Below are 111057 nucleotides of genomic sequence, written 5' to 3'. Positions count from 1 at the left end.
CCTTAAACAAGTCGCGAATCCGGCCGGCGCCGACGCCGACATACATTTCTACAAATTCACTGCCCGAAGCAGCCAAATAAATTGAATCGGTATAATGAGCGGCGGCCTTCGCCATCAACGTTTTACCCGTTCCCGGAGGGCCGGTAAGCAAAATGCCTTTCATCGGACGAATGCCAAGCTTCTTGATCTCTTCATGTCGAACGAGAAAATCAAGCGCTTCGATTAGCTCGGTTTTCGCCCGCTCCTGTCCGCCGATTTGCTCGAAGCTTAACGGACTGCTCGTCAACTCCGATTTTTTGCGTGCGCCTTGCATAGCCGTCATTTTCCCTCTGCCTTTGTAAGCGAAAGCAAATCCCGCCGCCAAAAAGGCAATAAGCAGCACCGGAACGATATTTACGCCGAGAAAAGCTAAAAAGACGAGAGTGACCGGCACGACGCCGATCGCTATCTCCAAAATATATTTACGCACGGGCACTCACCTCCAGCATAACCGGCGTCCGCGGCAGTACGACATGTTTGTAGTGTTTGCCGTCTTTAAGTGTAATATAGACATTGTGATCGTCCATATCGGTTACAGCCTGAACGCCTTCATTTTGCTTGGCAATTCCGTTCATTGTCTTGGGAATATTGGAGTAGCTTTTGGTCTCCATCGCTTGTGCGATATCAAACAATGCGCCCGACCATAGCTTATCAAGACGATCGTTCGAGTGAGCATTGGCGATTTGCAGATCAAGCTCTTTTTTACCGATTACATCTTTACCTTGCTCGTTAATCTGTTCATAAACTTGTTTCAAATCAGCGTTTTCGCCGAGCGTCAAGCGCAGCGATACGCGTCCTTGCCCCAGTACGGGCTCGTCTGCCGACGATATGCCTGCTATATTCTGAATCGCCTTATTTAAAGGCTTCTCAATAACCATGCGATTATAAATGAACCAGCTTCCAAATAATAAAACGGCAGCTGCGGCCGCTGTAATCAGAACGGGAACAATCCGAATTTTCATAATAAAAATCCCCCTCCCAGTATTCGATATCTATACTCGCGTATATCAACTTTGCTATACGAAAGTATATCATATCTGAACCGCCAGAAGGGGGTGTAAAAACAGGAAGCTTAGCCAGCGTGCTTAGCCGGCAGCTTATACTGGTCAATAAATGTACCGTCGCCAAACTTGTAAAAATCGTAATAATACTTTGTCATGTCTTCTTTGCGCGAATAGTAAACTTCCCAGACAAGTTCTCCGTTTAACGTTCCCGGCTGAATTCGCTTAATATCTGCATCCGGTTTTTGTGCGGAAAACGAAGCAATCAGATTTTCTTTGCCGTATGCTTCCGTCGCTTTGATAATACGCGGCTCCGCCGAAGCAACGGAACCTTCTGCCGTCTCTTCCTTCGACAGTTCAATAAAGACGTAAAGGTCCTCGCCCGCTTCGTTCTTGCCTTCAACGATCCAGTAAGGCTTATCCCATACATACTTCGTCGTCTTGCCGATTTCCGTCAGTCCGGCTGCATTGGCGGCCTGCTGCTGAGCTTGCCGCTCCTCTGACCATGAGCCTGCATGAATCATTTGATAATAAATCAAGGAAGCGCCGATCAATGCGGCCAGCAAAACGCCAATAACGGCCGCCCAACGCTTTGGCGTCATAAACGGCGCCCTCTTTTTCTCCTTGGCTCTCATACTAGCTTTTCAGCAGCCGCTCGAAGCTAGCCGCTGCCTCGTAACGGATCTTTTCCTCATCCATAAACGTGCAGGTTTTATGCTTCACCACTTGACGGCCGTCGACCCATACATGCTGCACGTCTTTGCCGGATGCGGCATAAACGAGATGCGACACGATATCGGTTTGCGGATAGAAATGCGGCTGTTCCAAATCGATAGCGATAAAATCAGCTTTCATGCCTTCGGCCAACGTGCCGATTTGTCCTTCCTGGCCAATCGCGCGAGCACCATACACGGTACCCATACGCAATGCTTCCAGGGCCGGTACGACTGTCGGATCGCCGGAAACGCCTTTGTGCAGCAAAGCTGCCAGATTGATTTCCTGGAACAGATCGAGATTGTTGTTGCTCGCTGCGCTGTCTGTGCCAAGCGAGACGGTAACCCCTGCCTTCAGCATGTCAGGCACTCTTGCTACGCCGCTTGCCAGCTTCAAATTGCTGACCGGATTATGAGACACGGCTACGCCGCGTTCCGCCAGCAAAGCAATTTCTTCGTCATGCAAATGAACTGCGTGCGCGACCAGAGCCGGACGGGAGAAGAAGCCGAGCTTGTCGAGATGAAAGGTCGGACGAATGCCGTAATCTCGAACGTTTTGCTCCACCTCAGCGATCGTTTCGGACATATGCGTATGAAGCGGAAGCTGGTAATCATGCGCAGCCTGTACGAATTTCTCGATATAATCTGGCGGACAAGTATAAGGAGCGTGCGGCGAAATCATCGTCGTAATACGGCCGTTCGCTTTGCCATTCCAATCGCGAGCGAATTGAATCGCATCAGCCAGCTTCTCCTTCTGCAGCTCTTCGGAGCAGAGACCGATAACACCGCGCGTCAAGCAGCCCCGAATACCCGATTGCTCGGTCATTTGCGCCACTTGGTCCATTCGGTCGTACATATCGACGAATGCGGTCGTGCCGGTTTTCAACATTTCGATGATGGCCAGCGCGCTGCCTGCACGAGTATCTTGATCGACGTATTTCCCTTCCATCGGCCACATTTTTTGTTCCAGCCACACTTGCAGGTTCTGATCATCGGAGAATCCGCGCAGCAACGACATAGCAGCATGGCCATGCGTATTGATCAATCCCGGCATGAAGGCCAACTTGCTGCCGTCCAGCGTTTCAACCGATTCACTCAAACCTTGCGGCTCCGCTTCACCGATATATGTAATCCGGTCGTCCGTTACGACCATATGCCCTCTTACTGTCGGCTTTGCATCGTCCATCGTAATGAACAGCCCGTTTTTAATCCAAATTTGACTCATTGTCCGCTTCCCTCTCTCTTTCCAAATAGTAGGCCAGACTTAACAGTTCCCTCGTAAAATCGACATGATGGATGCGAATCTCGTCCGGCACGCGCAATATAGCCGGAGCGAAATTCAAAATGCCTTCAATTCCTGCCTCAACGATCTGATTGGCGACGTTTTGCGCCTCGAAAGCCGGCACGGTAATGATGCCAAGACGAATATTCAATTCCTTGACCGTCTCAGCGAGCGCCTCGATCGGCAGCACGGTCAAATGATTGATTTGTGTGCCGATCTTGGAAGGATGCACGTCAAAGACAGCTGTTATTTTCATATTGTCGTTAGAATACTTGTTGTAGTTGCACAGGGCATGGCCCAGATTACCGGCGCCGACGAGCGCAACGTTAATTTTCTGATCAAGCTTTAAGATTTGCCGGATTTTCTCGATCAAATAAGTGACGTCGTAACCAATGCCCTTGCGTCCGAAATCGCCGAAGTAGGCAAGATCCTTGCGGATCTGCGCCGGATTGAGATCGAGCTTTATGCCTAGCTCCTGTGACGATACAGTCTGAATTTCGCGGTAATACAATTCGTTTAGCACTTGCAAATAAATCGGCAGCCGTTTGACTACGGCTTCGGAAATTTTCGTCTGCTTCACAAAGGCTCCCCTTCCTTAACGGCGCTTTCATTTAACCATTCCCGTATTCTCGGCACCATCTGATCGGTATGCATCGTTTCGATTTTCGGACCGGGCAGCGAATAAAGAAAATGTTTGCCGTAATACGATTCAATGACGCGCGTATCGTACAAAATAACGATTCCTTTATCCTTAGCCGTGCGCACAAGCCTTCCAAAGCCTTGCTTGAACCGGATGACCGCTTGCGGAACAGACAGCTTCATAAACGGATTTTGGTTTTGCTTTTGCAGCAGTTCGGACTTAGCTTCGATCAGCGGATGATTCGGCGGTTGGAATGGCAGCCTTACGATTGCAAGGCAAGTCAACGCATCGCCCGGAATGTCGACCCCTTCCCAGAAGCTGCTCGTCCCGAGCAGCACCGATTCCGGCTGTTGGGTAAATCGACGGGTCAGCTTCGTCCGGTTGCCGCTGTCGATCCCTTGCCCAAGCACCTGAATGCCTGCTCCTGCAAGTGCCTCCTTCAACGGCTCGTACGTTTGCTTCAGCATTCGGTAGGACGTAAAGAGTACAAGCATTCGCCCGCGCGTCTCTTTTGCCGTCTCTGCGATTGATTGTACAAGCATCGTCACAAAATGAGGCTCAGTTGCAGCGCCTTTTAGCGTCGGAAAGTTGCGCGGAATCATAACAAGCGCTTGTTCACGGTAATTAAACGGAGAAGGAAGCTGTACGGTTCGCAATCGATGATTTTCCTCGAATCCGGTTAGTCCAAGCTGCTCCTCCGCATAAACGAACGATTTTTGCACCGATAAAGTTGCGCTCGTCAAGACGACGCTGTCTTTTAAATTGAAAAAATATTGCTGCAGCTGACTGCTGACATCGACCGGAACCGCGTATAAGTGAACGGAACGATAGCGATAAGTGGTGCTCGCTTCGATCCAAAATACGTCGTTTGACTCCCCGATCTTCATAAAATGTTTCAAATCGTCGCGAACGCGGGTCAAGTCGCGAACTGCTCCATTCAGATCGGTAAGCAGTGCCTGTATTGAAAACTCATCCAGCTTGTCTTTGATCTCTGAGGACATCTTCTCTAGAGACTTAATCATTTTGCTCAGCTCTGTCGTAATGTTGGTCTGAACAGTTAATGCATCGTCCCATCCCGCCGGAAGCTGCTCCGCCTTTAGCCGACAAACGGTTTGACCCGCTTCCGCCCCATTGCTATCCGAACTTTGACCGACAAAGCTGTACAACATTTCGAACAGCTTATCCCAATGCTCCTTCACATCCGAGAAAGCTGGAATAACAGTATCAATCGTCTCCGCCCAAGCTTGTGCGCGATCTTCTCCCTCGTTCTGCACTTTATGCCGAAGCGTCGGCAGCAAACCGCTGCGATGATCTTTAAACAGATGATTGAACGGATGAATAAGCGAATTATAGCCCAATTGCATGCCGAGATGCTTGCTCGCTACCTCTTCAACATGATGCGCTTCATCGATAACCAAATGGCTGTAGGACGGGAGCAGCCGGTGATCGGCTCTGATGTCCGTAAAAAGCATCGAGTGGTTCGTTATGCACACATCGGCGATATTGGCTTCATGCTTGGCGCGATGATAGTAGCAGCGCTTAAACCATGGGCAAGCCCGATTCAAGCAAGAGTCCGCATCGGAAGCAACCGTCGACCAGAAATCAACGCCTTTGCTGCCCAAATTCAGCTCTTCTTGATCGCCCGTCTCCGTTTCTCCCAGCCAGACCACCATTTGCGAGGCGGTAATGGCGTCGTCGATCGGCGAAACCATATCTCTTGTATTAATTTTATTCTCAAATTTGCGCAGGCATAAATAATTGCCTCTACCTTTGAAAACGGATGCACGAAATTCAAACGGCAGTACATCCTTCAATAGCGGCAAATCGCGGCTGCGAAGCTGTTCTTGTAAATTTATCGTATGCGTACTGACGATGATTTTCTGATCGTGCTGCACACCGTAAAAAAGCGAGGGAATTAGATAACCTAACGATTTCCCAGTACCTGTCCCCGCTTCGATCAGCAAGTGCCTGTCGCTGTTCATGGCATCGAACACTTCCCTGAACATCGTCGTCTGCGCTTCCCTCTCCTCATAATTCGGGAACTTCTCCATAAATTTCGTTTTCACGCTATCCAAGTATTGATCAAACGTCATATTTTGCAGCGATTCGTCAGAAGTTTCTTGGCGCGCAGGCTGTTCGTCCGTCCATTCGCCCGCTTTCAAAGCGAACTGATTGAAATAATCGTAGTCGTTCGTTTCGAAGACGGCTTGTTGTTCGACTTGCTGGAGCGTTGAACCGATAAACCAGCTCAGATCGCTTCCATTGTCGATAAGAAAGGATAGCCGCTGCAAAGTGAGCAGCGGCAGCTTTCTTAGCTTACGGACCGATTCCGCGAACAGATGCGCCGTAGCCATCGCGTCGCTATCCGCGCGGTGATGTTGATCATGCGTAATGCCGAAATAATCCGATACAACGCCTAGCTGGTAACTGGTAATGGAAGGATATAAAACGCGGAGAAGCTCGATGGTATCGAGCTTTCGTCCGGTAAAGGCATGGTAGCCGCTGCGATCGAGCGCTTGGTTCAAAAAACCGGCGTCAAAGCCGACGTTGTGCGCAACAAGCACACAATCGTCCAGCAGCGGAATGAGCTGCATCAGCACTTCGTCGATAGCCGGGGCGTCCGCCACCGTATCCGCGTCGATGCTTGTCAGCTGTGTAATAAAAGCGGGTATTTCTATTGTAGGTTTAACAAAGGAGTTAAACGTCTGCTCGACCTCAAGCTCGTCGTTTAAAATAACTAAGCCGACTTGCAAAATTTCGTCGCTGACGCTATGTCCCGTCGTTTCCAAATCCAAAACTGCGTATTTCATCAATAATCCCGATCTCCTCACAAGCAGCAAAGCTCGGTACTACCGAAAAATAATGACAATTGCTGCGGCGTTTCTTGGCAACATTTCAAATTGGCCAGCGAATCCTTGAAGCTTGGGCACGCTTCGTAGGCTTTCATAAAAAACTGCTCGGCATGCTCCAAATTCATGTGCACCGCTTGAATGCACCCAAGGGCATTATAGCCTAAAGCACGCCACTTCGGATAGTCCGTAAGCGCAACTAACAATTGAAAATGGCGCTGCGCCTCGCTCCAATTTTGAAGATGCATGTACGTCATAGCTAGAAATAACCGGGCAAGATTGCATTCGGGGAGCTGACTGACAGCCATTTGAAATTGCGATGCCGCATGGGAAAACATAAATAAATTATAATAGCCTTGTCCTTTGGCAATCAGCTCGGCCAGCTCCGCCGAAACTTCCATGCTTAATTCGGCTTCATACAATTGCTCGTCGGTAACTGCCGTTTGAATTTGCGTCATCGATTGAGCGGCAGCGGCCGAAGCCTCGGACGACCCTTGCTTCGCTTTTACAGCAAAGCCGTGCGCCCCTTGATTGCCCGGAAGCTGCTGTTCCATCTCCATGAACGCCGAAAACTTTTCTTCAAATTCGATCCAGTGTTCGACCAAAGTGTCGCTCATTTGTTTGAGCAGTACGATTTGTTCTTCGCATTGCTGTTTTTTGGTGCCAGTTGCTTGCGGATAAGCTTGAATCAGTTGGTCCAGCATGTCGTTCATTGCCGAAAACATATGTTGAAACATGACCGCATCCCGCCTTCGCTTATGAATTAAGGAGTGTTATGCTCATTCTTTGTTTTGGCGATGCTTTTCATACCCTGTGCCAACCGTTACATAGCGCTGGAACGCCAGCAGCTGCCGCATATTACAAAATCGTTGCGTGTATTTCCTCATTTAAGCTCTGCAGCGGACGATTGTCGCTGTCTAAAATCGTTACGACGGGTTTATGCGAACGAGCTTCTTCATCCGTCATTGTCGCGTACGAGATAATAATTACGGTATCCCCGGGCTGCACTTGGCGTGCGGCTGCGCCGTTTAAGCAAATGACGCCGGACCCGCGCGGACCCGTAATGACATACGTTTCCAGCCTTGCGCCATTATTGTTGTTGACCACTTGCACTTTTTCGTTTTCCAGCAAATCGGCCGCATCCATCAAATCTTCGTCGATCGTGATGCTTCCGACATAGTTCAGGTTTGCTTCCGTCACCGTCGCGCGGTGAAGCTTTGATTTCATCATCGTTCTATACATGATAATCCCCTCCGATATAACCAAACAGTTGGTTGTCGATCAATCGGGTCGAACCGAATTTGACCGCAAGCGCCAGTATATAGGTATCCCGTTCGGGCTGCAGCACAGCTGCCGGATCAGGCAGATCCAAGCTTGGATAGTGCAGCAGCTCGACATAATCGATTTCGGCCAGCTCGGCGCTTTCGATCATTTGTTTCGTTTGCTCGACGATGTCTGCCGCAGTGATGCCAGCCTTCGCAAAATGCTGTTTCGCTTCTGCCAGCGATCGGGACAGCATAACCGCTTGCTCGCGCTGCTCGGCCGTCAGATAGACGTTTCTGGAGCTTAACGCGAGACCGTCAGGCTCCCGTACGATCGGGCAAGGCACGATCTCGACCGGAAAGTTCAAATCGTCGGTCATTTGCTGAATAACAGCCACCTGTTGGGCGTCCTTCATGCCGAAATAGGCTTTGTCCGGCTGCACCAAATGGAATAGCTTGCTGACAACTAGGCCGACGCCGTCGAAATGGCCGGGCCGGGAAGCGCCGCAAAGCCTGCTCGTCACTTGGCTGACAAAGACGGTAGTTAACGGCGCTTTCGGATACATTTCTTTAACAGAAGGCATAAATACGATATCGATGCCGTTTTGACCGGCTAGCGCCAAGTCCCGCTCTTCATCGCGCGGGTAACGATCGAAATCTTCATTCGGACCGAATTGCATCGGATTGACGAATATGGAAAGTACGGATATATCGTTTTCGCTTGCGGAGCGCCGCATTAAGCTGGCATGCCCTTCATGCAAATATCCCATTGTAGGAACGAAACCAACTGTGCCGGAACCGGCGTTTTTCGATTGTTGCTGCTTCAAAGCTTCATGCAATTCAGGAATGGTTCGACACAAAATCACGACTAGCGGACTCCTCTCGGTTCTTTTCTTTGTCTGCCGCAGCTTCTTGTTTGCCTCCGTAAAGCTGATCCAGCGTATCCAAATTTGTACGCTCGTTATCCGAACCCGTATCTGGCTTGATTACGCCGAAGGAATGCTCTTCGGCAGGAAACGCTCTAGATTTTACTTCCTGCACATAAGACTGCAAGGCGCCGCGAATAACAGATCCAACGTCGGCGTAAGCCTTGACCATCTTTTTCGGGATGTTAGGCGAAGAATATTGAAGCAAATCATGATAGACGAGCACTTGTCCGTCGCAGCCTCTTCCGGCTCCAATGCCGATCGTCGGGATCGACAGCTGGCTGCTGATCGCCTGAGCCAGCGGCTCGGTAATGAGCTCGAGAACAATAGCGAAAGCTCCTGCCTGTTCCAGCGCTTTCGCATCCTCCATCAATTTCTCCGCTTCGAGCGGCTGCTTGCCCTGCACTTTAAATCCGCCCAATTGATGAACCGATTGCGGCGTCAAGCCGAGATGCCCCATAACCGGAACACCGGCCTCCACCAATGCGCGGACATCATCAGCGATTTCCGCGCCGCCTTCCAGCTTGAGCGCATGCGCGCCGCCTTCCTGCATGATGCGAGCGGCGTTTCGCATCGTCGATTCGCGTCCGACGCCGTAGGTCATAAACGGCATATCGGAAACGATGAACGTATTACGCGCGCCTCTTGCGACTGCTTTCGTATGATAAATAATATCGTCCAAAGTAACCGGAATCGTCGTATCATAGCCTAGTACGACGTTCCCCAGCGAATCGCCGACCAAAATGGCGTCAACCCCAGCCTCTTCTGACAGAATAGCAGACGGATAGTCGTATGCCGTCACCACGGAGATCGGATCGTTCTGCTGCTTCATTTTTTTCATTGCTGTTATCGTTAAACGTTTCCTCATCTTGCTTCATCCCCTTCGATTATTTAGGATAAACACAAAAAAACCTTTTAGCCGCCGCTAAAAAGGTCCCCAAAACGTAAAAGGAAACGATTGTCATATGCTTGCTTCCTTCTGTCTCGGTCCCTTCGGCTCAGAGCAGAGTGTTGCCAGTATGGCTTGCCAATCTTTTGAATCCATATTGCCCTTTAGCGGTGCAGTTCCTCTCGGATACCGCCTGCTGCTTTTATAGTAGCAAAAAAATTTGAATTCGTAAACGGATGTTAGCAGTGTGTGAAAACATGCTGCTAACATCTCGTAAACGGACGATGGCAGCCATGTGTAAACATGCTGCTGTCGTCTCGTAAACGGAGAGTCATCTAAGGGTTCGATATTAGATTACTCTCTCGTAAACGGAATGCAGTCTAATGGGTCTTGATTAGACTGCATTCTCGTTAACGGAAAAACAATACATAGGCAGTCATGTGCAAACACGCTGCTAGCATATCGTAAACGGAATCCCGTCTAACTTACCTCGCCCATTTCCGCTGAAAAGACGAGAACGACGCTGCCGTCCGGCTTCTGCACTTTAATTGCGCCGGAATTGTCCAATCCGACCGGTACGCCTTCAATCACGCCTTGCGGCGTCGTGAGACGCGCAGGCTTGCCCAGCGACACAGACAGCGCCTCCCACAGCGTTACGATAGGTTCAAAGCCTTCTGCAGCGTATACATCATACAATCTCTCGAACTCTAGATGAAAATCGGCTATAACCGTTTCTCGTTCCAGCTTGCCGCCGGAGGCAATGCGCAGTGAAGTCGCCTTCTTCAGCATTTCCTCGGGATAATCCGATTCCTCCAAATTAACGCTAATGCCGACTCCGGCAATAATGTGCCGCAGCCTTGCATCCTCTGCCGTCGACTCCAATAAAATGCCGCTAATTTTACGTCCGTCGATCAACAGATCGTTCGGCCATTTGATGCCGATTGGCAGCTCCGTAAGCCGTCGCAGGCTGCGGCAAAGCGCTACAGCTGTCAGCAACGTAAGCTGAGGCGCGAAATGAATTGGAATGACCGGACGAAGCACAAAGCTCATCCATATCCCTTTGCCTTTAGGCGAAACCCAGCCTCTGCCCATTCGGCCTCGACCGTTGTTTTGCTGCTCGGCGATAACAAGCGTCCCTTCCGGAGCCCCTTCTTCCGCAAGCCGCTGGGCGACGTTCTGCGTCGAATCGACTTCCTCAAATAGGTGCAAAGAACGTCCAAAACGGCGGGTTTCCAGCCGTTGTTCCAACAAGCCGGCGTCCAGCTTGTCCGGCGCAGATAAGAACTTATAGCCCAGTCTGCGGGATGCTTCGAACACGTAGCCTTCCGACTCCAGCTTTTTTATTTGTTTCCAAACCGCGGTTCGGCTAATTTGCAGGTGTTGGCTTAGCTTCTCGCCCGATACGAATTGCCCGGGCTGTTCCTCCAGCCAGCGCAGCAGTTGCTCTTTACTCATCCAAATTCCCTCCGTCCATCCATCGCTTGGCTTGCGTCAATAGCGCATCCGATTCATTCGGCAATCGCCCCTCCGCAACCTCAAGCAAAAGCCTGCTGAGCGCGTCACCTGTCCAAGGACCTGGCTTCCGCTCGAGCACCTCCGCCAACTGACGCCCGTTAAGATTCAATTCCTTTAACGTAAACGCAGGCATTGTGCGCAGCCTTTCTTGCCAATGCTTAATCGTTTGCGGCGCCCACCTTCGGTCTTTCCTTTCGGAAACGATGTTCAGCCAGAGTGCCGCAGCTTCTTTCCCTGCAGCCAGAACAGCCTTTGTCCAGTTTTCCGAATCAGTCGCGGGAGAAGTCCCCTCCGATAACGAAGCTTCTTCATGATCGAGACTATTCCCGTTGCCCTCAGCAAAGGCAAGTACCCTCTGCTGCAATTGAACGATGTTCAATACTTGTCTCGATTGCTCATTGGATAGTTTAAGCGATAGCAACGTAGTACGCGCCATATCCTGCATAACTGCATCCTCGGTCATCAAGCCAGCCAGCCGGCCAAGCGCGCCTTCGATATTGTCCAAATAAACAAAACGCCGACAGCTGTCAGCGCCAGAGTCAAACCAAACATCGAATGCAGGCAGCGTCTGGGCCGCATGCGCAAGCAGTCCGCTCTTCGCAAGCAGCTCTAACGCCTGTGCCGTATTTCCGTTATCCAGCATTTGCAGCAGCTCCGCTTGCACTCGCTCCATCGCTATGCTGGCGAGCAGCGGCTTTCGCCTTTCGACCGCTTCCCACGTTCCAGACTCGATCGCAAATCCGAATCTCGCGGAAAAGCGAATGGCCCGAAGCATGCGCAGCGCATCCTCCGTGAAACGTAAGTCAGCATCGCCAACAGCCCGTATAATGCCCGAGACAATGTCTTCGCTGCCCCCAAACGGGTCGACCAGCGTGCCGTCCGATCGGATTGCCATGGCGTTAATCGTCAAATCGCGGCGCTCAAGATCGGCTTCCAATTGCTGAATAAAGCGAACTTCGGACGGCCGGCGATGATTCTCATAGGCCGATTCCGTCCGATAGGTCGTTATTTCGTAGCTTTCTAATCCGTCAAGCACCGTTACAGTGCCGTGCTGCAAACCGGTAGGCACGCAGCGCGGAAATAGTTCCATCACTTGCTCCGGTCGGGCCGACGTGGCGATATCGATATCCTTAATCGGCAAACCCATGACGGCATCTCTCACGCAGCCGCCGACGAATACTGCTTCATACCCGTGCTCCTCCAACTTCGCGACAACGGGCATACCCCGCTGGATCGGTTCCGGCAGTGGAATTTTTATTGGACTCTCCATCGCGCATCGCCCCCCTTCCTTTTCATTAAGCGCCGCGTCAAGGCAACGCAGCAACGGTTATTAATCACAAACCGGTTCCGGCAGCTTTGCGTCAATACCAAGCACCCGATAGTAAATTTCTTCATACTGCGTTGTTATCGCATCGTTGCAAAAATCATATCTTGCCCGCTTTAAGCAAGCTTCCTTGAATCGGCGCTGCATCTCTTCATCCTCTAGCAGCCGGACGGCGTAGCCCGCCATTCCTTCCACATCGCCGATCGGACACAAGTAACCGGTTTCCCCGTGTGTAATCAGCTCCGGAATACCGCCTGCCGTAGAGCCGATTGTCGGTACGCCGCAAGCCATTGCTTCCAGAGCGACCAAGCCGAAGCTCTCTTTCTCCGAAGGCAGCAGCAGCAGATCAGCAACCGAAATCACTTGGGCTACATCGTCTTGTTTGCCAAGGAAGCAAACCTTGTCTTCGAGTCCCAACTGCCGAATTTTATATTGAATTTTCGTGAGCTCCGGGCCTTCGCCCACAAGGAGAAGCTTAGCCGGTATTTTTCTTGAGACTTGCTCGAAAATGTCGACAACGTCGCCAACGCGTTTGACCGGACGGAAATTGGATATATGCATCAAAATCTTCTCGTTCGGAGCCGCGAAATCAGACCTGAGAGAAGAAGCGTCTCTTGGGTAATATACCCGTTTGTCGACGAAGTTGTAGGTCAGATCAATCGGCTTCGTTACGTCCAGCAGCTGACGGGTTTCATTAATCAAATCCTGCGAAACAGCCGTTACCGCATCGCTCTTGTAAATTGCAAGCCGGATCAAATCTTTCAGCGACTCGTCTTGCGCCAGCACCGTAATATCGGTGCCGTGAAGCGTCGTTACCGTTTTCAAGTCGTCTCCAACCATTTGCTTGGCCAGATGGGCGCAAACGGCATGCGGCACCGCGTAATGGACATGCAGCAGGTCCAGCTTCTCCATTTTGGCCACCTGCGCCATTTTGCTCGCCAGCGCCAAATCATACGGCGGATAACGGAAGACGTAATAATCATTCACTTCCACTTCGTGGAAAAATATATTTTTGCGAAAACTGCCTAAGCGGAACGGTATGCTATGCGTAATAAAATGAATCTCATGGCCGCGTTCCGCCATTAATTTGCCTAGCTCGGTCGCCACAACGCCCGATCCTCCCAAAGAAGGATAGCAAGTAATACCTATTTTCAATTTGCGCGCCATTTCTGTCGCACCCCCCGAGCCTCATTCTATTCATAGGCGCAATGCCGTTATTATTAGTGTATCCTGCCTCATTGCCGCGCATGACCTGTTGCTTTCGTTAGAACAAGTCGACCGGATAAGGCCTTTTTATAGCGAAAGCTTCCGCATACAACCAGGACTTCGATTGTCCGAGCAGCGCGTCTCTCGCCTCTACTCTCTCGATATAACGATCCGTCAAAGGCGTCGATACACGATCCTCTTCTCCTGCGACGGCGGATTGGAATTGGGAACGATACGCCATCAAGGACTGGCGTTTCGTTTCGTAATAATCGGAAATGTCAACCGCTAGCGACACGTTCTCCGTATCGTTTATGTAGTAGTAGATCAATTGCTCTACCTGCACCGGAGGCAGCTCCGGCATATAGCGGCGCAGCTTAGCGTTAAAAACCGCCTCTTCGGCAATATGGCTAGCCGCTATATGGTCCGGATGACGGTCCACCCAATACGGCGCGAATACGATGCGGGGCCTTGTCCTTCTAATTTCCGCCACAACCGCGTCAATATGCGATTTCGTAAGCGTCAGCCCCCGATCCGGCAGCATCAAATTGGAGCGGTAATATAAACCAAGCACCGCGGATGCTTCGGCGGCTTCCCGCTTCCGCAGCTCCACGGTGCCATTGGACGACATTTCGGCTTGCGTTAAGTCGCAAATGCCGACTTTATAGCCGGCTGCCGTATGCTTGGCAATGGTTCCGCCCATGCCGATCTCGGCATCGTCCGCATGGGCTCCGATAACTAAAATATCAAGCGGTTGATCGGTCATTCCCCTTCACCGGGCTTGTATTTGTGAACAAGCTCTCTCCATGCGAAGTCGCCGCGCTCCAAAGCTTTGACGAGCAGCTCAGCTGTCGCGATATTCGTTGCAACCGGTATGCCTTGAACGTCGCAAAGACGAAGCAACGCAATAATGTCAGGCTCGTGCGGCTGCGCCATTAACGGATCCCGTAAAAAAATGATAAAATCCATTTCATTCTGCGCTACCAAAGCGCCGATCTGTTGGTCGCCGCCAAGCGGACCAGAGCAAAAACGGTGGATGTTCAGCTTCGTTTGCTCCATAATCCGCGTACCGGTCGTTCCTGTGGAATATAAACGATGAGGCGTAAAAACATGCTCGTACGCAATGACAAAGTTGACCATCTCATCTTTTTTGCGATCATGAGCGATAAATGCGATATTAAGCACAGCTGCTTCCCCTCTCCCGCAATACCTGTTAGTTTTAATCCATCAAATGCTCGAAACCGTAGATTAATCCGGTGTAATTCATCACTTTTTTAATCGCTACATTAACCCCCGGCATGTAGCCGGCCCGGTCGTAAGAGTCATGACGGATTTTAAGCGTTTGTCCATGGCCGCCGAATACGACCTCCTGCTGGGCGAACACGCCCGGCAGCCTTACGCTATGTATACGGAACCCGTTATAATAACCGCCCCGCGCTCCTTCAATCGTCTCATGTTCGTTCGGATTGCCTTGTCGCAGCTCCTTACGAACTTCGGCAATCAGCTCGGCTGTCTTGATGGACGTGCCGGACGGTGCATCCAGCTTCTGGTCGCCGTGATATTCGATAATTTCAACATGAGGCATATATTTTGAAGCCTGAGCCGCGAATTTCATCATCAGAATGGCGCCAATCGAGAAGTTTGGAGCGATCAGCGCGCCCAGCCCTTTTTCCCGGCTCAGCTTGTCCAACTCTTCGATTTGTTCCGGCGTAAACCCGGTCGTGCCGACAATCGGACGGACGCCATACTCAAGCGCCGTCTTCGTATTGCTATATGCAACAGCCGGTACTGTAAAATCAACCAGTACGTCCGCCCGCGCACCGTTCAGCGCTTCTTCCAGCGTAGCGCTGGCCAGCACGCCAGTGTTCGGTTTACCAGCGAACGTACCTACGTCAACGGCGCCTGCCGTAGGCGCCACGGCAGCGACAAGCTCCAGCGTTTCGTCCTCCAAAACCATTTTGACGACCTCGCGGCCCATTCTGCCGCTTGCGCCGATGACAGCAACTTTAATTTTATCCATCTTTATTCACCTGTTCCTTTTCCGATGTGTGCGAATGAATCGGTCACGCCGCCTTCGCTTGCGGCTGACGTCCGCGAACAGCGTCCTGGCAGCCGAATGGCCCGGATCCAGCCGAATCGCTTCCTTAGCGCTAGCCGCTGCGCCTTCGAAGTCTCCCGTCTCGGCATAAGCCATCGCCATAATGAAGTAAGCTTCGAAGCTAAGCGGGTCAAGCTCTGCCGCTTGGCGGAGCATGGCAAGGGCGTCTGCATGTCGCGGCGCCTCGGAGGTCAACAGCTGTTCCGCAGACGCGACAAGCAGCTTGGCCTCGACCGTATCGAGATAAAATCGATATTCGGAGTGACTCTGATCCAGCTCGAAAGCAAGCTTCGCGTAATAGTGAGCTTTGCTCCATTTACCGCTGCGGGCGCAGGAAACCGCGCACCTGTAATGATAATCCGCATTGCTTGGATCGGCTTCGATCGCCCGTTCGAACCATTCGATCGCTTGCTCAAAATCACTGTGGAGTATAAATTCGTACGCCTTCTTCACGCAGCTCTCGCCGTCCATCTGCCCATCCTCCTTGTACACAGGGTGATGGTACAGCATATGTATAAAGGCAGTCTACTGTTCGGCGTTTTTTCTCGTCCAGCGATCTGCGTCGCGGGTATTGAACTTCTGCATCACTTTATTGTGTGCTTCAGTCAGATCAATGCCTAACGAATTTGCGAAGCACGAGCATAAAAATAATATATCTCCGAGCTCCATTTCGATGGAGTTGTCGGCTTCGTCGGCCTTTTTCCGTTTCTCGCCGTACGTATGATTAACTTCCCGCGCCAGTTCGCCTACTTCTTCGCTCATTCTGGCCATCAGCGCAAGGGGGCTGAAATAGCCTTCTTTGAACTGGGAGATGTAGGCGTCTACTTCACGCTGGATTTCCGCTAACGTTTTTTCAGCCATCGTTCCCTTTCCTTCCTCTGCTTGCGTATATCGGGTATCATTCATATGTTAACGTATCGTGACGACGAAAACAATGTTTTTTGCGGCTTTTGAGCTATACTACAAGAAGAGGAACAGATACGAAATTTTCGATTAAAGGAGTTACCGATGCTGCGTAAAATCGTCGCCCAAATGCGAATCATTGTGCCAATCATGGTCGGCACCGCTATTTATGCTTTTGGCCTTCATTACTTTGTTATTCCGAATCAACTAATGGAAGGCGGCGTTACGGGCATCGCCGTACTGCTGAATTACGCCGCCGGCTGGCCTCTATCCTTATCCACGCTGCTGCTGAACATACCGCTGTTCCTGCTTGGATGGCGAAAGCTTGGGCTGAAGGAAATGGCCTACACGATTTTAGGCGTTCTTTCTTTGTCAGGCTCTCTCGCTCTGCTGGAAAGGCTTATTCACCATGGATGGCTTGTCACCTTCCATACCTCCAACGATTATATTTTAGCGGCGCTCTATGCCGGCGTGACGCTCGGCACCGGACTCGGTCTCGTGTTCCGTTTCGGGGGCACGACCGGCGGCGTCGATATTATCGCTCGGATCGCAACACGCAGCAAAAAATTTAGCATGGGACAGTTTATTTTGGCTACAGACGTCATTATTATCGCCGTTTCGCTGCTGTATATTTCGATTGAAAAAGTGCTTTACACGCTTGTGACCGTCTTTGTTGCATCCCGCTTAATCGATTTCATTCAAGACGGCGCTTATGCAGCTAAGGCGTTCTCGATTATTACGGAGCAAGGAACGGTTATGGCGGAACGGATTACGAGGGAGCTGGAGCGCGGCGTTACCATTATGCCCGCTCGCGGCGCCTTTTCCGGGCAAGCGAAAGAGGTCGTCTACTGCGTCGTTCAGCGGCAAGAAATTCGCCGCTTGAAATCTATTATTCGCAGTATCGACCCCCAGGCATTTACGATCATAAGCGAAGTACATGACGTACTAGGAGAAGGCTTTAAAGAGGAATAGGCGCGTACACATCCCGCTTCGGCATTGCCGAAAGCTATCGCTTCTTAATTCCATATGGGCGGTATTTGTACTGCCTCCAGCCGTTGTAGGCGAGCACGCCTGAAATAACGGCTCCGAGCAGTAGCACCCATGCGATCGGCCTCGCTTCGGCAACCGGCGAAAAAGCCGGCTCTTCGTTCCCAGCTAACCCGTCGTCAAACAGACGGACGAGCGAATCGCGCAGATCGGCAATAGAATCCTCGGTCCAATCCTGCTTCGATTGTCCTCTTACACCCGCATCCAGCAGCACGTTCGTATATCGCATTCTTTCCTTCAGTTGAGCGATCCGCTCACCAGGCCGCTGCACCGCTGCGGCCGCTTCAATCTTGGCAAGATGCGCTGTAAAGCTGTCCATCGCCGCTCTGGCGGCGGCCGCTCCGTCACCGGTTTGGCGGTTCCAAGCCCGCTTAACCCGCTGCAGGTCTTCCAACATCAGCTTCTCGTACTGCAGCCATAACGCATGCTGCGGACGGATCAGAGCGTCGGTCGTCAAATGAATTCTCGCCGCTTCCAGCATCCAGCTCGTCCCGCTTCTGCCGCCATGAAGCGACGCTTCGACAGCCGACACGCTGTCTTCCAGTAATCGCCAACCTTCGGATTGTCCGGCGACGTCTCGCAGCGAGACGCTGTCCATCTGCTTCTCCAATTGTTGTACATATTTATAGCCGGCCTGCCGGTTATTCGTATAAGCTGCTTGATACAATTGCTCGGCGGTCTTGTCCAACCGCAGCAAACTTTGCTTTCCGGCGTACCCGCCTTCTCCCATAGCTTGCGATGCAGGATGAAACATTGCCGAGATCGCCAAAAAGGTCATGACGATACATGCTGTAAACGCAAGCGCCATTCGTATCTTCATGAACATGGACACCCCCCCATAGACCATACTATGAGGGGATGTCCATCGCTATGTCTGTTTTCTGGCCCGCAGCGCTAAAGAGCCGATGATAAAGCTGAACAGAGTCAAACCGTACGTAAACCATTTAACGGCGGTCAGGTCGTCCATCAGCACTTCAGCCAACCATGGAAAAACACCGTAGGTATAATCAATGGTATCGTTAAGCAGAAGCCACATTGCTGCAACAACAGCCGCCCATTGCCCGGCCTTCATAAATCTGGCATAAAGCAGCGCTTCCGCAGCCATACCGAGATGGGACGCACTAAGCATCGCATGCTGCCAATTCAACTGATCGCCTTGCCAGCCGCCGGCGACGATCATCGCGACCGCCCATATGCCGTATTTGACCGAGGTCAGCACGGCAAGTCCTTCGATTACCATCCTGGCGCCGCTTGCAAACTTGGATGCCGAACGGGGCGGGAACAGCATATACAGAAGCGCAATCGTAAAAAACAAACTGGCAGTCGGACTGTCCGGAACGAATACAATCTGCCAGAGCGGATGACGCTCAAGCGTATATTCGATTTGATTTCCATACCAGATATAACCATAAATCGTACCAAGCAGGTTGACAACGAACAGCAGCCAAAGCATCCTTCTGTCCATTAGCACCTGCTTGCTCCAAAACCATGAAATTGTCACCGCGGTCCTCTCCCTCGATCTGTTGTGCAAAAGCCGGACGCCTACATTTCTCTTCGAAAAAAACCTGATCGTATAAATACGATCAGGTTTCCGTTAGTTGCATTATTTTGCCGCTTTTTGCTTGGCAAGCCAAGTTGTCAGCTGGTCGATTTCTTCGGCCGACAGTTTTGTGCCGAATTCAGGCATACCGCCGCGTCCGTTAGTTACAACATCAACCAGTTCTTCCTTGGAAAGGCGATCGCCAACACCGGTCAAAGCCGGGATATTTCCGTTGCCTTTCAGATCGGCAGCGTGGCAGGATACGCACTGTGCTTGCTTAGCGATTTGCATCGCCGGATCGTTCGCGTCAACAAGTGCAACGGCTTTCTCCGGCTTCTTACCAACGCTTGGCGCCGGTTGACCCTTCTCGAACGCTTCCCTTGCTTTCTCTTCGCGAATATGATGCTCAGGCACCGTATTCGTAATTTCCAGCTGATGCTGGTAATGATCCCATGAGATGACCGTCAAGTAAACGACAGCGATCAGCGAGAGGATCATCAGAGAGGAAGCAATCGGGCGACGGTAGAACCGACGCTCTTTACCCGTGTCGAGAAACGGAGCCAGCAACAAGCCGCCGAACAGAATCCCCGGTATCCCCATTGTGCCAAGAACGATATAATCTTGCGATACGTATGGATATTTCAAAAATTGATACAGGAACAAGAAGTACCAGTCCGGCATCGGAATGAACGCCGCGTTCGTCGGATCTGCCGGATAACCGAGCGGAGCCGGTTCTGCAATCGTCCAAACCAGGAAGCCGACGAGCACGACGCAGCCGACCATCCATTCCTTCAATAGGAAGTTCGGGATGAACGCTTCCGATTTACCCGGATATGCCGTATAGTCGGGAGGAATTTGGGTACCTTTACCCTGCTTCACTCTGGAATCGCCGACATAAACGACTTTTTCGTTTGATTTATGACCATGCGCCATAGTAAGTTCTCCCTTCGCTTAAAGTGGTCCCGAGATCCCTTGCCGGCGAATCATCAAGAAGTGAGCCGCTAGCATGGCGATCAACGCGCCAGGCAAGAAGAATACGTGAATCGCGAAGAAGCGAGTCAGCGTTTGTGCGCCTACGATGTCGCCGCCATACAGGAATTGCGCGATATACGGTCCGATATAAGGAACAGATTCGGCAATTTGGACACCTACTTTAGTCGCGAAGTAAGCTTTGTTGTCCCATGGCAGCAGGTAACCCGTGAAGCCCAGGCCCAACATGATGAAGAAAATCAGCATCCCTACAACCCAGTTCATTTCGCGCGGCGCTTTGTAAGAACCGGTGAAGAAGACGCGTAAGGTATGTAAGAACATCATAACGATAACTAAGCTTGCCCCGAAATGGTGCATGCCGCGGACGATTCCGCCGAATGCGACCTTATGGTTCAAGTAGTCGACACTCGCATAAGCATTGATAATGTCCGGTACATAGTACATCGTCAAGAACATGCCGGACAAGATCTGAATAACTGTAATAAAAAACGTCAAGCCGCCGAAGCAGTATACGAATGCGGAGAAGTGATGCGCAGGGTTAACGTGCTCAGGCACTTCGTGATCCGCGACATCGCGCCATAGCGGCGTAATATCAAGACGTTCGTCAATCCAGTTGTATACAGTTTTAAACATCTGAAAATACGCCCTCCTTAGACTCGTGTATTCGCTTTAATTGCACCCAAGTATACGAAACCGTCTTCAACCTTGACGTCATATTCGTCCAAAGGATTCGGCGCTACTGTAAGGTTCTTCCCGTCTGGGGAATAACGAGCGTCGTGGCACGGGCAATCGTATTCATTTTTGCCTTTCGCATTCCATGCAATTGTGCAGCCCAAATGCTTACACACTGGCGAAAGCGCAAAAATCTGATTGTTCGCATCTTTGGAGATCCAAGCCGCAAGCTCCGGATCACTTACGTACCATCCGTCGACCTGATGAATTTGGAACTTGAATTCTTGGGGTTCATTTGTAATTTTGCTTTCTTCTACTACTTTAACCCATGTGCTGTCGGCTTTCTTCTCCAACAGTGGGTCGACTGCAAAACGGACCATCGGCAATACGGCACCGCCTACCATGAATGCAGTCGTTCCGCCGAGCGTATACGACAAAAATTGACGCCGGGACATCTCTTTACGCTGAACCGGTCGATGCTCGGTCTCGTGATGTTCGTGGTTACTCATCTTCTGTTCTACCCCCTTTGCCAACCATTTCTCATGTTTTGCCCATTGACAAAACACATGACGAACTAGGACATAACTATAATAGCTTAGGTGCTTGGGAGCGTCAAGAATATGGCCGGAGATTTGTCTACCTATAAAAAGTCGTTCATAAATTTGTTATCAATTTGTCACATTTGACCTCATCTGGCATTTGTTTTCCCCAAAAGCTGTTTTTTTTATGCAATATTAAACGTTTTCACCTGTCATTGCCAGCATTCCAAAGCAATTGTACCGCTTTCGACACATCTTTTGCGTCCGGAATGACTCCTGCCTCGCCTATAGAAACGATCAGATCGGGCCCTGCCCCCTCGTAGTCTTCCTTCGCTCCGAGCACAACCGCAATGACGTGCTTGAAGCCCGTCCGCTTTAGCGCGGCGCATACTCCCGCTACCGTCTGTCTTCTTGACGTTTCTTCTATGTAATGAAGCGCCGGGTAGGTTACCACTCTCCCCTTAAACGGTATTTCGATCAGATCCATCACATCTCGGAGCTTCTCAAGCGCCGCGGTCGCCTCATGCGGCTGTTCCTCTCCGGTCAAGCTCGTAACGGGCAGCAGGCAAGTGTCGAGGTAAGGCTGAAGCGCTCCCCACTCTTCCGCCGATAGGTCGCTGAATTTCATCGTTGATTCTCCCTTTGCGTATCCTTATAGTTTACATATCTTCTCTATGTTAACCGCAAATTTTGGGCTTGCCAATCCGCAAAGGACAAAAAAATTCCGCTTGAGCAATCGGCTGGCGAAAGCGCCTTCGATTACTCAAGCGGAGAACATTTATCATTATTTTCGCATTTCGTTGAGTTCCTTGGCTAAACGGTAAAACGTATCCTCGTCTCCGGACGCAAGCGCTCGGTCGATCGCTTTGTATATTTGCTCCGTACGGTATTTTTTGAAGGCTTCGTCCAGCACCATTTCGGCAGCCAGCCCAAGCATCGCTTCATACGTCACTTTCATTTTGTCCATCGGATACACCCCCAAAGCAGCGTTAAAATCTTCTTTATTTGTTGTTGCCCTATTCCTTTTCCACGCTCTATTCCAGTTGGTCCAACTATCCCAAAACCCTTCGTTCCATTACCGCCGCAGCTTAATCGAAGCGGCTTCTATTGCATCGTATGCAACCAATTGTCCGCCGTTAAGTGCGTCTGCCCTCCGCAAAGAAACTGTGCCATTACCCATTAGCGGCTCATTTAATAAAGAAACATCCGATCATTCTCTTCCAGACTGACACCCGCAACGACTGCTCTTCCCGCCTTCGTCATTCGGATGACGAGACCGTGCTCCGCATGCTCTCCCAGCCGCAACAAGCCCAGATGCACCATCATCGCAATAATTCGCTGATCGAGCACCCGATTGGCGTCGTCATAATAGAAGGGTTTAATGAACGGAGTTAATACGTTGCGAATCGATTCAACCGTCACCCAACGCTCCGCAAGGCTGTTAATCCAGTGAGCGAGCGCCAGCAGGTTAGGGATCGGCCCCTTATACAGCTTCAGCCAAAACTTGTATAACTGCTCCGTTTCCCCGAGTGGGGCGCTTGCCAGTCTGGCTTCTCCTTCAGGCGTAAGCGACAAGATTAAGTTCTGCTCGGCTATATAATGCATGTAGCTGCAGTAATCGTAGATAAATGACATACGATTCGGATAGTGGTGGAAGTGACGGCCATAGCCGAAACGCCATTCTCCTTTGGACGGAAACTCTTCGCGGACGGCCATCCGATCGAGCAGCTGTTGGCTGAAACGCTTATACATCGAACCGTCCGCCGCAACTTGCGCTTCGTTATGGTAGATGAAGTGAAGCGTTTGGCGAATATCTTCGGACAACAGCTGCTGTTCCTCCCGGTAGCCCTGCGGATCGTCGGTATATGTCAACCCCGCCGCAAATTTCCGTTGCAGCGTATCCCGAAACCTGGTTCGCAAATCATTAGGTACTTGAAACAAGTAGCGGTTCGTCCCGCTGTATCCGTTAAACAGCCAGCCTTGATGCTTGAAGCGTACAATCATATCCCGCGGCCCGGCTTCTTTCTCCGGTTTTTCGGACTGTTTCTTTCGCGAACGCGACGGCTTCGCCTTTGGTTGTGCCTCTGCCTTCACTTTCTCCGCCTCTGGCTCGCCAAACTTGCTTTGCTGCACCCTGGCGATCAGCTCCTCTAAGCTGAAAGAATCGCGCTTCTCGAAAAGCAGTGAATTGAGGAAGCGAAGCTCTTCCAGTTTCATACTGCTGATTTGCGCTTCGAATACGTCGTTGCGGCTTACGGTCGAGAGAATCGACTGAATCAAATCGTTCTTGGAATGACCGTTGCACTCACAGCGGTATACGGAAGCGATCCGGCTGAGCTGTTGAATATCCGCATAACCGAGCATGTCTGAGAAATTCATAGCCTCTCTCCTTTCCGTCGTAGCCGTTCTTCTAAAGCGATAGTTAATATCATTATGGGGAAATTAAAGTCATTTCAAACGGGATGTATGTAAAAATGATGCCTTCCCTGTCGTCGCTCCCTGCTTGCGAAACGCAAAAAAGCGCATTTTCCGAGGAGAGATTCTCCCCGGAAAATGCGCGCGCGTTATGGCACCGAAGGCGCCGTGCATCTGGATGCAGCATGATGGCGGCGGTCGCATGCCGTCTGCCTGAAGAACTGCCTTATTATAAATTGGACTAGAGCGGCTGCGAGCTTTGCCCGAATTGCCCGTCGTTCAAATGACGCGTGCAATTATAGAGCAGCGGCTCCCATTTTCCTTCGGCACTCGATAGTATACTGTACGATACATTATCCAAATGGCTTTTCACGAGATCTGGACAAAGCTCTTCGTACAGCTGCGCCAAAAAACCGCCGTGTGAAACGATCAGTATATTTCCGTTCGGAGCGTTTTGCTGCAGATCGGACAAAAACTTAATTCCGCGATCTCGCAAATCTCTGTCCGATTCTTGGCCGAGATCCCTCTCCCGCCAGTTTTCGCCGTATCGTTCCACTCTCTCTTGAGGGGTTAAGCCTTCGATTTCCCCGAAATAACGCTCACGCAGCCGAATGTCCGGCTCCAGCAGCGGAATGCCGAGCTTGTCCGCAATAACTTTCGCCGTTTCATGCGCACGAGACAGATCGCTCGATACGACCGCTTCCCAGATCGGCGGATCGTCGCTCAATCGGTCAGCTAGCGCTATCGCCTGATTTCTGCCCGTCTCGTTGAGCGGTATGTCGGTTTGCCCTTGTGCTCTGCCTGCCTCGTTCCAATCCGTCTTGCCGTGCCTTACGAATCCAATCTTCATGTCCCGTCCATCCTCTCTGTATAATCTAATGAAGCTATTCATTGCCAATATCCGTTCGTACCCTATAAAGAGGAAGAGCCCCGAAGGGCTCTCATTCCTCTATAGGATATCCGTTAGGCTAATTTCTAGTTCTCGACAGCCAATTCAAAATAAGCAGTGTAATCACGATGCCAAGCAGCGAAAGCGCCGCCCAATATTGTGGATACGAAGGGACAACCTGTAATACAAACGGATCGGTAACGCCAGCTACCGGGACCTCGTAGTCGGCGGTGATGACAAGGCTGCTGCCGGAAACGTTGGCCGTATCCATTAGACCGGTCAACTGAGCCATCTGCTCGGGCGGCGTGCTAGCCTTGTTTTCGGTAACGAAAAAGATGAGGGCACAGGCAAACACAGCCATACAGCCAGCGATGACAATCGCAAGATTGCGCCTGAACGATTTGGAGAAATGGTAGCTCTTCTCGACGACAGGCTTCAACCAGCTATCTTCCGCATATATCCGTTCCATGACGGCCCGATTCACATGATCGAGCGGACCGAACGTTTCGCTGTTTTCCGCCGAATCTGAAAGAAGATGAATCATCGATTCGCTTTCTTCCCACAGCCGGAATTGTTCGGCGCATTGCTCGCACTCGAGCAAATGCGCTTCCATCTCCTCCCGTTCACCGTCGTCTTCGGCTAAATCCAAGTAGACGCTGAACCTTGCTTGAATCTCTTCGCAAGTCATCGCGTTTTCATCCCTTCGTATTCCTCCATCGATTGCGTATCTCCGAAATAAGGCTCCAGCTGCGACTTTACGCTCGCTCTCGCCCGGAATAACAGCGATTTGACGGAACTTACAGTCTGCCCTAATATATTGGCGATTTCTTGATAATCCAATTGATCGTATTCGCGGAGAATAAGTGCAGATCTCTGCTTTTCAGGCAAATTATTGATCGCTTCTCTAACCAAGGCCATCCGTTCGTTGCGAAGTGCAAGCTGCTCTGGCGCGGCTTCCGGCGATGTAGCCGGAATATGGACCGATTCGTCAAGCGGCAAATTAGCCGTTTTCTGCTTACGAAGCTCACTAAGCACCGTATTGCGCGCAATCGTATAAAGCCACGTGGAGAAAGAAGCATCCACCTCTCGGAAGGAGTGGAGGCTGCGATACGCTTTATAGAACGTTTCCGAGCATAAATCTTCGGCCAAAAGTTCCAGCTTCGCGCTTTTCAGCATGTGATAAATAAAGGCCAGTATCTTTCGTTGGTAGCGGCGCATCAGCTCGGAGTAGAGTTCGATGTTGCCATCCTTGATCTCGCGAATTAATTGGGAATCAGTCATGACAGGCGAACCTCCTCACCTGCGTATTCTTCTTCCCAGTTCGATTATGTAAGTTATACCGAACCGGAAACGAAAAGTTGCGGTCATATTTAGAAATGATTCAGAAATCGTATATGTTATAGACGAAATAACGAGCCAAAGAGTTGCTTATCGACATATTCGAGTCATCCGGTCAAATTCCTTCTGAAATCGACAATGAGAATTTACCCATATTTTAACAAGCCAGGTGTCCTTATGTATTGTAACACAGCCAAACGCATCCGTCTGTGAAAATAGACAAAAAAAAACCACCCGTTAAGGTGGTCCGCACAGAGTGCGAATATTTTGGATAGGAGTGGAGAGAAACCATACTGTACTTTTATTATATGTATACGCTTCCAATTTGTCAATAAGCGTTTTCATTTTATTTTTTCGCCGAACTTTTTCCTGCAACCCCACTCACTTCCTTTGCGTCGATAGTTATATGGGATTGATTCTTAAACGAAGGAGCTGGATCATTTTGAAAAAATTAGCCCTGCCCGCTCGAAGATACTGTCAGTTAAGTGGGCTGCTGTTTCTGCTTCTTTTATTGGCCGGCTGCAGCGGGGGCATCCAGACTTCCGCCACGATTGGAAATCCTACAGCCAAGGACATACTTGCCGAACATCCGCAAACTGATCTTTTTCAATATAACGATACGGTCTACGTTAACGCTGAAAATATCGACTGGGTCAAGGAAACCGACCTTAGAGGCGGTGTCGAAACGTTAACGATCGCCCACTCTTATATAGAAGGCAAACCATTTCAGGATAGCATGGCGACCAAATTGCCGATCGGCACAGTTATATATAAGAGCGGCCAAATTTTTTACGCTGAAGTGGACGGTGCGGAAGTGCGCTATCTGGGTATGATCGAGGGGTAAAGCAGCCGGGCTGTACCGGAACGGAGCGGCTATGGCATGAGACAGGAGCGCATCACGAGAAGTTCTCCCAGTACGCGGTGGGCCGGTCTATGCCGGTACTGGTGTCAACTTTAATAAACGTTTTAACTTGCTCTACATAAAGCAAGTTAAATAAATTTAACTTTATTAGTAAGCGCAGCAAGTTTAGCGTCGTTGTTGAATTCAAAGAGCGGCTATGATTATTGATTCATGTATGTATTCAGATGGGTTCCAATAGATCGATTATGTTCGAAAAATCATACATATTTGGCGCTCTGGAGCAAATTCAGCTAATTATGTTCGAAAAATCATATATATTTGGCGCTCTGGAGCAAATCCGGCTAATTATGTACGAAATATCATACATATTTGACGCTCTGGAGCAAAATCGGCTGATTATGTTCGAAAAATCATATATATTTGGCACTCTGGAGCAAATTCGGCTAATTATGTACGAAATATCATACATATTTGACGCTCTGGAGCAAATCCGGCTGATTATGTTCGAAAAATCATACATATTTGGCGCTCTGGAGGGAATTCGGCTGATCGTGTAAGCTACCCCATATGGTGAAGTTTTGCTAAGTAAAGAGATATCAGTCGCGCTATAGATTATCTGGTGCTGATGCTTCACAACTCGCTATAGAGGTGAGAAAAAGCAGTCGTTGTTGATTCTTAAAATAATTTAATCATGGCAACGCACTCTCAAATGAGGAACGATCGGCATTCCCGCGTACTCTGTTTTGTGGACGCTGAGCATAGCTCTTAACGTTTAGCGCTTTTCGCTTGCGCCTACTGCCTTAACAACCAACAAATAAAAAGAAATGGCGGTGCCAAGGATAAGCTCCTTCACACCGCCATTTCTTTATTAATGAAGTGATCTAACTAATACGCTGCAAAGAATTCTCTTAACGATGCACCGTATAGGTGCGGCTAAGCAGCGTGATCGCTTGATCCAGGTCCTCTTGCGTCCGGAATGACAGTCGCAAAACACCGGGAACCTCTTCCCTGCTCTCAATGATTCGAATATTGCTTAGATTGATCCGTGCGTTGCCTAGCTCCGTCGCGATCGCGCCAATTATACCCGGATGATCGGGCACGTTGACGTAGCATTCATAAATCGAATGAATCATGCCTTTACGGCGCTCCGGCAGACGGTTTCTAAACTCTCCGGCGGTCTCGAAAGCTCGCTCGATCGCTTCGCCGTCGTCTTCCTCCAGAATTCGCACGAAATGTTCTACCTGTTCATTCCAGTCCTTTAACAGCCGCAACAGCACGCTGCGATTGTTAATTAGAATGTCCCGCCACACGATTGGATCGCTTGACGCGATCCGCGTAATATCTCGGAAGCCTCCAGCGGCAAGCGACTCGTACAAGCCGTTGCCCTCATTGTAGCCTCTCACCTGATTGACCAGCGCCACAGCAATAATATGCGGAAGGTGACTGATCGCGCCGACGATATCGTCGTGAGACTTTGCGTCTACCGTGACGAGATTCGCTCTTGTATGAACAAGCAGACGGCTAAGCTTCTCCACGTCCGCAGAATTCGTATCCTCATCCGGCGTCAGCACGTAAAATGCATTTTCAAACAGCAGCGTATTCGCCGCCTCTACGCCCGACTTCTCCGAGCCGGCCATTGGATGGCCGCCAATGAACGTCACATTCTTTTCACGCAGCTTCGCGCCGTACGCGACGACGGATGCTTTCGTACTGCCGACATCGGTAACGATGCAGCCTGGCTTCAATTGCAGCTTAGCCAGCTCTTCTACATATTGCTCCAGCATGCCGACGGGCACACAAAGGAAAATGAAGTCGGCTCCTTCCGCCGCTTCCCGAAGCGATGTCGTCGCGTCGTCGACGACGCCTCGCTCGATATATTTTTTGACCGAAGATTCGCGGTTGGAAAACCCGACGACATACAAACCCGGCTGTCCTTTAAAGCATAACGCCAACGAGCCTCCGATCAGTCCTACTCCAAAAATCGCAATTTTCACCATAGCCTACCCGCGCACCGCCGCTTCTCGCAGCACCTGTTTCAGTGCTTCGATAAATTTCTCGTTCTGCTCACGCGTACCGACCGATACACGAATATGCGATGGATAGTGCGTCCACCGTGAGCGGACAATGATCCCTTTGCGGAGTAAAGCATCGAACACTTCAGGTGAAGGACGCTCGACGTCGACCATAATGAAATTGCCGTACGCCGGGAAGTAACGAAGCCCAAGCCGGTCGAACTCGCCCGTCATATAGTCGATGCCGGCACGATTTTCTTTGCGGCAATGTGCAATGAAGTCTTCGTCCGAAAGCGATGCTTTCGCGGCTGCTTGCGCCATGCGCGTTGTATTGAACGGCTCGCGAACCTGATTAATGTAACGAATCACGTCGGGATGACCAACACCGTAGCCAATTCGCAGCGAAGACAAGCCATAAATTTTAGAAAATGTGCGCAGTACAACCAAGTTGCGGTATTTTTCTAGCAATCGGACGCCGTCCGGGAAATCAGCCTGTTCGACAAATTCACAGTAAGCTTCATCCAGAACGACCAGCACATGTGCCGGTACCTTATCCAAAAACGCCGTCAGCTCTTCTTCGTTAACGATCGTGCCGGTTGGATTGTTCGGATTGCAGACCCAAACGATTTTGGTTTTGTCCGTGATTTGCGCAAGCATGGCGGGAAGATCATGCTTTCCGTCCTTAAGCGGCACTTCGACGATGCGGGCATTCTCAATCTCCGCGTTATGCTTGTATTGCGAGAATGTCTCATCGGCCATAACCGTTTCGTCGCCAGGTGCGAAAAACGCGCGAGCGAGCATCAATATAATATCGCTCGAGCCCGTACCGAAAATCAGCTGCTCCGGCTTCACGCCCAGCTTGTCCGCCAGCACTGCAGTCAGTTCCACACTTGCTCCGTCAGGATACAAATGCACTTGCTCAAGCTCGCGGATCGCCGCCGCTTTCGCCAGCTCGGAGCTGCCGAAAGGATTTTCATTAGAAGCCAGTTTTACAACGTCGCTTAAACCGAGCTCCCTTTTTACGTCTTCAATCGGTTTGCCTGGTTGGTATACCGGCAGGTGCACAATATTGTCTTTTGGCTGCATGAGCCGTTCACCTCTTCATATAAGTAGATAATGACTTTCATTAGAATAATTCAACCTCACATAACTTCTATTGTCGCATATCTTGGAAAGCTTTTAAAGAGCGGTGTCGGCCAGCGGAGAAAAATGATAGAAAAACGAAACGCAAAAAGCCCAATACAATTCGAACGAGATGTTCGAACCGTTTTGGGCTTTTGACACGTTACCGAAAGCCTTCCCGCAAGCCTGAGATCGACTAGCAGCTTGCACGGTATGCCTAGCTTCTGGTTACCGTTAAGCTAAACCACTATGCGGTTGATTTATTATAGTTCTTCTCTAGCTTATATGTTGCCATTATGATTAGTTACAAATCGGCCAATCTACTTAAGGCCTTCTCTAGCTTATGCGTTGCCGTTAAGCTCAGCTACGAATCGGCCGATTTGTTCAAGTCCTTCTTGGCGGCGCTGCGGATCGTTCAGCAGCGGCAGCGCCTCCTCGATCCGGCGCACGATGGCGCTGCCGACGACAACGCCGTCCGCTTGCTTCGAGAAGCGCTCGACTTGCTCGCGGCTTGAGATGCCAAAACCAACTGCGATCGGCAAATCGGTCGCTTCGCGCACCGTTGCGAGAAAATCGTCGATGCCGCTGTGAAACTCGGCGCGAACGCCTGTTACGCCGAGCGACGAGACGCAGTAGACAAAGCCGCGCGCTTGGCGGGAAATGCGCACGACGCGGTCCTTCGACGTCGGCGCGACGAGCGGAATCAAGTGAATGCCGGCCGCTTCTGCCAGCTTGCGCACCTCTTCGTCTTCCTCAAGCGGCAGGTCAGGAATAATCAAGCCGCTGATTTCTTTCTTCTTCGCCATCTCTATAAACGGCTCCAGGCCAAATTGCAGCACCGGGTTAAAGTAGGTGAACAAGATGAACGGAATCGTTACGCCCGCTTCCCGAGCTTGCTCCGCTGTATCCATGCAATCTTGAATCGTTACGCGATTCAAGAGCGCCCGCTCCGAAGCACGCTGGATAACCGGACCGTCAGCAAGCGGATCGGAATAAGGGACGCCGAGCTCAATCATCGAAGCGCCCGCTTTCTCCAGCTCCTGAATGATCGAAATGGTAGTGGCGATATCGGGATCGCCCGTCGTCAAGAACGGGATCAGCGCCGTCTTTCCTTCCTGTTTCAAACGCGCAAAGGCGGCATCAATGCGATTCATGCGCTTCACCTCCAAGATAACCCATAATAGCCTCAACGTCTTTATCGCCGCGGCCGGACAAGCTCACCACAATGATTTGCTCCTTGCCAAGCGTCGGAGCAAGCTTTAGCGTCTGTGCGATTGCATGCGCCGATTCGAGTGCCGGAATAATGCCTTCCGTACGGGACAGCAATTGCAGCGCTTCAAGCGCTTCCGCATCGGTAATCGGCACATATTCGGCACGACCGGCATCCTTCAAATAAGCATGCTCCGGTCCGATGCCAGGATAATCAAGTCCTGCGGAAATCGAATGGGCCGGCTGTACCTGGCCGAATTGATCCTGCAGCAAATAGCTGAGCGAACCTTGGAATACGCCGTGACTGCCCTTCGTCATCGTCGCCGCATGCTCGTCCGTATCAATGCCTCTGCCGGCCGCTTCCACGCCGAGCAGCTTCACAGATGCATCCTCCACAAATGGGTAGAATATGCCGATCGCGTTGCTGCCGCCGCCAACCGCTGCAACGACATAATCAGGGAGCCGCCCTTCTTCTTCAAGAATTTGCTTGCGCGCTTCATCGCCAATAACGCGTTGGAAATCACGCACCATCATCGGATATGGATGCGGTCCGGTTGCCGAGCCGAGAATATAATACGTATCGTCTACATGGCTAACCCAGTAGCGCAGCGTCTCGTTGCACGCATCCTTCAACGTCCGCGTACCTGATACCACGGGTACCACTTCCGCTCCTAGCAGTTGCATGCGGAATACGTTAAGCTGCTGGCGCTTCATATCTTCTTCGCCCATAAATACTTTGCATTCGAGGCCAAGCAGCGCGGCCACCGTTGCGGAAGCGACGCCATGCTGGCCCGCTCCGGTCTCGGCGATCACCTTCGTCTTGCCCATTCGTTTCGCCAACAGCGCTTGCGCGATCGTATTGTTGATTTTGTGAGCCCCAGTATGGTTCAAGTCCTCACGCTTCAAGTAAACCTTCGCTCCGCCAAGGTGAGCGGTCAGCCGTTCGGCGAAATAGAGCGACGTAGGCCGCCCCGAATATTTTTTCAGCAAGTAAGAGACTTCCGCTTGAAACTCGGGATCTTTGGTATATTTATGATAAGCTTCTTCCAGCTCCAGAAGTGCATTCATCAGCGTCTCAGGCACATAACGGCCGCCGAACTTTCCAAAGCGTCCGCTCTCGTCCGGTACTCGATTCATCGTTGTATCACCTTTTCTATAAATAATTTAATTTTATCGATATCTTTTCTTCCGTCCGTCTCCACGCCGCTTGAAACGTCGATACCGTCTGGACGGTAGCCGTCCAACAGCTCTCGCACATTTCCGGGGTGCAGCCCACCGGCAACGTACAATGGCACTCCAATTTCGGCGGCTGCTTGGCGATACGTCTCAATCAGCTGCCAGTCGAACGTCCGGCCCGTACCGCCGCCGGCTGTATCGACAAGAACAGCGTCAATCGCGCCACGGAACGGCGCCAGCCGTTCCGCCGCCGAAGCCTCTTCGTTCTCTTTGCCGATCGAGAACACTTTCCATACGTCAATAGCGAGCTCCCGCTTCACAGCAAGACAGTATTCCGCGTCCTCTGCACCATGCAGCTGTGCAACGTTGAGCCCTGCTGCGCGGACCGCTTCGGCCAGTTCCTCCGGCTGCGCGTTTACGAATACACCGACCGTCCGAGGACTCTCTCCGCCTGCAGTCCGAATACGCGAGACGGCTTGCGCAAGCTTGCCCGCTTCGGCAGGCGCTACTTGCCGCTTGCTCGGAGCAAAAACGAAGCCCAGCTCATCGAAGGCCAAACCGTTCATTTGCGCGATCGTTTCCTCGTCTCTTAATCCGCATATTTTGATACGCGGCGTCCGTCCGCAATCCGTCATCGAACCGCCACCGGCCCCATTAACTCGTCAATCGCCTCGCCCGCATCGGGCTGGCGCATGAAATGCTCGCCGATCAGTACGCCGTGTGCGCCGATTTGTTCCAAATAGGCCATATCCTCGCGGCCTGCAATTCCGCTCTCGCTTATAACGGTCACATGCTTGGGCATCATTCCAATCAGCTGCTCAGTCGTCCGTAAATCGGTGACGAATGTTTTCAGATCCCGGTTGTTAACCCCAATCAGCGTCGCCTTATCAAGCTCCAGTACCTGTTCCAGCTCTTCGCGATCATGCACTTCTACCAGCACGTCCATGCCAAGCGATTTGGTGTGATCGTACAGCTTGGACAGCTCTTCGGGCCGTAATATAGCTGCAATCAATAATACCGCATCCGCGCCGATCGCTCTCGCCTCGTACACCTGGCGGTAATCAATAATGAAATCTTTGCGAAGCAGCGGCACTCCTACGGTCTGTTTAATCGCCGTCAAGTAGTCATTTGCTCCTTGGAAATAATCCCGGTCTGTCAGCACGGAAATGCAATCCGCGCCGGCCCGCTCATAAGAGGCAGCAAGCTGTTCCGGCTGAAAATCAGGGCGGATCAGCCCCTTCGACGGTGAAGCCTTCTTCACCTCGGCGATTAGTCCAAGTCCTCTTTTGCGGTCCTTCGTCAGCGCCCGCTCAAAACCGCGGCATGCCGGAAGCTCCGCAATAAGGCGCTCATATTCTGCTAGCTGGAACGACGCGGCAAGCGCCGCCACTTCCGCCTGTTTAGTCGCTACGATTTTATCAAGAAACATGTGCCAACTCTCCCGTCGTTTGAATAAGCGCGTGCAGCTGTCGTTCTGCTTTACCGGAATCGATCATTTCGGCAGCGATCGCTGCTCCTTCGCGGAGCGAATTAGCCGCTCCTCCAACATAAATGCAAGCGCCCGCGTTGGCAAGCACAATAGCGCGGTAAGCGCCCTGCTGTTCGCCCGAGAAGATCGCGCGAATCAGCGCTGCGTTTGTCGCCGGGTCTCCGCCCAGCACCTCTTCAATCGGATAGCGCCGCAGGCCAAGCTCTTCCGGCGCGATTTCGTACGTTCGCACCTCGCCGTCGCGCAGTTCGGATACGCGCGTCGGAGCGGAAATGCTGATCTCGTCCAGTCCGTCGTTGCTGCTGACGACAAGCGCCTGCCGAGTGCCCAGTTCGCCGAGCACCGAGGCGATCGTTTCGGTTTTCGACGCGTCGTACAAGCCAAGCAGCTGACGGTCCGCGCCGGCCGGATTCGTAAGCGGCCCCAGCATATTGAAGATGGTGCGGACGCCAAGCTCGCGGCGCGGAACGGCCGCATGCTTCAGCGACGGATGATACAGTTGAGCGAACATGAAGCAGATGCCGATTCGATCCAAGCAAGCGGCCGCTTGTTCGGGAGTAAGCGTAATTTGCACCCCAAGCGCCTCCAGTACGTCCGCGCTGCCCGCTTTGCCGGACATCGCGCGGTTGCCGTGCTTCGCGACCCGAATGCCCGCTGCCGAAGCGATAATCGAGGAGGCGGTCGAAATATTGAATTTATGAATGCCGGAGCCGCCAGTGCCGCAAGTGTCGAGCAACCCTTCCTGCTTTGCCGATACGTGACTGCCGAAGGCGCGCATGGTCTCGGCAAAGCCGGTGATTTCGTCCTTCGTCTCGCCCTTCATGCGCAGCGCCGTCACGACTCCGGCGATTTGAACCGGCGTCGCTTCGCCGCTCATAATGAGCTCCATAACCGAACGAGCTACCTCTCTGGACAAATGCTGACCGCCCATAAGCTGGCCCAGCGCCGATTGCATCGTGACGTTGCCCGCAGTCGCTTGTGCTTGCGTCATTTCGTTTTCCCCTCTCCCGAATGAACATAGTAATCGGTATTGACCGCGCTTGGAGCGCTTTGCCGTTTCTTGCCGAACAGCTGCTCCGCTTTGCGAATGGCCGTTAAGCTTGCCTTAGCCTTGTTCACCGTCTCCATATATTCGCTTTCCGGAACGGAATCCCAGACGATGCCCGCCCCGCTTTGCACGTAAGCTTTGCCATTCTTGAACACGATCGTCCGGATCGTGATGCATGTATCGAGCGAGCCGCCAAAGCCGAGGTAGCCGATCGCTCCCGCGTAGGCGCCGCGTGCTTCGTTTTCCAGTTCGGCGATAATTTCCATCGCTCTCAATTTCGGCGCGCCGGATACCGTTCCGGCTGGCAGGCAGGAGAGGAACGCGTCGAAGAAATCTTTGTCCGGCGCAAGCTTGCCCGAAACGTTGGAGACGATGTGCATCACATGCGAGTAGCGTTCGATCTCCATAAAGGAATCACAGCTGACCGAACCGAACTCGGATACGCGGCCGATATCGTTTCGCCCGAGGTCGACGAGCATCAAGTGCTCCGCCCGTTCTTTCTCGTCAGCCAGCAGCTCCCGCTCCAGCGCCAAATCTTCCTCTTCCGTTTTGCCGCGCGGTCTCGTTCCGGCGATCGGACGAGTTTCCACCTTATCGCCGTTTACTTTTACGAGCGCCTCCGGTGAAGTGCCAACGATGACTTCCTCACCCATCTTCAAATAGTACATATAAGGCGATGGGTTCATTGTGCGCAGCACGCGGTAAACGTGAAGCGGATCGATGTCCGTCTCGATACTGAACCGTTGCGACAGCACAACTTGGAAAATATCGCCGGCTCGAATATACTCTTTCGAGCGCTCCACATTGGCAATGAATTGCTCCTTCGTCAGATTCGACTGCACATCGCCAAGCTCGGGCTCGAAGCCCGCCGATTCCCCGGACAGCACCGGAATCGAGATCGGCTGCTGCATCCGCTCGATTGTCGCATCGATTTTGGCCGAAGCCTCTGCGTATGCCTGCTCGATGGCCGCGTCGGTTGCGGGAGCCGGAATGTGGACATTGCCGATAATTTGCAGCTGCTGCTTGAAGTGGTCGAAAACAATCACCTGATCGCAAAACATAAATTGCAAGTCGTTCATATTCAGATCGTCGATTCGATGCTGAGGCAGCTTCTCATAATATTGAAGCAAGTCGTAGCCGAAATATCCGATCGCCCCGCCCGTAAACGGCGGCAATCCTGGAATCGAAGGGCTGCGATACGAGCGCAAATGACCTTTCAGCAGCTCAACCGGCTTTTCGCTCAGCACTTCTGCCTTGCCGTTATGTTCCAGCACCATTTTGCCATTCTTGCCATACAGCAGCATAAACGGATCGGTGCCAATAAACGAATAACGCGCCCATTTCGCCCCGCCCTCTACACTTTCCAGCAGAAAGGCGTATTTTTCTTTCGCGAAATGCTGGAACAGCCGGATTGGTGTTTCCGTATCGGCCATAACATGGCGGACGATCGGGACCAGATTGTATTCGCCTGCCAACTTTTTAACTTGCTGCAATTCCGTATTCATAGAGGGCCTCCTAATGGGCAAAATGAGAAACAAAAAAACCCCTGCCGAAGCAGGGGTTGTCGTTGAAGTAGCATATAGCAAACTATTATGCGATGCAAGCAAACAAAGCATGGCACCCTCCGGCATGAATGCAACAATAGGCCATAATAGCCTGAGCCTGCATTCCTTAACCGGCTCTCGCCGCTAATCTGCGCTCATCTCATCTAGCTCCGCTCTTCTCGACTCTACTAACCTGCTTGTTTGTTAATCGCTTTAAGTACGGCTCTGCCGCCGTATCATTCTCATGTACTGCTGTTCGCCAGCGAATGCTCCCATTGCTGCGCGAATTTAAACTTAACTAAAATCACTATACAATAGGATCTAGGAATTCGTCAACTTACGATTTAGATAAATCCGGACGCAGCGCTTGCGCTCCGCCTAAGTAAACATGCTTGATTTCGGCTTGGCTTTTTTCCGTATTAATATGCAGCATGAAACGAATACATTTCTCCAGGCTGCCCTTTACCGGCACTTCCAGCGCACACATGAGCGGTACAAGCTCCCAGCCGCTCAACTGACGGATGGCGCTCGCCGGAAAGGTCGCATCCAAATCGCCCGTTACTGTAATCATGACGCTGCAAATATCTTCTGGTACGATTTCATTCTCTTTTACGATTTCTCCAAGCAGCTCCATCGTCGCCTTCAGAATCGGCTGTGGTTCGTTGACATCGACGGTAATTGCGCCGCGTACGCCTCTAACGCTCATTATTTACGCCTCCAATTTCAATTGCTCGACAATTTCCCTTACCCATGCGACAGGCACGTCTCTTTTGATTTCGACTGTTCCAATGGCCGTCGGTACGACGAAAACCATGGTGTTCTCGCTGAACTTTTTATCGTGCATCATCGCTTCCATAATGGCGTCTACATCAAACTCGGCCGGCAGTTTGACGGGAAGGCCGCATTTCGCAAGCACGCTTTTTGTTACTGTATAGACCTCTTCAGGCGCTCCGTAACGAAGCCCCAGCTTTGCCGAGCCGATCATGCCGATCGAGATCGCTTCGCCGTGCAGAAGCTCTCCGTAGCCAGCGACGGCCTCGAGCGCATGGCCGATTGTATGGCCAAGGTTCAAAATGGCGCGCAGATCGTTTTCCCGCTCGTCCTTAGAGACGACGGCCGCCTTCACGCTGCAGCCTTTATGAAGCGCATAACCGAGCGCATCCGGTTCGAGAGCGAGCAGCCGATCCGCATTTTCTCCACACCAGTGGGCAAACGCTTCGTCCCAAATAAGGCCATGCTTAACGACCTCCGACAACCCCGAACGCACATCCCGAGGCGGCAGCGATTGCAGCGTCTCCAGATCGTACAGCACCATCTCCGGCTGATGGAAAGCGCCGATAATATTTTTTGCAAGCGGATGGTTGACCGCCACTTTGCCGCCCACGCTGCTGTCATGCGCTAGAATAGTTGTCGGCACCTGCACGAACTTAATTCCGCGCATGTACGAGGCCGCCACGAAGCCCGCCAAATCGCCGACGACTCCTCCGCCGAGAGCAACAATCGCCGACTTGCGGTCTAAACCCGCTTCCAACGCCTTCGCAACAAGCTGCTCCAGCATCGAGAGCGATTTCGAGCTCTCGCCAGCCGGAACGACGGCTGTAGCAACGGTAAAATCCTCATTCCGCAAAACCGACGCCAGCGTGTCCAAATGTTTGCCGGCCACGTTCTCGTCTGTAATAATCAGCAACGGCGATTTTTTGCTAATGCCATGCTTGACGAAGTATGCGCCGGCCTCGAGCAGTAAGCCCTCTCCGATATAGATGGGATAAGACCGTTCCCCTAAATTAACCGTTAACTCTCTCATCGAACGTCCGACTCTCCTATCGAATTCCGTATTCATTCTTCGTTATTTCGCCCACTAAAGCGATGAAGCGTCAACTCGAACGAAACGGCTTGTTTTGCTTTCTCGAACCGCCCTGCGACCCGAACGAACCCATGAAACATCTTTGCTCATTATAGTACAGACCTTTCGCTTTGACAAGAAACGCGCTAGACCTATCCATCCGCATTGAACGCATAAGCTTGCGCAAAAAAAAGCGGGCAGCAGCCGTTCGGAATCGGCCGCCGCCCGCTTTCGCAAAGCGTCACTTTCTATTTACCTCGTCACGATCCGTTTGCCCGGTCGCGCAGGCTCGGCGGCAAGCAGTGAATCGTTGACGATTCGCGTCATCTGTCTACTGTCGAGGCCGAGTATTTGCGCGCATTCCTGGATCGATATAAGACCGCTCCGGTAAGCAGCGATGACCTTCCGTTTATCCATAGCTATCCTCCCGTGCATGACTTGTCCATGTACCTTAGTATAGGAGAAGTCGGATAGCCGTATACATCGTCAGTTGACTCGCCGGTAAAAGAAAGTATCCGCCGTTTCAAAACCGTATTGCGCGGGGGTAAATATTTGCTCCGTGCTGCCGACGAACAACAGTCCGCCCGGCTTCAGCGCTTTTGCGAATTTATGATACAATAAGTGCTTCGCTTCTTCGGTAAAATAAATCATCACATTGCGGCAGACGATGAGATCGTAGGAGTCGCCGAACGAATCGTAAAGCAAATTTTGCTGCTTGAAGCGAATATGCTCCTTGAGCTTATCGGATACGGCAAAAGCACCGTCCTGCTCTTTAAAGTACGTTTGCTTGCAAGCAGCCGGAACGTCGCGCAGCGAACGTTCCAAATAAATGCCTTCCATTGCTTTCTGAAGCACGTTCGTGTCCAAATCGGTGGCGAGGATGGTCGTTTTCCCGAACACCCCCAGCTCCGATAATATCATCGCGAGCGTGTAGGGCTCCTCGCCGGTTGAGCAAGCCGCACTCCATAGGTTCAGCTTGCCGTCCGTCTGCTGCAGCATTTCGGGCAAAAATCGTTTTTGCAGAACATCCCACCGATTGGGGTTGCGGTAAAACTCGGAGACGTTTATCGTCATCCGGTCCAGAAACTCGTTAAGCAGCCCGCGGTTCTGCTCCAACGCCTGCCAGTACAGATCGAATGTGCCGAAGCCATGCTTCTGGCGAAGCGTCGTCAGCCTTCGTTTCATTTGGGCTTCCTTATATTGCGATAAATCGATATGCGTTTTGCCCTTAATCCGCTCAATAAAGAGAGCGAAATCCCGATCGTCCGACATGACGGCCTCCTCTAGTTGCAGCGCCAGGCTTAGCGTTTAGATCAAATCCAGCGCTGTATCGTTTGTTCGTATTTAACGATCTGATCCGGCGTGAAGAAATTAGCGATCTCCTTCTCCGCGTTTTCCGGCGAATCGGAGCCATGAATCAGATTGAAATTCGTGTGCACCGCGTAATCGGAGCGAATCGTGCCCGGTGCCGCGTCGACGGCGTTTGTTTTGCCGATCAGCGCTCTAGTCAGCGCGACTGCTTGGTCGCCTTCCCATACCATGGCAAATACCGGACCCGACGTAATGAAGGCGAGCAGCGGCTCGTAGAAGGGCTTTCCTTCGTGCTCCGCATAATGACGGGCGGCTTGCTCGCGCGATACCTGCAGAAATTTCCCGGCAACCAGCTTTAAACCTTTTTTCTCGAATCGACCTACGATCTCCCCGATCAAGCCGCGCTGCACGCCGTCCGGTTTAATCATCAAAAACGTTTTCTCCATATCCGCTCTCTCCTTCGAATCTCTTCTTTTAAGATTAGGCTTAGTAGTTGCGTTTTCCTACAAAATGCGCGATGTCGGCCAGGTTCTTTCTGGCAGGGATGGCCGGCAAAGCTTCCAGCGCATGAATCGCTTTATCGATGTAACGGTTAGCCATCTGGTCGGCAAGGTCAATGCCTTTGCTTCCTTTTATCAGCCGGATGGCCTTTCCGGTATCGGTGTTGCCGTTATGCTCCCGAATAGCGGCGATTTCTCGCAGCAGCGGCTCTCTTACGCTCTCATCCTGCAGAGCGAGGATAACCGGCAAGGTAATGTTGCCTTGCCGAATATCGGAGCCCGGCGGCTTGCCGATCTGCTTTTCCGTGCCGAACAAGTCCAGCAAATCGTCGCGGATCTGGAATACCATGCCAACATTGTAGCCGTAGCGATACAGTGCGTTGACCGTCTTCGGATCGGCGCCCGAAGCGGCGGCTCCCAACTGGCAGCTGACAGCGATCAGCAGCGCCGTTTTTCTGCGAATACGCAGCAGGTAGTCCCGAATCGTCTGCTCCGTATTGAAGAAATCGCGGATTTGCTCCATTTCGCCGATGCTCATTTGGACAAGCGACTTAGACAGCATTTGGTGGATAAACGGGTTTCCGATTTCCGCAGCAATCGTAAGCGCCCGTCCGAAAATAAAATCGCCGGTATACATGGCGATCCGATTATCCCATTTCGACTTAACCGTCGGCTGTCCGCGCCGCTTATCCGCGTCGTCAATGACATCGTCGTGTACAAGGGAAGACATATGTATAAGTTCAAGCGGGACCGCTATTTTTTTCAATACGTCAAGGTCGTATTGGCCAAATTTGCCGGACAGCAGCACGAATACAGGACGCAGGCGCTTGCCTCCGGCCTTGAGCAGATGAAGGGATGTTTCGCTAATTGGCTCCCCCTCAAAGGTGACGCTCCGCTCCAGCTCCTGTTCGATTTGGCTAATATCGCCCTTTAATTTCGCAAAAATGTCTAGTAGTTTCATTCTTTCACCTATTCGGCAGATTGGTGTTCATAAAACCGCAATTCAACCTCGTGTTCAAGCAATCCGAGCTCCTTTGCGTATCGGAAATAGAGTGCTAGCCCGGCTTGCTGCTTCTCATCGAAATCATACCGCAAGCTCGTAAAGTACATTTGCCAATATGCGGCCGTACCGCCGAGCTCCGTACATGCTTTATCGATCAGCGGACCCAGATGGCTAACGCTTTTACGTTTGCTTGCGATCATCGAGCGATAGACCGCTTCGACCGCTTCACGCGACTTCTCTACTGCATCGCGGCGCACCGCGACAACCGCATACGTCATCGCAAGCCCCGTCCAACTGTTCCATAAGCCGCCCAAATCGATTGCATGCAATCCTTGCTTGCTCCAAGAGGCGTGGATGGCTTGGTCGCCAATGAGCAGTGCTCCATCGGCATCCTCCAGCATGCTGTCAAGGTCCGGCTCGGCCGCCTCGTACACCGGATCGAGTCCATAGTAGTTGGCCATTATAATCTTCAATAAATTGACCGAGGTAGCGGAAGTCGTCGTTACTTTAATTTTTTGAGGCGGCTTGCGATCGATCGGTTCTTTCAGGAATAGTATGATCGAGTTGACGTTCCCTTCCGATCCGACCGACAGATGCGGGAGCAGCAAGTATTGGCTATCATTCAAGCCGTAAGCAAAAGATGAAATGCCTGATACTTGAATATCCCCTTCCTGCAGCATCCGGTTCAATACGGCCGGCACACGGTATACAATTTCGATCCCCGCCTCTTCGTCAGGCTCCAAATAATGAAACAGCGGCCAGGCGTTCGCATAGTCGATTCGCCCGACATTCAGCCGTTCCTTACCGTTGTTGCGGGTCTTGCTGGTCATGCTGGTCATCTCCCCATCTTCTGTAAAGGGCGTGATCGACAGCCATGCTGTCCAAAACTTTTCCGACGAGGAAGTCGATCATTTCGTCCATCGATTGCGGTTTGTAGTAGAATCCCGGCATTGCCGGGATCATGCGGACACCAAGCCGGGCCAGTTTCAACATATTCTCGAGATGGATGGCGTGCAGCGGCGTCTCCCTCGGCACTAGAATGAGCGGCCGCCCTTCCTTAAGCATGACGTCTGCCGCGCGTGTCAGCAAATTGTCGGATATGCCGTTCGCAATCGAAGCTAGCGAGCCCATCGAGCAGGCCGCAACGACCATACCTTCTACCCGGAAGGAGCCGCTGGCAATCGTAGCGCCGATATCGGCATTCGGGTGAAACACAAGCTGTCCTGCTGCCATCGCCTCTCCGAAACGCTGCTCCAGCGCCGCTTGCCGGCGCGAGCTTTCAAAGCCCAGCTCTTCCTTCAGCACCCGCCAGCCCGCTTCCGTTATGACTAAATGCACGATGTAAGATTGACGGAGCAGTTCTTCTATCAGGCGGATCCCGTAGATCGCGCCGCTTGCTCCGGTGATGCCTACGACCCAGCGTTTGCGCTTCTTCTCCAGCGGTTCCTCTCCTACCATTTGTGCAGCACCGCCAGATCAAAGATCGCGAACAAGAACAAGACGACGCTGAGCGTGCCGTTCATGCCAAAGAAGGCGATTTGCACGCGGGACAAGTCGTTCGGCTTGACCAGCCAATGCTGATAGAACAGAATAGCGATCGAGAGAATCGTTCCGACTAAATACGCCCAGCTCAAATCGGTCATCCAGAATAAGGCAAGGAATCCGAACGCCGTCACGATATGGAACGAACGTGCGATCCACAGCGCTTTAGCAATGCCGAACCGCGCCGGAATGGAATGAAGCCCGGCCTTGCGGTCGTATTCGAAATCCTGCGTCGCGTAGACGGTATCGAAGCCGGCGAGCCATAATGCAACCGTTCCGAACAGCAGCCATGCGGCTGGGCTGAAGGAGCCGGTAATGGCCACCCAAGCGCCAAGCGGCGACAGGCCGATCGTAAGTCCGAGAACAACGTGACAAAGCCATGTAAATCGTTTCGTATAAGAATAAATAACAAGCATGACGACGGCGATCGGCAGCAGCTTCATCGCAATCGGAGCGAGATTGGCCGTTGCTATAAATAAAAGAGCAAAAGATACGATGACAAACAGAATCACCTCGGCCGACTTCAGCAGCCCGGCCGGCAACGCGCGCTTCTCAGTGCGAGGGTTGCGCAGGTCGATCGCTTTATCGATCAGCCGGTTCAAGCTCATGGCTGCGCTGCGAGCGCCGAACATCGCGAGCGTGATCCAGCCCATCTCGGCCCAGCTCGGCATCCGTTGCTCCATCGTGATTGCGCCTAGAATGGCGCCTAGGAACGCGAAAGGCAATGCAAATATGGTATGCTCAAATTTAATCATTTCCAGTATAATCTTCAGTTTGCGAATCATTGCGCGTCCTTCTCCTTTGTGCCGATGTGCAGCGCGGCTACTCCGCCGAAAAGTGGATACGCATTTACTTGCTGCAAATTCGCTTTGCGGAACAGCTCGCTAAGTTGCTCCAGGTTCAAAAACTGCTTTAACGAATCCGGCAACCATTTGTATTCCTGGAACCGCTTCGCTACCAGTTTGCCGATCAGCGGCATCATATGCTCGAAGTATAAATTATAAAAGAACTTGAATGGCTGCCAGCTCGGCCTGGACAACTCGAGACAGACGACTTTGCCTCCCGGTTTAACGACGCGTTCCATTTCCTTCACCACTTGCAAGTAGTCGGGCACGTTCCGAAGCCCGAAGCCGATTGTGACGTAATCGAAGGAATTGTCTTCGAAAGGCAGCTCCATTGCATTGCCCTGTACAAGCGTAATTTGCTTGTCCAGTCCAGTTTCCTTAATTTTCTGCGCACCTACGTCCAGCATGTTTTGGCTGAAATCAAGGCCGGTAACCGCGCCGGTGCCGCTCGCTTGCGCCAAAGCAATTGTCCAGTCGCAGGTACCGCAGCATAAATCGAGCGCTGTCTCTCCTCGCTGTACATTCATTTTGCGCATCGTAAATTTCCGCCAAGCCTTATGTCGGCGAAAGCTGATCAAGTCGTTCATTAAATCGTATTTCGGCGCAATTCTCTCGAAGACGCCATGTACATGCTGCTTCGAATTGGCTTCTGTTGTCATTTCTTACCTTCACCTCACTAAACTCGTTCAGCTGGAGCCAGCTTTGCCAAGGCGAGCGAACGCTCAAGCGCATACCGCAGCTCCTCCGCCAACTTGTCCGATTGCAGCTTGCCTGCAACCGCCTTAACCTCTTCCGCCGCCGCCTGCAAGCACTCAGCCAACCGTTCCTTCGTGCCGTACTTCTCCAGCAACCCGCGAACAAAGGCAGGCGCATGCTCCTGCGCTTGCAACGATTCCCGCTCTTCCGGCGTCGCTTGCTGCATGACATGCCAATAAGCCCAGCTATTGCGGAACCGGGCGGGCGTTTCGCTTCTTTCCATTTCGTCCAGAACGGCTTCGCATTTGCTCATGCCGTTCAGCATCTCCGGCCACAGCCGCTGCAAATCGCCGCCGATCAAAGGAGCGAACGGCTGGAACAGCTCGTTCTTGAGCTGAACCGAGTGACGCAAATAGTCTTCCGCCGTCATCTGAAAATGTTTCATTTTCATATACATGTTCATCTTGAGCCGATTGAACTCGCATACCGCCTCACTGATTTTGGCGATCATTTCAACTTGCCCAGCATGAGATAATAATCGGTAGTAGTGCGAGCTGAAATAATCGCCGGCCAACACTTTCAACTGCCGCGACCTCATGTCACGCTCCGCTCTCGCTTCGGTCTCGACATCGATGAGATCATGTGTATCCAGTCCAAGCTGTACGAGCGAAACGGCCAGCGTGTACAGTTCGCTATGTGCTTCTCCACTGCTCTCCTCGCTCAGGCAAGCATAGAGCAAGCGAAGCCGCAAAGCGGAAAGCGCGGGCAGTTCCGTATGCAGCTGAATCATGTCGTACTCTACATATTTTTTTGCGATTTCATCGATCGTATATGGTTTCATGGATAAGCCTCCGAACAGCGAAGCGGGGAAGCCGCTCCAATAATCTAAATTATTATAGCACAACTTTGCAAATGAGCATATCTGCGGCCGGGCCGCTTTTGCCCCAACGAAGAAAGCCGGAGCAAACCGTTCGGATCGGGCCTTATAGCGGAGCCGTCGAATAACTGGAAAGCGGACCGAACTTTTCCGTCCAGGCGGAGGTAAAGCTGATGCGCAGCCGTTCCCGCCACCGGATGTCGTGCAGCGAATCGGCTGTACCGAGCCCTCCCAATTCCGTAAGCAGCCAACCGTCTCCCTTTCGTACGTCGGAGGCAAGCAGCAAACGACCTTGTCCGGCATTGCCATCGCCTACATCGACAAAGCGAATCAACAATCGGTTGACATTATCCAGCTTCACGAAAGACAATCGGACCAGCTTTTCCAAATCCCGTTTTACCGGCTCCAGTCCTTGATCCTCGTCGAGCTTCATCTCAACGGTCAATATTGCATGGCTCCATTCCACCCTTGCGAGTTTGCCCGAAAGCTCCAGGCCGACCATTGCATCAACCAAGTTGGCGTTGCTTAATCGGTTGTCCAAATTGGGACGAAAAACGGCAACCTCGCTGCGCACGCCTCCCTTCTCCCGGCCAAGCGGCAGCAGAGCTGCAGCGGCCGTAGCGGCAAGCGCGACGACTAGTCCGATCAAATAGAGCCTGGTTATGCCGATCTTCATCATATTCAAGCCTCCCGCACACAGTTTCCGGACCGCCCTCTTGCATGAATATTTCAAGTGTGGACGATCCGAATTCACCTCATACCCCATTGTACAAACAAAAGGGCGGCGCTATGCCTCCGGTTTGGCTAATAGGAGAAGCTGACGCTGCCTTTTCGCGAAGAAAAAGCTCCCTCGCTGCCTGTCGCAGGGGGAGCCGGCTCGTATTATTGATCAGTTTCCATTGTCCCGTACTTCGTCATGACAATGGCTTTGCCGCGAATTTTAATCGCAGATGTATGAGTTGTAAACTGGGCAATCATAATTTCGTTCTTGTCCAGCTTCTCCGTATGATGAAACTTGGTGTCCGTGCCCCTTGTTAGTCCGATGACCTGAACGCCGTGATCCTTCGCTTTAATGACGATATAATCTCCTTGATTCGAATCCATGTTAACCCTCCTGCTAGCGTAAACGGCCTCTCCTCCGAGATTGCCGCTTTCGCGTTAGTAGCCGATCAAAGCGTCCAATTGTGCCTACGTCCAGCCTTATCCATTATAAAAGGGACGATTCGGCTTGTAAAGAAAAAAGCGCTTTCCCCCTGGCGCGGTCCGCCAAACGAGAAAGCGCCCGGACACCATGGTCCGGACGCTGTCCTAGCCTCTTTATGCTTAATTGGAAACGAGATCCTTAAGAGATTTGCCCGGTTTGAACGCCGGCATCTTGCTTGCGGCGATATCGATCTCCTCACCCGTTTGCGGGTTGCGGCCTTTGCGCGCTTGGCGCTCGCGAACCTCGAAGTTGCCAAACCCGACCAGTTGCACCTTATCTCCGTTCTGGAGCGCATCGGCAATGGCGTCAAATACGGCGTCCACCGCTTTCGTCGCATCCTTCTTGGACAGATCGGACAGCTCGGCTACTTTCGTAATCAAATCCGTCTTATTCATTGTTTCACCTCCCCTGATAGGCAATGAGAGTCATCTTATCCCTCTTATTTACTGAAAACTTCAAAAATATACCTATCTTGAACAACAAACTTATAGTAATACAGCCGATTCGCAATTTCAAGTGGTTGACCCCGATTCGTCTCAGGCAGCCGATACAAATGGCATCTTCCGGGCTCAGGAAAAGCCTGAAGCCGTTCGCTCCCGCCTCGGGACGAACGGCTTCAGGCTTTGAAGGGTTAATTCGGATGCCTTGTTACAAAATGATGGCAATAAGACCTCCGGAGCCTTCGTTAATAATTCTTCCGAGCGTTTCCTGCAGCTTGTAGCGGGCGTTGTCCGGCATCATCGCGATTTTGCCTTGAATGCCTTCGCGCACAAGCGAGTGCAGCGAGCGTCCGAAAATATCGGATTCCCAAATCTTGATCGGATCGGCTTCGAAGTCTTGCATCAAATAGCGCACGAGTTCCTCTGTTTGCTTCTCCGAGCCGATAATCGGCGCAAACTCCGACTCGACGTCTACGCGAATCATATGAATGGACGGTGCGGTCGCTTTCAGGCGTACGCCGAAACGCGATCCTTGACGGATTAGCTCCGGCTCGTCGAGCGCCATTTCCGCAAGCGTAGGAGCCGCGATGCCGTAGCCGGTCGCCTTGACCATCTCAAGCGCTTCTGCGAAGCGGTCGTACTCGCGTTTGGCATGGGAAAATTCCTGCATCAGCTGAAGCAGATGATCCTTGCCGCGAATTTCAACGCCGACGACTTCCATCAGGATACGGTCGTACAGCTCATCCGGCGCGTACAAATCGATTTCCGCGACGCCTTGGCCCATATTCATGCCGCTCAAACCGGCTCTTGCAATGAAATCGTAATCCATAAATTGCGAAACGACGCGATCGACGTCGCGCAGTCTGCGAATATCTTTTACCGTATCGCGGACCGAATTTTCGTAATTGCTGCGCAGCCAATGGGTTTCGTTCAGCACCATGACCCAGCTCGGCAGGTTGACGTTTACTTCGTGAACCGGGAACTCATAGAGTACCTCGCGAAGCACGGAAACGACTTCTTCCTCGCCCATTGTGGCAACGCTGAGCGTAATGACCGGAATGTCGTATTTGGCGTGCAGCTCGTTGCGGAGCTGCAGCGCTTCTTCGCTGCGCGGACGGGTAGAGTTGATAATGAGAACGAACGGTTTGCCGACTTCTTTCAGTTCCCCGACAACGCGTTCTTCCGCTTCCACGTAAGAGCTGCGCGGGATTTCGGCAATCGTGCCGTCCGTCGTCACGACGACGCCAAGCGTGGAATGCTCTTGAATGACTTTGCGCGTGCCGATCTCAGCCGCTTCCTGGAACGGAATCGGCTCGTCGAACCAAGGCGTCGTAATCATCCGCGGGCCGTTCTCGTCCTCGTAGCCTTTGGCGCCTTCAACTGCGTAGCCGACGCAGTCAACTAATCTGACATTGACTTCGAGACCCTCGCTAACCCTTAATTGAACGGCCTGATTGGGAACGAATTTCGGTTCGGTCGTCATGATCGTTTTACCAGCGGCGCTTTGAGGAAGTTCGTCAACGGCTCTAACACGCTCGGCTTCGCTAGCAATATTCGGAAGCACCACCGTCTCCATGAACCGTTTAATAAACGTTGATTTGCCCGTTCGGACAGCCCCTACGACACCGAGGTAAATATCCCCGCCGGTACGTTCGGCAATGTCCTTGAAAATATCCACTTTCTCCACTGAATATCCCCTCCCAATTGATTTCCCGGTTCGCCGCCTTCCACCGGACAAGAGGGCAGGCCAGCGACGCAACTCGTACAGCTTTTTGGACTAGTAATAGCATATTGTCCATCTCTAGCGATTATGCCCATTCCTTGCCGATGCCGTTGAAAAAACCGCCGGCGAGCGATTTTTCGAACCCGTGATAACGCGATAGGGAGTAATCTTTGCCACCCGGGTCACGTTCTTGCCCTTCCAAGATTGAGTTATATGAGCATGAGAGGTTTTATAGACCAAAAAATCCTCGACCTCCGCCCGTTTAGGCAGTGGAGGTCGAGGATCAAATAAAGCTTATTCGGCTATCGCAACCGGCTCGCCGTCCACCCAATGATAGACGGGCGATTTGATCGGCACGAACAGGTCCGACAGGGCGAGCAGCTCGCGCAGATCGCCTTCCAGCGCTGCGCTATCGCCTTCTTTTGTTACTTTCTGCATCAGATCGGGACCGTAGTCGGTATACACGAGGCCCTTGTCGTCAATCATGGCGGTCAGCGTCTGGCCCGAATACTCGCTTGCGATATTCGGCGCTTTCTTGTTAAGCAGGGCGAAATTGATATAATAGAATCCCGGATAAGCTTGTCCGCCTTTTGGCAGCTTGCCTCCGTTCGCATTTGCATATGCGGTCACCGAAGCGGAGATATCGTTCATTTGTTGAAAATGAACAAGATTAAGCAGCTTAACCGCCGGTTTTGTCTCTTCGTTGATCACGAGAAAATAATAATTGCCGCCCTTCTCGAACGCGGCGGAAGGAATATCGCTTATGTAACCACGGTTTTGCAGCTTGACGAAATCGATAACGAATTTTTCATAAACCGGCGTTTCCGCCGTACTGTTCTTGATGGGCAGCATGCCCGTCTCCGCCTGAAACTGCTCGATAGCGGCCTGCACATTGCGCACCGCCTCTTTCGGCGGTATTTGGTTTTGCTTCAACTGATCCTTCGGATACATGCAGCCGCTAAGCGTCAGCATCGCGATGCAAACGATTGCAAGAAGTCCCGCCTTGCCAGCAAGGCGCTTTTCGATCCTTATCATCGTACAGATACAGCCTCCCTTTGTCATTCTCTTGTTACCAGAGCTCGTCGTCCTCTGCCTGACGGGCCAGCTGGCGTTCAATTTCCGCCCGCAGCGGATCGAGCGGAATGTCGACGGCAACCGTTCCTCTCACCCTCGCTTGGCAGGCAAGCCGCATATGCCGCTCTTCCATACCGGCGAGCTTGTTCCGCTCTTGATCGGCAATCGGCAGCAGCTCGCTGCCTTCGCGAACTGAAACCTTGCACATGAAGCAGGCGGCTTTGCCGCCGCATCTTGTTCGTATCGTTAATCCAGCGCGTCTCGCGGCATCGAGCAGCGTCGTGCCCGGCTTTACCTTAATCGTTTTGCCGGATGGATAGAAGGTAACCGTCCCGTTCATGTGAGCGCCCCGCTCCCGCATTCGGCAATCCAGCGCGCCGTTTCAGCGCGAACCTCGTCCGACAAAGTGTTGCGCGATTCGAGAACCCCCAGTGCTTTTCCATGCCTACCGAGATCGGCCGCGACAGCTCCGGCAATAAGCCGGCACCGGTCCGCTCTCCCGCGCAGAACGTTAAACAGCAGCTCGTGAGCCAGCGGCACTAGCGTGACGCCGCCAGGCGCAAGCCATACAGACGCATCAGAAAGCGGCACAAGCGCATCCTGTACTTCAATCTCGTATCGCGACTCGATTGCGTTCACGACAAAGCCCCCTACAATCTCCACTTCGATCCCTTCCATTCGTAAGTGACATAGAACGGAGCGGTACATAGAAGTCTCGCTTACATGCGGTTCGTCCGTCGCATACTGCATCAATAAGCGGCAGAACGGCTCCATCTGGGACTCGTCAACGTAAATATCCAAATCGCCTGGATCGCTTGACAACGGCAACTCACGCAGCATTAAGCCTGCGCTTCCTCCTACGACCCAAGCAATGCCGCTTTCTCCCGTTAGACGGGCGATGGCGGCGAGCGCGCTCTCTATGCGTTCCTTTGCGCTCATGCAGCAGCACTTCCTTTAAAAATAAGGTTTATTCTCCGCTTTAACCATTACGGCTTCGTCCTTGATTACAGCCTGACAAGCGAGGCGATAGCCCGCCTCGAACTCCTCGGGGTCCATACGGTCCCACTCCGCGTCCGTAATGCCTTCCAGCCCGTCAGCGCCCTCCGTTACGAGACACCGGCATCTGGCGCAAGTGCCTCTTGTGCAGTTAGAGGACCAATCGACTTTATGCTGGAGCGCCAGCCGCAAAATCGTCAAACCCGCCGCTGACGGCACAACAGCCGATTTCGTTCTCCCTTTCAGCTCAATCATGCGCAAGCATTCCTTCCAGGTCTAATTATGTACAAGCCGCTTCCGCGTTAAATGATCGAGACGACGCCGCAAATAAATCCGATAAACAACGTGATAAAAGCAATAATCGACAAAACAAACTTCAATACGCCCTTTGTTTTCAGCCTGGCGAAAGTGATGATTACGGCGGCGATCGCCATCAATCCGATACCCACGAAGGATACCCACATCTTCGTCATTGGATCCATTGTTGTTCTCCTAGTCTACTTGGGAATAAAAGCAAATCTATTATAGCATACCCTATCCTATCTTTTAAAAAAAGGGCAAAAGCGGCCGGCAGCTGAACGAATTCGTCAGCAGCGCCTTTCGCTCTTGCCCGTATACTTGCCACTTTGCTTACTTGCTTCTTTACTTCTTAATCATCATTTTCATTAACGTTTCAATACTGGTCATGTTCATGCCGGTCGCTTTCACGGCTTTTACAATATCGTTAACGGTCGATTCCGCGACCGGCACCTTCGCCATTTCCGAAACCTGCTTAATCAGCTTGCGCAGCTCCGCTTCGTTCTTGAGCGTTGAATCGGAAACTCCGCTAGCCAGCTTTTTGACGGTTTGTTCGGAAATGTTCTTGCCCGTTTTCTTATTGATGGCGCCCAGCACATCTTTGGAAAGATCCTTCCCCATACTTCTCCCCTCCCGAGTGTGTAGCTTCGGATAGCACCGCAGGTCGCGTAGCGCATGCAGTTGCTTGGAACATCATATGAGGAGGGCATTTGTTTGGTGTAGGCGCTTATCCCGTCTAGCTCAGCCGATCTGCTCGATCTCGTGCGTGCGCAGCCGGCCCATTAAATTCTCAACGGCCGACCGCGGCGATTTGTCATCGAACAGAACTTGATACAGCTCGGCGGTAATCGGCATTTCCACGTTGAATTGTAATGCGAGTTCTTGTGCCGCACGCGTCGTCTTGACGCCTTCGACGACCATGCCCATCTTGGCAAGCACTTCGTCAAGCGTCATGCCGCTGGCGAGCATCGAACCGGCGCGCCAATTGCGGCTGTGCTTGCTCGTGCAGGTGACGACCAAATCGCCGACGCCGGCCAGGCCTGCAAAGGTGAGCGGATTGGCGCCCATCGCGATACCCAAACGGCTGATTTCCGCCAGCCCGCGCGTAATGAGCGCCGCTTTAGCGTTATCACCGAATCCAAGACCGTCCGACAAGCCCGCGCCAAGCGCAATAATGTTTTTGATCGCCCCGGCGACTTCGACGCCGACAACATCGGGATTCGTATAGACGCGGAAGTAACGGCTCATAAAAGCGTCTTGCGCCTGTTCCGCAGCTTTCATATCGTTTGAAGCAACGACGACCGTCGTCGGCTGGCGGCGGATAACCTCCTCCGCATGACTCGGCCCCGAAAGCACGACGATCTGCTCGGCCGTTCGGGAAAGCTCCTCGGCAAGCACGAAGGACATACGCTTCAGAGTACCCGGCTCAAACCCTTTCGTCGCGTGGATGCAGATCGTATCCGGATGCATATAAGGGGCGGCTTGCGCCGCTACCTCTCGCATAGCAGCGGACGGTGCAACGAAGAGCGCCAGCTCAGCGCCGCTCAGCGCTTCCTCCATATCGGAGGTAGCTCGAAGTGTATCGGGCAGCTTGGCCCCAGGCAAATATTTGTCATTCACGCGATCGCGATTGATCTGGGCGGCCTGCTCTTCGCTGCGGGTCCATAAACGCACCTCGATTCCGTTGCCAGCTAGAACCGAAGCAAGCGCGGTTCCCCAGCTTCCGGCAACGAAAACGGCGGCGCGTTTGATACGCTCGTTGTTGGCTTCAGTCATCTGCGGTCACGTTCCTTTCTTGGCGCCCAGCTTATTCTCCGTTCCTTTAACAAGCTTGACGATGTTGGTGCGATGGCGGACGATAGCAAACAAGCATAATACGAGACTGATGACAAACAAAGGCAATGAATAATGAATAATAGCAATAAGAATCGGTGTTAAGATAGCAAAGAGCAGCGAACCTAAGCTTACATATCTTGTCAGTGCAATGGCCGCTATCGCAACGACGCCCGCGATCAGAGCGGGGAGAAAGGCGAGACTTGCAATGACGCCCACCGTTGTCGATATGCCTTTGCCGCCTTTGAAGCGGAACCAGACCGGCCAGTTATGGCCGATGATCGCCGCCAAGCCGCTAAGCGCGGCCGTCCACTCGCCGAATTGCTCAGAGCCGAGCCAATAACCGAGGATGACGGCGGCGATCCCTTTCGCAATATCGAGGAAAAAGACGAGGATACCCGGTCCTTTTCCCAATACTCTTATCGTATTTGTCGCGCCGGCATTGCCGCTGCCGTGCTGACGGATATCGATTCCTTTTAACCATTTCGCAATCACGATACTGAATGATACGGAGCCTAATAAATAACTGACCACAATTGAAATTACGGCACTTAACAATGGTCTTCTCCCCTACTCTTCATCGGACTTGCGCCTTGTGAACAACCGAACCGGCGTGCCCTCGAAATCGAATGCTGCGCGAATTTTGTTCTCCAAGTAACGCTCGTACGAGAAATGCATCATATCCGGATCGTTGACGAAAATGACGATCGTCGGCGGCTTGGTTGCCACCTGCGTCACATAGTTGATCTTAAGCCTTCTTCCTTTGTCGGTCGGCGGCGGGTTGTAAGCGACCGCGTCGGCAACGACATCGTTCAGCAAATGCGTTTGAATGCGCATCGCATGCTGCTGTGACACGTGATTGACGACCGGGAGCAGCTTGTGCAGACGTGACTTCGTCAGCGCCGACAGGAAGACGACCGGTGCATACGTCATGAATAGGAAATGATCGCGTATTTTTTGCGTGAAATCTTTCATCGTTTTGTCGTCCTTCTCGACGACATCCCACTTGTTCACGACAAAGATCGATGCCTTGCCCGCTTCATGAGCGTAGCCCGCAATGTGCTTGTCCTGCTCAATGATGCCTTCCTCGCCGTTGATGAGCACAAGCACGACATCGGCCCGTTCAATCGCTTTCAGGGCGCGCATGACGCTGTACTTCTCCGTCGACTCGTATACTTTGCCGCGTTTACGCATGCCGGCCGTGTCAATCAGCACATAGCGCTGTCCGTCGCGCTCAAATGGCGTATCGATGGCGTCTCTAGTCGTGCCAGCCACATTGCTCACGATAACGCGCTCTTCACCAAGAAGCGCGTTCACCAGCGATGATTTGCCAACATTCGGCCGTCCGATCAGCGCCACGCGAATGACGTCGTCGTCATAGCCGTCGTCTTCGATTTCCGGAAGCTTCTCGACCGCCGCATCCAGCAAATCGCCGATGCCCGTGCCATGAGAGCCGGAAATGGCGATCGGCTCGCCGAAGCCGAGTCCGTAAAATTCGTATACTTCGTCCATTCGATTCATGTTGTCAACTTTATTAACAGCCAAAACAACCGGCTTACGCGAGCGGAACAGCATTTGTGCCACCTCGTCGTCGGCATGGGTCAATCCGGTTTTGGCTTCTACCATAAAAATAATAACGTCGGCTTCTTCGATAGCAAGCTCAGCTTGCATACGAACCGATTTCATAATCTCATCTTCGCCGTCGATCTCGATTCCTCCGGTATCGACGATGCTGAAGGCAACGCCGTTCCATTCTCCGGCACTATATAGCCTGTCTCGGGTTACGCCCGGCTTATCCTCGACAATTGCTAGCCTGTCGCCGACAATCCGGTTAAATATGGTCGATTTCCCCACATTCGGTCTCCCGACAATGGCAATAACGGGTCTTGCCATAATTACGATTCACTCCTTCGAAAATTCTCACGACTACCATCATAGCAAAAAACGTCGTACTTGGCTAACTTTTCATCCTTAAAACGCCAATTATTCCGATTGTCCGCCCCTGCGGCGGCCCCATAACAGCGTTCCGACACGCACGGTCGCCGATCTGACGGCGGCAAACGACAAGCCGGATATGCGGGCCGTCGCAAAGGCGAGCCAAAATCCATCCCACCAAGCGAGCGAGCCGATTGCCGCCAAGTAGGCGCCGCCGCTGAGCAAAGCGTGAATGACTTCCGCGCATGCAGCGCCGAAAGCGAGTACGGCAAACTGCTGACCGGGTCTAACCGAGAAAGCGGCGGCTAGCATGCCGCCAGCGATCGGAGCGTCCCACCTCGGATGAATGAGATAAAATACAGGGTCTGCGCTGTACATCATTTGCAAACTGCCCCAAATCATTCCGGTCAACAAGGTGCCAACAAGCAAATATGCAGACGATTCGATTAGTCGTTGCATCCGCATCGCAGCAAGTGCTCCTAGCATGACGAATACGGCGCTCGCTTTTATATCGATATGTACGCTCCCGGCTTCAAAACTGCCACCAAGCGTCTGAAGCAGCAAGCACGCGACCGCCGCAGCGGCAAGTTGCGGCCAATGACGGCCCGCCCCTACTTGCACAGACCAACCTGTTACGAGCAAAATAATGGCTATCGTTACGATCCATAGCGTCAAAAATCCGTCGTTCAACGCTTCATCACCTCACGCTAACCTATTATGCTCCAATTGGAAAACGCTATACCGCGACGCTCCCGATCCGCGGCTGTCCGCTGCCGGACATAAAGAAAGGCCGCTCCGATGAAAACATTCATCAAGGAGCAGCCTTCGATTAAGCTGTGTATAGCTCCGCTTCCGAATCGAAACGTATTATTTCAATTTGCTCAGCTTGTCGCCGAAACGCTCAGCGAGCGAGTAGCTCATGCTTTGGTTGCTGAGGCTAACGTTCGGGTTGTTACCCAGATCCTCTTGTTTAGGGGAACGTTCGCGTTGCGGTTTGCCCGCTCTTGGCGCTTGCTCCGCAGGCTGCTCAGGCGCTTCTTCTGTTTCTTTGATGCTCAGGCTTACGCGCTTCTCGGCAGGGTTGAAGTCCAACACTTTCGCTTGCACTTCTTGGCCTTCTTTCAACACTTCGTAAGGAGTCGCGATATGGCGATGCGCGATTTGCGAAATGTGAACGAGACCTTCTACGCCAGGAGCGATTTCGACGAATGCGCCGAAAGTCACGATGCGGCGAACTGTACCCGTTACGATGTCACCTGTGTTGAATTGGCCGGCAGCCGATTCCCAAGGACCAGGTTGAGCAGCTTTCAGGCTCAAGCTGATTTTACCTGCTGCAGGATCAACTTTCAGCACTTTAACAGTGACCGCTTGGCCTTCAGATACGACATCCTTCGGATGAGCGACATGTTGCCAGCTCAGCTCGGATACGTGAACCAGACCGTCGATGCCGCCGATATCAACAAACGCGCCGAATGGCGTCAGGCGTTGAACGGTACCTTCCAGTTGTTGGCCGGCTTGCAGGGAAGACATTACTTGCTGTTTGTTTTGCTCGAACTCGGCATCCAGCACATCTTTTTGGGAAAGGATGACTTTGTTGTTCTCGCGGTCGATTTCTTTTACTTTTACACGCAGCGTGCGGCCTTTGTAATCGCTGAAATCTTCAACGAAATGGCGCTCCACCATCGAAGCCGGGATGAAGCCGCGAACGCCTACGTCAATGACAAGGCCGCCTTTCACGACATCTGCAACCGCTACTTCGAATACTTCCCCGCTTTCGAAACGGCTTTGCAGCGCGTCCCAAGCTTTCTCGCCGTCGATTTGACGCTTCGAGAGCACGAGTTTTTCTTTCTCATCGTCGATGCTGACGACTTTCAATTGCACTTCTTGGCCGACTTGAACGGCTTCCGACGCGTTCTCGAGTTGAACAGCGGAAAGCTCGCGAATCGGAATGATACCGTCGTATTTATATCCAAGGCTTACATAAGCTTGGTTGTCTTCGATTTTGACGATCGTACCCGTAACGGTATCTCCTTTTTTCAAAGAGACGAAATTGTCCATAGCTTCTTGGCTTTCTTGTGCTACGGAGTCTTGAACATTGATTTCTTCTGACATTTGAAATAACCTCCTCAATTCATACCCCAACTTTATTTAAATCCGCACGCGACCCCTTTAGGGCGATTAGCGGCATTTAAAACATATCATCGCTTTCTAAAGCAAACTAGGATTCTTGCTTCAACAATTCGCGAATTCGGATCATAATCGCTTCCGTAATGCGTTCCAGCATATCCGGGGAAGATTCTTGAATAAATGCGGTAAGATCAACCGGTTTGCCGTAAACGATTCTCATTTTGCGGAAGAGCTTGTATTCTCCGATAACCGCCACCGGAATAACTACAGCGCCGCTGCGCATTGCGATCATGGCGGCTCCCTTCTTCGCGGCCGCGCCTTCTTCGCTGTTGCGCGTGCCTTCAGGGAAGATGCCCATCACTTTGCCTTCTTGCAGCAGCGAAATAGCCGAGCGGATCGCTTCCTTGCTGACGCCCCCGCGTTTGACCGGGAATGCGCCAAGTCCTCGAATCAAGGGACCGAGCAACGGAACATTGAACAGCTCCTGCTTCGCCATATAATGCACTTTCCGGCTTAATTTGATGCCGACTGTAGGCGGATCAAGCAGGCTGATATGATTCGAAGCAAGGATGACTGGGCCATCGGCAGGAATGTTCTCCCGTCCTTTCGCTTCAAGTCTGAACAGCGCTCCATAGATGACGCGGAGAAGAAATCGGCAAAATCGATATAACATAGTTTACTTCGCCTCCGCCAATTTGGTTCGGCTTAATTTCACAATTGCCTCAACAACTTCGTCAATCGTCATCGCCGTGCTGTCCATAACGAGCGCATCCTTCGCACATACGAGCGGAGCGATATCCCGCCCTTCGTCCAGCCTGTCGCGTTCGGCGATCTCAACCGCCAGCTGCTCCAGCGTAATCGATTGCGAATCGGCAATTTCGTTGTAGCGCCTGCGCGCTCTCTCTTCGACGGATGCCGTCAAAAAGATTTTCAACTCAGCGTTAGGAAGCACATGGGAGCCGATATCGCGGCCGTCCATAACGACGCCTTTGCTTTCCGCAAAGCCGCGCTGCAACGTGCCCAACACCTCTCTGACGGTCTCGTTCGCCGCAACCGGCGATACGAGCAGCGTCACTTCCCTAGAGCGAATCTCGCTTGTGACGTTCTCGCCGTTCAAATAAACCTTCTGACCCTGCTCCCCGGGCTTCAGCCCGATTTCGAGCGTTGTCGCATGAGCGGCCAGCCTTTCGCCGTCCTCCGGCGCTATGGAAGCCCGTATCGCGCTTAGCGTTACTGCGCGGTACATCGCTCCGGTGTCGATATAGACGTAGCCCAGCTGCTCGGCAACTTTTCTTGCAACCGTGCTTTTACCCGCTCCCGCAGGTCCGTCAATCGCGATGTTGATCCGGTCGCCGTCACCGTCTTGCTGCATCACGAACAGTCAACCCCCTTATTTGGAGACGTTTGGCCCCGCGTATACGGCTGGCGCCGTCCGTGACGGCATTGCACAGGCTTCGCTGAACGGATAAACGGATTGATAAGCCAAAGCTTATGTAAACAGCTTATGCCGGCGCTCATACCTTGCAAGCGCAAACCTCTCAAGCGTAAACGGCTATAGCTGCATCTAACGGCCTAGCTCGTCTCGCGGTGAAATATAAGACTATTTCCTTCTAGTCGACCGGCTTCTACGCTAAAGCGCTTTAACCGTTTCGCAAGAAAAAATAGCGGCGATGCCCGTAACAGCCATCCATTCTTATATTTCAAGAAAAAAGCAGGCTCAGCCTGCGAACGTGAAAATTATACCACACTATGGACATAGATGCAAAAACGGAGAAGGTCCGTCTCTCATAAAACAGACGTGCCCTCCTCCCGATCAACGCCCGTAATAAAATGTCTAATGGCGCCGCTTTGAAGCCCTGCTTGCGATGCCATGACAGCCAGCAGCAGAACGATTGCAGCCGTAAAAATAATACGTGCGGCGGCATCGGAATATTGCTGCCAATAGCTTCTTTCCTCCCCCGCGCGGCGGCGGCGCGATCGCTTGGGCGATCGGCCGGACGGTTCATTCCGCATGCTTTCACATCCTTTATTTACCTTGGATGCCATTAGCATGTCTCGGCTGCTGCCGCCTTATTCATCAACGGTGGCGGAATTCAAGCTGGCGCTCGAAGCAATAGCGGATAATTTTTTGCCGTTCGCTGTCCGTTATGCTGTCGAATTTGACCATGACCTGCTTGCGGCCGCTCTGCAGTTCTTTTACTCGGACGACCTCCGCTTTGAACGACGCATGTTCAAGCGATCCGTTCTTATAAGGGATAAGCAGCCAGCAATCCAGGTGCTGTTCATTTCTCATCGGCCATTTACCGTCGCAAAGAAACGAAATGCCGCCGCCCCCCACATCGTCGGTATGCGTGACGAACCGGATTTGCTCACTCCCGTTCACCGCGATTTCCAGCTCAGCAGGCACCCGCAGAAAATGCCGGCGCTGAACCTTCATAATGCGGTCCGGCTCCGGCTTTCTAATTTTAATAAGTTTGATCACATCTTCGCGGAAGCCGAGGACATGCGAATCGAAGTAGTTTTTAACGCCGTTCTCCGTCATAAAGTAGACGGACAGCTCGTCCCCCAGAAACAGCTTCTTCATCCTTCCGGTTTCGACGCTGATCGGATTCTCGATAAGTAAACCGTCCTCCAACTCGTCCGCGATTCTCGCTTTATACTCAATTGCGGCTTCGGCTTCATCCGAAGAAGCGATTTCGAAAAACAACATTTGGTTTACTTTAGGCAACAATTGGCTCCCCTCCCCTACTTGCTGCCATTATATCACATTCGAATAATGGGGAGCCATATCGTAATTTGGCCAAATTTGTCGACTGTTTCTGCTAGGACATTTCCTCGATCGATTCCTCCAAACCGTTTTCCGCATTAATATAAACGCGATAAACGCTGCCGTTTATTTTACCCGTATATTCATAGCAAAGCACTTCTTCTCCGATATCGTTCCGAATGAGCGCTTGCCGCTCTTTGCTGACTTTCATCTCCGGGTTCAGCGACTTGCGGGCTTGCTCCTTCGTAAGCTTCGCCGCCGGTATATTCCGATTATGATGCTCGTACACGTAGTCGTTCGCTTGAAGTCCAACAGCCTCGCCGTTGTCAAGCGCGACTTTCACCACCAGCTTATCGGGATAAATCAATACATCATTTTGCGAGCCTACGAAAGTAAACGTCCCAGTGTTATGGAACAGATCGTAGCTAACCGCCTTCATATCTTTGAAGCCATGATCATTCAGAAATTTGTCGGCGGCGGCGCTGGCTTTGTCCAGATCGAGCCGTTTCTCGCCAATATCACGCGGGTCCATAAACGATATAAGCTGCCCGCCTTTTTGACTGTAATCCATTTGCAGTTTTCTGCCCGACGTTGGCTCGGACACCGTTGCAGTATAGGAAGCGAACTCGGTTCCTTTCCCGTTCTCAACCACCTTGATCTCGCCTTTGCTCTTGCCAACGAACTCGGCCACTTTTTTCTTTACTTCGTCAGCGGTCACAAAATTCCCGCTCAGCATGCTGATTTTCCGTTTCTCGTACATGCTGGTTACGGAAGGTCCCCAGTTAATTTCCGGATACTCGCTTACTTTTTTGTCGACCGTCTTGAAGCCGTCGATAATCATGTTGTCGTTGTTCGACTTTTCCGACGCCAGCGCGACCTCAACGTCCATCCATCGCAAGTTTTGACCGAGCACCTTGTCTTGAACGCCAAGCAAATCGTTGGAAATTTCTTCGGATTTCGCGTACAGCGTTTTCAACGTTTGAAATTCGTCCTTCGACAGAGGCTGCTTGCTCAAATCGCGAACCGACGTTTTATAAGCAAAGTTGGCGATACGGGATAAAAAGTCTTCGGCTTTGTTGAAAGGCAGCAGCGTCAGCGGCAATTGGTTGATCTCGTTTTGCGCTTCGCTTGTCAGCCTCCATACGTTCACCAGTCCTTTGCGGTGATAGGCTTGAGAAGTCGAATTGACCGCGAGCGTATTGCCAAGCTGCTGATGCAGCTGCTTAACATGATAGGATAAATCGTGGAAGGCGCGCTGATATTGGTTCTCCGCCTTTAGCAAAATCGAGTTTTTCTCTTGATGCTCCTGATATCCCCAGTAAGCTGCGCCTATTAACAGAATCGTGACGACGGGGAACAGTACAGCGCTAAGACGTTTGTACATAACAAAAAGCTCCTTTCTTGTGAAAACCTAGCGTTAGTTTGGTTTCCAGAAAGGAGCTTTATGCATATTTATTAATTTGGCACAGCACGAAGCCGTTACAGGCTATGCTCCTCGATGTCGAGGTCATTCGCGTTGTTGCAGATGCATTGCTTGAATCCGGTATCGATCGCGCCTTTCTCTCTGCGGCCCCGCAGGACGAATTTTTCACCGCAAATGTTGCACCGAATCGTTACTTTCACTCTCGTTTCCATAGCCGCCTCCCAATAGGTCGCTCTTTATAGGAGACAGTATCGACGGAAGCGTTACAATTTAACCTCGTCTTCCCGCGTCAGGAAACGGAAAGGAGAACGAGCGCTAGCGCGTTGAATTTTGTACAGCCCCCAAACCCACAGCCCAGCCATAAAAGGAATGATGAAGAACATCCAATTCGATTGCTGCGTAATCATAATCCAATCGTACGAGCCGTGCAGCAGAAGCGGCAGCGCCAGCGAAATGATCAAATAGAGACGTTTCTTGTTTGCGCTGGCCGCAAATTTCGCTTTCCCCAAATAATAGCCCATCATAATGCCGAACAGCGCGTGCCCGGAAACCGGCAGCAGAGCCCGCATAAGCAGCGTGCCAAACGTAGACGGAGCGAAAAAGGCGTACATGACGTTTTCCAGCGTCGCAAACCCTAGCGCGATCGATCCCGAATAAACAATGCCGTCGTACGGCTCGTCAAATTCGGTATGATTGTAAATGACGTGGTAGAGTACGAACCACTTGACAAACTCCTCGATGCCCGCCGATTCCACGAATGAGAACATAACGGGATTCTGCCCCCACCATAGCTCTAGTCCGCGCTGGATGACGACGATAGGCACGACGATCAGAACGCCGAGCAGAAACATCCGGGCCACCATATGAATCGGTTCCGATTCATAGCGGTCCCTTAAATAAAGATAGGTCAGCAAAGCGATGCCTGGCGCCACCGCTGCCGTCAATATGGAAAACACGCCCATGCCTGTCTGATCACCTCCAAGCTCAAAGCGGATTAAGCCGTCACGGAGGCTTATTCGGCATACGGGGTTATACCCAGCCGCGGTACCGGACAGCCTCCGCCATTTTGCGTACGCCCGCCATATAGGCAGCCAGTCGCATATCGACCTTTCGAGTCTGATGCAATTCGTATATTTGCGCAAAGCCTCGGATCATCATCTGCTTCAGCTTGCGGTCCACTTCTTCCTCATCCCAATAATAGCCTTGATTATTCTGTACCCATTCGAAATAGGATACGATGACGCCTCCAGCGCTAGCCAGTACGTCCGGCACGAGCAGAACGCCTCGCTCGGTTAATATTTGCGTCGCCTCGAGCGTCGTAGGGCCATTGGCCGCTTCCACGACAATTCGGGCTCGCAGCTTCGGTGCGTTAACTTCCGTTATCTGATTCTCAATAGCAGCCGGTACGAGCACATCGCAATCCAGCTCGAGCAGCTCGTCGTTCGTGATCGTATTCGGGAACAAATTCGTCACATTGCCGAACGAGTCGCGCTTTTCTAGCAAATAGGGAATATCGAGCCCTTCTTCATTATACAACGCGCCGTTCACATCGGATATAGCGATTACGCGCGCGCCAGCCTCATGCATAAATTTAGCAAGGTAACTGCCGGCGTTGCCAAACCCTTGTATCACGATCCGTGCGCCGTTCATTTCGATTTGACGAAGCGCGAGCGCTTCTTCGATCATAATAACGACGCCGCGGGCGGTGGCCGTTTCCCGGCCTTTCGAGCCGCCGAGCACGATCGGCTTGCCGGTGATGAAGCCCGGCGAATCGAACTCGCGAATTCGGCTGTATTCATCCATCATCCAGGCCATAATTTGCGAGTTGGTCATGACGTCAGGCGCCGGAATATCTTTTGACGGTCCGACGATTTGGCTTACCGCCCGCACATAGCCGCGGCTTAACCGTTCCAGCTCGCCGAATGACATTTTTCGCGGATCGCAAATAACGCCGCCTTTGCCGCCGCCGTAGGGCAAATCAGCAATGCCGCATTTCAAGCTCATCCAGATGGACAACGCCTTAACTTCCGGTTCTGTCACGCCGGGATGAAACCGGACCCCGCCCTTAGTCGGGCCAACGGCATCATTGTGCTGTGATCGGTAACCTGTAAATACTTGCGTCGTGCCGTCATCCATCTTGACAGGAATGCGTACGGTCAACAAGCGCATCGGCTCTTTCAGCAATTCGATCATCGAATCGCTGTGTCCAAGCTTTCGCAACGCTTGTTCGATTACAATCTGAGTAGACTTGAGTACATCATGTGCTTTCATGTCAGCCATTATTAAGTACACCGCCTTTGTCTACATGTAATATGAACGCGCAGGGCGAACCGTATTCGAGAAATATGTACGTGATCGGATGCAAGAAGAGCACCGTACAGACCAAACGGCTGCAGATGCTCTATAAAATGCCAATTACTCATCATTTAAAAATGAGTGCATATTTGCGATACGGCTTCCGACGCCATCACCAGCTTGCCGTACTCTTCGAGCATGGCATACGTAACGGAGGTGGCCTCTCCATATTCCGCCAGCAGGGCGATAACGGCATTATGGCGGGAAGATTCGATAAGCGCAGGCTCCAGAGCCAATATCCACTTTCCGTTATAGGAGTACAATCGACCGTCTTCGGTAAGGTTCGCAGCTTTAAGCTGTTTGCTTACGTTGATGACATCCTCGAAATCGCGGAAAGAATACATGACAATGTCGCTCTGCTCCAGCGTTACTTCCATTTCGTATATTTCGTCTTCCGTATCTTCATCGTCGGCAGACCGATCGCTCTCTTGACCATTCATCTTGCCACGGGTGACAATAACGACCATTCCTTGTGCGGGGAGGGCAAAAACTTCGACCGCTAAAGGGCCGCTGGCATCAAAGCCTAGCTCGCTGTATGCTTGATCCATCATTTCGCTGAATAGTTCATGCACCTTTGGAATTTCGCGCCACATGTCATCCTTCTGGATCCCCCGTTCGAGCAGGTCGTCGAACGTCAGGAAAATCCGTATCTTGTCCTGACTAAGCCGTTCGATTTTCATGACAGGATCCTCCTCTGCAGCATCTGTTGTAACAGCGTATGAAATTATAAATAAGATGTGACCAAAATGATCAAATCGTACTATGTAGATACTTTACCATGTATGACAGCGGAATGCACCTAAATGACAAAAAAAGAATCGCTCGAACCGCGCCGCTTGCGGTGCGCGCGTTCAATCGATTCTTAGAGTCCGCCTCTTCTCAATGGGTGCGGCTCGACGATTCCGCCATGACGCGATCGGCTTCCGCTTTCAGCTCAGGATCGCTATTCACAATGCTCTCAATCAGTCCCCAGTCTTTTCCTGATTTTTCGGCGGTATCGTCTGTACGCTTTGGGGAGATGGAGGAAACCGCCTTTGCCTGCCATTTATCCGCCATCATTCCAATCGCTCTCCTGCCAATTGCCGAGCATGCGTTCGACATCGCCGCAGCTGCCAAAGCGGCCGTCCCCGGCCGTTTGCGGGCGAAAATAAGAGCGGCTGCGGCTCCAACGGCTCCGCCTAATAGTATTCCGCTAAGCTTCATGTTCAATGAACCTCCTCGCGTAATTCGTTTTCGCCCTTATTTTAGCCTTACGCCTCGTCAGGCATCCTGCTAAAATAAAGGAAAACCGCCATGACGCGACGAATGTCGACATAACCCTTCCCGTCTGACATCGTCCTCTGGAGGGCATCCTACATACACAACATGCGATAACGGAGGTCTACCTATGAATCGAAAAACAGTCCAATCGATTGCCGCGTCAATCGCCATTATGACGGCGTTATTATCGGCAGCATGCGGAAACGGCGCGACAACCGGTGACGCTAACCCCGACACTGCTCCTGCGCTCGCAGGCGAAACGGCAGCCGCTTCGCAAGTGGCATCCGGCTCTGCTTCGACCCCGGCACCAACACCCTCGCCTTCACCTGCGCCGACGGTGTTGCCGGAGCAAACAGGTCCATTGTACCGAATGAACAAAGTATACCGCATCCTGCCGATCGACGAGACGAAGACGCCGGACAAAATGGTGCTGCTTACGTTCGACGATGGACCGAAGGACGAAGAAGCGCTCACATCGTTGCTCGATACGCTGGATGCGCACCACGCAAAAGCGATATTTTTCGTCAACGGCTACCGGGTGAAGCAGCATCCTGAATTGCTGAAGCTTATTTACGACCGCGGTCAAACGATCGGCAATCATTCCTGGGATCATATTGATTTGAAGAAAGAAGAGCGGGAGACGGTTGAGAAGCAAATTGGCGACGTACAGCGTGATGTCGAGGCGATTACCGGTCAGGTTCCCCATTTCTTCCGGCCGCCTTACGGCTCTGGTGGAGACACCGTCAAGGAAGCAGCTCTTAAAGAAGGGCTTCTTTTCATGACGTGGTCCAACGGTTCGCTTGACTGGGAGCAAAAAGCGCCCGGAGATCCCGACAAAGTCATTGCCAATGTCATGGAGCAGCTTCATCCGGGCGCCAACATTTTAATGCATGAACTAAAATGGACAGCGAAGGCGCTAGACGGCCTGCTGTCCAAGCTCGAGAAGGAAGGATACGGCTTCATCGATCCGGCATCCATTGAAACGCCGGCTCATTGATTGGTATACTTGACACCGTACCAGAACAATCCGGCGACCAAAGATACGAACAGTATAAACAGTACGTTATAATACCATTTCGTTATCTTGTGGGCGCTTGAAGGAAACTTCTGCCTTCGCGACGGCAGCTGCTCCTTGCCGCTCGCCGTATCGGCGTTGTAAGCAGGCGACGGCTCCGCCGTCTGCCCGCGACGCCGTCTCCCTCTGGCGCGTCTGTGTTTCTGTACCCTGCTCATGACTCCTCGTCCTGCTCCTTCCTGAACCTGATAATGAGTCCCATAATGAAGTCGATCGCAAAATGCGCAATGATTGGCGCCCAGATCGTCCCTGACTGAATATATATCCAGCCTAACCCATAACTGATCGAGAAGACAAGTCCCGTTGGTACCCAGTGTCTTAAGTACCGGACGTGAATGACGGCGAATACGATACTCGTCCAATAAGGTCCGATCGCATGCTGCACCGCTCCGCGAAACAGCAGCTCCTCGCATATCGCCACGACTAGCGATATGACGGCAATGTGCCACACTGGACGATGCCGGAACATCCGCTCGTTGACGCCGCCGTCGTCGCTCGCCTCATCAGGCACCCACCTCGACACCAGCAGGTCGACAAGAATAACAGCTCCGGCCAACCCGAGCCCCCACCATATAAAGTTCAAACGATCTGGAATTTGAAATAGATGAATTATGTTTTGACGCTGAAATAATACCCAGACAAAACCGATAATAAGAGTAAGGACCTGCGTCATGTACAGATTGATGAGCAGCATTCGGTCATCCAGCTCATCTACCGACACTTTGCGCACCCGGATTTTGCGAATATCAAATTTTTTCATAGCTTCCCGCCTGTCTAGAAGGTTCTTATTTCCTTTTAAGTTCTTTTCCCCTATACTGATAGGGCACAAATGACAGCATCCATATATTACATAGAGGGAGATTTGTGATGGAAAAACGTTTAACTCGTTCTGCAATGATGTTCAGCCTAGGATTTGTATTTTTGGTAGGCTGTTCGGCCGCGTCCTTTTTCTTCGGCCTTAAGCTGGGCGCGAAAGAAACCGAATCGAAGTACGAAATGAAGCAATTGAACGGCGCGGCCAACTCGGACGCGACTCCCTATCAGCAGCAGGATCTTGTCTCTTTCTATCATACCGTATTTTTGCCTTATCGTGAATTTCAAACGGAATGGTTCCAATCCATTGCCCGGGTGGAGCAAGGGCAGATTGGCGAAGCTTCCTCCGCTTTCAAAGATTTGAGCAGAATGGCCAAGCAAAAGCAGAAAGAAGCTTCTTCTTATGACATGAGAAAATCGCCACTTCTTGCAACCGCGCAAGCGAATATTATTCGCAGTCTGGGGCATTTCAGCACCGCTTCCGACAATGCTGCGGGCGTAAAGGCGGCGAGCAACAAACAATTGCTTGAAGCTATTGCGAGCGACGAGCCGTACAAAACAGCCGTAAAAGAATCTCTCACCGCTCAGCAAGCCTACTATTACGCGATGCAAAAATGGAGCGCCTCGGTCAATCCCGACATTCCGAGTGAGTATAAAGCCGCCAATGTCATCGACATCAACGAATGGAAGCGACTTCCTTTGACGGTTAAAAATAAGCTGATGGCTGATCAGATACTCAGCCGCAAGCAACTCATATCCTACTACCCGCAGGATATGACGAGCCGGGTAGACGAGTTCATCCAATCGGGACAGCAGTCCAAAATGAAAATTCGCTCCGTCACGGCGATCGTAGATTTACTCATTAATACAAAAGCCGTCCGAAGCGGCGATTTTGTCGCCAATCAAAATTCGCTTTACACGAACGAGCTGCTTCCGCAGCTGCCGTTTTTCTCGCCTTCGGCGAATTAATCAATCGTATTGAAAACCTTTTAACAAGGCTATGGCTGCCATTCCGCCCTCGACGTTGAGGAGGCCGCCGTAGCCTTGTTCTTGCAAATAGCGGCATACCGCCTCGCTGCGGACGCCATGCGCACAAACGATATAAAGCGGTGCGTCGTCGTTCAACTCACCAAGCCGGCGGGGAATCTCATTCATTGGAATATGCGCGCTGTCGTCCAGCCCATAGTACTCTCTCTCGAACGTCTCGCGCACGTCGATAATTTGGCTGCCTTCTATTTCTCCTGCTTCAATCAGCCGCAGCAGTTCGGCTGCGCTTACATGACCGTAACCTTCCATTTACATCCCCTTCCTTCCTGTCGAATGATGACATAATGGTTGAATCATAACGAAAATTTCACATTTGGGCAAGTTTGAGCATTGCATTTGAATGCCGGATTGCTATAAAATAGTAAAGGTTGTCCATAACGGTGTCAGTCGTTCATTCGACTGTTATCATAGGCGAATTTTCATCCGGCTCTTCGCATCGGTTTTTGATGCAGAGACGGGGTTTTTTGTTTTCGCCCTCTGTAAGGCAAGACTTATTTTTGCTATCGCAAACCCATAGGAGGCAATCTGAACCATGTTTAAAATCTTAGTATCTGATCCAATCAGCGACCTAGGCATTCAACAACTGGTAGACGCGGCTGATGTAGCGGTCGACAAAAAACCAGGGCTGAGCGAGGACGAGCTTGTAGCCATCATCGGCGAATACGACGCCTTGCTCGTTCGCAGTCAGACGCGCGTAACTCCGCGCATTATGGAAGCGGGCAAAAAATTGAAAGTCGTTGGCCGCGCTGGCGTAGGCGTCGACAACATCGATTTGGAAGCGGCGACGCAAAACGGTATTATCGTTATCAACGCGCCGGACGGCAACACCATTACGACCTGTGAACATACCTTTGCTATGATCATGGCGGTTGCCCGTCATATCCCGCAAGCGTATATGAAAACGGTCGGCGGCGTTTGGGACCGCAAATCGTTCCTTGGCGTCGAGCTGCGCAACAAAACGCTGGGCGTGCTCGGCATGGGCCGCATCGGCAGTGAAGTAGCCAAACGGGCTAAAGCGTTCGGCATGGATATTCTCGGCTACGATCCGTTCATGACGGAAGAGCGTGCGGAGAAGCTCGGCATTAAGCTTGCTTCCGTCGATGAAATCGTCCGCAATGCCGATTTCATGACCGTGCATACGCCGCTGACGAGCGAAACCCATCATATGATCGGTAAAAAACAATTCGAAGTGATGAAGCCTGGCATGCGCATTGTTAACTGCGCGCGCGGCGGCATTATCGACGAGCTTGCGCTGGTCGAAGCGGTCGACAACGGCGTCGTAGCCGGAGCGGCATTCGACGTATTCGAATCCGAACCTCCTGCTGCTGATCATCCGTTCCTGAAACATCCGAAAATTATCGTGACTCCGCATCTTGGCGCATCGACGATTGAAGCACAAGAAAACGTTGCGATTGACGTATCGGAACAAGTGCTGCATATTTTGCGCAACGAGCCGTTCAGCAACGCTGTCAACATGCCTCCTATTCCGGCTAATTTGCAAAGCAAGCTGCAGCCTTACTACACGCTGGGCGAGAAACTCGGAAGCTTTGTCGCTCAAATTACGGAAGGCGCCGTCGAAGAAATTACGGTCAGCTATTCCGGTGAGCTTGCAGAAGTCGACACGCAGCCGCTTACTCGTTACATCGTGAAAGGCGTCCTTTCGCATCATCTCGGCGCTGAGCAAGTTAACATCGTTAACTCGATGCATTTGGCAAAAGAACGCGACGTCAACATCGTGGTCAAGAAGTCGCATGCGGCGAAAGATTTCACCAACCTCGTATCGGTGTCGCTGCGCACGAAGAAGGAAGAGCATGTCATTGCCGGCACGCTGCTGACCGGTTACGGTCCGCGCGTCGTGCAAATCGACAACTTCCCGGTTGACGTAACGCCTGAAGGCAACCTGATCCTCATCTCGCATAATGACAAGCCGGGTATTATCGGCCGCGTCGGCACGCTGCTCGGCTCGAACGATGTCAATATCGCAACGATGCAGGTAGGCCGCAAACTGGTCGGCGGATCGGCCATTATGGTGCTGACGGTCGACAAAGGCGCTAGCAAAGACATTCTCGCTCAATTGACCGAATTGGCAGACTTGAACGAAGCTAGAGAATTGAAGCTCCAATAGTTCCTACTCGATATTCGTAAAGAAACCTTCCGGACGGCTTTCAAGCCGTCTGCGGAAGGTTTCTTTTTTTGCTTCAGGTAGACCGGAAGACTTATGTTCCACGAACAACAAGATTTTATTGCTTTGTTCTACAAAAAAACGCTCCCGTATGGGAGCGTTGCGACAGCTATGACTTGAATTCGACAGGCAGCAGCAGCGTAAAGGTCGTTCCTTTGCCGACGGCGCTGTCGACCTCGATTCGTCCGCGATGCTGGGTGATGATATTTTTGACGATGGCAAGTCCTAGTCCTGTTCCTCCAGACGAACCCCGCTTGCGGGCTTTGTCCGCTTTATAGAACCGCTCAAACACATAGGGCACATCTTCGCTTGGAATACCTTTGCCCTCGTCTTTTACACGAAGCAGTACGTAATGGGTGCCGTTGATCGGCGGCGCGGCTTCGGCCGAGATCGTAATCGATTTGCCCGACGGCGTATGCCGCAGCGCATTGTCGAGCAGATTGGTCAGCACTTGCTCCAGCCGATCTTCATCCGCTCCGTTCAGTACGAGCGGCTCGTTCGGCAGCAGCTTGTTGAGCGCTACCTCTCGCTCTTTCGCATAGACTTGAAACTTGCGGTGAACGCGCTGTACCGTGCCTCGAATATCGAATGGCTGAACGTTCAATTCAACGTGTCCTGCTTCCATCCGAGCCATATCAAGAAAATCGTTGACAAGGCGACTCATGCGAAGCGACTCGTCATAAATGACCTGCACCAGTTCCTTGCGTTCTTCAGGCGAAGCAACGATATCGTCAAGCAGCGCTTCGCTGTATCCCTGCAGCATAGAGAGCGGCGTACGGATTTCATGCGAGACATTGGCGACGAAATCACGGCGCAGCTTCTCCAGCTTATGTTCCTCCGTTACGTTGCGGACAACCGCAACGGCTCCGCGAATGATGCCTTCGGTTTGCATAGGCGCCATAACGACCGACCAGACGTTGCTTTGGACCTGAATTTTATCAGTTAAATCCCGTCCTTCAGTCAGAACCGTCAAGAACGTATCCCTCAGCGGTCCAGGAACGCCTTTATAGCGCTCCTCCTCTTCTTCTTCCGGGCCACCCTGCCAGGCTAAGTCAAGATCGGACCATCGTGACAGCAAAATCTGTCCAAGCGGGTTGGTCAGGATGACTTCTCCCTCGGAGTCGAACGTGATAACAGCGTCGCCCATGCTTCTCAATATGCTGGACAGCTGCTCCTTCTCGTGATTGAGATCGTTGATCAGCTTGTCGAGCTGGCCGGTCATATGATTGAACGTTTTCGCTAGGTCGCCGATCTCGTCCGTCGATCCAATTTCAACTTTCGTCCGATAATTGCCTTCGGCGATCGAATCGGCCGCTTCTTTCAATTGCAGCAGCGGCTGTTGTATTTTTCGCGATAAGAAGAAAGCGAAAAAGGTGGAGAGCAAAAATCCGATAATACCGACAACCGTAAAGACAACTTTAATTTTATGCTGGTATTCGACAAAGGCGTAATCGATGTATTGAAGCAAAAAAGCGCCAAGAATGAGGAGAACGATCGCAACGAGTAAAATGATCGTTCCCCACAGCTTGCCGACAACACTGTGAAACAAATAGCCGATCCAGCTGCGGCGAAGAGACTTCATTACTTCGGAACCTCAAGCTTGTAGCCGACGCCCCAAACCGTTGTAATCATCGAAGCTGCATCCGGCGATACTTTATTCAGCTTCTCGCGCAGACGCTTCACGTGCGTATCGACCGTGCGCAAATCGCCGAAAAACTCGTAGTTCCAAACATCCTTCAAAAGCTCCTCGCGCGAGAAAACTTTATCCGGCGAGATTGCTAGGTAATGCAGCAGCTCGTATTCTTTTGGCGTCAAGCTGACTTCCTGTCCGCCCGCCGTTACCCGATGGGCGTCATGCTCGATGACCAAATTCGGAAATACAATATTGTTGCTCGAATTGACTTCCTTGGTGAGAAACGCCGTCGTTGAAGAGCGGCGCAGTATCGCTTTGACCCGATAAATGACCTCGCGGGGGCTGAAAGGCTTCACGACGTAATCGTCGGCGCCTACCTCGAAGCCTTGCACGCGGTTCATTTCCTCGCCCTTTGCCGTCAGCATAATGACCGGAGTAGCCTTTACCTGACGAAGCCGGGAGCAAACCTCCACGCCGTCTATGCCAGGCAGCATGACATCGAGCAAAATTAACGAGTAATCGGAGGCGGTGGCGAGCCGCAGGGCGGTTTCGCCGTCCTCGGCCTCATCGATTTGATAGCCTTCTTTCTCCAAATACATTTTGAGCAGTCGGCGGATGCGCTCCTCGTCGTCAACGACGAGAATGCGGTTGGCGTAATCGGTCATGGGGCATTGCTCCTTCCTCAAACAAGTATATGATTCGTTATTATACGCCTGCGTACGAATGCAGGCCGGCTATGATCAGGTTGACGCCGACAAGCGTGAACAAGATAACGACGAAGCCGATAACGGCGAGCCAGGACGATTTCATGCCCTGCCAGCCGCGGGAAAGGCGGAAATGCAAGTAGGCGCTGTAATAGAGCCAAGAGATAAGCGCCCATACTTCCTTCGGATCCCAGCCCCAGAATCGGCCCCATGCTTTCTCGGCCCAGATCATCGCGAAAATGAGTGCGCCGAGCGTAAAGATTGGGAAGCCGATCGCAATCGACCGATAGCTGATCTCATCCAAATCTTCGGCATCAATGCCGTCCATCAGCGGATGAATGACCTTCGATAGCGACCTGCGGAATGCAAGTCGAAGGAGCCCGTAAAGCAAGGAACCGGCAATGACTGACCATACTACGGTATTCAGCTTGCGGCCCGCATTAACGCCGTCCATCCAGCTTGGCGCTTCAAACAGCGGCTTATCCATTCCAAGGAACGAATCGACCGACACCACCTGACTGTTGTAAGGCTTCACAATCGGAGGCAGCGAATAGTCGACCTTCTCTTCTGTAGTCTGTTCAGCTCCCCTGCTGTCGATTACCGATTTTTCTTGAATGAATTGCGCTTCATAGCCCGCGCCGCGGAAAGCAAACACGGCAACGATAAATCCGATGACAATCAGAATGACGTATAAAGAAAATTCCACCCAAAATTGAGCGCGTTTCGCTTCCTTCGTTTTGCTGCTGAAGTCGACCGCACGCAGCAAATACATTAATCCGGCGGCAAAACCTACCGCAAAGAATGCTTCGCCAAGCGCCGCCGTCGTTACGTGCACCTTCAGCCAAATGCTGTCGAGCGCCGGAATGAGCGGCTGTACCTCTTGCGGGAACACCGCCGCATACGCAACAACGATAATCGTCAGCGGCAGGGCGAACATGCCGAGCAGCGGCTTGCGATAAATCGCATAAACGATCGTAAACGCAATCATGATGGCCATGCCGAGGAATGTAATAAACTCATACATGTTGCTGGTCGGAATCTGACCGCTGCCAATCCAGCGGGTGAAGAAGAAGACCAGATGTCCTGCCAGGCCAAGCGTAGAAGTAATGAACGCGATACGGCTCCATTTCTTCTGATGGACTTGCGGATCCCGATTGCTCCACTTTCTGCCCGCTATTGCAATGACATAGAATAAAAAGGCAAAGCAGTATAAGAAAAAGGCGACGACAAACGCATCGCTGCTGAATTCGACTAAACTCACGCGTTGTTCCCTCCGTTATCAAGCGACTTTGGTTCGACGGCAATGCCGGATTTGCCTAACGCCCATGCGACATCGGCGCGCATCCCGTACCAGTTTTTATTCGTATAGGCGCCGAGCGACAGCTCGCCGTCGTCAATCCGCAGCCAGATGCGGCGATGCTGCCAGTAGGAACCCATCAGCAGACCGAGCATCGAGATGACGGCTCCGAACCAGACATAATTAAGCGCTTTGTCGATACGAACGTTCAGATAGGTCGACGCTTCCGCGAACTGTACGTTATCCATGGTGTCGACTTTAATTTCGAGTTTGTCCGCAAGCGCCGCGTTCAGCTTATCCTGTCCGAACTTCTCCTTATCCTTTTGCATCGGGAAGTAGATATACGGCTGTCCTTTCTCCGGTAAGCCCGGACCGTTAATGAGAAAGACAAAAGCCGGCGCCTTCGGCTCGCGGCCGAGCGTAACCGGTTCGCCGTCCTGGCCAACCGCGAACTCCATATAATTAGCCATTAGCTTCATATGATACGGGCCGACGTCATACTCGAGCGGCGCATCTTTCATCGGCAGCTCGAATGGTCCGTACGACTGGCCGGTCGCCTTGTCGTGGAGTGTCGGCCGAACGCCTTTCAGCTTCGGCGTGATGTCATAATCGAATTGGTACAGCTTGAGCTCCTTGTACATTAACGGGCTGTTGACCAAAATATCGTGGCGTTCCACTTCAACCAGCTCCGGATTGCCGTCCATATCGCCGCAACGGCTTTCGCAAGTGTACAGAACCGCTTTCGTTTCGTATTTCTTCGCCCGTGCTTGTCCCTTCAATTCTTCCGGCAGCTCGTCCTCGGCGTAGAACTCAATGTTAAACTTCTCGTTCTTCACATAATAGTTCGTACCTTCGATGTGTACCGTTTCGCCGTCCTGCACGGTAACATAGCTGTCCATCTGCCAACCGGGTATGCTCCTTGCCAGTATGGCAAGCAGAAACAAGATGAGGCCGATATGATTGATATACGGTCCCCAGCGGCTGAAACGGTTCTTCTCGGCCAGCAAAGCTGTACCGTCCACATATACGCGGTAGCGCTTCCGTTTTAAATGCTCAGCGAACTCAGCCGTCCACTTCTCCGCAGAACCCTCTACTTTCCCCTTGTAGACAGTCTTTTGACGCAAAATGAACCGCAGATGCTTGCGAACCTGCTGCTTGCTTAGCGCTTTGTATAATGGAAGCACACGGTCCAAACTGCAGATGACAAGCGAAGTGCCGATCATCACGAGCAGCGTAATGAACCACCACGATTCATAAGTTCTCGACAGTCCAAGCTCATAATAGAGCTGTCCTAGAGATCCATATTGCTGCTTATAATAGGTGGATGGCTCGAAGTTGTTCAAAAACGAGTTTTCTTGGGGATAAATCGTGCCTAGCATAGATGCAAGCAGCGTAATAATAATTAAATAAATCGCAATCTTCACCGACGAGAAAAAATTCCACACCCGATCGATGATGTTCGGATTGCGCTTCTGCGAACGGCGGGCGACGCCGTCATAACGCATCTCAAGGGGCGTATCCGCCTCGGCGTCCTCAATCAGCGGCTTGCCGCAGCTTTCGCACAGCACTGTGCCGACGGCGTTCTGGTGACCGCATTCGCATTTTGTGTTATGTAGCGATAACACCTCGTAAACCCCCTAGTCCTTCAGCAGCTGAATGACGCGCTCATCGATATCCTGCTCTGTCATTCCTCCGACTCTAATCTCCATAATTTTGCCGTCCGGCTTTACGAAGAAGGTGGTCGGATACGATTTTAAGCCGAAGCTGCGTTCCGTCTTCCTGTTGACATCCCTTAAGATCGGATAGTTCAGTTCGAACCGCCGTACGAAATTATTCACTGTCAGCGTGTCCTCACTCAAATTGATGGCCAGTATTTCCAGCCCTTCGTCCTTCCACTTGGCAAACTGCCGCTCGAACTCCGGCATTTCTTTGACGCATGGCGGACAAAAAGTGCCCCAGAAATTAATGACGACCGCTTTCCCTTCATAGTCCGACAGCGAGTGCACGTTGCCGTTCAAATCGACAAGCGTAAAATCCGGAGGTGTTCCTCCTACCTTCGGTACCGTCGTTTCGTCTGCCGCAAATAATGTCGTTCCGATCGCATAGCCTCCGATAATAAGAACGGCAAGCAAGATGACAATTTGCACCGGCTTGCGGTATTTGCCCATCCTCATTCACCTGCATTTCATTCGATGTCAGCTTGTAATAATTCCATTATAACGAAAATTGGGCGGCATAGACTGCTGCCGCCAATCGCTATTTATGAACTTTATGTGTCTTACGCGCGCATTCCCGAAGCTCTTTCACTTCTACCGGCGTCAAATGACGAAATTGTCCTCTCGCCATGTTTTGCAGCCCCAGCTCTCCGAATTTAACACGCCGCAGCCTAATGACCGGGTGGTTAATTGCTTCGAACATCCGCCGAACCTGACGGTTCCGCCCTTCGTGAATCGTAATGCGGATAGTAGATACATTCTTCTCCGTATCAATGTCCTGGTATTCCGCCTCGGCGGGAGCGGTCATGCCGTCCTCCAGCTTAATGCCCTTCTGCAACTGCTCAAGCAGGGAACCGTGCGGTACGCCTTTGACGGTCGCATAATAAGTCTTCGGCACGTGATGGCTCGGATGCGTCAGCAGGTTGGCGAATTCGCCGTCGTTCGTCAGCAGCAGCAGCCCTTCCGTATCGTAGTCCAGACGACCGACGGGATAAACCCTCTCTTTGATGCCGGGCAAAAAATCAGCCACCACTTTGCGCCCTTGCGGATCTTTCGCGCTCGTGATGACACCTTTAGGTTTATTCAGCATCAAGTACAGCTTTTTCTCGCTCTTGATCGGCTTGCCATTCACCGTGATGACATCGGCGTCAGCGTCTGCTTTCACACCAAGCGTCGTGACCTTCTCGCCGTTGACTTCCACTTGGCCGGCCAAAATCATTTCCTCGCATTTGCGGCGGGAAGCGATGCCTGCTTGCGCCAATATTTTTTGTAAACGTTCCAATGCTTTCACCTCAAACTCCATCATAACGATAACGAAGGCAAAGCACAAGCAAACCTTAACCAAATATGTATAAGCAAATAAAAATCGCCGCTAAAAATCCGACCAAATCGGAAAACAGCCCCACCTTAAGAGCATATCTGGAACGTCGGATGCCGATTGCGCCGAAATAGACAGTCAGCACATACAGCGTCGTATCGGTACTGCCCTGTATCGTTGATGCGATCCGGCCAATCATGGAGTCGGGACCGTAGGTTTGAATCAGGTCGGCCGTAAAAGCGAGCGATCCGGCGCCGGTAAGCGGACGCAAAATGCCTAGCGGCAGAACCTCGGTCGGAATGCTTAGCCAGTCGAACAGCGGCTTGACGAAGCCAAGCAGCATGTCCATCGCGCCTGAAGCCCGAAACATGCTGATCGCCACCATCATGCCGACAAGATGTGGGATAATATTGATCGCAGTGCCGAAGCCGTCCTTCGCGCCTTCGACAAATGTTTCATATACGGGAACTTTCTTGAATGCGGCATAAAGAGGAATAAATACGATGATAGCAGGGATTAGCCAAGCGGACATTCTTGTAAACGCCTCAAGCAATACCTCCACCTCCCGGCGCGGCGGCGGAAATAGAATCGGAGGAGGATGCCGGACGTTCTGTTAATCGATTCGCCGTATATTCGTTGCCGCCTTTTGTATCGATGTTCGGCGGCGGCGTTTTACGGCTTCGATTGCGGTACCAGCGGTCCGCGATAATAGCCGCGGCCGTTGCGACAAAGGTGGCAGCCAGTGTTGTCCCGACGATTTCCGCCGGGTTGGCGGAGCCATAATTCATTCGAATTGCGATTAAAGTGGTCGGTATTAACGTAATGCTGGACGTATTTAAAGCAAGCAATGTACACATGGCAGGAGTAGCCGTCGCCGGGTCTGGATTCAGCTTTTGCAGCTCCTGCATCGCTTTTATGCCCATCGGTGTTGCTGCATTGCCGAGACCAAACAAATTAGCGCTAAGATTGCTCATAATGTACCCGAGCGCTGGGTGATTTTTAGGCACATCGGGAAATAACACCCGGACGATCGGGCTGAGCAGCTTAGCCAGCTTTTTTAGCAAGCCGGCGTCGTCAGCAATTCGCATCATGCCAAGCCAGAATACCATGATGCTGATTAAGCCAAAGCTGACCGTCACGCCCGATTTGGCTCCTTCGAACGCCGCTTGCGTTACCGCGTCGATTTTCCCCGTCACCGCCGCCGCTATTACGCTTGCCACAATAAAAAACAACCAGATCCAGTTCACCATCTTACGTTCTTCCTCCCCCATTAGCCAAATAAAGCGTTAAATGCTTCCGCAATCGAATACAGCAAAGGCACTTTCCCCGTTTGCGCCTTTGTATAGTCAGCCAGAGACTGCTTCGTCATCGGCTGTTTATCCGGCAGCTTCAGCCGCTCGCTTTGAGGCTCGTAAACGGGCAGCGAGGCTACCTTCTCCCCGTTCAAATACCATTCCAGCGCTCCGCGTTCCCCTAATGCAAAACGTGCCGTTTCCCGTCCCTCTACAACGAGCCGAGATGTCAATTCCTCGTCATGCGAAAGCGGATATCGAAGCGATTGTCCTACCACGTAAGGATATCCCGCAACCTCTTGTCCTTTGTTTGCAATTTCCACAAGCGGGTAATTATTGAAGCCCCAGTCGAGCATGGAGCGATGATCAGCCCAGTCGTCGCCGTCATTGATCGTAACGGCAGCCAGCTGCTGTCCGTTTCTCGTCGCGGAGCTGACGAGACAGCGAAAGCTTAATTTTGTATAACCGGTTTTAACCCCATCCGCTCCTTCGTACATCGTCAGCATTTTGTTTTTGTTTTTCCAGGAATACTGCCATTTCTCATGTGGGTTAGGCACTTGCTTCAATTTCGTTTTGACGATGTCGGCGAAAACCGGATTTTTCAAAGCATAGGCTGCAAGCTTGGCCAAATCGTTGGATGACGAATAGTGGCCTTCTTCGTCTAGTCCGTGAGGGTTTTTGAATTGACTGTTACTTAAGCCTAGATAGGCCGCTTTCTCGTTCATCAGTACGACAAAGCCTTCTTCAGAGCCGCCTACATGCTCGGCGATCGCCGTTGCAGCGTCGTTGCCCGAACGAAGCATTAATCCGTAAAGCATATTGAGAAGCGTCATCTCTTCGCCCAGCTCGAGAAAAATCGAAGACCCTTCTTTACGCGCCGCGCGAGTGCTCGTTTTCACGACATCCGACAGATTGCCGTGTTCAATTGCGACGATGGCGGTCATAATTTTAGTTAAGCTGGCGATTCTCAGCCTTTTATCGCCGTCCTCGCTGTAGAGCAAACGGCCCGATTTGACGTCGATCAGCGACGAGGCGTTCGCGTTCGTCTTGAGCGGCTTCGGTTCTGCGCTTGCTTGGGCTGGCGAGCTTGTCCAGGACAGCAGCGCAATGAGCAGCGCCGAAGCCGTCAGCCGGCGCAGCATGCTTGCTTTCATCGGTTTATTGCAGCTCCCTTCGTTGTCACGAATGCTATTGATGGTTCTTCTATATTCTATGCTTGTACGAGGCAATTCAGACGCTTCCTCCGCCGGAAATGAAAAACTGCCCTTGCGGGCAGTTCCCAATAGGGCTAAATAAGAGTTTCGCTTCCATCCGTGATATAGTCGCTGGAATTGGAATTGTTTTTGATCATGGATTGAACCTTGTCGAACACTTGCGGAGCCGAATCGATGATGCGCTCCATCAAATGAGTTTGATTGTCGAGGGGCACGACTTTCACGCCTTGAGTACCGACGACAAGAAAAGCAATCGGCGTAATCGATACGCCGCCGCCGCTGCCGCCGCCAAACGGCGAGGACGACGAACTATGGTTATGCCCGTCCGATGCTGAAGAATAGCTGTCTCCGCCGTCTGTACGAATATCGCTGCCGCCGGCAACAAAACCGAAGCCTACCTTCGATATCGGCATAATGATGCTGCCGTCCGGGGTTTGAACGGGATCACCGACGATCGTATTGACATCGACCATTTCTTTGATGTTTTCCATGGCGGTTTGCATTAAGCCTTGGATAGGATGTTCTGCCATGCCTTACTCCTCCTCTGCGTTATGGATAAGGACTTACCTACGCTTTTGTATTGTGCACTCTACACGGATGAAGTATGTATGGCAACAAGCAACGTGGCACATCATCTTCTGACAAAAGAAAAAGAGTTAAACCAAAGCACGGCTTAACTCTTTTAATTTGCATTTGCATGACTGTAATGAGGGAAAGCGCTGCGGGCCAGGGGTTCTTCCGATCGCCATTATAGCCAAATTCCTCTCCAGAATCCCTCTGCCCCTCGCTACTCCTCAAAACTGAATTCATTACCTTCTGTTAGTTCCGCTATATCTTCGCAGCTGTTCTTTGTTCAGATCCCGAAAGACGATTGCAGGTTTGCTTTTCTCGTAACCAATTTTATCATGCAGAAGCGTGATGAACTCGCCTGTTCCTTTGTAATTGGTTTGCATTCGGACTTTATGATGTGTGCCATGCAGCACGAATCTTGAAGGAAATTTCCATACTGTCATTTTTTGAATGTCAGCGAAATCAATTTCTTTCACTTTAAACATCGTGTGAACTCGAATCGTCGTATCATTCACAATCGCTTTACAGCGAATAAAGATCAATGAAGCAGCCCCGATGAGAAGAGCAGTAATCCATAAAATGCCTACTGGTGTCAAGTCAATGCCCGTCGCTTCCTCACCATAGATCAGGTAAGCAATAGTGCTCGCTATACTCATACCGAATAAGAGGAACGTTCCGCCCCACGCTACCCAAGCCAAGTGAAGGTTTAACTTCAAAACCATTTCACCGTCACTATTCCGTCTGGCCGGCTCCCATACATCTCCCATAATTTTTGTAACCGCTGCTGCTGTTAATTTAGCCTCTAGCCTATGATTTTCCAAGTCCCGTCCTCCGTCTGTTCAATAATCCTACAGATTGATTATCGGAACGTAACTACTAATTATTTACACACCTGTTATGATTTGAGTTAAGCCTTGGATAGGATATTTTGCCATGCCTTCACGCCCCCTTTCCCTTTCTTGGCGCGAGCCAAGAGATGCAGCCCGGCAAAGATCGCATATACGAGACGGATTTGCACGATGCACAAGCACTCGGCGGCAAAGCTAACTTGCTTATAATCGGGTGCGATCGTAAATGCAGGCTCCCGCTTCACATGCACATACTGCGACACCAGACCGAAAAAGGTCGTCAGCAGCGACCAGACGAGCCCCGTCGCCATCGCCGTCCACATCGCATCTCCCGTTCCTATTTTGATTTGCAAGCTTAATTCTTTAAGCTGAATCCGTTTGGCCGTTTGTTTCACCCAATCAGGCAAATGCCTCGTAATTTGAATAATTTGCTTCATTTTGTCCACAAGCTTGGATATTTTATCCCATCCGATATCGTCCTTTTTTTCCGACGAGACATCCATTCCGGCAGTCGATCCCGATACCGTCCCCTGCAGATGCATCAAACCGCCGTAAAATTTAACCGAAGGGATTTGCAAGCTATAGACTAGCAAGCCATACAACGCTTTTAACTCGATTGTAACGTCGTCGTCGCTGCCTGCCTTAAAGGTGTGAAACCGAATCCGTACAGGAGAGAGCAGCGCCAGCACGATCAGCGTCATTCCAACAACAGCAGCCGTCACAAGCCAGCCGTATACATATCCAGGCATCCCGCTTCCTCCGTTTCCATGGGCTGCCTATAGTATAGCCAGCGGCTATGTTTTCCCATTCGCCGTTCGGCATAATAAAAAGCCCGCTTCAAGAAGCAGGCTCTTCGGTAGAATCCGTCTCACGGACTGGAATAAATTCGTCAATCGTCGTTTGTCTTTCGCCAAGTCGTTCGAACAGCATTTGCGTCTGTTCCTCAAGCGCGTCGTCGACATCAACCGTTTTTGGCTCGGGCAACGCCTTGATGCTAGGTAAACCGAAATAATCGAGAAATGATTTCGTTGTGCCGTATAGAATCGGACGGCCGATGGCATCCGCCCGGCCCACCTCTTCAATAAGATCTTTAGAGACAAGCGATTGAATCGCCCTGTCGCTCTTCACGCCGCGGATTTCTTCGATGTCAATCCGTGTAATCGGCTGTTTGTAGGCGACGATCGAAAGCGTTTCAAGCGCCGCTTGCGACAGCTGAGAACGGGTCGGCGTATAAGCCATCCGCTCGAAATAAGCGGCGTGTTCCGGATGCGTCGTCAGCCGATAGGAACCGGCGATTTCCGTTACTTGAACGCCCCGCCCCTCTCTTGCCAAATCGCGGTGCAGCTCGTACACTAAATCGGCGGCCAAATCGCCCTCGATCTCCATAATATCGGCCAGCTGCCGTTTGTTCAGCCCTTCGTCGCCGGCCATAAACAGCAAGCCCTCAATAATCGTCTTCAACTTCGAATAATCCACTTTCCGCCGTTTCTCCTCTCCAATGAATCACGATATCGTCAAACAGCTGATGCTGGAAGCACCTGATGTGCTTCATCTTCATGAGCTCCAGTATCGCAAGAAACGTGACGACGATTTCCTGCTTATCCATGTTCTCGCGAATCAGCTTGGAGAATCGAACGGTTTCGAATTGCCGCAGCACGTGCATGATATCCTGAATCCGGTCTTTGACCGATATTTCGTCCCGTTGAACGGTAGCGACGACATTACGCCTGGCGGCCTTCTTCAACGCTCGCTGGAAAGCCGCAATCAGATCGGAGACATGCAGTCCCTCCAGCGGATTGACGATCTCCTCTTTCATGAAAGGAGTAAGATCGTCTGGCTCCCTGGAATAAACGAGACTGCGTTCCATTTCCTTATCCCGCAGCTGTTCGGCGATTTGCTTGAATTTCCGATACTCGACCAGCTTCTGAATGAGCTCGTCCCGCGGATCCAGCCCATCGTCCGGCCACTCCTCGTACTCATCTTCAAAAACGGGCGGCTTGGGCAGCAGCTGCTTGCTCTTAATCGACAGCAGCGTAGCCGCCATGACGAGAAATTCGCTCGTCACATCCAGCTCCAATTCTTTCATCGCATGCAAGTAATCCATATACTGATCGGTTATTTCGTGGATGGATACTTCATGGATATCGATTTCCGCCTTGTCGATAAGATGCAAAAGCAAATCGAGCGGCCCCTCGAATGATTCAAGCTTGTAAAGCACCGTCACTGCCTATTTCCCCCCGCTGCAAAGTCTATCTCTTAATTATGCAGCAATTTCGTTAAATTTGCCATCTCTATTGCGGAAGTTGCCGCTTCGTAGCCTTTATTTCCTGCTTTTGTGCCCGCCCGCTCAATCGCTTGCTCGATCGAATCGACCGTCAGAACGCCGAAAATCGTCGGCACGCCTGTTTTCAAAGCAATAGCAGCTACGCCTTTAGCCGCTTCATTGCAGACGAAATCGAAATGCGGAGTTGAACCCCGGATGACAGCTCCGAGCGTAATGACGGCGTCGTATTTGCCGCTTTCAGCCATCTTTTGCGCAATAAGCGGAATCTCGAACGCTCCCGGTACCCAAGCAACTTCAACATCGCCGTCCTCTGCCCCGTGACGCTTGAAGGCGTCCAGCGCGCCGCCAAGCAGCTTGCTCGAGATGAATTCGTTAAACCTTCCTACAACAACTCCGAACTTCAAACCTTCTGATACTAAATGACCCTCATATACATGCGGCATTTTTTATTTCCTCCTTTAAATTGGCCGCCATCCGGCGGATAAGTTTGGTTATTGCTGATCCTGGTCTTCAAAACGAAGCAGGTGACCCAACTTCGACTTTTTCGTGCGCAAATAATTCGCGTTGTCGGCGCTTTCTTGCATTTGAATCGGGACGCGCTCGACCACTTCAATTCCATGGCCTTCCAGTCCTTTAATTTTGCGGGGGTTGTTCGTCAACAGGCGCATTTTACGAACGCCCAAATCTTTTAGAATCTGTGCTCCTATTCCATAATCGCGAAGATCGGGTGCGAATCCCAGCTTCAGATTAGCGTCCACTGTATCAAGTCCTTGCTCCTGCAGCGCGTACGCTTTCAGCTTATTGACGAGTCCGATGCCCCGTCCTTCTTGACGCATGTACAGCAAAATGCCGGAGCCTTCCTCGTCGATTTGCTTAAGTGCCGCTTCCAGCTGCGGTCCACAGTCGCATCTATGCGAGTGGAATACATCGCCCGTCAAGCACTCGGAATGAACGCGAACGAGCACCGGTTTCGATGGGTCGATTTCTCCCTTTACAAGCGCGACATGCTCCTTATCGTCCACTTCATTCGTAAAGGCCACGGCGCGAAAGAGACCGAAGTCTGTTGGAAGATTCACATCGACAACCCGCTCTACAAGCTTTTCTTTCTCGTTGCGGTATTGAATCATGCTCTGAATAGTAATTAGCTTCAATTGATGTTTTCGCTTGAATTCCGCCAAATGCGGCAAGCGCGCCATCGTACCGTCTTCGTTAATAATTTCGCAAATGACGCCGGATGGATAAGCATCGCACATGCGGGCCAGATCAATTGCCGCCTCGGTATGTCCAGCGCGCCTCAGAACGCCGCCATCTTTGGCAATGAGTGGAAAAATATGGCCGGGTCTGCGATAATCGGACGATTTCGTCGCACCATCAATCAGCGATTTGACTGTCAGCGAACGCTCATAAGCGGAAATGCCTGTCGTCGTCTCGATATGATCGACCGAAACGGTAAATGCCGTGCCGTGGTTGTCGGTATTTTGCGCAACCATTGGCGGCAATTCCAACTCTTCAGCGCGTTCTTGCGTAATCGGCACGCAGACGAGCCCGCGCGCTTCGGTAATCATAAAGTTAATGACCTCTGGCGTCGCTTTCTCGGAGAGCGCGATCAGATCGCCCTCATTTTCGCGGTCCTCGTCGTCTACGACGATAATTGGCTTTCCTGCTTTCAGATCGGCAAGCGCTTCTTCAACCGAATCGAAGATAGCCAATTGTCCGTCCGAATGTCCTTGCTCTTGTTCTTGCTGTTGATGCTGTTCCATTGCAATCCCTCCTATCTCTCTTCTTTATCTGCTTTATAGAAAACCGTTTTCGCTTAGAAAGGCGGCGGACAAACGCGAGCTCTTGCCGGTCGATGGGGAGCTGCCCTGTCTGCTTGCCGCCCCAGAACGTCCGTAATGCAACAAATGATCGACGTACTTTCCGATTACGTCGCATTCGATATTAACCGTTTCGCCCGGTTTTTTATCGAGCAGCGCCGTCTCGCTTAACGTATGCGGGATGACCGATACGGCAAACCCCGATGCGTCGGTATCGACGACCGTCAAGCTAATGCCGTCGATCGTAACCGAGCCTTTTGGAATGACGTAACGAAGCATCTCGTTATCGGTTAATTGTATGCCGAATACTACTGCGTTTGCGTCTTTGCTGCGGCTTGCGATAACGCCGGTGCCGTCGACATGTCCTTGCACGATATGACCGCCAAAGCGGCCGCCCGCTGCCATCGCCCGTTCCAAGTTAACGGGCTGACCGGGCTTCAACCGATGCAAATTCGACTTCCGGTACGTCTCCGGCATGACATCCGCCTCGAAGTGATGCGGGCCAAATGCGACGACTGTCAAACAAACGCCGTTGACCGAAATGCTGTCGCCTAACGCCACTCCTTCCGTGACGACGGAAGCGCCGACGGTGAGTACGAGCGCCTCTCCTTGCTTAACCGTTTTGCGCAGGACGCCGACTTCCTCAATAAGACCGGTAAACATCGGGCATTCCTCCTATTCGTTGCGATAGGCCGGATAACCGGCAATTACGATATCTTCGCCCGCCGTCTCGACGGTCACTTGCTTCAGCTCAATTGCCTGCGACATTTTCTCAAAGCCTTCGAACGTAAAGGTGCCGGGCGCCTCTGCGCCGCCAATAATTTTAGTCGCCATGTGCAGAACGATCTTGTCAATCAAGCCCGCGGTCAGCATGGCGCCATTTAGCTTGCCGCCGCCTTCGAGCAAGATTGAACCGATCTCCAGCTCGCCGAGCTTTCGTATCGCCTTGTTCAGATCGACCTCATTTCCTTCGCCGCACGTAAGGACCTCCACTCCGGCGGCGGACAACTGCGCAGCCTTTTCCGAATCCGCTGCCGCCGTCGTCAGAACAATCGTTCTAACCGACCGGTCCGTAACGACTCTTGCGCTTAGCGACAGTCGCAGCCGGCTGTCCACAATGATCCGTACCGGATCGATCGCGGGCACTTGCGCTCGCGTCGTCAGCAACGGATCATCGGCAAGAACCGTTCCGATCCCGACCATAATCGCTTCGTGCTGATGGCGGAGCGTGTGCACCTGCTCTCTTGCCGCCGCGCCGGTTACCCATCGGCTATCGCCCGTCTTCGAGGCGATTTTGCCGTCCAGCGTACTGGCCGTCTTCAAGGTGACGAAGGGCAGCTTCGTCGTAATATATTTGTTGAACCTCTCATTCATGCTGCGGGACCGTTCTTCCAGCAAGCCGACTTCTACCTCAATGCCGGCTTCGCGCAAACGGGAAATGCCTCTTCCGGCTACTTGCGGATTCGGGTCGGTCGTCGCCACGACGACTCTCGCCGCTTTCGCGTCGATAATCCGTTCGCAGCATGGCGGCGTCTTCCCAAAGTGGCTGCAAGGCTCCAGCGTCACATAGACAGTTGAGCCTTCCGCCTCGTCTCCCGCCATCTGCAGCGCATGAACTTCGGCGTGTCCGGTTCCCCTTTTCAAATGGGTGCCAATGCCGATAATTCGCCCTTCTTTTACAACAACGCAGCCGACAACCGGATTAATGCCGGTTTGCCCAGCTGCTTTTGCCGCCATATCTAGCGCTAGGCTCATATAATACGAATCGTTAATAACTTCCATAAACGCAAAAACACCCCTATCGGCGTCATAGAGCCAACGGGGCGCAGGTGAATTGGATTCACTTCGGAACAAAAATAAAGCAATTGAAACAGACCTAAACTAGCCTGCCTCACTTTGTGAAAATGAGCACAAGCAAATAAAGGTTCATATCCAACCTTTTTTTCCGAATGTGACTCCTTCTCCCATCCAGACTATACTGTCGGTCCCGGATTCGCACCAGGTCCACCGCTCCGTTCGCCGCCGTGCGCTAGTGCGCTCCAGCCGCGATCAGATCGGGTCACGGACTGACGAACGACGCCGGAGCCCGGGGTTGTCCCCTTGCCTCCGCACGCCGTCCGATCACCGCCGGTTGGGAATTTCACCCTGCCCCGAAGGATCACAACTTACTTTAATATAGTGCCTATCTTATCATTAAACGTCGTAAACTTCAACCTTTTCCATCTTGTCGCGTCCTTGAAACGCGTCAACATGCTCCATGCCTTTGCTCACTTTGCCGAAAACGGTATGTTGACCGTCCAGGTGCGGCTGAGGCTGGTAAGCGATATAGAACTGGCTGCCGCCAGTGTTACGGCCAGCATGCGCCATTGCAAGGCTTCCGCGCTCATGCTTGTTCGGGTTAATCTCGCAGTTGATCGTGTAACCTGGGCCGCCGGTTCCAGAGCCGTTAGGGCATCCGCCTTGCGCGACGAAACCTGGAATGACACGGTGGAACGTCAAGCCGTTGTAAAAGCCCTCGCTTGCGAGCTTTTCAAAGTTTGCAACCGTATTGGGAGCATCTTGGTCGAACAGGTCGATAAGAACCTCTCCGCCGTTAGCGAGCGATATTTTTGCTTGTTTTGCCATGAATGAACATCAACCTTTCTGCATTGAATATCTATACGTTACCAAATTTCGCCCTTACTTCGCAAGCGGAGCTTTGCTAAGGCGTGCAGGGATGACGTCATTGCTCACGATATTTTCCAGCGATTCGCGCTTCACGACAAGATCCGCTTGACCGTCTTTGACGAAAACGACAGCTGGACGGCGAATGCGATTGTAGTTGCTTGCCATCGCGTAGTTGTAAGCGCCTGTGCAGAATACGGCCAGCAGATCGCCGATATTCGCTTTCGGCAGCTCCAGATCGATAATGAGCTTGTCGCCGCTTTCGCAAGCTTTGCCCGCGATCGTTACCGTCTCTTCGTTCGCTTCGTTCGCGCGGTTAGCCAAAATCGCCTCGTAACGCGATTGGTACAGCGCCGGACGCGGATTGTCGGTCATGCCGCCGTCAACTGCGATATATTTGCGCACGCCAGGGATATCCTTCGTTGTGCCGACCGTATAAAGCGTCGTGCCAGCGTCGCCGACCATGCTGCGGCCCGGCTCAACCCAAATTTCAGGCAATGGGAAGTTAGCCGCTGTGAAGTTGGTAATAATAGCGTCGGTAATCGCGCCGACATATTTCGAAACCGGCAGTGGCGTGTCGCCTTCTACATAACGAATGCCGAAGCCGCCGCCGAGATTGATAACCTTGAACGTCAAGCCGAGCTCATCACGGATTTGCACCGCAAATTCCGCTACTTTGTCTACCGCTGCGCGGAAGCCGTCCACTTCGAAAATTTGCGAGCCGATGTGCGAGTGAACGCCCAGAACATCGAGATTAGCGAGCTTAATTGCTTCGGAAATCGCTTGCTTCGCCGCACCGTTCGCCAGGTCGAAACCGAATTTAGAATCTTGTTGGCCAGTCGAAATGTACTCATGCGTATGCGCTTCAACGCCCGGAGTGATGCGAAGCAAAATTTTAACCGTCTGGCCCTTCTCCGCCGCGAGGGCGTTCAACAGGTGCAGCTCGGTGAAATTGTCGACAACGAAGCAGCCGATGCCCGCTTCAAGCGCCGTATTGATTTCTTCCGGCGTCTTATTGTTGCCGTGGAAATGAATGCGCTCTGCCGGGAAGCCGGCTTGCAGCGCCGTATACAGCTCGCCGTCGGATACGACGTCAAGCGACAGTCCTTCTTGCTCGGCAATAACGCACATTGCCATAACGCTGAACGCTTTGCTCGCATAAGCGACCTGGAATTTCAGACCCGACGCTTTGAACGCTTCCACATACTCGGAAGCGCGCTGGCGCACAAGCGCCTCGTCGACAATATAAAGCGGCGTGCCGAATTGTTGCGCGAGCTCAGTCGTGTCGACGCCGCCGATTTCCAGATGCCCTTGGGCATTTACTTTACTAGTTCCATGCAAATACATTTGATATATCCCCTTTTCTCCCTCTATCTGCAGCAGATAGACTATAAATGATTACGATTCGCTCAATATTGACAGTATATCGCAATCTAACGGATAGAGAAATGGATAATTCAACAATTGATTTGCATTATTATCGTATTAATCGGTTCGCGGCATTTTATCGCGCTGCTGTGGACGGAGCAGATTTGGCCTCGTCCGATTCTTAAGAACAGGCTGACGTACGATAATATTCCATACCGCACGCGGATCGAACGGAATAAACGGCCACATGTACGGACGGTTGAAGGAGCGCTGCATGCTGAGCATCATAATGACCGCCGTCGTCGCAATGACGAAGCCCGGCACCCTGAACGCCGCCACGACGATAATCAGCAGCAGACGCACAATTCGGTTCGCCAGTCCAAGCTCATAGCTGGGCGTAGCGAACATGCCAATCGCGGCAATGGCCATATACAAGATGACCTCGTTGATAAAGAAACCGGTTTTGACCGCAATGTCGCCGATCATTATAGCCGCTACCAATGACATGGCCGTCGCCAACGTGCTTGGCGTATGTACCGACGCGAGACGCATGAGATCGACGCCGACCTCTACCATCAAAAATTGCAGGACGAGCGGCAGTTTGCCTGTCTCCTGCGGTCCCAGCACGTTCAAAGCTGCTGGCTTCAATTCCGGGTAAAGCACGAACATGAGCCAAAGCGGCAGCAAAAACAGCGAGGCGAAGATGCCGATAAAACGCACCCATCGCAGGTAGGTGCCGATAAACGGCGTCTGCCGGTTTTCCTCCGCATGCTGGACCAGGTCGAAGAAGGTCGTAGGCAAAATCATAACCGAAGGCGATGTATCGACAAATACGGCTACCGCTCCTTCCAGCAAATGGGCGGACACGACGTCCGGCCTTTCGGAATAGCGGACGAGCGGATACGGATTCCACCCCCGTTGAACGGTTGCTTCCTCCAACTGCTTGTCGGCCAGCGGCAGGCCGTCGACGTGGACCATTTTGATTTTATCCTTAATCGATTCCACCAATTCCTTGTCAGCCAAATCGTCAATATAGGCGACGCAAATGTCGGTTTGCGTCCGCTCGCCAACCTTCAGTAGCTCGTATCTGAGCTGCGGATCGCGCAGCCGTCTGCGAACGAGCGAAATGTTGACCATCAACGTCTCAGTAAAACCGTCCCTGCTGCCTCTTACGACCCGCTCGATTGTCGGCTCGTCCGGTCCACGCGAAGGAAAGTTTTTGGCGTCGATAATGAGCGCTGTCGTCTCTTTGTCGATCAGAAACGCCGTGTCGCCAGAGAGCACGCTCGTCAGCATTTTATTCCATTCCGTAACCGGACTCACTTGCGAGGCCGGCACATAATGGTTGAAAAAATCGTGGAACGCATCCGCTGACAAATCTTCCGCCTGCAAGTAGGTGAGCCGTTTGATAATGTCGGTGAGCAACAAACCCATCGACAGGCCATTCATGAAGAAAAAGGCTGCTCTACGTCCGCCGAATACCATTTCCCGGACGACGACGTCGAAGCTGACGCCGTAGCCAACCTCGTTGCGAAGCCGTTCCAGCACATCGTCCAGCCGGTCCGGTATGCCGGCATCGGCCCCGGAGGCGGAATTTGACGAACTGGAAGACGACTTCCGGTTCCGGTCCTTCGTTTTGCGCGGCGGCTGCCATTCCGTCGTTCCTTCTGGCGGCCAATTCTCCTCAGCCGATGAAAATCCAGTCTCCTCATTTAGCCTCTCTAACGGCACATAGCTTGCCGGCGGAGCCCCTTCGTTGCCTTGCGACTCACCTTGTTCCTTCTCGCGATCCCTCATGCTGTCCATCCTTTCTTCTGCTTGTTGGTTTCGCTGCCCGCTACCACTGGAATACGAGCCAGTCGAACAAGGAGCCCAGCGTCTTGCCGAGCACCATCGCCATCACGAGCGACACCATATATTTTGATAAGTTCATCCGTTTGGCCAAGATAGGCAGCACGTTCATCACCTCGGTTAGAGCAGCGGCAAGCATACCGACGAAAATGCCGTCCAGCAGGCCGATTGCAATAAGCGGGAACTGACCGGGAATGGAAATCTCCCAGTCGAGAAAATCGGCAAACGACCAGTAGACCGATCCGAACGTCACCGCCGTCTCGAACCAAGGCGACTGGCGGTACGCCCTTCCCAGCTGCGCCAGCCTCGGAATGAGGTCGAGCACGATAAGAAGCGCGACCAGTCCGCTGCCGACCGCAAGTCCCCCGGACACGCCCAGCAGCACAATGAACAGATTGCCCGCCCATTCAATCCACATGGCCATCCGCTCCTTCGTTGCGGTCGTTCATCTTGCGCATCTCGTCGGCGATAACGTAGGCGTTCACATTTTCCTGGTACGTATACAGCTCTACTTCGAGCGGATTCGGCTCTTCATTGAACCTTTTGCGGAACAAATGGTTAAAGAACAAAATCATCCCGAGCCCAATGCCGAACGAATACGGAATTTGGAACCAGAGCGGATGCTCTGTTCGTTTGCCCGTAATCAGCTCGACGATTCGAATATGAACCTCCTTCATGCTGACGTCGGTATGGAAGTTCATGATCGCCAAGCCCGCGCCGAAAAATAGAAGCAGCCAGGCTAATAAAAGAACGGCGATTCGCGGCTTGACTGCCTTCTCGGCCACCATCACAAGCACTTGCGGATCGCCGTACGCTTCGACAGTCAAACCGGGCTCAGCCGTCCTAATCTTCTTCACGACTTGCAGCAAATCGATTACGACGCGATTGCCATCCGCTTTCGCATGCTTATAAAGGACGATAGAGCCGAGCCGTTCCTCCTGCTCCTCGCTTGTACCGAGCAGCCTCGCGGCTTGCTGAAGCGTCACTTCTTTGCCGGGCTTAATGTATATTCTTTTTTTCAGACGCAGATAGAAGGCCGACTCTCGCGATGCGTCCATCTGACATCATTCCTAACGTGTGGGATGGGTCATGCTTCCCGTTTAGTATGGTAAAAGGGCGAGGCGGATAGTCATGCATACCAAGGTAATAAACGGAAAAGACCAAATCGCTATTGAGCGATTTGGTCTCGGATGGACTGCAATATTTTTTTCTCGAGGCGGGATACCTGCACTTGTGAAATACCAAGCCTGCTTGCTACCTCGGACTGAGTCTTATCCCGGTAATACCGCAAATAGACGATCAACCGCTCGCGCTCGCTAAGTCCTTCGATCGCTTCGACCAGCGCCAGCTTATCAAACCACTTCTCTTGCGAATCATCGGCAATCTGGTCCATCAGCGTGATCGGGTCGCCGTCGTTCTCGAACACCGTCTCGTGAATGGACGTCGGCGGCTTATTCGCCTCCTGCGCGAATACGACATCCTCCGGCGTAATGCCAAGCCGTTCAGCCACTTCGCTGATCGTAGGAAGCCGGCCAAGCGTCTTGGACAGCTCATCCTTCATCTTCCGCACCTTGTTGGCTGTCTCCTTGAGCGAGCGGCTCACTTTCAGCGTGCCGTCGTCACGCAGGAACCGCTGTATTTCTCCAATAATCATCGGTACCGCGTACGTCGAAAATTTCACATCGTAGGACAGATCGAACTTATCGACCGATTTCAGCAGCCCGATACAGCCGATCTGAAACAGGTCCTCAGGCTCGTATCCGCGGTTAATAAACCGTTGAACGACCGACCACACCAGCCTGATATTGCACTGCACGAGCGTGTCTCTTGCCAAAGTATCGCCGGATTGGCTTAACGCGATGAGGCGTTTCACCTCGGCATCATCTAAGTACGGCTGAGCCGTTTGCTTCAAATCGACATCCATGAGGTTCAACCCCTATGCGCTAGTTGTACAGCGCTTTTTTCGATTCGATTCGTTTCAGCATCTCGACGCGTGTACCCGCGTTAAGCTTACTGACGACCTCGAAACGGTCCATGAAATTTTCCATAATCGTAAAACCCATTCCCGAGCGTTCCATTTCCGGTTTGGACGTATAGAGCGGCTGTCTCGCGAGCTCCAAGTCTTCGATGCCGCGACCGCGGTCGCTTACCGTGATAGAGACGGCGTCGCCTTCGATCCACGCTTCGATCTTCACTTTTCCGGAAGCGTCGCCGTCGTAGCCGTGAATGATCGCATTCGTTACCGCTTCGGATACTGCCGTTTTCAAATCATTCAGCTCATCCAGCGTCGGATCCAGCTGGGAAACGAAAGCCGCGATCGCCACCCGGGCGAAGCTTTCATTCTCCGAGCGGGCGCTGAATTCGAGCGTCATTTCGTTCTTTTCGTTCCGTCCGTTCACGATACCACCTCCAAACTTAATAACGCGGACCGCTCATTGTCATACATCTCCAAAATTTTGAATAAGCCTGACATCTCGAGCAGCCGGTATACGTTCGGATTGACGCCGCAGACGACCATTTTGCCGCCCTTGCCCTTCACCTGCTTATACCTGCCCAATATGACGCCGAGCCCCGAGCTGTCCATAAACTGCAGCTCCTTCAAGCTGAGGACGATATGATTGCTCGTTCCTCTGGCGATTGCTTCCTCCATCTTATACCGCACGACATCGGCTGTATGATGGTCGAGCTCGCCTCGCAGACGGACAATCAATACGTTACGGTGTTGCTCCAATTCGGCTTGCAATGTCATCGTCGCAGTTCCACTCCTTTAAGCAATCGCATTTGGATAGACCTAGCATTTCTCCAAATAGCGGCGGCTTTCCTGCTTGGCGACAAAACTAGAAGCAAACGGCTAGAAGGCGACATTTTACGCGTCTGTTAACGAGCTGATCTATGTGAACAAGCCGTGGAAGGAACGCTTCAGCAGCTTCCACCATCCTGCCCGCTCGATTAGCTGCGGCGAATCAACCGGGAATTCCTTGAGCACTTGATCGCCTTGATAAACGATCAGTTTGCCGATCGGCTGGCCGGCCTTCACCGGCGCCTTCAACGGCTCAAGCTGCAGCTCATGGCGAATGTCGGTCGTCGGTGTTCCTTTTTTGAGCAGCACGCTGTAATTGTGGCTTGCAACGAGCGGAAGCTCCGCTTGCGCGCCCTTCTCGATCCGCGCCGTGCCCATCGCGTCGCCTTCTTTAAAGATCGGATGCGTCATATATTGCGCAAAGGCGAAATCGAACATTTGCGCTACTTCATTGTTGCGCGTCTTCGTGTTCGGCTCGCCCATCACTACCGCTACGACGCGCAAATTGTCTCGTTTGGCCGTAGCCGAAAGACAAAACTTGGCTTCGTTCGTAAAGCCCGTTTTCAGTCCGTCGGCGCCGCTGTAGAAACGAACCAGCTTGTTCGTATTGACAAGCCAGAACGGCTTCTCCGACGATTTGCGCAAATAGTCCTGATAGAGTCCGGTATAGTTCGTAATTTCCGAATGTTTGAGCAGTTCTTTCGACATAACTGCAATGTCATGGGCGGACGTATAATGTTCGGCGGTAGGGAGCCCGTTACAGTTCGCAAAATGTGTATTTTGCAAACCTAGTTCCTTCGCCTTCTCGTTCATTCTGGCAACGAACTGCTGCTCTGACCCCGCAAGCTTTTCCGCCATTGCCACCGACGCGTCATTGCCGGAAGCAAGCGCAATCCCTTTAATCATTTCGTCTACCGTCATTTCTTCTCCGGGCTCTAGAAAAATTTGCGAGCCTCCCATCGATGCGGCATATTCGCTTGCTTGCACTTTGTCGGTCAGCTTGATTACGCCATTATCGAGCGACTCCATAATGAGCAGCATCGTCATTACTTTTGTAATGCTGGCGGGCGGAAGCTTGTCATGACTGTTTTTCTCGAAAATAATCGTACCGCTATCGGCGTCCATTAGAATGGCCGAACGGGCTGAAGGGGCGAGATCGACCGTCGTCCCGGACGAACCGGGTGGACTCTTTTCTTCGGCAAATGCACCGTTCGGCAGCGCCAATGCGACTGCAGCGGCTAGAATAAACAGCTTGGTACCTTTTCTTCTCATGTGGCAAGTCCCTCCAAAGATGATGTGCCTGCGGTATCGATCGTCCAGGTCCGCAATTCGGCTAGTTTTCTCCCCATCAGTCTGGTCATTTTTGCCGGCATTTATTCCACACGTTTCCAATTGTCAAAAAAGAAAAAGGCGTCCGCCGTCATCCCCCCGAATGACGCGAACACCTTCTATTCTCATTTTTTCGCCTATGCGGCGTACCGTATTTCGTTAGTCTAATCCGTTTGTACAGCAGCTCCGCAGCGCTCGATGCCGTCAGCCGTAACAACGGACAGCAGCAGCGGCCTGTCAGCGGGGCGTTCCGCGGAGAAGCGGTACGCTTCGATGACCTTCGCCTTCGCTTCGGAGGCAGCCGAGCCGTCCTGTCTTGCATGCAGAGTGGCAATCGTCTCGCCTTCCGTGACCGGATCTCCGATTTTTTTACGAATCGTAATGCCGACCGCATAATCGATCGCATCGTCCTTCGTCGCTCTGCCGGCTCCCAGCAGCATCGCCGCCACGCCCAGACGCTCGGCGTCGATCTTCGCAACGAAGCCGCTCGCCGCCGCCTTTACCTCGATTGCTAGAGGAGCAGTTGGCAGCCTGTTCGGCTCGTCCGCAATCGAAGCGTCGCCGCCTTGCGCTGCAACGAATTGCTTGAACTTCGCCAACGCTTCGCCATTGTCGAGCTGCTTACGCAGCAAAGCTTCGGCTTCCTCTACGGAACTCGCTTTGCCTCCAAGCACCGCCATGTGCGCGCTCAGCGTCAAGCATAACGAGGTCAAATCATCGGGGCCTTGCCCCTTAAGCGTCGCAACAGCCTCAGCCACTTCCAGCGCATTGCCGATCGCAAAGCCCAGCGGCTGATCCATGTCGCTGATGATCGCGGCCGTACGGCGGCCAACCTGCGTTCCGATGTCGACCATCGCCTGTGCAAGCCGTTCCGCATCATCCAGCGTTTTCATGAAAGCGCCGCTGCCGGTCTTCACGTCCAAGACGATCGCATCGGCGCCCGCGGCAATTTTCTTGCTCATGACGGAGCTGGCGATAAGCGGGATCGATTCGACTGTTGCCGTCACGTCTCGCAGCGCATACAGTTTTTTGTCGGCCGGCGCCAGATTGCCGCTCTGTCCGATGACCGACAGTCCGATCTCGTTCACTTGGTTCAGAAACGTATCCCGCGACAGCTCCGTTCGAAAGCCTTCGATCGCTTCAAGCTTGTCAATCGTTCCGCCCGTATGCCCAAGGCCGCGTCCCGACATTTTCGCCACGGGCACGCCGATCGATGCGACAAGCGGCCCGATGATCAACGTCGTTTTGTCGCCGACGCCGCCGGTGCTGTGCTTGTCCACCTTGACGCCCGCTATGGGGGCCAGATCGACCTGGTCGCCCGAATTCGCCATTGCCAGCGTCAGCGCGGCCGTCTCTGCAGCGGTCATGCCGCGAAACAGCACGGCCATCGCCCATGCCGACATTTGATAATCCGGAATTTCACCTTCGCAATAACCGTCAATTATAAAGGTAAGCTCGGAGGCCGTTAGCTCGCCCCCGTCTCGTTTTTTATGGATTACGTCTACCGCGCGCATTCCCGTCACTCCTGTCCTAAGGGCTTGTTATTTCCGCCAACGCCGCTGTTCTTCCTGCACCCTTACGATAAGGACGTCCAGCGATTGGCTGAGCTGCAGCACTTCGCCGTTCTGAAACGTCTTTTGCACGAGAAAGCTTTCTACCATCTTATCGCGCAATTGCTCCATCTCCAGACGCAACTGCTTGTCCATTGTTCCATTCACCGCTATTTCACTCCATCACTCTATGGTCATGGACATTATACGACGATGGTCGCAAAAAATAATGTCAGAATACGTCGAGGTTTTGTTACAGTTTAGTTACAGTTTAGTTACAATAATATTACAATAGATGATAATTTCTCTGCTTAACGTTCACTAACCGGCCCGTTCGCCTTAAAATAACGGAATAACGGCTTTAACCAAACCTAAAAATTGCGATTTAACCCGCTCCGTCGTCTCGATAACTTCCTGATGCGACAGCGGCTGGTCCAATATTCCCGACGCCATATTGCTGATGCAGGAAATGCCCAGCACTTCGATTCCGGCATGTCTAGCCGTAATCACTTCGGCAACGGTCGACATGCCGACCGCATCCGCGCCGAGTACGCGAAGCATGCGGATTTCCGCCGGCGTCTCGTAGGTCGGTCCGAGCAGCCCCGCATAGACGCCCTCACGGACGGTCAGCCCAAGCTTGGCGGCCGTCTCTTTCGCTGCGTTTCTAAGCCGTTTGCTATACGCCTCCGACATATCCGGGAAACGGACGCCCAACGCATCGTCATTCGGGCCGATTAACGGATTTTTGCCCGTCAAATTGATATGGTCCGATATAAGCATCAAATCACCCGGCTCATAGCCGGTGTTGACGCCGCCCGCCGCATTCGTCACAAGCATCGAACCGACGCCTAACGCTTTCATGACACGCACAGGAAATGCGGTCAGCTCAGGTCCGTAGCCTTCGTACATATGAAATCTTCCGCGCATCAGCACGACGGGTCTGCCTGCAAGCGTGCCGATCAGCAGTTCGCCGGCATGCCCTTCGACCGTGGATATAGGGAAATGTGGAATATCGCGATAATCAATCGTTTCCGCATTCTCAAGATGATCGCCCAGCACGCCGAGCCCGGAGCCCATAATCAGACCAATCTCTGGTTTCAGACTTGTTCTTCCGGCGATGTAAGCCGCCGCCTCCTGGATATGTATCGCCGTAATCGGATTTGCGCTCATTGTTCCAACCTCCATAATTCGGATTCTAAATTAATAACCTACTGCGGCAGCAATGAAAGAAAGCTTGTTCCGTTCGAAGGCAGCTTGACGCCGAAGTTGTCGGCAATCGTCGCACCGAGATCGGAGAAGGTATTGCGGATTCCAAGCGAGACCGTCTTGCCAAACGCTGGACTGTACAGCAGCAGCGGTACGTATTCGCGCGTATGGTCCGTCCCTGGATGAGTCGGGTCATTGCCATGGTCAGCCGTTATTACGAGCAAATCACGTTCCCCGATCCGCTTCTCCAGCTCCGGTACAGCGCGGTCGAACTCCTCAAGCGCAGCCGCATACCCTGCGGGATCTCTGCGATGGCCGTACAAGGAGTCAAAATCGACAAGATTAGTGAACAGCAATCCTCGAAACGGACGATCGAGCGCTTCAATCGTTTTGACAATTCCGTCCGCATTGCTCTTCGTTGGGGAAGAAGACGATAGCCCTTCTCCGTCGAAAATATCGTAGATCTTGCCGATGGACAGCGTCTCGAAACCGCCGTTAGCCAGCTCGTCCAGCACGGTCGGCTCTGGGGGCTTAACCGCATAATCGTGACGGTTAGGCGTCCGTTTGAACGCACCTGGAGAGCCGACATAAGGTCTAGCGATGACTCTGCCAACAGCATAGCGCTCGTCCATTGTCAGCTCCCTCGCAATTTCGCAGCCCCGATACAGCTCCTCTAGCGGAATAATATCCTCATGCGCCGCGATTTGAAAGACGCTGTCAGCTGAGGTATACACGATCCATGCTCCGCTTTCCATCTGTTTCGCGCCGAGCTCGTCCAATATTTCCGTTCCGCTCGCCGGCTTGTTCCCAATTACCTTACGGCCGGTCCGCTCCTCGAAAGCATCGATAAGCTCAGCTGGAAACCCTTCCGGAAAGGTTTGAAAAGGAACCGTAACGTTCAGCCCCATCAACTCCCAATGACCGGTCATCGTATCCTTGCCGACTGACGTTTCGGCCATCTTGCCGTAGCAGGCGGCCGCGTCGCCATCAGCTGGCTGCCAATTTCCGAGAGGCGCGATCCGGTCCAGACCCATACGACGCAAATTCGGCAGTTCCATGTTCGGTACGCGATTGAGAATATGCCCCAGCGTATGGGAACCTGCGTCTCCGAATTTGTCTGCGTCCGGCAGTTCTCCTATACCGACGCTGTCCAACACGATTACCGCAATGCGTTCAAATCTCATATAGCCATCTCCCTCCGGTTGTGCGGCTTTTGCCGCATTCTGTATATAGTTGTCGCTTAGAGTGTTCGCTAAGCCCTTGGATGGGCGTTTGAATAGGCATCCTTCAAACGGATTTTGGCCAGCTTCGTGTAGCGCTGCGTCGTAGAGACGTCGGCGTGGCCGAGCAGTTCCTGAACGGCGCGCACGTCCGCTCCATTTTCCAGCAAATGCGAAGCAAAGGAATGCCGCAGTGTGTGAGGCGTAATCTCCTCATCGATGCCCGCTTCCTTCGCGTACTTTTTAATCATTTTCCAAAAGCCTTGTCTTGTCATTCGCGTACCGAGCAAATTCAAAAACAAAGCGTTGCCATCTGCGCCGGACGACGGTTTGATCAACATCTCTCTCGCTTGCTCCAAATAGGGCTCCAGCGCAGCCCTCGCCATTTTGCCGAACGGAATAATTCGTTCCTTCATATCGCCGCTGACGCAACGGACGAATCCGAGCTGCATATTGACGCTGTCCGTATTGAGCGAGATCAGCTCCGATACCCGAATGCCTGTCGCATAGAGCAGCTCCAGCATCGCTTTGTCGCGAATGCCGGCGTGCGTTGCCGCCTTCGGCGTATCGAGCAGCAGTCCCGCCTTTTCCACCGACAATACGGATGGCTCGCGCTTTTCCGGCTTTGGCGATGCGATCGACCTGGCCGGATTTTGCACGATCTGCCCTTCGTCGGCTAGGTAATGGAAAAAGGCGCGGATTGAAACAAGATGCCGGGACAACGTCGATGACTTGCGCCCGCTCTCTTTCAATTGCACCAAATAATGCGACAAATGATGTCTCTGTACGTCGGCCGGCAGCGATACGGCATGCTTGTCCAAATAATCGACCAATCCGTACAAGTCGCGGCCGTATGACTCCAGCGTATTGCTGGACAACGCCTTCTCGGCCGATAAAAATCGAAGAAAAGATTGAACATCTGCTTTCATCGCAATCCCTTTCATTCTATCTGCATCGAACGCGGCTTCCGATCTGACGGAAGCCCCGCAGACAATATGCGGAAGTACTTTCCTACCCTATAGCGTATTCCACATACGGCCCGCCAAATCCTGCTTTGATTCGAAATTGTCGAATGAGCTCGACTACTCGCCATACCAATAAAACAAACGAAGCCGGTCCGTTATGCTGCCTTTTCCAGGGAGCAGCGGCTCGCTTTGAAAAACTTTCAGCGCCTCGCCCTTCGGCTTTTTATAAGGATGAATCGGCGACACGGCATCCGCCAGCAACCGGTAGCCTCCGGTTACGATAAACAGCAAAAGCGCAAACAATATGACGAACAGCAATCTGCTCAGCCACCTTCGCAGCGATACGACCATTTTGCGCGCCTCCTCCCGATTGGACGGGCTCAAAGCCCGTCCGTATCAACTTATGAAGGAGAAGGTCCGATTATGACGCCGGCCAATCACCGATCAAGCGTCTCGTAGTCGATCGCATCCAGCAGCCTCTCGATTGGCGTATGCGCGGTTCCCGTCGCCTCCGCTACTTGAAGATGGGTCACAAAGCCAGCATGCGTGTTAACCCCTTTTTGCAGCGGCACGCTTTGGCGAATCGCCTGCAATCCTCGGTTGGCAAGATCGAGCGTATAAGGGATGGTCGCGTTTGTGAGAGCGAAAGTTGAAGTCCGCGGCACCGCTCCTGGAATGTTGGCAACCGCGTAATGAATGACGCCATGTTTGATATAAACGGGGTCCTTATGGGTTGTCGGCCGGTCAACGGTCTCGATTGAGCCGCCCTGATCAACGGCAACGTCGACGATAACCGAACCTTTTTTCATCGTTTGCACCATAGCCTCTGTTACGAGATGCGGCGCTTTTGCTCCCGGTATAAGCACAGCCCCGATCAACAAATCGGCGCGAGCCGCCGCCTCCGCGAGGTGATATGGAGTAGACATGACCGTTCGCAGCCGTCCGGCAAAAATATCGTCCAAATAACGCATTCGATCCGCACTCCGTTCCAGAATCGAAACGTTTGCTCCCATCCCGAGCGCAATTTTAGCCGCATTCGTGCCGACGATGCCGCCGCCCACGATGACCACCTCCGCCGGGGGAACTCCCGGTACGCCGCCCAGCAGTACGCCGCGCCCGCCGTTAAACGATTCAAGAAATTGCGAACCAACCTGAACGCTCATTCGTCCGGCCACCTCGCTCATCGGCGTCAGCAGCGGCAGGCTGCCGTTCACCAGTTGGACCGTCTCATAAGCAATCGCTGTTACTTTGTGCCGCACAAGCGCTTCCGTCAACTCAGGAGCAGCCGCCAAATGCAAATAAGTAAACAGCAGCAGCCCCTCGCGAAAGAAACCAAACTCCTCCGGCAGCGGCTCTTTTACTTTCATAATGAGGTCTGCTCGCTTCCATACCGATTCCGCGGACGGCTCGATATCGGCTCCTTCACGCACGTAATCCCGGTCCTCGAAACCGCTTCCTTCTCCTGCAAGTGTCTCCACAATTACCTCATGGCCCGCTGCTTTCAGCATCGTGACGCCTGCCGGCGTCAAAGCTACCCGATACTCGCTCGCTTTTCTCTCCTTCGGTACGCCCACGATCATGCCGTTTCATGCCTCCTATCGATTGTCTTACTATGGTTTATGTCCGTATTCGTCCATTTGCCAATCTATCCCGCCGTGATGCTTATCGTCTCTTTTTTCGCAAAAAAATATGTGCCTGCAAAGGCTCAAGTCCAGTCCGAGCCGCTTTGTCCTCCCATAAACTGAACAGATTGCGATAAAACGCTTTTCCGTTCGGCGACAAGGAGGAATCGCGATGCCACAACTGGAATCGATACTCAAAATCCATTCCCGCAACGGCCCGTCCAAACATACTGTTCGCAAGCTGATTACATTTAAGACGGGCAGCAGCTATAAACAATGTCTAGCCTCCCTGCTTGCAAGCGGAATTCGGCCCTTCAAGCGCATTCCGGGAAGTCGGATGATCGGCTGCCATTTCGACAAAAGGCTCTCCGCCATGACAGTCAACCGGCACCCGAAAATCCTTCGGGTCGAGCAGGACAATCGAGTGGCGATGCATGCGCTCCACGCCCCCCTTGTTCGCAGTAAAAGGAGAGAGCCAAAGCGCAGAGTGAAAACAAAAAACATCCCTCTTCTCTCCACTGAAGTCGCCAGTCCTGCCAATCTGACATGGAACTTATGTGCCGTTCAAGCTCCGGAGGCATGGAGAAAAACGAAGGGCTCTCCGATCAAGGTGGCAGTCATCGATACAGGAATCGCCCCTCATCCCGATTTGCGCATTGCAGGCGGCATTAATACGATTAACGGAGGCAGCTACGCCGACGATAACGGGCATGGCACCCATGTGGCCGGCATCGCCGCCGCCAAAGGTTTGAAATCGGTGAAAGGCGTAGCTCCTGAGGTTCAGCTTTACTCCGTCAAAGCGCTGGACAACACTGGAGCGGGTTATGTCTCGGATATTATCGACGGGATTGAATGGTGTATCCGCAACCGGATACAGGTCATTAATATGAGCTTTGGAATCGTAAGCGGAGTGGAAAGCAAAGGATTGCATGAAGTGATTAAAAAAGCGGTAAGCCGGGGTATCGTCATTATCGCCTCAGCAGGCAATTCCGGACCGGATACGACTGTCATCGACGAGCCTGCCTGTTACCCCGAGACGATCGCTGTCGCTGCGACGACGCAAGTGAATCGGATCGCAAGCTTCAGCAGCAGAGGCGAAGGCATCGATCTGGCAGCCCCAGGCAACGCGATCCGCTCGACTTGGCTAAAGGGCGGGTATAGAACCGTCTCAGGCACTAGTATGGCGACTCCTCACACAACCGGCGGAGTGGCATTACTGCTCGCCGCTTCGCCGTCGCTAACCCCGTCGCAAATACGCGCCAAGCTTCGACAATGGGCGCAAAGGCTGGACGGGGCGCCGGTGACCGCTCAAGGCTCCGGCCTGCTGCAGCTCGGTAAAATTGGAGAGTCCCAGCTGCAATAAAACGCCAAAACGGCTTGCCGTCCAGTATAGCTGGGCAGCGAAGCCGTTTATTGTTCATCGTTTTTGTCATTTTTCGCATGACAGCGATGGCAAATGCCTTGGAAATCAAGCCGGTGATCCAGCACCGTAAATCCGTACTCCTGCTCCAGCCGTTCTTCGAGCGGCAGCAGCCAGTCTTCCTTGATTTCGTCCATTGCGCCGCACTGTACGCAGATCAGGTGATGGTGATGATGCTTGCTGCTGTCGGTCCGAAGATCGTAGCGGGCTACGCCGTCACCGAAATTCAGCTTCTCCACCACATGCATTTCGCTAAGGAGCTCCAATGTCCGATACACCGTTGCGAGACCGATTTCCGGGGCCTTGTCCCTAACGAGCATGAACACATCCTCTGCGCTTAAATGGTCGTCCTCGTTCTCGAGCAATACTCGAACTGTTGCCTCACGCTGCGGGGTTAATTTGTAGCCCTGCGACTGCAACTGTTGTTTGATCTTCTCAATCCGGGCTTCCATGATTTCCCCCCTACTACATGTCTGCGCCAATAACCGGAAAGGTTTGCTTTTATTATAGGGGTTAATTGCCGAGAAAGTCAAACATTTTGGCGTTAGACGGCAGCGTCGGCGGAGGCCAGCATCGGCGCAAGCCATTGCATCAGAGCGGGAGAAAGATACGCTTCAAGCAGCGCCGCTCCCGCGAGCACGAACAGCATGAGCACAGCAGTCGAGGTAAAGGCAGCCAACTGCGGAGCGAGCGTACCCCGCTGCAGGATCAGCCTGTTTTTAATGACGTAAGCGGAAAAGGTAATCGCGGCCACGCTCGTCGCCATTATCGCCGGTACGACGATTAAATTATGCGGCGCGACGGACACAAGCGAAAACAGCAGGCCTTTCCAAGCGTACTGGTTAATGAGCGTGCCAATCGAAAACCCGACCAGCGCGCCTTTCAAGAAGTCGAGCGCCAGCACGAACGGCAGGCCGACGACCGTTATACCAAGCAGCCAAAGCAGCAGCAGCCATTTTCCATGAAACAGGAACCGGTCCCAGAACGAATGGGCTTCGTCAACCGCGATGCCGTTGCTCATCAATTGGATGTACTGGTTCATATCCGCAGCGAGGTTTTGCTGCTGCTCCAGCGTCAGCGCGTTGACCATCAAGCCGCCGAATACAGCACCGACGACAAATAAAACGGCGACAAAAATATAAAGCGTATAATGATTTCTGCCTTGGGGCTGCAGTATCGGCGCTTGCAAGGGAAGCACGCTCCTCTCCGAAATCGGGCGGCGGCCTTGAAGCATCTTTTGCTGCATCGGTCCGCCTCCGCTCTTTGAGACAAGTATATGAAGCTCGTCCGGCCCATATGACGGCGCGTTCCGGCTTGAGCGCCTCCGCAGTACATAATTCTCTTCTGTTACCGGATAGCGCTCAGCAGCATTGGCGGGTGATACAAGCGCCTCCGTCCCTTTACCTTTAAGTTTACTAGGTTAAATGTGGCCCGTCGCTGCATACAGCTTCCAAGCGTAGACGGCAAGAACCGTCTTGGCGTCGCTAATGCGGCCTTCCTCGATATAGCGCTCCGCCTGTTCAAGCGTGATTGCTTCGACTTCCAGATACTCGTCTTCATCGGGATTGGAACGACCGGGCAGAACGCTTTCCGCAAAATACAAATACAGCTTCTCGTCAGCAAATCCGGGCGAAGTGAAGAAGGCGCTCACCAGTCTCAAATGCTCCGCGCGGTAGCCCGTTTCCTCCTCGAGCTCTCTCGCTGCAGCTTCCATCGGATCTTCACCCGGGTCAAGCTTGCCTGCCGGTATTTCGACTTGAAACTTCTCTAGCGGCTTGCGGAACTGCTCGACGACCAGCAATTTACCGTCTTTCAAAGCCATAACGGCGGCCGCGCCAGGGTGCTTGACAATTTCTCTGGTCGCCGTCTTGCCGTTCGGCAGCGATACCGTATCGACTTGGAGTGTAATGACCTTCCCTTCGAATATCGGCTGCGTGGACACTGTTTCTTCCCGCCAAAGATTTGGTCCTTGTTGTTTCTGATTCATGCGTATCGCTCCTTCTATCGTAATCGATCGTAAAAAACACTTTTCATGGGGTATAACTTGTCCGAATCGGACATACCTATCATTATACCAAACAAAGGAAGGTTGCGATAAGCATGAAACAATATATGACCGGCAGTGAAATGCGGATGGTAGGCAAAGGGTGGGAAATCCGCAATCAACTGCGAACCCTTGTCCGTTCGAAGGAAAACGGCGCCACGCTGCAGCAGCTTCTCGCACCTTATAAAGGATAGGCCGGCCCTTTCGCAGCTCTCTCTTTTCTTTAAAGCATGACTTTAACAAGAGACTATGCTAAACCTTATGAGGTTGCCCGCTGTCCGAGAAGGCCTAGCAGAGTCCTTCAACTGTCGGAGGTGCAGCAGCCTTAGGGGCTACATGAGAAATATGTACGAAATTTCATATATAATTTTTCAAAAATCGGGATTTCGGACGATTATAGTCGAAAAATCATATATAATCAACGTTTTTGCTAAAAATGTTCAAATTATGTATGAAATTTCATATAAATTGATATTGGAATACGTGGCTCGAAAAGAAACCCGTCGTTATTGAAACCGACGAGTTCTTCTCAACCACCTTAAGCGGCCATAGAGATCGTCGCTTCAGGTTGGCGGCAGTCTGAGGGTGTTCCTAAGTCACTAAGAAAACTTTTGAGACAGCCCCTTCGTATTAATAGGTCAACCAGAGTTTACTGGTTGGCCTATTTTAATGGTCGTTTATGATGGCGGTAGCCGGGAGAACGTGACACCCCCTGGGGAATAACCCCGTACAAAAAACAGTTCTCCCACTGCTCCCTACTACCATGTTTGAGCTGGTTGGGGCATTTGACCTCGTATCACAAGCGTTAAGCCAGATTCCTACCGTAAACCACTATCAAATAAAGGAATCAGACTTTAATGGCGATTGGAAGAACCCTCTGTCCCGCAGCGCTTCCCCTCACTTACATTTCGGTCTTGAGCCCAATAAAGTTTTACGTAGCCAAGCAAAAAAACGAGCAAGCTCCAACGGCCGATTCGGCCCGAAGCTTGCTCGTTTTTTCTCTAGAACTGGTGCCGCAGGGTGAATGGCCCGGCTATGAGCCGGCTCCTAGTTACTTATCCGTTTTAGCCGACACTTGAATGATTGAAACGACAAGCTCGGCGATTTTCACTAAGCTATCGATTTTAATTTGCTCCTTGGTCGTATGAATATGTTCGTATCCCACAGCTAGATTGACCGTCGGAACGCCTTTCCCATTAAAAACGTTGGCATCGCTGCCGCCGCCCGATTGGAACGTACGCGGCTCCAGGCCGATCGCACGCGCCGCGGCTTGAGCCACTTGCACAACGCGGGAGTCGTCGCCATGCTTATATCCCGGGTACACGATTTCACTTTCTACCTCGCCACTGGCACCGTATTCCGACGCAGCCTTGTCAACCGCCTCGCGCATCGCCGCAAGCTGGCTGTCCAGCTTCTCCTGTACCGTACTGCGTGCTTCCGCGGACAGCTCCACATAATCACAAACGACATTTGTCGCTCCGCCTCCGGCAAAGCTTCCGATATTGGCCGTCGTGTCCTTGTCGATTCGCCCAAGCGGCATGTAGCTCACCGCCTTGGAGGCAACTTGAATCGCGCTGATGCCATCCTCCGGGTTAACGCCGGCATGAGCGGAGCGGCCATGCAGCTTGATAGTTACTTTAGCTTGAGCGGGAGCTGCGACTGCGATGTCGCCGATTCTGCCATTGGAGTCGACAGCGTATCCGTAGTCGGCTATCAGCTTCGACGGATCAAGCGCGCGGGCGCCGACAAGTCCCGATTCCTCGCCTACCGTGATCACAAACTGGATGCGGCCGTGAGGAATATTATTTTCCTGAACGATTCTGACGGCCTCGAACAGTGCAGCAATTCCTGCTTTGTCATCGCTGCCTAGAATGGTCGTGCCATCGCTGCGGATGTAGCCGTCCGGATCGATTTGCGGCTTAATACCCACGCCGGGAACGACAGTATCCATATGGCAAGTAAAAAAAATCGCAGGAACGCCTTCGTCCGTTCCCGACGGCTCAAGCACAGCCAACAAGTTGTTCGCGCCGTGGCCAGTCACGGCTGCCGCTTCGTCTTCCTCGACGAAAAGCCCTAGCCCTTCAAGCTTGGCGCGCAGCACCTTGCTGATATTCTGTTCATGTTTCGTTTCGCTGTCTACCTTCACAAGCTCAATAAATTCGTTAACAATTCGATCTTGATTGACCATCGGCATTTCCTCCTCGGAATATTTCGTATAAAATAGAAGACAAGCCCGAACGGTAAATACCGTTCAGGCAGCGTAACTTGAAAGGAGCTTTTTATCTATTATGAACCAGCAAAAAATCGTTAGACTCGTCGCCATCGTCGTCGTAGCCGCCTTGCTCATCACGACATTAATTACGTCGATCGGCACTCTCTTCTACTAGCGCAGCTTCCCTATAGCGGAATATGCGCTTGAAATGCGGCACGATTTCCCGTGCCGCCCTCTCCACGGTCATCCCCGCTTCGGTTACAAGATCGTTAAAGGATGTTACCCCAAACTGATCAATTCCACAAGGAATAATGCCGCTAAAGCCGCCTTGTCCAAGCCCTTTTTCGATATTAAGCGCAAACCCATGGGACGTGATAAACCCTTTGCGGTTGCGCGAACGATTGAATTTGACGCCGATTGCCGCGATTTTTTCGTGACCGACCCAGACGCCTGTATACTCTTCCTTGCGGCCGGCAATAATTCCGTACTCGCCCAGCCAATCGATAATAACCTGCTCTACGCTGCGTAGAAAGGCGTGCAGATCGAGCTCCTCCGCATCGAGAAACAGGATTGGATAACCAACCAGCTGACCTGGGCCGTGAAACGTTATGTCGCCGCCCCGGTCGATTTCATATACGGAAATACCCTGATCTCGAAGCTCCTGCTCGTTCAGAAGCAAATGCTCCGGATGGCGGTCGGTGCCGAGCGTGTAGGTCGGCGGATGCTGAAGAAGGAGCAGCGTCTCACGGCGCTCCTCCTGGTCTATCTGCTGTACAATTGATTTTTGCAGTTCCCAAGCTTCAGCATAATCGAGCACCGGTATGTAGCGGGCGTCAAGTTCCGTTCTTGCGCCCCGATGCATAGCCTCTTCCTTCATCCCGATTACCCCGTTTCTCCCTTTAGTACAATTTCGTGTCGCTGTTGAAGCTCTCTAAATTATCTTTCACGCGCTGCAGGAAACGGCCGCAAATGATGCCGTCCAGAATGCGGTGATCGAGCGAGAAGCACATATTCGCCATCGAACGAATCGCAATCATGTCATTGATAACAACGGGACGCTTCACGATCGATTCGAACGTCAAGATCGCCGCTTGCGGATAGTTGATAATCGGGTTCGTTATAATCGAGCCGAACGAGCCCGTATTGTTGACGGTAAACGTGCCGCCCTGCATATCGGACAGTGTCAGCTTGCCTTCACGTCCGCGGCGGGCTAGATCGTCGATTTCTTTAGCCAGACCGGCGATCGTTTTATGATCGGCATTCTTAATGACCGGCGTTGCAACCGACTCTTCCGTACCTACGGCAAGCGAGATATTGATGTCGCGCTTGACAATAATTTTATCGACCGCCCATGCGGAGTTGATAATCGGGAAGTCTTTGATCGCATTGACGACCGCTTTAAGCACAAACGCCAAATACGTCAGATTGACTCCTTCCCGCTTCATAAACTCATCTTTCAATTTATTGCGCAACGCGACCAGGTTGGTGACGTCGACCTCTATCATCATCCAGCCGTGCGGAATTTCCGTCACGCTTTGCTTCATGTTGCGCGCAATGGCTGCGCGAATCGGCGTAACATCGATATAGTCCTCGCCCCGTCCCTGTGCCGTCGGCTGTACGGTCGGGATGCGCGGCGTTTCCGTCAGATGAAGACCGGTCGATCGCACTTCAACTTTCGAAACGTCCGACTCTGTCCGGATTCCCGCTTTATGCGCGCCGGCTTCGACAAATGCAAGCACGTCCTTGCGAGTAATGCGGCCGCCTTGGCCGGTTCCCGGCACATCCTGCAAACGAACGCCGTGCTCGGCTGCCAGCTGCTGCACAGCCGGCGAGTAACGGTTGCGCATGGAGCCGTCGCTTTCGCCTGCGCCAGCGGCTGGCCGGGCCGATTCAATAGCAGAGGAAGCAGCTGATTCAGCAACGCCAGACAGTCCGCCGCCGCTTCCAGCTTCATCCGTCTCAATTAGGCACACAACCTCGCCTACCGGAACGGTTTCACCCTCCGCCGCCAATATTTTCGTCACCGTCCCGGCGACCGTGGAAGGCAGCTCAGCGCTGACCTTGTCCGTAATCAGCTCGCAAAGCGGCTCATACATCTCCACGCGATCTCCCGGTTTCTTCAGCCATTTATCAATCGTCGCAGAAACAAGCGATTCGGCCAGCTGCGGCAGAACGATTTCCTTCACAGATTTCATACGATTCCAACTCCTTACCCGATCTCGGATAATTGCTTATCAATTTAGTAAAGCGCCAGCTTCCTCATCGCATCGAGCACTTTTTCCTTATTGAGCAAGAAAAACTTCTCGCCCGGCGGGTTAATTGGCATTGCCGGCACATCAGGCCCGCAAAGCCGCCCGATTGGCGCGTCCAGTTCGTAGAGCAATTCTTCAGCGATAATGGCCGACACTTCGGCCCCTACGCCGCCCGTTTTGTTGTCCTCGTGAACGATAAGCACTTTCCCTGTCTTGCGTACCGCTTCCAGTATCGCTTCCTTGTCCAGCGGCTGGATGGTACGCAAATCAAGAATATGCGTGCTTATCCCTTCTTGAGCGAGCTCCTCTGCCGCTTGCTCGACGTACAAAAGCGGCAGGCTGTATCCGATGACAGTAATGTCGTCGCCTTCGCGAAGCACATTCGCTTTCCCAATCGGCACCGTATAATCGGTGTCCGGCACTTCGCCAGATACAAACTTATAACCTTTTTTATGTTCAAAATAGATAACCGGGTCCGGGTCGCGTACAGCCGCCTTCAGCAAGCCTTTCGCATCGTAAGGCCGGTAAGGCGCCACAATCTTGAGACCCGGCGTTCCGAAGAAGACCGACTCGGGCGATTGCGAATGATAAAGCCCGCCGAAGACGCCGCCGCCGATCGGAGCGCGAATGACGATCGGACAGTTCCAGTCGTTATTGGAGCGATAACGGATTTTGGCCGCCTCGCTAATAATTTGATTCGTAGCTGGGAACATGAAATCAGAATATTGCATTTCGGCGATCGGCTTCATGCCGTACATGGCCGCTCCAATCGCCACGCCGGCGATTGCCGACTCGGCCAGCGGCGTATCGAGCGCGCGAGATTCGCCGAACTGCTCGATTAACCCTTTCGTCGTCGTAAAGACGCCGCCTTTGACGCCCACATCCTCGCCAAGAACGAAGACGTCATCGTCACGCTCCATCTCTTCTTTCATTGCCAATCTGATGGCATCGATATAATGAATGACCGCCATTAGCCGTTCCTCCCTTCAGCATCGCCGTCGTAAACGTGGTGCATGACCGATTCCGGCGTAGGGAACGGCGCGTTGTCGCCGTATTCTGTCGCTTCGTCTACTTGCTTGCGCACCGATATTCGAAGCTCGCTATCCAGCTCTTCGTTCCAAATCCCGCAGTCAATCAAATACTGCTTGAATTTTGGAATGCCGTCCTTCGCGCGATTTTCTTCGACTTCTTCTTTCGTCCGGTAAGCCAGATCGTTGTCCGAAGTAGAGTGCGGCGAAATCCGGTACATCATCGCTTCGATCAAAGTCGGGCCTTCCCCGGCAATGGCACGGGCGCGGGCCTCTTTCACGATCCGGTACACTTCAAGCGCATCGTTGCCGTCCACCTGAATACCAGGGAATCCGTAACCAAGCGCCCGATCTGCAACCTTGCCGCCCAATTGCTTGTGGACAGGAATGGAAATGGCATATTGATTGTTTTCGCACATTAAAATGACTGGCAGTTTATGGACGCCCGCGAAATTGCAGCCTTCGTGAAAATCGCCCTGATTGCTTGAGCCTTCGCCAAACGTCACAAAGCTGACAATCGGTTGCTTTTTCATCTTCGCGGCAAGCGCGATACCAACTGCGTGCGGCACTTGCGTCGTAACGGGACTTGAGCCTGTCACGATGCGCAGTCGCTTGCTGCCGAAGTGGCCTGGCATTTGCCGGCCGCCGCTGTTCGGATCCTCCGCTTTCGCGAATACGGAAAGCATCAGTTCCTTGACCGTCATGCCAACGGCAAGTACAAATCCGTAGTCGCGGTAGTATGGAAGAAAATAGTCATTCTCGCGATCCAGCGCGTAGGCGGCGGCGACTTGCGCCACTTCTTGACCAACGCCCGAGACGTGAAAGTTAATTTTTCCAGCGCGCTGCAGTAGCAGATTGCGCTCGTCAAACCCTCGTGCAAGCACCATCGTAGCGTACATCTCGATCGTTTGCTCGTCGCTGAGTCCTAACTGTGTATGGCGGAATATTTGTTTTGTCGATTCGGTTTGGGTCATGAGGATTAGCCTCCTTTAACCTGCTTTATTATTACCTGGTACTAAGACTTGATGTTATTTATTATAAACCCAACTAGGCAAAAAAGAAAACCTGACAAATGTCATGGTTTTCTTAGTATGACGAATTTGAGCGTGTCCACTGTCATTTAAAAGGAA

The 111057-nt window shown here is 52.2% G+C and carries 129 protein-coding genes and 1 riboswitch (2 of these 130 only partly in view); of the genes, 10 read left to right on the top strand and 119 right to left on the bottom strand.

From position 1 onward, the window contains the following. From ACFVTB_RS14415 to ACFVTB_RS14330, 18 genes are all read right to left on the bottom strand, one after another. Positions 1-469 carry the 5' portion of an AAA family ATPase gene (locus ACFVTB_RS14415; protein ID WP_387750059.1) on the bottom strand. It extends 1028 nt beyond the left edge of the window, so the window shows 469 of its 1497 coding nt (coding positions 1-469); it begins with the start codon at positions 467-469; its stop codon lies off the left edge, out of view. After that, complete coding sequence (locus ACFVTB_RS14410; protein ID WP_387750056.1) at positions 462-1001, bottom strand: hypothetical protein; 540 nt, start codon at positions 999-1001, stop codon at positions 462-464. Before ACFVTB_RS14410 ends, ACFVTB_RS14415 begins: the two co-directional genes overlap by 8 nt. 110 nt (positions 1002-1111) lie before the next feature. Further along, complete coding sequence (locus ACFVTB_RS14405; RefSeq protein WP_387750053.1) at positions 1112-1642, bottom strand: cell wall elongation regulator TseB-like domain-containing protein; 531 nt, start codon at positions 1640-1642, stop codon at positions 1112-1114. A 34-nt stretch (positions 1643-1676) separates the two neighbouring features. Continuing rightward, on the bottom strand, positions 1677-2978 hold the full coding sequence (locus tag ACFVTB_RS14400) for an amidohydrolase (protein ID WP_387750050.1): 1302 nt from the start codon (positions 2976-2978) through the stop codon (positions 1677-1679). Further along, positions 2959-3615: a redox-sensing transcriptional repressor Rex gene (locus ACFVTB_RS14395; protein WP_387750047.1), complete on the bottom strand. Its 657-nt coding sequence runs from the start codon at positions 3613-3615 to the stop codon at positions 2959-2961. Before ACFVTB_RS14395 ends, ACFVTB_RS14400 begins: the two co-directional genes overlap by 20 nt. Further along, entirely contained in the window at positions 3612-6485 is a 2874-nt protein-coding gene (gene dinG, locus ACFVTB_RS14390; protein WP_387750044.1) for an ATP-dependent DNA helicase DinG, read from the bottom strand. The genes ACFVTB_RS14395 and dinG overlap by 4 nt, the downstream gene beginning before the upstream one ends. 17 nt (positions 6486-6502) lie before the next feature. Further along, entirely contained in the window at positions 6503-7261 is a 759-nt protein-coding gene (locus ACFVTB_RS14385; RefSeq protein ID WP_387750041.1) for a hypothetical protein, read from the bottom strand. A gap of 121 nt (positions 7262-7382) precedes the next feature. Further along, positions 7383-7766 carry an aspartate 1-decarboxylase gene (gene panD / locus ACFVTB_RS14380; RefSeq protein WP_387750038.1) on the bottom strand — a complete coding sequence of 128 codons (384 nt, stop codon included), beginning with the start codon at positions 7764-7766 and terminating at the stop codon, positions 7383-7385. Further along, entirely contained in the window at positions 7759-8652 is an 894-nt protein-coding gene (gene panC / locus ACFVTB_RS14375; protein WP_387750035.1) for a pantoate--beta-alanine ligase, read from the bottom strand. Before panC ends, panD begins: the two co-directional genes overlap by 8 nt. Continuing rightward, positions 8627-9580, bottom strand: a complete 954-nt coding sequence (panB, locus tag ACFVTB_RS14370) for a 3-methyl-2-oxobutanoate hydroxymethyltransferase (protein WP_387750033.1) — start codon at positions 9578-9580, stop codon at positions 8627-8629. The genes panC and panB overlap by 26 nt, the downstream gene beginning before the upstream one ends. Positions 9581-10081: 501 nt before the next feature. Beyond that, the gene (locus ACFVTB_RS14365; RefSeq protein ID WP_387750030.1) at positions 10082-11056 is read right to left on the bottom strand and encodes a biotin--[acetyl-CoA-carboxylase] ligase; all 975 of its coding nucleotides are present in this window, start codon (positions 11054-11056) and stop codon (positions 10082-10084) included. Next, a complete protein-coding gene (locus ACFVTB_RS14360; protein WP_387750027.1) occupies positions 11049-12386 on the bottom strand; it encodes a CCA tRNA nucleotidyltransferase in 1338 nt (445 codons plus the stop codon). The genes ACFVTB_RS14365 and ACFVTB_RS14360 overlap by 8 nt, the downstream gene beginning before the upstream one ends. Positions 12387-12446: 60 nt before the next feature. Continuing rightward, positions 12447-13607 carry an N-acetyl-alpha-D-glucosaminyl L-malate synthase BshA gene (gene bshA, locus ACFVTB_RS14355; protein ID WP_387750024.1) on the bottom strand — a complete coding sequence of 387 codons (1161 nt, stop codon included), beginning with the start codon at positions 13605-13607 and terminating at the stop codon, positions 12447-12449. 97 nt (positions 13608-13704) lie between these two features. After that, the gene (gene bshB1, locus ACFVTB_RS14350; protein ID WP_387750021.1) at positions 13705-14409 is read right to left on the bottom strand and encodes a bacillithiol biosynthesis deacetylase BshB1; all 705 of its coding nucleotides are present in this window, start codon (positions 14407-14409) and stop codon (positions 13705-13707) included. After that, positions 14406-14828 carry a methylglyoxal synthase gene (locus ACFVTB_RS14345; protein ID WP_387750018.1) on the bottom strand — a complete coding sequence of 141 codons (423 nt, stop codon included), beginning with the start codon at positions 14826-14828 and terminating at the stop codon, positions 14406-14408. Before ACFVTB_RS14345 ends, bshB1 begins: the two co-directional genes overlap by 4 nt. A gap of 34 nt (positions 14829-14862) precedes the next feature. Then, positions 14863-15663 (bottom strand): 4-hydroxy-tetrahydrodipicolinate reductase, encoded by an 801-nt coding sequence (gene dapB, locus ACFVTB_RS14340; RefSeq protein WP_387750015.1) that lies wholly within the window; start codon positions 15661-15663, stop codon positions 14863-14865. A gap of 6 nt (positions 15664-15669) precedes the next feature. Next, a complete protein-coding gene (locus ACFVTB_RS14335; protein WP_387750012.1) occupies positions 15670-16212 on the bottom strand; it encodes a tetratricopeptide repeat protein in 543 nt (180 codons plus the stop codon). A gap of 54 nt (positions 16213-16266) precedes the next feature. After that, on the bottom strand, positions 16267-16602 hold the full coding sequence (locus ACFVTB_RS14330) for a nucleotide pyrophosphohydrolase (RefSeq protein WP_387750009.1): 336 nt from the start codon (positions 16600-16602) through the stop codon (positions 16267-16269). Between the two features lie 147 nt (positions 16603-16749). Here ACFVTB_RS14330 and ACFVTB_RS14325 point away from each other — a divergent pair, with 147 nt between their 5' ends. Beyond that, positions 16750-17616, top strand: a complete 867-nt coding sequence (locus tag ACFVTB_RS14325; protein ID WP_387750006.1) for a YitT family protein — start codon at positions 16750-16752, stop codon at positions 17614-17616. Between the two features lie 34 nt (positions 17617-17650). On the opposite strand, the gene ACFVTB_RS14320 is transcribed toward ACFVTB_RS14325, so the two are convergent. The 11 genes from ACFVTB_RS14320 to ACFVTB_RS14270 form a co-directional block, all read right to left on the bottom strand. Continuing rightward, a complete protein-coding gene (locus ACFVTB_RS14320; RefSeq protein ID WP_387750003.1) occupies positions 17651-18511 on the bottom strand; it encodes a sporulation protein YpjB in 861 nt (286 codons plus the stop codon). Between the two features lie 48 nt (positions 18512-18559). After that, a complete protein-coding gene (locus ACFVTB_RS14315; RefSeq protein ID WP_387750000.1) occupies positions 18560-19192 on the bottom strand; it encodes a DUF1405 domain-containing protein in 633 nt (210 codons plus the stop codon). Positions 19193-19294: 102 nt separating this feature from the next. After that, the gene (locus ACFVTB_RS14310; protein WP_387749998.1) at positions 19295-20164 is read right to left on the bottom strand and encodes a c-type cytochrome; all 870 of its coding nucleotides are present in this window, start codon (positions 20162-20164) and stop codon (positions 19295-19297) included. A gap of 18 nt (positions 20165-20182) precedes the next feature. Continuing rightward, the gene (gene qcrB, locus ACFVTB_RS14305; RefSeq protein WP_387749996.1) at positions 20183-20854 is read right to left on the bottom strand and encodes a menaquinol-cytochrome c reductase cytochrome b subunit; all 672 of its coding nucleotides are present in this window, start codon (positions 20852-20854) and stop codon (positions 20183-20185) included. A 17-nt stretch (positions 20855-20871) separates the two neighbouring features. Further along, complete coding sequence (locus ACFVTB_RS14300) at positions 20872-21402, bottom strand: QcrA and Rieske domain-containing protein (RefSeq protein ID WP_387749993.1); 531 nt, start codon at positions 21400-21402, stop codon at positions 20872-20874. Positions 21403-21637: 235 nt separating this feature from the next. Continuing rightward, positions 21638-22060 (bottom strand): DUF2487 family protein, encoded by a 423-nt coding sequence (locus tag ACFVTB_RS14295; protein ID WP_387749991.1) that lies wholly within the window; start codon positions 22058-22060, stop codon positions 21638-21640. A 156-nt stretch (positions 22061-22216) separates the two neighbouring features. Beyond that, on the bottom strand, positions 22217-22399 hold the full coding sequence (locus ACFVTB_RS14290; RefSeq protein WP_387749988.1) for an IDEAL domain-containing protein: 183 nt from the start codon (positions 22397-22399) through the stop codon (positions 22217-22219). A 224-nt stretch (positions 22400-22623) separates the two neighbouring features. Beyond that, the gene (locus ACFVTB_RS14285; RefSeq protein WP_387749985.1) at positions 22624-23811 is read right to left on the bottom strand and encodes a hypothetical protein; all 1188 of its coding nucleotides are present in this window, start codon (positions 23809-23811) and stop codon (positions 22624-22626) included. A 277-nt stretch (positions 23812-24088) separates the two neighbouring features. Further along, entirely contained in the window at positions 24089-24697 is a 609-nt protein-coding gene (locus ACFVTB_RS14280; RefSeq protein WP_387749983.1) for a histidine phosphatase family protein, read from the bottom strand. A gap of 118 nt (positions 24698-24815) precedes the next feature. After that, positions 24816-25424, bottom strand: a complete 609-nt coding sequence (locus tag ACFVTB_RS14275) for an anti-sigma factor (protein ID WP_387749981.1) — start codon at positions 25422-25424, stop codon at positions 24816-24818. After that, the gene (locus ACFVTB_RS14270) at positions 25421-26017 is read right to left on the bottom strand and encodes an RNA polymerase sigma factor (RefSeq protein ID WP_387749978.1); all 597 of its coding nucleotides are present in this window, start codon (positions 26015-26017) and stop codon (positions 25421-25423) included. Before ACFVTB_RS14270 ends, ACFVTB_RS14275 begins: the two co-directional genes overlap by 4 nt. Before the next feature lie 499 nt (positions 26018-26516). On the opposite strand from ACFVTB_RS14270, the gene ACFVTB_RS14265 reads away from it, so the two are divergent. Beyond that, on the top strand, positions 26517-26918 hold the full coding sequence (locus ACFVTB_RS14265) for a hypothetical protein (RefSeq protein WP_387749975.1): 402 nt from the start codon (positions 26517-26519) through the stop codon (positions 26916-26918). 314 nt (positions 26919-27232) lie between these two features. Next, complete coding sequence (locus tag ACFVTB_RS14260; RefSeq protein ID WP_387749972.1) at positions 27233-27493, top strand: hypothetical protein; 261 nt, start codon at positions 27233-27235, stop codon at positions 27491-27493. A 351-nt stretch (positions 27494-27844) separates the two neighbouring features. Here ACFVTB_RS14260 and ACFVTB_RS14255 read toward each other — a convergent pair whose 3' ends face one another. From ACFVTB_RS14255 to trpE, 8 genes are all read right to left on the bottom strand, one after another. Next, positions 27845-28933, bottom strand: a complete 1089-nt coding sequence (locus tag ACFVTB_RS14255) for a prephenate dehydrogenase (protein ID WP_387749969.1) — start codon at positions 28931-28933, stop codon at positions 27845-27847. 3 nt (positions 28934-28936) lie between these two features. Further along, positions 28937-30034 (bottom strand): histidinol-phosphate transaminase, encoded by a 1098-nt coding sequence (hisC, locus tag ACFVTB_RS14250; protein ID WP_387749966.1) that lies wholly within the window; start codon positions 30032-30034, stop codon positions 28937-28939. Positions 30035-30411: 377 nt separating this feature from the next. Continuing rightward, positions 30412-31224, bottom strand: a complete 813-nt coding sequence (trpA, locus tag ACFVTB_RS14245; RefSeq protein WP_387749963.1) for a tryptophan synthase subunit alpha — start codon at positions 31222-31224, stop codon at positions 30412-30414. Further along, positions 31211-32416 carry a tryptophan synthase subunit beta gene (trpB, locus tag ACFVTB_RS14240; RefSeq protein WP_387749960.1) on the bottom strand — a complete coding sequence of 402 codons (1206 nt, stop codon included), beginning with the start codon at positions 32414-32416 and terminating at the stop codon, positions 31211-31213. The genes trpA and trpB overlap by 14 nt, the downstream gene beginning before the upstream one ends. Next, a complete protein-coding gene (locus ACFVTB_RS14235; protein WP_387749958.1) occupies positions 32413-33090 on the bottom strand; it encodes a phosphoribosylanthranilate isomerase in 678 nt (225 codons plus the stop codon). The genes trpB and ACFVTB_RS14235 overlap by 4 nt, the downstream gene beginning before the upstream one ends. Further along, on the bottom strand, positions 33087-33884 hold the full coding sequence (gene trpC / locus ACFVTB_RS14230; protein WP_387749955.1) for an indole-3-glycerol phosphate synthase TrpC: 798 nt from the start codon (positions 33882-33884) through the stop codon (positions 33087-33089). Before trpC ends, ACFVTB_RS14235 begins: the two co-directional genes overlap by 4 nt. Further along, entirely contained in the window at positions 33874-34935 is a 1062-nt protein-coding gene (gene trpD / locus ACFVTB_RS14225) for an anthranilate phosphoribosyltransferase (protein WP_387749953.1), read from the bottom strand. Before trpD ends, trpC begins: the two co-directional genes overlap by 11 nt. Next, entirely contained in the window at positions 34932-36497 is a 1566-nt protein-coding gene (gene trpE / locus ACFVTB_RS14220; RefSeq protein WP_387749950.1) for an anthranilate synthase component I, read from the bottom strand. The genes trpD and trpE overlap by 4 nt, the downstream gene beginning before the upstream one ends. Positions 36498-36510: 13 nt before the next feature. Here trpE and ACFVTB_RS14215 point away from each other — a divergent pair, with 13 nt between their 5' ends. Then, positions 36511-36684: a hypothetical protein gene (locus ACFVTB_RS14215; protein WP_387749948.1), complete on the top strand. Its 174-nt coding sequence runs from the start codon at positions 36511-36513 to the stop codon at positions 36682-36684. A gap of 189 nt (positions 36685-36873) precedes the next feature. On the opposite strand, the gene aroH is transcribed toward ACFVTB_RS14215, so the two are convergent. The 36 genes from aroH to ACFVTB_RS14035 all read right to left on the bottom strand — a co-directional run bounded on the left by aroH (position 36874) and on the right by ACFVTB_RS14035 (position 64530). Next, positions 36874-37242: a chorismate mutase gene (gene aroH, locus ACFVTB_RS14210; protein ID WP_387749945.1), complete on the bottom strand. Its 369-nt coding sequence runs from the start codon at positions 37240-37242 to the stop codon at positions 36874-36876. 3 nt (positions 37243-37245) lie between these two features. After that, on the bottom strand, positions 37246-38340 hold the full coding sequence (gene aroB / locus ACFVTB_RS14205) for a 3-dehydroquinate synthase (RefSeq protein ID WP_387749942.1): 1095 nt from the start codon (positions 38338-38340) through the stop codon (positions 37246-37248). Between the two features lie 291 nt (positions 38341-38631). Then, entirely contained in the window at positions 38632-38796 is a 165-nt protein-coding gene (locus ACFVTB_RS14200; RefSeq protein ID WP_387749939.1) for a hypothetical protein, read from the bottom strand. 69 nt (positions 38797-38865) lie between these two features. Continuing rightward, the gene (locus tag ACFVTB_RS14195; RefSeq protein ID WP_387749936.1) at positions 38866-39651 is read right to left on the bottom strand and encodes a CheR family methyltransferase; all 786 of its coding nucleotides are present in this window, start codon (positions 39649-39651) and stop codon (positions 38866-38868) included. 41 nt (positions 39652-39692) lie between these two features. Next, positions 39693-40136 carry a nucleoside-diphosphate kinase gene (gene ndk / locus ACFVTB_RS14190; RefSeq protein ID WP_387749933.1) on the bottom strand — a complete coding sequence of 148 codons (444 nt, stop codon included), beginning with the start codon at positions 40134-40136 and terminating at the stop codon, positions 39693-39695. 40 nt (positions 40137-40176) lie between these two features. Continuing rightward, entirely contained in the window at positions 40177-41151 is a 975-nt protein-coding gene (locus tag ACFVTB_RS14185) for a polyprenyl synthetase family protein (protein WP_387749930.1), read from the bottom strand. 8 nt (positions 41152-41159) lie between these two features. After that, on the bottom strand, positions 41160-42023 hold the full coding sequence (locus ACFVTB_RS14180) for a menaquinone biosynthetic enzyme MqnA/MqnD family protein (RefSeq protein ID WP_387749927.1): 864 nt from the start codon (positions 42021-42023) through the stop codon (positions 41160-41162). Next, a complete protein-coding gene (locus ACFVTB_RS14175) occupies positions 41995-42651 on the bottom strand; it encodes a UbiX family flavin prenyltransferase (protein ID WP_387749924.1) in 657 nt (218 codons plus the stop codon). The genes ACFVTB_RS14180 and ACFVTB_RS14175 overlap by 29 nt, the downstream gene beginning before the upstream one ends. Next, positions 42645-43520, bottom strand: coding sequence for a UbiA-like polyprenyltransferase (locus ACFVTB_RS14170; RefSeq protein WP_387749921.1), 876 nt, complete (start codon positions 43518-43520; stop codon positions 42645-42647). Before ACFVTB_RS14170 ends, ACFVTB_RS14175 begins: the two co-directional genes overlap by 7 nt. Then, entirely contained in the window at positions 43517-44239 is a 723-nt protein-coding gene (locus tag ACFVTB_RS14165; protein WP_387749918.1) for a demethylmenaquinone methyltransferase, read from the bottom strand. Before ACFVTB_RS14165 ends, ACFVTB_RS14170 begins: the two co-directional genes overlap by 4 nt. Positions 44240-44256: 17 nt before the next feature. Continuing rightward, the gene (locus tag ACFVTB_RS14160) at positions 44257-45117 is read right to left on the bottom strand and encodes a heptaprenyl diphosphate synthase component 1 (protein WP_387749915.1); all 861 of its coding nucleotides are present in this window, start codon (positions 45115-45117) and stop codon (positions 44257-44259) included. 142 nt (positions 45118-45259) lie between these two features. Beyond that, positions 45260-45832 carry a hypothetical protein gene (locus ACFVTB_RS14155; protein WP_387749912.1) on the bottom strand — a complete coding sequence of 191 codons (573 nt, stop codon included), beginning with the start codon at positions 45830-45832 and terminating at the stop codon, positions 45260-45262. Between the two features lie 203 nt (positions 45833-46035). Then, complete coding sequence (gene mtrB, locus ACFVTB_RS14150) at positions 46036-46257, bottom strand: trp RNA-binding attenuation protein MtrB (RefSeq protein WP_387749909.1); 222 nt, start codon at positions 46255-46257, stop codon at positions 46036-46038. 219 nt (positions 46258-46476) lie between these two features. Next, positions 46477-46752, bottom strand: a complete 276-nt coding sequence (locus tag ACFVTB_RS14145; RefSeq protein ID WP_387749906.1) for an HU family DNA-binding protein — start codon at positions 46750-46752, stop codon at positions 46477-46479. A gap of 253 nt (positions 46753-47005) precedes the next feature. Beyond that, a complete protein-coding gene (gene spoIVA, locus ACFVTB_RS14140; protein ID WP_387749903.1) occupies positions 47006-48484 on the bottom strand; it encodes a stage IV sporulation protein A in 1479 nt (492 codons plus the stop codon). Between the two features lie 330 nt (positions 48485-48814). Then, positions 48815-49555: a hypothetical protein gene (locus ACFVTB_RS14135; protein ID WP_387749900.1), complete on the bottom strand. Its 741-nt coding sequence runs from the start codon at positions 49553-49555 to the stop codon at positions 48815-48817. A gap of 34 nt (positions 49556-49589) precedes the next feature. Continuing rightward, positions 49590-49934, bottom strand: a complete 345-nt coding sequence (locus ACFVTB_RS14130; protein WP_387749897.1) for a 2Fe-2S iron-sulfur cluster-binding protein — start codon at positions 49932-49934, stop codon at positions 49590-49592. Continuing rightward, positions 49931-50533 carry a nucleotidyltransferase family protein gene (locus ACFVTB_RS14125; RefSeq protein ID WP_387749894.1) on the bottom strand — a complete coding sequence of 201 codons (603 nt, stop codon included), beginning with the start codon at positions 50531-50533 and terminating at the stop codon, positions 49931-49933. Before ACFVTB_RS14125 ends, ACFVTB_RS14130 begins: the two co-directional genes overlap by 4 nt. Before the next feature lie 15 nt (positions 50534-50548). After that, on the bottom strand, positions 50549-50845 hold the full coding sequence (locus ACFVTB_RS14120) for a 2Fe-2S iron-sulfur cluster-binding protein (RefSeq protein WP_387749891.1): 297 nt from the start codon (positions 50843-50845) through the stop codon (positions 50549-50551). Between the two features lie 47 nt (positions 50846-50892). After that, positions 50893-51072 (bottom strand): DUF2768 family protein, encoded by a 180-nt coding sequence (locus tag ACFVTB_RS14115; protein ID WP_387749888.1) that lies wholly within the window; start codon positions 51070-51072, stop codon positions 50893-50895. Between the two features lie 160 nt (positions 51073-51232). Continuing rightward, positions 51233-51508: a stage VI sporulation protein F gene (locus ACFVTB_RS14110; RefSeq protein WP_387749885.1), complete on the bottom strand. Its 276-nt coding sequence runs from the start codon at positions 51506-51508 to the stop codon at positions 51233-51235. Positions 51509-51628: 120 nt separating this feature from the next. Next, positions 51629-52663 (bottom strand): NAD(P)H-dependent glycerol-3-phosphate dehydrogenase, encoded by a 1035-nt coding sequence (locus ACFVTB_RS14105; RefSeq protein ID WP_387749882.1) that lies wholly within the window; start codon positions 52661-52663, stop codon positions 51629-51631. A gap of 6 nt (positions 52664-52669) precedes the next feature. Next, the gene (plsY, locus tag ACFVTB_RS14100) at positions 52670-53278 is read right to left on the bottom strand and encodes a glycerol-3-phosphate 1-O-acyltransferase PlsY (protein WP_387749879.1); all 609 of its coding nucleotides are present in this window, start codon (positions 53276-53278) and stop codon (positions 52670-52672) included. Between the two features lie 12 nt (positions 53279-53290). After that, the gene (gene der, locus ACFVTB_RS14095; protein ID WP_387749876.1) at positions 53291-54613 is read right to left on the bottom strand and encodes a ribosome biogenesis GTPase Der; all 1323 of its coding nucleotides are present in this window, start codon (positions 54611-54613) and stop codon (positions 53291-53293) included. 90 nt (positions 54614-54703) lie between these two features. Continuing rightward, positions 54704-55345 (bottom strand): YphA family membrane protein, encoded by a 642-nt coding sequence (locus ACFVTB_RS14090; protein ID WP_387749873.1) that lies wholly within the window; start codon positions 55343-55345, stop codon positions 54704-54706. A 177-nt stretch (positions 55346-55522) separates the two neighbouring features. Then, on the bottom strand, positions 55523-56767 hold the full coding sequence (gene rpsA / locus ACFVTB_RS14085) for a 30S ribosomal protein S1 (protein ID WP_387749870.1): 1245 nt from the start codon (positions 56765-56767) through the stop codon (positions 55523-55525). 106 nt (positions 56768-56873) lie between these two features. Next, the gene (locus tag ACFVTB_RS14080) at positions 56874-57455 is read right to left on the bottom strand and encodes a lysophospholipid acyltransferase family protein (protein WP_387749867.1); all 582 of its coding nucleotides are present in this window, start codon (positions 57453-57455) and stop codon (positions 56874-56876) included. 3 nt (positions 57456-57458) lie between these two features. Beyond that, on the bottom strand, positions 57459-58154 hold the full coding sequence (gene cmk / locus ACFVTB_RS14075) for a (d)CMP kinase (RefSeq protein WP_387750185.1): 696 nt from the start codon (positions 58152-58154) through the stop codon (positions 57459-57461). 413 nt (positions 58155-58567) lie between these two features. Next, entirely contained in the window at positions 58568-58795 is a 228-nt protein-coding gene (locus ACFVTB_RS14070; protein WP_387749864.1) for a hypothetical protein, read from the bottom strand. Between the two features lie 64 nt (positions 58796-58859). Next, complete coding sequence (locus tag ACFVTB_RS14065; protein WP_387749862.1) at positions 58860-59513, bottom strand: flagellar brake protein; 654 nt, start codon at positions 59511-59513, stop codon at positions 58860-58862. Between the two features lie 91 nt (positions 59514-59604). Further along, entirely contained in the window at positions 59605-60933 is a 1329-nt protein-coding gene (ypeB, locus tag ACFVTB_RS14060; RefSeq protein ID WP_387749859.1) for a germination protein YpeB, read from the bottom strand. 95 nt (positions 60934-61028) lie between these two features. Beyond that, positions 61029-61184: a hypothetical protein gene (locus tag ACFVTB_RS14055; protein ID WP_387749857.1), complete on the bottom strand. Its 156-nt coding sequence runs from the start codon at positions 61182-61184 to the stop codon at positions 61029-61031. Between the two features lie 51 nt (positions 61185-61235). Further along, positions 61236-61934: a glutamic-type intramembrane protease PrsW gene (gene prsW, locus ACFVTB_RS14050; RefSeq protein ID WP_387749854.1), complete on the bottom strand. Its 699-nt coding sequence runs from the start codon at positions 61932-61934 to the stop codon at positions 61236-61238. Positions 61935-62001: 67 nt separating this feature from the next. Further along, positions 62002-63252: a Glu/Leu/Phe/Val family dehydrogenase gene (locus ACFVTB_RS14045; RefSeq protein ID WP_387749851.1), complete on the bottom strand. Its 1251-nt coding sequence runs from the start codon at positions 63250-63252 to the stop codon at positions 62002-62004. A gap of 146 nt (positions 63253-63398) precedes the next feature. After that, positions 63399-64007, bottom strand: coding sequence for a genetic competence negative regulator (locus ACFVTB_RS14040; protein ID WP_387749848.1), 609 nt, complete (start codon positions 64005-64007; stop codon positions 63399-63401). Positions 64008-64206: 199 nt separating this feature from the next. After that, positions 64207-64530 (bottom strand): hypothetical protein, encoded by a 324-nt coding sequence (locus ACFVTB_RS14035; protein ID WP_387749846.1) that lies wholly within the window; start codon positions 64528-64530, stop codon positions 64207-64209. A 184-nt stretch (positions 64531-64714) separates the two neighbouring features. Between ACFVTB_RS14035 and ACFVTB_RS14030 the strand changes: the two genes are divergently transcribed. Then, positions 64715-65584, top strand: coding sequence for a polysaccharide deacetylase family protein (locus ACFVTB_RS14030; RefSeq protein ID WP_387749843.1), 870 nt, complete (start codon positions 64715-64717; stop codon positions 65582-65584). Here the strand turns inward: ACFVTB_RS14030 and ACFVTB_RS14025 are convergent. Then, complete coding sequence (locus ACFVTB_RS14025) at positions 65578-65820, bottom strand: hypothetical protein (RefSeq protein WP_387749840.1); 243 nt, start codon at positions 65818-65820, stop codon at positions 65578-65580. The genes ACFVTB_RS14030 and ACFVTB_RS14025 overlap by 7 nt on opposite strands. After that, positions 65817-66422: a CPBP family intramembrane glutamic endopeptidase gene (locus ACFVTB_RS14020; protein ID WP_387749837.1), complete on the bottom strand. Its 606-nt coding sequence runs from the start codon at positions 66420-66422 to the stop codon at positions 65817-65819. Before ACFVTB_RS14020 ends, ACFVTB_RS14025 begins: the two co-directional genes overlap by 4 nt. 107 nt (positions 66423-66529) lie before the next feature. On the opposite strand from ACFVTB_RS14020, the gene ACFVTB_RS14015 reads away from it, so the two are divergent. After that, positions 66530-67444 (top strand): hypothetical protein, encoded by a 915-nt coding sequence (locus ACFVTB_RS14015; protein WP_387749835.1) that lies wholly within the window; start codon positions 66530-66532, stop codon positions 67442-67444. Here the strand turns inward: ACFVTB_RS14015 and ACFVTB_RS14010 are convergent, their stop codons facing one another. Next, entirely contained in the window at positions 67445-67771 is a 327-nt protein-coding gene (locus tag ACFVTB_RS14010) for a rhodanese-like domain-containing protein (protein ID WP_387749832.1), read from the bottom strand. Positions 67772-68054: 283 nt separating this feature from the next. Here ACFVTB_RS14010 and serA point away from each other — a divergent pair, with 283 nt between their 5' ends. Then, positions 68055-69647 carry a phosphoglycerate dehydrogenase gene (gene serA / locus ACFVTB_RS14005; RefSeq protein WP_387749829.1) on the top strand — a complete coding sequence of 531 codons (1593 nt, stop codon included), beginning with the start codon at positions 68055-68057 and terminating at the stop codon, positions 69645-69647. 166 nt (positions 69648-69813) lie between these two features. On the opposite strand, the gene ACFVTB_RS14000 is transcribed toward serA, so the two are convergent. The 34 genes from ACFVTB_RS14000 to ald form a co-directional block, all read right to left on the bottom strand. Next, a complete protein-coding gene (locus ACFVTB_RS14000; protein WP_387749826.1) occupies positions 69814-71286 on the bottom strand; it encodes a HAMP domain-containing sensor histidine kinase in 1473 nt (490 codons plus the stop codon). Next, on the bottom strand, positions 71286-72002 hold the full coding sequence (locus ACFVTB_RS13995; protein WP_387749824.1) for a response regulator transcription factor: 717 nt from the start codon (positions 72000-72002) through the stop codon (positions 71286-71288). The genes ACFVTB_RS14000 and ACFVTB_RS13995 overlap by 1 nt, the downstream gene beginning before the upstream one ends. Positions 72003-72042: 40 nt before the next feature. Further along, entirely contained in the window at positions 72043-73302 is a 1260-nt protein-coding gene (ccsA, locus tag ACFVTB_RS13990) for a cytochrome c biogenesis protein CcsA (RefSeq protein ID WP_387749821.1), read from the bottom strand. Further along, entirely contained in the window at positions 73299-74963 is a 1665-nt protein-coding gene (gene resB, locus ACFVTB_RS13985; RefSeq protein WP_387749818.1) for a cytochrome c biogenesis protein ResB, read from the bottom strand. The genes ccsA and resB overlap by 4 nt, the downstream gene beginning before the upstream one ends. A 12-nt stretch (positions 74964-74975) precedes the next feature. Further along, the gene (locus ACFVTB_RS13980) at positions 74976-75506 is read right to left on the bottom strand and encodes a redoxin domain-containing protein (RefSeq protein ID WP_387749816.1); all 531 of its coding nucleotides are present in this window, start codon (positions 75504-75506) and stop codon (positions 74976-74978) included. Between the two features lie 88 nt (positions 75507-75594). Further along, positions 75595-76335 (bottom strand): pseudouridine synthase, encoded by a 741-nt coding sequence (locus tag ACFVTB_RS13975; protein WP_387749813.1) that lies wholly within the window; start codon positions 76333-76335, stop codon positions 75595-75597. Positions 76336-76390: 55 nt separating this feature from the next. Further along, positions 76391-76903 carry a spore maturation protein gene (locus ACFVTB_RS13970; protein WP_387749810.1) on the bottom strand — a complete coding sequence of 171 codons (513 nt, stop codon included), beginning with the start codon at positions 76901-76903 and terminating at the stop codon, positions 76391-76393. A gap of 13 nt (positions 76904-76916) precedes the next feature. Beyond that, on the bottom strand, positions 76917-77621 hold the full coding sequence (locus tag ACFVTB_RS13965) for a nucleoside recognition domain-containing protein (protein WP_387749807.1): 705 nt from the start codon (positions 77619-77621) through the stop codon (positions 76917-76919). Between the two features lie 20 nt (positions 77622-77641). Beyond that, positions 77642-78817 carry a D-alanyl-D-alanine carboxypeptidase family protein gene (locus ACFVTB_RS13960; protein WP_387749804.1) on the bottom strand — a complete coding sequence of 392 codons (1176 nt, stop codon included), beginning with the start codon at positions 78815-78817 and terminating at the stop codon, positions 77642-77644. A 134-nt stretch (positions 78818-78951) separates the two neighbouring features. Continuing rightward, complete coding sequence (gene ytfJ / locus ACFVTB_RS13955; protein WP_387749802.1) at positions 78952-79407, bottom strand: GerW family sporulation protein; 456 nt, start codon at positions 79405-79407, stop codon at positions 78952-78954. A 279-nt stretch (positions 79408-79686) separates the two neighbouring features. Beyond that, positions 79687-80268 carry a hypothetical protein gene (locus ACFVTB_RS13950; protein ID WP_387749800.1) on the bottom strand — a complete coding sequence of 194 codons (582 nt, stop codon included), beginning with the start codon at positions 80266-80268 and terminating at the stop codon, positions 79687-79689. A gap of 86 nt (positions 80269-80354) precedes the next feature. Next, positions 80355-81044 carry a DUF2953 domain-containing protein gene (locus ACFVTB_RS13945; RefSeq protein WP_387749797.1) on the bottom strand — a complete coding sequence of 230 codons (690 nt, stop codon included), beginning with the start codon at positions 81042-81044 and terminating at the stop codon, positions 80355-80357. A gap of 88 nt (positions 81045-81132) precedes the next feature. Continuing rightward, on the bottom strand, positions 81133-81771 hold the full coding sequence (gene scpB / locus ACFVTB_RS13940; RefSeq protein WP_387749794.1) for an SMC-Scp complex subunit ScpB: 639 nt from the start codon (positions 81769-81771) through the stop codon (positions 81133-81135). Beyond that, positions 81740-82519, bottom strand: coding sequence for a segregation and condensation protein A (locus ACFVTB_RS13935; RefSeq protein ID WP_387749792.1), 780 nt, complete (start codon positions 82517-82519; stop codon positions 81740-81742). Before ACFVTB_RS13935 ends, scpB begins: the two co-directional genes overlap by 32 nt. Before the next feature lie 32 nt (positions 82520-82551). After that, positions 82552-83022, bottom strand: coding sequence for a 6,7-dimethyl-8-ribityllumazine synthase (gene ribH, locus ACFVTB_RS13930; RefSeq protein ID WP_387749789.1), 471 nt, complete (start codon positions 83020-83022; stop codon positions 82552-82554). Positions 83023-83070: 48 nt separating this feature from the next. Next, on the bottom strand, positions 83071-84339 hold the full coding sequence (locus tag ACFVTB_RS13925; RefSeq protein WP_387749786.1) for a bifunctional 3,4-dihydroxy-2-butanone-4-phosphate synthase/GTP cyclohydrolase II: 1269 nt from the start codon (positions 84337-84339) through the stop codon (positions 83071-83073). A 33-nt stretch (positions 84340-84372) separates the two neighbouring features. Beyond that, a complete protein-coding gene (gene ribE / locus ACFVTB_RS13920; protein ID WP_387749783.1) occupies positions 84373-85059 on the bottom strand; it encodes a riboflavin synthase in 687 nt (228 codons plus the stop codon). A 12-nt stretch (positions 85060-85071) separates the two neighbouring features. Beyond that, the gene (gene ribD / locus ACFVTB_RS13915) at positions 85072-86178 is read right to left on the bottom strand and encodes a bifunctional diaminohydroxyphosphoribosylaminopyrimidine deaminase/5-amino-6-(5-phosphoribosylamino)uracil reductase RibD (protein ID WP_387749781.1); all 1107 of its coding nucleotides are present in this window, start codon (positions 86176-86178) and stop codon (positions 85072-85074) included. 170 nt (positions 86179-86348) lie between these two features. After that, positions 86349-86558, bottom strand: a riboswitch (FMN riboswitch). Positions 86559-86589: 31 nt separating this feature from the next. After that, on the bottom strand, positions 86590-87021 hold the full coding sequence (locus ACFVTB_RS13910) for a peptidylprolyl isomerase (RefSeq protein WP_387749778.1): 432 nt from the start codon (positions 87019-87021) through the stop codon (positions 86590-86592). Positions 87022-87075: 54 nt separating this feature from the next. Continuing rightward, positions 87076-88407, bottom strand: coding sequence for a diaminopimelate decarboxylase (gene lysA, locus ACFVTB_RS13905; RefSeq protein ID WP_387749775.1), 1332 nt, complete (start codon positions 88405-88407; stop codon positions 87076-87078). A gap of 138 nt (positions 88408-88545) precedes the next feature. After that, entirely contained in the window at positions 88546-90234 is a 1689-nt protein-coding gene (locus ACFVTB_RS13900) for a spore germination protein (protein WP_387749773.1), read from the bottom strand. A gap of 31 nt (positions 90235-90265) precedes the next feature. After that, positions 90266-90703 carry a stage V sporulation protein AB gene (locus ACFVTB_RS13895; protein WP_387749770.1) on the bottom strand — a complete coding sequence of 146 codons (438 nt, stop codon included), beginning with the start codon at positions 90701-90703 and terminating at the stop codon, positions 90266-90268. Continuing rightward, positions 90687-91337: a stage V sporulation protein AA gene (locus tag ACFVTB_RS13890; RefSeq protein ID WP_387749767.1), complete on the bottom strand. Its 651-nt coding sequence runs from the start codon at positions 91335-91337 to the stop codon at positions 90687-90689. The genes ACFVTB_RS13895 and ACFVTB_RS13890 overlap by 17 nt, the downstream gene beginning before the upstream one ends. 110 nt (positions 91338-91447) lie before the next feature. Then, positions 91448-92203: an RNA polymerase sporulation sigma factor SigF gene (gene sigF, locus ACFVTB_RS13885; protein WP_387749765.1), complete on the bottom strand. Its 756-nt coding sequence runs from the start codon at positions 92201-92203 to the stop codon at positions 91448-91450. A 19-nt stretch (positions 92204-92222) separates the two neighbouring features. Beyond that, the gene (gene spoIIAB, locus ACFVTB_RS13880) at positions 92223-92651 is read right to left on the bottom strand and encodes an anti-sigma F factor (RefSeq protein ID WP_387750182.1); all 429 of its coding nucleotides are present in this window, start codon (positions 92649-92651) and stop codon (positions 92223-92225) included. 23 nt (positions 92652-92674) lie between these two features. Further along, a complete protein-coding gene (spoIIAA, locus tag ACFVTB_RS13875) occupies positions 92675-93028 on the bottom strand; it encodes an anti-sigma F factor antagonist (protein WP_387749762.1) in 354 nt (117 codons plus the stop codon). Positions 93029-93169: 141 nt separating this feature from the next. After that, the gene (locus ACFVTB_RS13870; RefSeq protein WP_387749759.1) at positions 93170-94351 is read right to left on the bottom strand and encodes a D-alanyl-D-alanine carboxypeptidase family protein; all 1182 of its coding nucleotides are present in this window, start codon (positions 94349-94351) and stop codon (positions 93170-93172) included. A 221-nt stretch (positions 94352-94572) separates the two neighbouring features. Then, positions 94573-95922: a pyrimidine-nucleoside phosphorylase gene (locus ACFVTB_RS13865; protein ID WP_387749756.1), complete on the bottom strand. Its 1350-nt coding sequence runs from the start codon at positions 95920-95922 to the stop codon at positions 94573-94575. 27 nt (positions 95923-95949) lie between these two features. Further along, positions 95950-96126, bottom strand: a complete 177-nt coding sequence (locus ACFVTB_RS13860) for an aspartyl-phosphate phosphatase Spo0E family protein (protein WP_387749753.1) — start codon at positions 96124-96126, stop codon at positions 95950-95952. A 171-nt stretch (positions 96127-96297) separates the two neighbouring features. Then, complete coding sequence (locus tag ACFVTB_RS13855) at positions 96298-97128, bottom strand: purine-nucleoside phosphorylase (protein ID WP_387749750.1); 831 nt, start codon at positions 97126-97128, stop codon at positions 96298-96300. A gap of 38 nt (positions 97129-97166) precedes the next feature. Beyond that, a complete protein-coding gene (gene deoB / locus ACFVTB_RS13850; RefSeq protein ID WP_387749747.1) occupies positions 97167-98348 on the bottom strand; it encodes a phosphopentomutase in 1182 nt (393 codons plus the stop codon). A gap of 68 nt (positions 98349-98416) precedes the next feature. Further along, positions 98417-99313, bottom strand: coding sequence for a site-specific tyrosine recombinase XerD (gene xerD / locus ACFVTB_RS13845; protein WP_387749744.1), 897 nt, complete (start codon positions 99311-99313; stop codon positions 98417-98419). Positions 99314-99466: 153 nt separating this feature from the next. Then, positions 99467-99700, bottom strand: coding sequence for a DUF4227 family protein (locus ACFVTB_RS13840; RefSeq protein WP_387749741.1), 234 nt, complete (start codon positions 99698-99700; stop codon positions 99467-99469). A gap of 86 nt (positions 99701-99786) precedes the next feature. Further along, positions 99787-100929, bottom strand: coding sequence for an alanine dehydrogenase (ald, locus tag ACFVTB_RS13835; RefSeq protein ID WP_387749738.1), 1143 nt, complete (start codon positions 100927-100929; stop codon positions 99787-99789). Between the two features lie 214 nt (positions 100930-101143). Here ald and ACFVTB_RS13830 point away from each other — a divergent pair, with 214 nt between their 5' ends. Beyond that, a complete protein-coding gene (locus tag ACFVTB_RS13830) occupies positions 101144-102334 on the top strand; it encodes a S8 family peptidase (protein WP_387749736.1) in 1191 nt (396 codons plus the stop codon). Positions 102335-102381: 47 nt separating this feature from the next. Here ACFVTB_RS13830 and fur read toward each other — a convergent pair whose 3' ends face one another. The 3 genes from fur to ACFVTB_RS13815 form a co-directional block, all read right to left on the bottom strand. Continuing rightward, entirely contained in the window at positions 102382-102843 is a 462-nt protein-coding gene (gene fur, locus ACFVTB_RS13825; RefSeq protein ID WP_387749733.1) for a ferric iron uptake transcriptional regulator, read from the bottom strand. A gap of 92 nt (positions 102844-102935) precedes the next feature. Further along, positions 102936-103637, bottom strand: a complete 702-nt coding sequence (spoIIM, locus tag ACFVTB_RS13820) for a stage II sporulation protein M (RefSeq protein WP_387749730.1) — start codon at positions 103635-103637, stop codon at positions 102936-102938. A 174-nt stretch (positions 103638-103811) separates the two neighbouring features. After that, positions 103812-104378, bottom strand: a complete 567-nt coding sequence (locus tag ACFVTB_RS13815) for an NUDIX domain-containing protein (RefSeq protein WP_387749728.1) — start codon at positions 104376-104378, stop codon at positions 103812-103814. A gap of 113 nt (positions 104379-104491) precedes the next feature. On the opposite strand from ACFVTB_RS13815, the gene mciZ reads away from it, so the two are divergent. Beyond that, positions 104492-104629 (top strand): Z-ring formation inhibitor MciZ, encoded by a 138-nt coding sequence (mciZ, locus tag ACFVTB_RS13810; RefSeq protein WP_387749726.1) that lies wholly within the window; start codon positions 104492-104494, stop codon positions 104627-104629. A gap of 857 nt (positions 104630-105486) precedes the next feature. Here the strand turns inward: mciZ and ACFVTB_RS13805 are convergent. After that, complete coding sequence (locus ACFVTB_RS13805) at positions 105487-106623, bottom strand: M20/M25/M40 family metallo-hydrolase (RefSeq protein WP_387749723.1); 1137 nt, start codon at positions 106621-106623, stop codon at positions 105487-105489. 100 nt (positions 106624-106723) lie between these two features. On the opposite strand from ACFVTB_RS13805, the gene ACFVTB_RS27625 reads away from it, so the two are divergent. Continuing rightward, entirely contained in the window at positions 106724-106822 is a 99-nt protein-coding gene (locus ACFVTB_RS27625) for a stressosome-associated protein Prli42 (RefSeq protein ID WP_483875112.1), read from the top strand. Here ACFVTB_RS27625 and lipB read toward each other — a convergent pair. The 5 genes from lipB to lpdA form a co-directional block, all read right to left on the bottom strand. Then, entirely contained in the window at positions 106790-107524 is a 735-nt protein-coding gene (gene lipB, locus ACFVTB_RS13800; protein ID WP_387749721.1) for a lipoyl(octanoyl) transferase LipB, read from the bottom strand. The two genes, ACFVTB_RS27625 and lipB, sit on opposite strands and share 33 nt — an antisense overlap. A gap of 22 nt (positions 107525-107546) precedes the next feature. Next, positions 107547-108842 (bottom strand): dihydrolipoamide acetyltransferase family protein, encoded by a 1296-nt coding sequence (locus ACFVTB_RS13795; RefSeq protein WP_387749718.1) that lies wholly within the window; start codon positions 108840-108842, stop codon positions 107547-107549. Positions 108843-108886: 44 nt separating this feature from the next. Further along, the gene (locus tag ACFVTB_RS13790; RefSeq protein WP_387749715.1) at positions 108887-109870 is read right to left on the bottom strand and encodes an alpha-ketoacid dehydrogenase subunit beta; all 984 of its coding nucleotides are present in this window, start codon (positions 109868-109870) and stop codon (positions 108887-108889) included. Continuing rightward, positions 109870-110901 carry a thiamine pyrophosphate-dependent dehydrogenase E1 component subunit alpha gene (locus ACFVTB_RS13785; RefSeq protein WP_387749712.1) on the bottom strand — a complete coding sequence of 344 codons (1032 nt, stop codon included), beginning with the start codon at positions 110899-110901 and terminating at the stop codon, positions 109870-109872. The genes ACFVTB_RS13790 and ACFVTB_RS13785 overlap by 1 nt, the downstream gene beginning before the upstream one ends. Positions 110902-111047: 146 nt before the next feature. After that, positions 111048-111057 carry the 3' portion of a dihydrolipoyl dehydrogenase gene (gene lpdA, locus ACFVTB_RS13780; RefSeq protein WP_387749709.1) on the bottom strand. Its footprint extends 1418 nt past the window's final position, so only the last 10 of its 1428 coding nucleotides appear in the window; its start codon lies beyond the right edge, outside the window; it ends in the stop codon at positions 111048-111050.

Origin of the sequence: Paenibacillus sp. NPDC058071 (assembly GCF_042885235.1) — a bacterium.
Classification (GTDB): domain Bacteria; phylum Bacillota; class Bacilli; order Paenibacillales; family Paenibacillaceae; genus Pristimantibacillus.
The sequence above is the reverse complement of the archived record's forward strand: the minus strand, read 5'-3'. Positions and strand labels throughout refer to the sequence as shown.

Bases quoted from the DNA above. Each gene is read 5' to 3' on its own strand.
- ribE (WP_387749783.1), bottom strand. From the start codon at position 85,059: ATGTTTACCGGTCTTATTGAGGAAGTCGGCGTCCTGCGCAAAACGGTT.
- ACFVTB_RS14145 (WP_387749906.1), bottom strand. From the start codon at position 46,752: ATGAATAAGACGGATTTGATTACGAAAGTAGCCGAGCTGTCCGATCTG.
- sigF (WP_387749765.1), bottom strand. From the start codon at position 92,203: ATGGATGTCGATTTGAAGCAAACGGCTCAGCCGTACTTAGATGATGCC.
- ACFVTB_RS14180 (WP_387749927.1), bottom strand. From the start codon at position 42,023: ATGACCAGCAAGACCCGCAACAACGGTAAGGAACGGCTGAATGTCGGG.
- ACFVTB_RS14125 (WP_387749894.1), bottom strand. From the start codon at position 50,533: ATGAGCGCAAAGGAACGCATAGAGAGCGCGCTCGCCGCCATCGCCCGT.
- ACFVTB_RS13945 (WP_387749797.1), bottom strand. From the start codon at position 81,044: ATGCCTGGATATGTATACGGCTGGCTTGTGACGGCTGCTGTTGTTGGA.
- ACFVTB_RS14270 (WP_387749978.1), bottom strand. From the start codon at position 26,017: ATGACTGATTCCCAATTAATTCGCGAGATCAAGGATGGCAACATCGAA.
- panD (WP_387750038.1), bottom strand. From the start codon at position 7,766: ATGTATAGAACGATGATGAAATCAAAGCTTCACCGCGCGACGGTGACG.
- ACFVTB_RS13805 (WP_387749723.1), bottom strand. From the start codon at position 106,623: ATGGTCAATCAAGATCGAATTGTTAACGAATTTATTGAGCTTGTGAAG.
- ACFVTB_RS14215 (WP_387749948.1), top strand. From the start codon at position 36,511: ATGGGCAAAATGAGAAACAAAAAAACCCCTGCCGAAGCAGGGGTTGTC.
- ACFVTB_RS27625 (WP_483875112.1), top strand. From the start codon at position 106,724: ATGAACCAGCAAAAAATCGTTAGACTCGTCGCCATCGTCGTCGTAGCC.
- ACFVTB_RS13980 (WP_387749816.1), bottom strand. From the start codon at position 75,506: ATGGGCAAATACCGCAAGCCGGTGCAAATTGTCATCTTGCTTGCCGTT.
- aroB (WP_387749942.1), bottom strand. From the start codon at position 38,340: ATGAGAGAGTTAACGGTTAATTTAGGGGAACGGTCTTATCCCATCTAT.
- ACFVTB_RS14175 (WP_387749924.1), bottom strand. From the start codon at position 42,651: ATGGTAGGAGAGGAACCGCTGGAGAAGAAGCGCAAACGCTGGGTCGTA.
- spoIIAB (WP_387750182.1), bottom strand. From the start codon at position 92,651: ATGACGCTCGAATTCAGCGCCCGCTCGGAGAATGAAAGCTTCGCCCGG.
- ACFVTB_RS13890 (WP_387749767.1), bottom strand. From the start codon at position 91,337: ATGGACGCATCGCGAGAGTCGGCCTTCTATCTGCGTCTGAAAAAAAGA.
- ACFVTB_RS14285 (WP_387749985.1), bottom strand. From the start codon at position 23,811: ATGAATTTCTCAGACATGCTCGGTTATGCGGATATTCAACAGCTCAGC.
- ribH (WP_387749789.1), bottom strand. From the start codon at position 83,022: ATGCCGCATGTATATGAGGGTCATTTAGTATCAGAAGGTTTGAAGTTC.
- ACFVTB_RS14290 (WP_387749988.1), bottom strand. From the start codon at position 22,399: ATGGACAAAATGAAAGTGACGTATGAAGCGATGCTTGGGCTGGCTGCC.
- ACFVTB_RS14295 (WP_387749991.1), bottom strand. From the start codon at position 22,060: ATGAAATTCAGCGACCTATCGGCGGAAGAGTGGGGAGCGCTTCAGCCT.
- ACFVTB_RS14080 (WP_387749867.1), bottom strand. From the start codon at position 57,455: ATGTTATATCGATTTTGCCGATTTCTTCTCCGCGTCATCTATGGAGCG.
- ACFVTB_RS14330 (WP_387750009.1), bottom strand. From the start codon at position 16,602: ATGGCTGAAAAAACGTTAGCGGAAATCCAGCGTGAAGTAGACGCCTAC.
- ACFVTB_RS14000 (WP_387749826.1), bottom strand. From the start codon at position 71,286: ATGAAGTCTCTTCGCCGCAGCTGGATCGGCTATTTGTTTCACAGTGTT.
- ACFVTB_RS14200 (WP_387749939.1), bottom strand. From the start codon at position 38,796: ATGGATAAACGGAAGGTCATCGCTGCTTACCGGAGCGGTCTTATATCG.
- ACFVTB_RS14320 (WP_387750003.1), bottom strand. From the start codon at position 18,511: ATGAAGATACGAATGGCGCTTGCGTTTACAGCATGTATCGTCATGACC.
- ACFVTB_RS13960 (WP_387749804.1), bottom strand. From the start codon at position 78,817: ATGAAAGCAAGCATGCTGCGCCGGCTGACGGCTTCGGCGCTGCTCATT.
- ACFVTB_RS13895 (WP_387749770.1), bottom strand. From the start codon at position 90,703: ATGGCCATGTGGATTGAATGGGCGGGCAATCTGTTCATTGTGCTGCTG.
- ACFVTB_RS14400 (WP_387750050.1), bottom strand. From the start codon at position 2,978: ATGAGTCAAATTTGGATTAAAAACGGGCTGTTCATTACGATGGACGAT.
- mciZ (WP_387749726.1), top strand. From the start codon at position 104,492: ATGAAACAATATATGACCGGCAGTGAAATGCGGATGGTAGGCAAAGGG.
- lipB (WP_387749721.1), bottom strand. From the start codon at position 107,524: ATGAAGGAAGAGGCTATGCATCGGGGCGCAAGAACGGAACTTGACGCC.
- trpE (WP_387749950.1), bottom strand. From the start codon at position 36,497: ATGAATACGGAATTGCAGCAAGTTAAAAAGTTGGCAGGCGAATACAAT.
- ACFVTB_RS14160 (WP_387749915.1), bottom strand. From the start codon at position 45,117: ATGAAACCATATACGATCGATGAAATCGCAAAAAAATATGTAGAGTAC.
- ACFVTB_RS13855 (WP_387749750.1), bottom strand. From the start codon at position 97,128: ATGAGCGCAAATCCGATTACGGCGATACATATCCAGGAGGCGGCGGCT.
- ribD (WP_387749781.1), bottom strand. From the start codon at position 86,178: ATGGAAGTTATTAACGATTCGTATTATATGAGCCTAGCGCTAGATATG.
- spoIIM (WP_387749730.1), bottom strand. From the start codon at position 103,637: ATGCAGCAAAAGATGCTTCAAGGCCGCCGCCCGATTTCGGAGAGGAGC.
- ACFVTB_RS14365 (WP_387750030.1), bottom strand. From the start codon at position 11,056: ATGAGTAAAGAGCAACTGCTGCGCTGGCTGGAGGAACAGCCCGGGCAA.
- ACFVTB_RS13870 (WP_387749759.1), bottom strand. From the start codon at position 94,351: ATGAGAAGAAAAGGTACCAAGCTGTTTATTCTAGCCGCTGCAGTCGCA.
- ACFVTB_RS14360 (WP_387750027.1), bottom strand. From the start codon at position 12,386: ATGGAGAGTCCAATAAAAATTCCACTGCCGGAACCGATCCAGCGGGGT.
- xerD (WP_387749744.1), bottom strand. From the start codon at position 99,313: ATGAAAGCAGATGTTCAATCTTTTCTTCGATTTTTATCGGCCGAGAAG.
- mtrB (WP_387749909.1), bottom strand. From the start codon at position 46,257: ATGGATTCGAATCAAGGAGATTATATCGTCATTAAAGCGAAGGATCAC.
- ACFVTB_RS14235 (WP_387749958.1), bottom strand. From the start codon at position 33,090: ATGACGGATTGCGGACGGACGCCGCGTATCAAAATATGCGGATTAAGA.
- ACFVTB_RS14325 (WP_387750006.1), top strand. From the start codon at position 16,750: ATGCTGCGTAAAATCGTCGCCCAAATGCGAATCATTGTGCCAATCATG.
- qcrB (WP_387749996.1), bottom strand. From the start codon at position 20,854: ATGTTTAAAACTGTATACAACTGGATTGACGAACGTCTTGATATTACG.
- ACFVTB_RS13900 (WP_387749773.1), bottom strand. From the start codon at position 90,234: ATGGACAGCATGAGGGATCGCGAGAAGGAACAAGGTGAGTCGCAAGGC.
- ACFVTB_RS13815 (WP_387749728.1), bottom strand. From the start codon at position 104,378: ATGAATCAGAAACAACAAGGACCAAATCTTTGGCGGGAAGAAACAGTG.
- panB (WP_387750033.1), bottom strand. From the start codon at position 9,580: ATGAGGAAACGTTTAACGATAACAGCAATGAAAAAAATGAAGCAGCAG.
- trpA (WP_387749963.1), bottom strand. From the start codon at position 31,224: ATGAATCGCATTGATGCCGCCTTTGCGCGTTTGAAACAGGAAGGAAAG.
- ACFVTB_RS13840 (WP_387749741.1), bottom strand. From the start codon at position 99,700: ATGGTCGTATCGCTGCGAAGGTGGCTGAGCAGATTGCTGTTCGTCATA.
- ACFVTB_RS13790 (WP_387749715.1), bottom strand. From the start codon at position 109,870: ATGGCGGTCATTCATTATATCGATGCCATCAGATTGGCAATGAAAGAA.
- dinG (WP_387750044.1), bottom strand. From the start codon at position 6,485: ATGAAATACGCAGTTTTGGATTTGGAAACGACGGGACATAGCGTCAGC.
- ACFVTB_RS13785 (WP_387749712.1), bottom strand. From the start codon at position 110,901: ATGACCCAAACCGAATCGACAAAACAAATATTCCGCCATACACAGTTA.
- prsW (WP_387749854.1), bottom strand. From the start codon at position 61,934: ATGGGCGTGTTTTCCATATTGACGGCAGCGGTGGCGCCAGGCATCGCT.
- ACFVTB_RS14025 (WP_387749840.1), bottom strand. From the start codon at position 65,820: ATGAGCAGGGTACAGAAACACAGACGCGCCAGAGGGAGACGGCGTCGC.
- ACFVTB_RS13865 (WP_387749756.1), bottom strand. From the start codon at position 95,922: ATGCGCGCGGTAGACGTAATCCATAAAAAACGAGACGGGGGCGAGCTA.
- ACFVTB_RS14105 (WP_387749882.1), bottom strand. From the start codon at position 52,663: ATGACTGAAGCCAACAACGAGCGTATCAAACGCGCCGCCGTTTTCGTT.
- ACFVTB_RS14260 (WP_387749972.1), top strand. From the start codon at position 27,233: ATGTTCGAAAAATCATATATATTTGGCGCTCTGGAGCAAATCCGGCTA.
- ytfJ (WP_387749802.1), bottom strand. From the start codon at position 79,407: ATGGCAGAACATCCTATCCAAGGCTTAATGCAAACCGCCATGGAAAAC.
- ACFVTB_RS14010 (WP_387749832.1), bottom strand. From the start codon at position 67,771: ATGGAAGGTTACGGTCATGTAAGCGCAGCCGAACTGCTGCGGCTGATT.
- trpC (WP_387749955.1), bottom strand. From the start codon at position 33,884: ATGTTTCTTGATAAAATCGTAGCGACTAAACAGGCGGAAGTGGCGGCG.
- ypeB (WP_387749859.1), bottom strand. From the start codon at position 60,933: ATGTACAAACGTCTTAGCGCTGTACTGTTCCCCGTCGTCACGATTCTG.
- ndk (WP_387749933.1), bottom strand. From the start codon at position 40,136: ATGGAGAAAACGTTTTTGATGATTAAACCGGACGGCGTGCAGCGCGGC.
- ald (WP_387749738.1), bottom strand. From the start codon at position 100,929: ATGATCGTGGGCGTACCGAAGGAGAGAAAAGCGAGCGAGTATCGGGTA.
- ACFVTB_RS14335 (WP_387750012.1), bottom strand. From the start codon at position 16,212: ATGGACGGCGAGAGCTGCGTGAAGAAGGCGTACGAATTTATACTCCAC.
- ACFVTB_RS13910 (WP_387749778.1), bottom strand. From the start codon at position 87,021: ATGGCAAAACAAGCAAAAATATCGCTCGCTAACGGCGGAGAGGTTCTT.
- spoIIAA (WP_387749762.1), bottom strand. From the start codon at position 93,028: ATGACATTGCAAGCCGAATTGGAGCAACACCGTAACGTATTGATTGTC.
- bshB1 (WP_387750021.1), bottom strand. From the start codon at position 14,409: ATGACCGATCAACCGCTTGATATTTTAGTTATCGGAGCCCATGCGGAC.
- ACFVTB_RS13995 (WP_387749824.1), bottom strand. From the start codon at position 72,002: ATGACCGATTACGCCAACCGCATTCTCGTCGTTGACGACGAGGAGCGC.
- ACFVTB_RS14035 (WP_387749846.1), bottom strand. From the start codon at position 64,530: ATGAAGCTTAGCGGAATACTATTAGGCGGAGCCGTTGGAGCCGCAGCC.
- ACFVTB_RS14300 (WP_387749993.1), bottom strand. From the start codon at position 21,402: ATGAGTAACCACGAACATCACGAGACCGAGCATCGACCGGTTCAGCGT.
- ACFVTB_RS14165 (WP_387749918.1), bottom strand. From the start codon at position 44,239: ATGACAACAGAAGCCAATTCGAAGCAGCATGTACATGGCGTCTTCGAG.
- ACFVTB_RS14275 (WP_387749981.1), bottom strand. From the start codon at position 25,424: ATGACTTGCGAAGAGATTCAAGCAAGGTTCAGCGTCTACTTGGATTTA.
- deoB (WP_387749747.1), bottom strand. From the start codon at position 98,348: ATGAGATTTGAACGCATTGCGGTAATCGTGTTGGACAGCGTCGGTATA.
- der (WP_387749876.1), bottom strand. From the start codon at position 54,613: ATGGCAAGACCCGTTATTGCCATTGTCGGGAGACCGAATGTGGGGAAA.
- dapB (WP_387750015.1), bottom strand. From the start codon at position 15,663: ATGGATAAAATTAAAGTTGCTGTCATCGGCGCAAGCGGCAGAATGGGC.
- ACFVTB_RS14115 (WP_387749888.1), bottom strand. From the start codon at position 51,072: ATGGATCCAATGACGAAGATGTGGGTATCCTTCGTGGGTATCGGATTG.
- ACFVTB_RS14020 (WP_387749837.1), bottom strand. From the start codon at position 66,422: ATGAAAAAATTTGATATTCGCAAAATCCGGGTGCGCAAAGTGTCGGTA.
- ACFVTB_RS14055 (WP_387749857.1), bottom strand. From the start codon at position 61,184: ATGGAAACGAGAGTGAAAGTAACGATTCGGTGCAACATTTGCGGTGAA.
- fur (WP_387749733.1), bottom strand. From the start codon at position 102,843: ATGGAAGCCCGGATTGAGAAGATCAAACAACAGTTGCAGTCGCAGGGC.
- ACFVTB_RS14255 (WP_387749969.1), bottom strand. From the start codon at position 28,933: ATGGTGAAAATTGCGATTTTTGGAGTAGGACTGATCGGAGGCTCGTTG.
- ACFVTB_RS13795 (WP_387749718.1), bottom strand. From the start codon at position 108,842: ATGAAATCTGTGAAGGAAATCGTTCTGCCGCAGCTGGCCGAATCGCTT.
- ACFVTB_RS14030 (WP_387749843.1), top strand. From the start codon at position 64,715: ATGAATCGAAAAACAGTCCAATCGATTGCCGCGTCAATCGCCATTATG.
- rpsA (WP_387749870.1), bottom strand. From the start codon at position 56,767: ATGTCAGAAGAAATCAATGTTCAAGACTCCGTAGCACAAGAAAGCCAA.
- ACFVTB_RS14015 (WP_387749835.1), top strand. From the start codon at position 66,530: ATGGAAAAACGTTTAACTCGTTCTGCAATGATGTTCAGCCTAGGATTT.
- ACFVTB_RS14130 (WP_387749897.1), bottom strand. From the start codon at position 49,934: ATGAACGGGACGGTTACCTTCTATCCATCCGGCAAAACGATTAAGGTA.
- ACFVTB_RS14185 (WP_387749930.1), bottom strand. From the start codon at position 41,151: ATGAAACTACTAGACATTTTTGCGAAATTAAAGGGCGATATTAGCCAA.
- ACFVTB_RS13925 (WP_387749786.1), bottom strand. From the start codon at position 84,339: ATGGAACAGCATCAACAGCAAGAACAAGAGCAAGGACATTCGGACGGA.
- ACFVTB_RS13830 (WP_387749736.1), top strand. From the start codon at position 101,144: ATGCCACAACTGGAATCGATACTCAAAATCCATTCCCGCAACGGCCCG.
- aroH (WP_387749945.1), bottom strand. From the start codon at position 37,242: ATGAGCGTTAGAGGCGTACGCGGCGCAATTACCGTCGATGTCAACGAA.
- ACFVTB_RS14310 (WP_387749998.1), bottom strand. From the start codon at position 20,164: ATGGCGCATGGTCATAAATCAAACGAAAAAGTCGTTTATGTCGGCGAT.
- ACFVTB_RS14405 (WP_387750053.1), bottom strand. From the start codon at position 1,642: ATGACGCCAAAGCGTTGGGCGGCCGTTATTGGCGTTTTGCTGGCCGCA.
- ACFVTB_RS14280 (WP_387749983.1), bottom strand. From the start codon at position 24,697: ATGAAGATTGGATTCGTAAGGCACGGCAAGACGGATTGGAACGAGGCA.
- trpB (WP_387749960.1), bottom strand. From the start codon at position 32,416: ATGAATCGAGTACCGGACGAGAGCGGACGCTTTGGAAAGTTCGGCGGC.
- ACFVTB_RS14385 (WP_387750041.1), bottom strand. From the start codon at position 7,261: ATGTTTCAACATATGTTTTCGGCAATGAACGACATGCTGGACCAACTG.
- ACFVTB_RS14040 (WP_387749848.1), bottom strand. From the start codon at position 64,007: ATGAAAATCGAACGGCTTAGTCAGGACAAGATACGGATTTTCCTGACG.
- hisC (WP_387749966.1), bottom strand. From the start codon at position 30,034: ATGCAGCCAAAAGACAATATTGTGCACCTGCCGGTATACCAACCAGGC.
- ACFVTB_RS13970 (WP_387749810.1), bottom strand. From the start codon at position 76,903: ATGTCCGCTTGGCTAATCCCTGCTATCATCGTATTTATTCCTCTTTAT.
- ACFVTB_RS14110 (WP_387749885.1), bottom strand. From the start codon at position 51,508: ATGGGGAAGGATCTTTCCAAAGATGTGCTGGGCGCCATCAATAAGAAA.
- ACFVTB_RS14045 (WP_387749851.1), bottom strand. From the start codon at position 63,252: ATGGCTGACATGAAAGCACATGATGTACTCAAGTCTACTCAGATTGTA.
- ACFVTB_RS14195 (WP_387749936.1), bottom strand. From the start codon at position 39,651: ATGTCGGACGATCGGGATTTCGCTCTCTTTATTGAGCGGATTAAGGGC.
- lysA (WP_387749775.1), bottom strand. From the start codon at position 88,407: ATGTATTTGCATGGAACTAGTAAAGTAAATGCCCAAGGGCATCTGGAA.
- ACFVTB_RS14155 (WP_387749912.1), bottom strand. From the start codon at position 45,832: ATGATGAAGATCGGCATAACCAGGCTCTATTTGATCGGACTAGTCGTC.
- bshA (WP_387750024.1), bottom strand. From the start codon at position 13,607: ATGGCGCGCAAATTGAAAATAGGTATTACTTGCTATCCTTCTTTGGGA.
- ACFVTB_RS14170 (WP_387749921.1), bottom strand. From the start codon at position 43,520: ATGATTCGCAAACTGAAGATTATACTGGAAATGATTAAATTTGAGCAT.
- ACFVTB_RS14070 (WP_387749864.1), bottom strand. From the start codon at position 58,795: ATGCGGAATGAACCGTCCGGCCGATCGCCCAAGCGATCGCGCCGCCGC.
- ACFVTB_RS14120 (WP_387749891.1), bottom strand. From the start codon at position 50,845: ATGATTGAGCTGAAAGGGAGAACGAAATCGGCTGTTGTGCCGTCAGCG.
- cmk (WP_387750185.1), bottom strand. From the start codon at position 58,154: ATGCAGCAAGACGGTGACGGCGACCGGATCAACATCGCGATTGACGGA.
- trpD (WP_387749953.1), bottom strand. From the start codon at position 34,935: ATGACGCAAGCACAAGCGACTGCGGGCAACGTCACGATGCAATCGGCG.
- serA (WP_387749829.1), top strand. From the start codon at position 68,055: ATGTTTAAAATCTTAGTATCTGATCCAATCAGCGACCTAGGCATTCAA.
- ACFVTB_RS14135 (WP_387749900.1), bottom strand. From the start codon at position 49,555: ATGATAAGGATCGAAAAGCGCCTTGCTGGCAAGGCGGGACTTCTTGCA.
- ACFVTB_RS14410 (WP_387750056.1), bottom strand. From the start codon at position 1,001: ATGAAAATTCGGATTGTTCCCGTTCTGATTACAGCGGCCGCAGCTGCC.
- ACFVTB_RS13965 (WP_387749807.1), bottom strand. From the start codon at position 77,621: ATGGTGAACTGGATCTGGTTGTTTTTTATTGTGGCAAGCGTAATAGCG.